The organism is Lentzea sp. NPDC036955 (genome assembly GCF_055608005.1).
In genome coordinates, this window is record NZ_JBVJRC010000005.1 from 112,417 (window position 1) to 226,841 (window position 114,425).

The window sequence follows — 114,425 nt, forward strand, 5'->3', positions numbered from 1 at the left end:
GACCCAACGTACGCACGGGGTCTGACAATTCGGATGAGACGACTTCGGAGGGGCCGGTTGCGGCTCGATCGAGCGGAGCGAGACGGGTCGGCCTGGCAACGCGGACAGCGGTGCGAGCCCAATCGCTGTCGTCGCGAAGCGGCGATGACCTCGAACGCCCGGGCCCGACCCAGCTTCGAACCGAAGCGACAGCCCCGCAGCCCCGCGCGTCAGGCCGGCTTGCGCAGCCCTTCTCGCTGCAACACCAGCTCCGCGCCCTTCGAGTCCTCGTCCAGCAACGAGTCGTACGCCCGCTCACCCAGCAGCACCCGCAGCAGGAACGCCGCCACGAACGCCCGCCCGATCTTCTGGGCGCCGCGCTCACCGCGCCCGTCGAGCATGAGCTCGCTCCAGTGCCGCCCCTCGGTGAACCCGAGGTGCGAGGCCTTGGGCAGCAGTCGCAGCTGCACCGGGCCGCCCCAGGCGGTCGCGATGGCCTCGGAGTGGCCGACGGGCGGGGCGATGCGGTCCTCGCCCGCGGCGAGGTGCAGGCCGGGGGCCGACACCGAGCGGGCCGCGTCCAGTGCCGAGGGGCGGGTCTCCGTTGCGGCCAAAGTCACAACGGCTCGCACCTTCGGGGACGAGGAGGCCGCCAGCACGGCCGCGCCGCCGCCCATCGAGTGGCCGGCGAGGGCCAGGCGGGTGGGGTCGACGCTGATGTCGCCGGTGCCCAGGCGGACGCCGGTGCAGATGTCCAAAGTGGTCAGCAGGTTCGCCGACAGCACGCGTGCGGAGAGCAGCGGGCCGCGTTCCACGGCCGGTGCCGCGGCGACCACGCCCCACGAGGCGAGGTGGCGCAAAAGGCCGTGGTAGCGGCGAACCGGCTGCATCCAGCCGTGCCCGAAGGCGACCGCGGGCAGGCCGAGACCGGTGGCCGGGGTGAACACGACGCCGGGCAGGCCGACGAGGGCCAGGTCGCCGCGCAGCACCGGGTGGGGACCGGGGCGGCTGAGCTGCTCGAGAGCCTGTTTCGCGGTCAGCGTGATCACGCGGCGAGCCATGGCTGAACCGTAGTCGATGGTGTCGCCGTCGCCACATCCAAGATTGGTCTACACCAAAGCTGGCCCTGACCTGCGCTGATTCACCGCCCTCGCCCTTTAGGGTTGGCGCCGTGGTCTAGCTACCCTGTCTTCCGTGTGCGGAATCGTGGGATACGTGGGTCACCAGTCGGCGCTCGACGTGGTGCTGGACGGGCTGAGGCGGCTCGAGTACCGGGGTTACGACTCGGCCGGTGTCGCGGTCGTCGCGGACGGTGAGCTCGCCGTCGAGCGCAAGGCCGGGCGGCTGCAGAACCTGGAGGCGAGGCTCGACGAGGTGGGTCGCGACGGGTTCGCGGGCACCGTCGGCATGGGACACACGCGGTGGGCGACGCACGGCGCGCCGATCGACCGCAACTCGCACCCGCACCGCGACTCGGCGAACCGGGTCGCCGTGGTGCACAACGGCATCATCGAGAACTTCCTCGCGCTGCGCGGCGAACTCGAAGGCCTCGGCATCGAGATGGCGTCCGACACCGACACCGAGACGGTCGCGCACCTCGTGGCCATCGCGTACGGCGACGGTGACACGAAGGGCGACCTGCCCGCCAGCGTGCGCAAGGTCGTGAGCCGCCTGGAGGGCGCGTTCACGCTCGTCTTCACGCACGCCGACGAGCCCGACACGGTCGTCGCCGCACGCCGCAACTCGCCGCTGGTCGTCGGCGTCGGCGAGAACGAGTACTTCGTCGCGAGCGACGTCGCCGCGTTCATCGCGCACACCAAGGAGGCCGTCGAGCTGGGGCAGGACCAGATGGTCGTGCTCACCCGCGACGGCTACGAGGTCACCGACTTCGACGGCGCGCCGGCCGAGGCCAAGCCGTTCACGGTCAACTGGGACCTCAGCGCCGCCGAGAAGGGCGGCCACGAGTACTTCATGCTCAAGGAGATCGAGGAGCAGCCGGAGGCGCTGGCGAACACGCTGCGCGGCCACTTCGCGAACGGCCGGATCGTGCTCGACGAGCAGCGGCTGTCCGACCAGGACCTGCGCGACGTCGACAAGGTCTTCGTCGTCGCCTGCGGCAGCGCCTACCACTCCGGTCTGGTCGCGAAGTACGCGATCGAGCACTGGACCCGGCTGCCCGTCGAGGTCGAGCTGGCCTCCGAGTTCCGCTACCGCGACCCGGTGCTCGACCGCGACACGCTCGTCGTCGCCGTGTCGCAGTCCGGTGAGACCGCGGACACCCTCGAAGCCGTCCGCCACGCCCGCGCGCAGAAGGCCCGCGTCCTCGCGGTCTGCAACACCAACGGCGCGCAGATCCCGCGCGAGTCCGACGCCGTGCTCTACACGCACGCCGGCCCCGAGATCGGTGTCGCGTCGACCAAGGCGTTCCTCGCCCAGATCGCGGCGAACTACCTGGTCGGCCTGGCCCTCGCGCAGGCCCGCGGCACCAAGTACCCGGACGAGGTGGCCCGCGAGTTCCACGAGCTGGAGGCCATGCCCCAGGCCGTGCAGCGGGTGCTCGGCACCATCGACCAGGTCAAGGCGCTGGGCCGGGAGCTCGCCGACTCGAAGGCGGTGCTGTTCCTCGGCCGCCACGTCGGCTACCCGGTGGCGCTGGAGGGCGCGCTCAAGCTCAAGGAGCTCGCCTACATGCACGCCGAGGGCTTCGCGGCCGGTGAGCTCAAGCACGGCCCGATCGCGCTGATCGAGGAGGACCTCCCGGTCGTCGTGGTCATGCCGTCGCCGAAGGGCCGTGCCGTCCTGCACTCGAAGCTGGTGTCCAACATCAGCGAGATCCAGGCCCGCGGCGCCCGCACGATCGTGATCGCCGAGGAGGGTGACGAGACGGTGCGCCCGTTCGCGGACCACCTGATCGAGATCCCGGCCGTCCCGACGCTGCTGCAGCCGCTCATCTCGACCATCCCGCTGCAGGTGCTCGCGGCCGAGATCGCGACCGCCCGCGGCTACGACGTCGACAAGCCTCGCAACCTCGCGAAGTCCGTTACCGTCGAATAGGTGAGAGGCGTCTGGCACACCGAACGCGTCAAGTCCGCTGAAGAGGAGCTCATGGCGGTCGTCCCGCCGGGCTCGCTGATGCGCAAGGCCGCGTTCGGTGTGGCCACCCACGCCCTCCGGCTCCTGCGGGGCCGCCGCCGCGTCACGCTGCTCGTGGGCGCTGGCAACAACGGCGGCGACGCCCTGTGGGCCGGGTACTTCCTGCGTCGCCGGGGGGTCGCGGTGTCCGCGGTCCTGCTCACCCCCGGCAAGGCGCACGCGGAAGGCCTCGCCGCGTTCCGCGGGGCAGGCGGCCGGGTCGTCGACGAGGTCGGCACCCCCGACCTGGTGATCGACGGCATCGTCGGCCTGTCCGCCCGCGGCCCGTTGCGCCCGGAAGCCGCCAAGCTCGTCGAGGGCGTCACGGCCCCGGTCCTCGCCGTGGACCTGCCCAGCGGCATCGACCCGGACACCGGTGAGATCTCCGGTCCGCATGTAAAGGCCCACACCACGGTCACGTTCGGCTGCCTCAAGCCGGTCCACGCGCTGGCCGACTGCGGCGAGGTGCACCTGGTCGACATCGGCCTGCGCCCGCGGGACCCGGACTTCGTGCTGCTGGACCGCGCGGACATCGCCTGGCCGCTGCCGGGCCCGTCCGACGACAAGTACACCCAGGGCGTCACGGGCGTCGCCGCCGGCAGCTCGACCTACCCCGGTGCCGCGGTGCTCGCCACCGGTGCCGCCGTGCTCGCGACGTCGGGCATGGTCCGCTACGCCGGTCCCGCCGCCGACGCGATCCGCGCCCGCTGGCCGGAGACCATCTGCACCGGCTCGATCACCGACGCGGGCCGCGTGCAGGCCTGGGTCGTCGGCCCCGGCATGGGCACGGGCAGCTCGTCCGCCGAGGTGCTGAGGTTCGTGCTGGACGCGAACGTCCCGGTGGTCGCCGACGCCGACGCCATCACGTTGCTCGCGCAGCAGCCGCAGCTGTGGGACGCCCGCGACCCGGACTCGGCACTGGTGCTGACCCCGCACGACCGCGAGTTCGAACGCCTGGCGGGCCCGGTCGGCGGCGACCGGGTGGCCGCCGCGCGCAAGGCCGCCCAGCGGTTCAACGCCGTGGTGCTGCTGAAGGGCCACCGGACCGTCGTGGCCGCCCCGGACGGCCGGGCGCTGGTCAACTCGGCGACCTCGTCGTGGCCGGCGACCGCCGGATCGGGTGACGTGCTGTCCGGGATCATCGGGGCGTTGCTGGCCGCCGGTCTCGACCCGTTCCTGGCCGCGGGGTACGCCGCCCACGTGCACGTTCTGGCGGCGGAGCTGGCCGCGGACGGCGCCCCGGTGCCCGCGTCCGGGCTGATGACCGGGATCACGGCGGCGATCAGGAGCCTCTGAGCGCTCGCTCACACCTGATGAGCTGCGCTCTTGTGGAACGATGACCGGGTTATGGCCCGTTCAGAAGTAGTCGTCGACCTCGGCGCGCTGCGGCACAACGTCGCGCTGCTCGCCGGCCTCGCCCCTGCCGCCCAGACCATGGCCGTCGTGAAGGCCGACGGGTACGGGCACGGCGCGGTGGAGGTCGCCAGGGCCGCGCTCGAAGCCGGTGCGACCTGGCTCGGTTCGTGCTCCACGCAGGAAGCCCTCGCGCTGCGCAGCGCCGGCATCCAGGCGCCGATCCTCGCCTGGCTGGACGCACCGGACGAGGACCTGGCCGCCGGTATCGCCGCCGACGTCGACCTGTCCGTCGCCTCCCTGTCCGACCTGCGCCGGGTCGAGCAGGCCGCCGAGGAGGCCGACGCCCGGCCGCGGCTCCACCTCAAGATCGACACCGGCCTGAGCCGCAACGGCTGCCAGCCGCGCGACTGGCCGGAGCTGGTCCAGGCCGCCCGCCACCACGACGTGGTCGCCGTCTGGTCGCACCTCGCCTCCGCCGACGAGATCGGCGACCCGTCCATCGACCTGCAGGCCAAGCGGTTCGACGACGCCTACGAGGTGGCGCGCGCGCACGGCCTCGACCCGCTGCGGCACATCGCGAACTCCGCGGCCCTGCTGACCCGGCCCGACCTGCACTTCGACCTGGTCCGGCCCGGCATCGCGATCTACGGCCTGAACCCGGTGCCGACCGACCACGACCTGCGGCCGGTCATGAGCTACCGCTCGCACGTGGCGCTCACGAAACGCATCCCCGCCGGTGAGTCGGTCTCCTACGGGATGACGTGGACCGCGCGGGAGGACACGACGCTGGCACTGGTGCCCGCGGGGTACGCGGACGGTGTCCCGAGGGCGCTCTCCGGCCGGATGGAGGTGCTCCTGGACGGGAAGCGCCGCCCGGTGGTCGGCCGGGTCTGCATGGACCAGGTCGTGGTGAGCTGCGGGGACGACGAGGTGCGCGAGGGTGCCGAGGTCGTCCTGTTCGGCGACGGGAGCCGGGGCGAGCCGACGGCGAGGGAGTGGGCGGAGCTGACCGGGACGATCGACTACGAGATCGTCTGCGGGATGTACCGGCCGCGGGTGCGGAGGATCTACACGTGAGACCGGTGTGGAAGGTCGTCGGCTGGGTCGGTGGCGCGCTCGGTGCCGCCGTCGCCGGTGCCGCCGTCGCGCAGACCGCGAAGGTGTCGCACGAGCGCAAGACCGCGTCCGACGGCCTCGCCGACGAACAGCTGGGCCTGCTGCGGCCCGACCGCGAGTCGACGGTCGCCGCCGACGACGGCGTGCCGCTCTCCGTCGAGGAGGTCGACCCCGCAGACGGGGGCGAACCGGACATCGCCGTCGTGCTCGTGCACGGTTTCGCGCTCGACCGCCGCTGCTTCCACTTCCAGCGCCGCGACCTCGCCGAACTGCTGGACCCGCGCGTGCACCAGGTGCTCTACGACCAGCGCAGCCACGGCCGGTCCGGCCGGTCGTCGGCGGAGGGCAGCACGATCGACCAGCTCGCGCTCGACCTCGACGCGGTGGTCCGCGCGGTCGTGCCGGACGGGCCGCTGGTGCTCGTCGGCCACTCCATGGGCGGCATGACGATCATGGCGCTGGCCGAGAAGCACCCTGAGCTCTTCGAGGAACGGGTCCGCGGCGTCGCGTTGATCGGCACGGCCGCCGGTGCCGTCGGCGGCGCGGGCCTGCCGAAGTCCGTGCTGTCGCGCTACAACCCGGTGACGCTCGGCGTCGGCCGGCTCGCGGGCGTGCAGCCGGGCCTCGTCGAGTGGGTGCGCAAGAGCGCGAAGAGCCTGACCTGGAGCGGCATCCGCACGCTGGCGTTCGGCGACCGCAAGGTGGCGCCGTCGCTCGTGGACCTGATGGACCAGATGATCGGCGGGACCACGGTGAAGGTGCTCACCGAGTTCCTGGAGACCCTCGGCACGCACGACCGCTACAAGGCGCTGGCCGGTCTGCGGCACTGCGAGGTGCTGATCCTGAGCGGGGACGCGGACAAGCTCACGCCGTTCTCGCACGCAGAGCGGATGGCCGAGGAGATGCCGCACGCCACGCTCGTCCGTGCCCCCGGTGCCGGGCACATGGTGATGATGGAGCAGGCTGACCTGGTCAACGACCACCTGGTCGCGCTGATCGAGCGGTGCGCGGCCGACCGCGGAGGAAATCAGGAGAAGTGGTGGCGTCGAGCGTGAAGACCGTCGAACTGCCCCTGGTGACCGACACCGAGGAGTTCGGCCGCAGGCTGGGCGAGCTCGTCCGCGCGGGCGACCTGCTGCTGCTGGCCGGCCCGCTGGGAGCGGGGAAGACGGCGCTCGTGCGCGGTCTGGCCCGCGGCCTCGGCGTGCAGGGCCGGGTGTCGTCGCCGACGTTCGTCGTGGCCCGCGTCCACGAGCCCGCCGAGGGCGGCAGGGGCGTGCGGCTGGTGCACGTCGACGCGTACCGGCTCGGTGGCCACCTGGACGAGCTGGACGACCTCGACCTGGACACCGACCTGGTCGACGCCGTGGTCGCCGTCGAGTGGGGCGAGGGCCTCGCGGAACGGCTGAGCGAGGACCACCTGCTGATCCGCCTCGAACGCGGAACCGACGACGTTCGCACGGCGCAGCTCGTCCCGCACGGCGGGTGGACGGGTCGTCCCCTCCCGGTGTGACGCCGTCCAGCGGATGGGGTGACACCCGTCAAGGGCGGAACGGCCGGCGCCGATGGACCTACCATGATCAACAAGTCGCTCCTCGCGACCGCCGTCGTCGGCGGTGCCCTCCTCGCCGCGGGAGCGCCCGCCTCCGCCGGTGAGCACAGCCGCGCCGGCGGCATCCGCGTCGCGGACAACTTCTGCGCAGCCCCGTGGCTGTGGAACGGCCCGGCCGCGCTGCTGCACGAGGGCCACGCACCCGGCTATGCCACATGCACCGACGTCCGCACCGCCGGTGACGACGCCGTCAGCGTCCTGGACGACGCGTGCGCCGCGCCGTGGCGGTGGAACGGCCCGCTGGAGATCTTCACGATCGACCACTCGTCGGCCTGCTCCACCGGCTGAGCGCCACCAGCTCGGCGGGATGGCCGGACCGAGCCCGCCGGCCATCCCGCCGTCCGTCCCCTCAGGACAGCTCGCCGTCTTGTTGCTCGGCGTACTAGAGGGCGCTGCCGGCACCTTGAGGACGCATGGGAACTGTGGGCGGCCACACGTGTTCGATTGCCGCTGCTCCGCAGACGGCGACGAGGTCGTCGAGAAGTCGGCCACCCGGCCGCCGCTTCCGGCCGAATCGCCTCCGGCGGTTGACCGGAAGAGGCAACCGGATGACCGACACGACCTCGTACTACCCTGGACAATCGTGCTAGTGCTCGCCGTCGACACGGCCACCCCCGCAGTCACCGCCGGTGTGGTCGAGCTCGCGCCCGACTCCCCGCCGCGCCTGCTCGCGAAGCGGGTGACGCTCAACGCCAAGGCGCACGGCGAGCTGCTCACCCCCCACATCTCCGCCGCGCTCGACGAGGCCGGCAAGGCGTACTCCGACCTGGACGCGATCGTCGTCGGCGCGGGTCCCGGCCCGTTCACCGGGCTGCGGGTCGGTCTCGCCACCGCCGCGGCGCTCGGGCAGGCGCTCAACCGCCCGGTCTACCCGGTGGCCACCACGGACGCGATCGCCAAGGACGCCGCCAGCGGGCACCCGCTGCTGGTCGCCACGGACGCGCGCCGCAGGGAGGTCTACTGGGCCGCCTACGACGCCGCCGGTCGCCGCACCGACGGGCCGCACGTGGAGCGCCCGCAGGACCTCGCGGAGAAGCTGCCCGCGCTGGGCGTGCACCAGGCGACCGGTGAGGGTGCGGAGCTCTACGCCGACGTCCTCGGCCTGGAGCTGCTCCAGGCGAAGCACCCGTCGCCGGAGGGGCTGGTCGCCGCCGCGGCCGCCGAGGTGCTCGCGAAGGCCCGTCCCGCCGCGCTCACCCCGCTCTACCTGCGCCGCCCGGACGCGGTCGAGCCCACCGGCCGCAAGCGGGTGACCAGGGCATGACCACCGGCACCGTCACACTCGGGCCGTTGCAGCACGCCGACGTGCCGCGGTGCCACGAGATCGAGCTGGACCTGTTCCCCGGCGAGGACCCGTGGAGCGAGACCGCGTTCCACAGCGAGCTCGACCGCGGCAACTACTACCGGGGCGCGTACTGCGACGGCGAGCTGATCGGGTACGCGGGGCTCGCCGCGTCGGCGTACGAGGCGAGCGTGCACACCATCGCCGTCGCCCGGCCCTGGCAGGGCAGGGGCGTCGGCAAGATGCTGCTGCGCGACCTCCTCGCCCGCGTCGACGAGATCGACGTGCCGGTGTTCCTCGAGGTCCGCACGGACAACGAGCCCGCGATCGCCCTCTACCTCGCGCACGGCTTCGAGCACCTCGGCTTGCGCCGCCGCTACTACCAGCCGTCGGGTGCCGACGCGTACACGATGGGAAGGCCCGCGAAAAGTGTCTGACCGACTCATTCTCGGCATCGAGAGCTCCTGCGACGAGACGGGCTTCGGCATCGTCCGGCTCGGCCAGGACGGCTCGCTCGAGCTGCTCGCCGACGAGGTCGCCTCCAGCGTCGAGGAGCACGCCCGCTTCGGCGGCGTCGTGCCGGAGGTCGCCTCGCGCGCCCACCTCGAAGCGCTGGTGCCGACCCTGCGCCGGGCGCTCGACACCGCGCGGGTCGAGCTCTCCCAGCTCCACTCGATCGCCGTCACCGCGGGTCCCGGTCTCGCCGGGGCGCTGCTGGTCGGCGTGTCCGCCGCGAAGGCCTACGCCGCCGCGCTCGGCAAGCCGCTCTACGGGGTGAACCACCTCGCCGGCCACGTCGCCGCGGACACGCTGCAGCACGGCCCGTTGCCACAGCGCTGCCTCGCGCTGCTGGTCTCCGGCGGCCACTCGCAGTTGCTGCTCGTCGAGGGCGGCCTGGCCGGCTCGATCACCGAGATCGGCTCCACCGTGGACGACGCCGCCGGCGAGGCCTACGACAAGGTCGCGCGGCTGCTCGACCTGCCCTACCCCGGCGGCCCGCCCATCGACAAGCTCGCCAAGCAGGGCAACGGCTGCGCGATCGCGTTCCCGCGCGGTCTCACCGGTCCGCGCGACGCGAAGTACGACTTCTCGTTCTCCGGTCTGAAGACCGCGGTCGCCCGCTGGGTCGAACGCGCCGAGAGCGCCGGCGAGGAGATCCCGCTGGCCGACGTCGCCGCGTCGTTCCAGGAGGCCGTCGCGGACGTGCTGACCGCCAAGGCCATCCGCGCCGCCAAGGACCTCGGCGTCGACACGCTGGTCATCTCCGGCGGTGTCGCGGCGAACTCGCGGCTGAGCGGCCTGGCCGCCGAGCGCTGCGCGGAGGCGGGCATCGAGCTGCGCGTGCCGAGGCCGCGGCTGTGCACCGACAACGGCGCGATGATCGCCGCTCTCGGCGCGCACCTGGTGGCGGCGGGCGCCAAGCCGTCGTCGATGGACCTCTCGACCAACCCCGGCCTGCCGGTCAACTCGGTCCAGATCCTCTGATCACAGCCGGTGCAGGCCCGGCCTGCGGTCCTCCACGGCGAACGACGCCCTGGTGGTGACCGGGGAGCCGGGCCTCGTCACGTGGTCGAGGCCGCGGAAGTCCGCGCGCAGCTCCTCGGGCGTGAACCTGGCGATCGTGTAGCCGCGGCGGTTGTTGAAGTACTTCACGTGCGGGTTCTCGCGCAGCCACGACGGCGTCTCGGCGTACTCCTCCGACCCGTCACCGCCGGCCGTGATCGACGTGGTCACCAGCTCGGTCGCGAGTGCCCGCGACGACGGGTCGTCCCAGCGCTGTTTGACCTCCGCGGCCCACGCCGCGTGCACGTCCCCGGTCAGCACGACCGGGTTCCGCACGTCCGCGAACCGCGCCACCACCCGGTCCCGGTCGGCCACGTAGCCGTCCCAGGCGTCCAGCAGGAACTCGTCGACCTCGCCGGGGACGTAGTCGTACTGCGAGAAGAACACCTGCTGGCCGAGCACGTCCCACCGCGCCCGCGACCCCCGCAGCCCGGCGAACAGCCAGTCCTCCTGCTCGGCGCCGAGCATGGTGCGCTCGGGCGCCAGCCGCTCCGGGCAGAGCTGCAGGCCGTCCCCGCAGGCCTGGTCGGTCCGGTACTGGCGGGTGTCGAGCAGGTGGAACGTGGCGAGCGCACCCCAGCCGATCCGCCGGTACAGCCGCGGCGACCTGCGCAGGGGCATGTTCTCGTAGTAGGCCTGGAAGGCCGCGGCCCTGCGCGCGGGGAAGTCCGGCTGCGGCCGGTCCGGCGCCAGGCCCGCCCAGTTGTTGTCGATCTCGTGGTCGTCCCAGACGACGCTCCACGGCGCCGCGGCGTGCGCTGCCTGGAGGTCCGGGTCGGCCTTGTACTGCGCCTGCCGCCGCCGGTAGTCCGCGAGCGTGGTGGTCGTCGGGCCCTCGACGTGCCGGACGTTGCCGCTCGGGGCGACGTGGACGCCCGCCTCGTACTCGTAGGTGTAGTCGCCGAGGTGCAGGACCAGGTCGGGTTCGTCCTCGGCCAGCCGCCGGTACGCCGTGAAGTAGCCGTGCTCGTACTGCGCGCACGAGGCGAAGGCCATCGTCAGCGGCACCCGCAGGGAACCGGGCGCGGGCGCCGTGCGGGTGCGGCCGGTCCGGGAGAGGTGGTTGAGGGCCTTGAAGCGGTAGAAGTACTCGCGGCCGGGCGCCAGCCCGGCGAGCTCCACGTGGACGCTGTGCGCCCGCTCCGGTCGAGCCGTGGTGGAGCCGTGCTGCACGGTTCGGGTGAACCGCTCGTCCTCGGCGACCTGCCACCGGACCTCCACCGGACGCGCCGGCATGCCTCCCAGGCCGTCCTCCGCGAGCGGTTCGACGGCCAACCGGGTCCACAGCACCACCCCGTCGGGTGTCGGGTCCCCCGAGGCCACGCCCAGTGTGAAAGGGTCGGAGCGGCGGGCGGACCCCGCGACCGAGAACGCTGTGACGCCGGCCACTCCGGAGAGCAGCAGCGTGCGGCGCGAGAACGTGACCATGGCCTGAACACGGCTCCCACCGGGTGAGCGGTTCGGGACCCTCGTTGAAGCGTTGGCACTCTCATGGGTAGAGTGCCAACTGCACGGCACCAGCACCGCCCCGACCCCCGCGACGGCGGGGTGGCAGGAGCCGTTTATTCGAACCTGCCAACGACCCGTGGAGGTCATCCCGGTGAGCGTGAACATCAAGCCGCTCGAGGACAAGATCGTCGTTCAGGCCTCCGAGGCCGAGACGACCACTGCCTCCGGCCTCGTGATCCCGGACACCGCGAAGGAGAAGCCCCAGGAGGGCAAGGTCCTCGCGGTGGGCCCCGGCCGCATCGACGACAAGGGCAACCGCGTCCCGCTGGACGTCGCTGTCGGCGACGTCGTCATCTACTCGAAGTACGGCGGCACCGAGGTCAAGTACAACGGCGAGGAGTACCTGATCCTCTCCGCCCGCGACGTGCTGGCCGTCGTCAACTAAGACGCTCGGCTGTCATGCCTGACGCCCCGGCGCCCCACTCCGGGGCTTCCGGGGCGTTTCGCTACCAGAGAGGCTTTAGGCAATGCCCAAGCAGATCAGCTTCGACGAGGACGCTCGTCGGGCACTCGAGCGCGGCGTCAACAAGCTCGCGGACACCGTCAAGGTCACCCTTGGCCCGCGCGGGCGCCACGTCGTGCTCGACAAGAAGTTCGGTGGCCCGACGGTCACCAACGACGGTGTGACCATCGCCCGTGAGATCGAGCTGGACGACGCGTTCGAGAACCTCGGCGCGCAGCTCGCCAAGTCGGTCGCCACCAAGACCAACGACGTCGCGGGTGACGGCACCACCACCGCCACCGTGCTGGCGCAGGCGCTGGTCAAGGAAGGCCTGCGCAACATCGCCGCGGGTGCGAACCCGACCGCGCTCGGCCGTGGCATCCAGGCCGCCGCCGACGCCGTCGTGGACGCGCTCAAGGGCAAGGCCACCCCGGTCAAGGGCCGCGACAACATCGCCCAGGTCGGCACCGTCTCCTCGCGGGACACCTCGATCGGCGCGCTGCTCGGCGAGGCCATCGAGCGGGTCGGCGAGGACGGCGTCATCACCGTCGAGGAGTCCTCGACGCTGGCGACCGAGCTCGCGATCACCGAGGGCGTGCAGTTCGACAAGGGTTACGTGTCGACGCACTTCTCGACCGACCTCGAAGCGCAGGAGGCCGTCTACGAGGACGTCCGCATCCTGCTGCACCGCGAGAAGATCTCGGCGCTGGCCGACGTCCTCCCGATCCTCGAGAAGGTCGCGGAGTCCGGCAAGCCGCTGCTGATCATCGCCGAGGACGTCGAGGGCGAGGCCCTGTCCACCCTGGTGGTCAACGCCGTCCGCAAGACCCTGAAGGTCGTCGCCGTGAAGGCGCCGTTCTTCGGTGACCGCCGCAAGGCGTTCCTGGACGACCTCGCGGTCGTCACCGGCGGCGAGGTGATCTCCTCGGAGATCGGCCTGAAGCTGTCCGAGACCACGCTCGACCAGCTGGGTTCCGCCCGCCGCGTCGTCGTGACCAAGGACGACACCACGATCGTGGACGGCGGCGGCACCAAGGCCGACATCGCCGGCCGCGCGGAGCAGCTGCGCCGCGAGATCGAGGCCACGGACTCCGACTGGGACCGTGAGAAGCTCCAGGAGCGCCTCGCGAAGCTCTCCGGCGGCATCGCCGTGATCAAGGTCGGCGCCGCCACCGAGACCGAGCTGAAGGAGCGCAAGCACCGCATCGAGGACGCGGTCGCCGCTACCAAGGCCGCGGTCGAGGAGGGCATCGTCCCCGGCGGTGGCTCCGCTCTCGTGCACGGCGCCAAGGTGCTCGACGGCGGTCTCGGCCTGACCGGTGACGAGGCCACGGGTGTCGCGCTCGTCGCGAAGGCCCTGTCCGCGCCGCTGTTCTGGATCGCCTCGAACGCCGGCCTCGAAGGTGCCGTCGTGGTGAACAAGGTCCGCGAGGGCGAGTGGGGCTTCGGCATCAACGCCGCCTCGCTGGAGTACGGCGACCTGCTGGAGCAGGGCATCATCGACCCGGTCAAGGTCACCCGCTCCGCCGTGGCGAACGCCGCCTCCATCGCCCGCATGGTGCTCACGACCGAGAGCGCCATCGTGGAGAAGAAGGCGGAGGAGCCGGCCGCTGCCGGTCACGGCCACGGCCACGGGCACGGCCACTGAGTCGCCGCTCCCGCTTCCGTCGGGACCGCGATCTCTGAGCTGGAACGAGAACCGGGGCGGCACCACTCACGTGGTGCCGCCCCGGTTCTTCTCGTCCACCACCCCGCGCCCCCTTGAAGCCAGCAGAGCGACGGGGAGAGGGCGACCCGGTCAGACGATTGCCAGCTGGCGTTTTCTCGCCTTGATGATGTGGTCGCGTTCCGACTCCGAGAGCCCGCCCCAGATTCCGTAGGGTTCCTGGACCGCGAGCGCGTGCCTGCGGCACATCTCCAGCACCGGGCAGGCGAGGCAGACGGCCTTGGCCCGGGCCTCCCGGCGAGATCTCGCCGGACCCCGTTCACCGTCGGGGTGGAAGAAGAACGCGCTGTCCATGCCCCGGCACGAACCGCGCATCTGCCAGTCCCACAGGTCTGCGTTGGGACCGGGGAGCCTTCGGGTGTCCGCCATCGAGACCGCCTCCGTGACGACTGCTCCATTCGGCTTAACGAAGATCCACCGTAGAACCGCGTCAATACTTGTTCAAGAGGCAGAAGACCCTTATCAACTGATGGGTGACAGCACGCGTGTTCGATCACTCACCGCCCGGAGTTGCCACCCGGAAGAGGTGAACGGAACATGTTTGCCGTGATGATCCAGCCGGAGCACAGATCTGCCGGTGGTCACACGGGTGAACCCCTCCTGTCCGTGGCCGCGGTGGCCAGGCGGCTCGGGGTGGCACCCGCGACGCTGCGCACCTGGGACCGGCGCTACGGACTCGGGCCGAGCGGCCACACGGTCGGACGGCACCGCAAGTACGGACCGCGTGACGTGGCCCGCCTTGAGCTGATGCAGCGCGCGCTCCTGCGTGGCGCCTCGTCGGCCGAAGCCGCCCGGTTCGCGCTCGACTCGAAGGCGTCGATGACGCACGGTGAGGTGCCCGCCGCACCCACCGGTGGCCGCGGTCTGAAGTTGCCGGGTGCCTCCCGGCTCGCCCGCGGGCTCGGTCGTGCGGCGCTCGCCATGGACTCGATCGCCGTGCAGGAGGTGCTGGCCGACTCGCTCGCCTCCGAGGGCGTGGTCGCGACGTGGAACGAGGTCGTGCGGCCGGTGCTGGCCGCCGTCTCCGCGCGGTGGGAGCTGTCGGGTGCCGGCGTGGAGGTCGAGCACCTGCTGAACGAGTGCGTGCTCGCCTCGTTCGTCCGCGCGACACCGCTCGTCACCCTCGGGCGCAACCACCGGCCCGTGCTGCTCGCGTGCATGCCGGAGGAACGGCACAACCTGCCGCTCTACCCGTTGGCGGCCGAGCTGGCGCAGCGCGGGATCGTCGTCCGGCTGCTCGGGGCGGCGTTGCCGGCGGACGCGCTGGCCGCGGCGGTGCGGCGGACCGCGCCGTCGGCGGTGGTGCTGTGGGCGCAGCTGCCCAGGTACGCCGATCCGGGAGTGCTGGCGGCGGTCCCGCGGACCCGGCAGCAGGTGCGGGTGTTCGTCGGCGGGCCGGGCTGGCGGCGGGGGATGGTGCCGACGCCGGCCGAGCGGGTCGACGACCTGGGTGACGCGGCGGCCGCGGTCGAGGCCGCCGTCACCTGACGGCACACTGCCTGTTCGTGAACTCCGGAGAAGACGCGCTGCGCCGGGCTGCTTTCGGTGCCGCGCCGGGCGACGACGTCTGGGCCGCGCTGGGTGCGCCGAGCGCTCGGGTGCGCTGGCTCGCCGCCGTCGTGCTCGGCGGGCAGGGGCACTACGCCGCCGCGGCGACCGCCCTCGACGCGCTGCGGCACGACCCCGACCCGGTCGTCGCCTCGCTCGCCCTGTCGACCCGCGCCTCGCACCACCGCCAGCTCGGCGCGCACCACCTCGCCCGCGGCCTGGACGGCCGGGCGCTCGCCCACGTGCGGGGCGACGACGCCGGCGACCCGGACGGGGTGGACGCCGCCGGGGCCCGCACCGACGCACTGCTCGGGCTCGCCGCCGACGCGATCGGTGCCGGGCGGACGCACGAGTCGCGCCGGCTGCTCGCCCGCGTCGGGCGGACCCCGTCCTGGCGGAGCGCGGTGCGGTTCGGCTGGGTGAGGGCGGAGGTCGAGCTGGCCTCCGGGAACGCCGGGGCCGCGGTGGCACCGGCCGAGGAGGCGCACGGCGTGGCGACGAGGGCAGGAGCCGTCCGCCACACCGTGAAGTCGGCCCTCGTGCTGGGCACCTCGTTGATCGTGTCGGGGACGCCCGAGGGCACGGCCAGAGGGGTTGAACTGGTCGAGTGTGACCTAAATCACAGCGTCGTGGGCGGGCTCCAACCGTTGATCTGGCCGAGCGCTCTGGTGCTGGCAGACCATGCCCCCACGGTGGGCGCAACCGCCATCGACCGGGCGACGGAGGCTCTGAGCTGCGTGTTACGCAGAGCTGATCCAGTCAGCCGTCGGGTCGCCCTCGAGTCCCCCTGGGTGCCGACCGGGCTGCTCCGTTCCGGGGAACCCCCGAATGCAGACCCTCAGACGAACTTCTTGACGGATTAAGCACCGGATCGTGTCAAGGTCGGGCCATCAGCGTCCGATAGGGGATATGGAACGTCACTCGGCTGCAGGAAAGGAGTCCCCGTGACCACGGTCCTTATTTGCGACGACCGGCGCAGTGTGCGTGAGGGTCTCACCCGCGTGATGTCGGCTGTCCCCGGGGTCAGCCGCATCGACTGCGTAGCGCACGGTGACGAGTTGTTGGCTCGCTTTTCCAGGCAGCCGGTCGACGTCGTACTGGTGGGAACCCAGCGCGCCGTCCCGACCGGGGTGGAAGCAACCCGTCGGCTCGTCTCCGCGAACCCGCAGGCAAACGTCATCGTGTTCGGAGCCCCCGACGACGCGGGCAGCATCGCCGCCGCGATCGCCGGTGGCGCCCGCGGCTACCTGAGGTGGGACGCGTCGCGCCCCGAGCTTGTGGCAGCCCTCGCGCACACGCTCGCCAGCACCTCCGTACCGGCACCGCGCCAGCCCTCCGACCCCGGCGTGCAGCTCACGGAGCGCGAGCTCCAGGTGCTGCGCGGCATGAGCCAGGGCAAGAGCAACGGTCAGATCGGCCGCGAGCTCTACCTGTCGGAGGACACGGTCAAGACGCACGCCCGCCGCTTGTTCCGCAAGCTGGGCGTCCGCGACCGCGCGCAGGCGGTGGCGCACGGCTTCCGGCGCGGTCTGGTGCAGTAGTCCAGGCCACAGCGTTGGGCTGAGTTCGCACGATCAGCCGCAATCCCCCAGCCCGGTGACGATGTCGCCGGGCTGCGGCCGTTCGGCGTGCCGGTTGTTCACTCGGTGTGTCCATGCCCCGTTGATGAACGGACGGCCCGCTGACCGGTACGGTGAGGGTTGCTGCTTCGAGTCGCCGTGAGTGACTCGTGTTGTTCCCTGCCGGTACGCCAACGAGTAACACCAGGGCTGTTGTCTGCGATGACCAACTTGGGGGACGGACTGGACGCCGAAGTGGGCGCGGCCGTCGACGGTGACCGCCGGGCGATCGAACGCCTGCTGGCCTCCATTCGTCCTCTGGTGGTGCGGTACTGCCGCGCCAGAGTTGGCAGGCAGGAGCGGAGCTTCGCTTCGGCGGACGATGTGGCCCAGGAGGTGTGTCTCGCGGTGCTCACGGCATTGCCCAGCTACCGCGACCAGGGTCGGCCCTTCCTCGCGTTCGTCTACGGGATCGCGGCGCACAAGGTCGCCGACGCACATCGGTCTGCCGCCAGGAACCGCTCGGAGCCCGTTCCCGAAGTTCCCGACGCGCCGGAGACCGGAGCTGGTCCTGAGCAACGGGCCCTTCAGGGCGAGCTCTCCGGCCGGATGGCGGTCCTGTTGCGCGTCCTGCCGGAGAAGCAGCGGGAGATCCTGCTGTTGAGGGTGGTGGTCGGACTCTCCGCCGAGGAAACTGCCGAGGCGGTCGGTTCGACGCCGGGTGCGGTCCGGGTGGCGCAACACCGTGCGCTGGCTCGGCTCCGCAAGTCGCTGGCAGCGGAGGAGGTGGTCTGAGTGGCCGACGAACACGGGAAGGACGACGAGGAAGTGCGCGGACAGGACGACAGAGCCCCGCACGAGCCCGTCGCAGACGATCTTTCGGCTGTACAGGCCGATGACCGGCTGCTGGACGCGCTGGGGTCCGCGACTCCGGGTGCGGCCGGCGCGCTGGTCGACGACGAGCTGAACGCGTTGCTGCTCGCGTGGCGGCACGAGGTGGAGACCGAGCCCTTCGGGGAGCTCGTCGACACCGAGACCGCCATCGCCACGATCCAGGCTGCCCGTCCGCAGCCGGTGAGCAGGCACCGCTTCCTGATCCCGCTGGCGAGCGCCGCGGCCGTGCTGGCCATCGCGTTCACCGGCGTGAGCCTCGTGGCCCGCGACGCCCAGCCGGGCGACGCGCTCTGGGGTCTCACCCGCGTGCTCTACTCCGAGCACGCGAAGTCGATCGAGGCCGCGGCCATCATCAACACCGACCTGGAGTCGGCCCGCCTCGCGCTGCGCGAGGGCAAGGTGACCGAGGCCCGCGAGAAGCTGAACAAGATCGAGGCCAGTCTGGGCTCCGTCAACACCGACGACGGCAAGGCCCAGCTGGAGGAGAAGCACAAGGAGCTCGAGAAGCAGCTGGGCACGAACACGTCGGTGACGTCACCCACGACGCCACCGCCCGTTGTGACCAAGCCGACCGAGACCAGCGCCAAGCCGACGACGCCGTCCTCGACGCCGACGACAGCGCCCTCGACCACCACGCCGCCCACGTCCCCGTCGTCGGAGACCCCTCCGCCGCCGGACCCGACGTCGAACGGCGAGGAACCCCCGCCGCCTCCGCCCGCACCGGGGGAGACCCAGGGTTCCAACGGGGTCACCAGCGTGAACGAGGGAACCGGAACCAACTGAGACGTGCTGTGAACGCCCCTGACTTCGCCGAGGTCAGGGGCGTTCACACGTCAGGTGGAATGGATTTCGGGTGACCCGGATGGGCCGTTCGGCGGCAGCCGGTCACCGGGAACCGCCGGAGGCGGGCTGACCGGGCGCGACCAACGTCACCCCGCGACCTCGGTCACCTCGTCCGGGTGAAAAACCGGACATTTCGGGCAGAGGTCAGCGAGCCGACTCCGTCGCCGTCACCCCGTCCGCGTACCCGCGGCAGTACTCCCAGCTCACGTACGCACCCGGATCCGGGTCGAACGCCGGCTCGTGCGGCCGCATCCGGCCGTCGGCGAGGAGCTGTTCGAGCGAGGCGCGCAGCAACGCCCAGTCGTGGAAGTGCGGTTCCTGGCACTCGCCGCAGTCCACGACGATGCCGCGAACGCCCCTGTGTTCGAGGAGGGCCTGGTAGACGGCCAGGTCGCTGAGGTCGCTGACCAGCTCGGCGCGTTCCTCGTCGTCCATCGGGTCGTGGTCGTGGTGGTCGGGCTCACCGAGAGCGCGCGCGGGGTCCTCGGGGTCGCCCGCGAAGGGGTCTGGTGGCAACGCGTCGTGCGGCACGACCCCGCACGGTACCCGCCGTACCCCGGGATACGTCCAGATACCATGGGCAGCACCGCCTCCGCCTGCGGAAACCGGACGCAGGGACGGGAGGTGCCGCACGACGGAAGGCAAGCCACCCGCCATGACCAGCGAGCTCAACGCTGACGGAGTCCCGAGCAAGTTCGCGATGCTGGGATTGACCTTCGACGACGTGCTCCTGCTGCCTGCCGAGTCGGACGTCGTCCCGAGCGGCGTCGACACGAGCACCAGGATCTCGCGCAACATCAGCCTCAAGGTTCCGCTGGCCAGTGCCGCCATGGACACCGTCACCGAGGGCCGGATGGCGATCTCGATGGCGCGGCAGGGCGGCATCGGCGTGCTGCACCGCAACCTCAGCGTCGAGGACCAGGCCCGGCAGGCGGAGACCGTGAAGCGGTCCGAGGCCGGCATGGTCACCGACCCGGTCACGTGCTCGCCGGACGCCACGCTCGCCGAGGTCGACGCGCTGTGCGCGCGTTACCGGATCTCCGGCGTGCCGGTGACCGACTCGAACAACAAGCTGGTGGGCATCATCACGAACCGCGACATGCGGTTCGAGCTCGACCACTCCAAGAAGGTCAGCGAGGTCATGACCAACGGCCCGCTGGTCACGGCGCAGGTCGGCGTGTCGGCCGAGGCCGCGCTGGGGCTGCTGCGCCGGCACAAGGTCGAGAAGCTGCCGATCGTCGACGGTGACGGCAAGCTCAAGGGCCTGATCACGGTCAAGGACTTCGTGAAGACCGAGCAGTACCCGAACGCCACCAAGGACCCGGACGGCCGCCTGCTGTGCGCCGCCGCCGTGGGCGTGGGAGAGGACTCGTTCGTGCGCGCGATGACGCTCGCGGACGCCGGCGTGGACGTGCTGATGGTCGACACGGCGCACGGCCACTCGCGCGGCGTGCTGGAGATGGTCGCGCGCATCAAGAAGGAGCTCGGCGACTCGACGGACGTCGTCGGCGGCAACATCGCGACGCGGGCCGGCGCCCAAGCGCTGATCGACGCGGGCGCGGACGGCGTCAAGGTCGGTGTCGGGCCGGGCTCGATCTGCACCACGCGCGTCGTCGCGGGTGTCGGCGTGCCGCAGATCTCCGCGATCTACGAGGCGTCCCTCGCGTGCCGCCCGGCGGGTGTGCCGGTGATCGGCGACGGCGGCATCCAGTACTCCGGCGACATCGCGAAGGCCATCGCGGCCGGCGCGTCCGCCGTGATGCTCGGCTCGCTGCTCGCGGGCACCCAGGAGGCGCCCGGCGACCTGATCCTGGTCAACGGCAAGCAGTTCAAGACCTACCGCGGCATGGGCTCGCTGGCGGCGATGCAGTCGCGCGGCGAGAACAAGTCGTTCTCGAAGGACCGCTACTTCCAGGACGACGTGCTCAACGAGGACAAGCTGGTCCCGGAGGGCATCGAGGGCCGCACGCCGTTCCGCGGCCCGCTGTCGCAGGTCGTGCACCAGCTCAACGGCGGTCTGCGCGCGGCGATGGGCTACACGGGCTCCCGCACGATCGCGGAGCTGCAGGACGCGCAGCTCGTGCGCATCACCGCGGCGGGGCTCAAGGAGTCGCACCCGCACGACATCACCATGACCGTCGAGGCCCCGAACTACACGACCCGTTAAGGTCTGTCGGCTGTTCGCTCAGGGGTGAGGTGCGTCCGCGGAAAGCGCGGACCACGCTCGCCCGCCGTGTTTTCTCTGGGGGCGGCCCCCAGACCCCCGGACGAAGGAGAACAACAGGTGCGCGATCTGGTCGAGATCGGCATGGGCCGGACCGCGAGGCGGGCCTACGAGCTGGACGACATCGAGATCATCCCGTCGCGTCGGACGAGGTCGTCGAAGGACGTCTCCACGACGTGGCAGATCGATGCCTACCGCTTCGACATCCCGCTGATCACACACCCGACGGACGCGATCGTGTCGCCGGGCACGGCGGTCGCGATCGGCGAGCTGGGCGGACTCGGCGTGCTCAACGCCGAGGGCCTCTGGGCCCGCCACGGTGACGTGGACGAGGCGTTGTTCCGCCTCGTGCAGGCCACCGAGGACAGCGACGACCCGGCAGCGGCGGTCAAGGTGCTGCAGGAGCTGCACGCCGCCCCGCTGCGGATGGACCTCATCGCCGAGGCGATCAAGCAGATCCGCGAGTCGGGCGTCACGGTGGCGGCGCGGGTCAGCCCGCAGCGCGCCGCCGAGCTCACCCCGGACCTGCTGGCCGCGGGCGTCGAGATCCTGGTCGTGCAGGGCACGATCATCTCGGCCGAGCACGTGTCGCGCGACGGTGAGCCGCTGAACCTGAAGTCGTTCATCGCGGACCTCGACGTCCCGGTGATCGCCGGCGGTGTCGGCGACTACCGCACGGCCATGCACCTCATGCGCACCGGCGCGGCGGGCGTGATCGTCGGCTACGGCTACTCGCCCGGCGTCACGACCACGGACTCGGTGCTGGGCATCGGCGTGCCGATGGCCACGGCCATCTCGGACGCGGCGGCTGCCCGCCGCGACTACCTCGACGAGACCGGTGGCCGGTACGTGCACGTCATCGCCGACGGCGGCATGCAGACCTCCGGCGAGGTCGCGAAGGCCATCGCCTGCGGTGCGGACGCCGTGATGCTCGGCGAGCCGCTCGCCGCCGCGACCGAGGCACCCGGTCAGGGCCTGTACTGGACCGCGTCGTCGGCGCACCCGTCGGTGCCGCGCAGCCTCGTCGCCGAGGCCGTGGACCAGGAGCTCGACCTGCGCACCTTGCTGTTCGGGCCGTCGTCGGACCCGCGCGGCGTGACGAACCTGTTCGGCGCGCTCAAGAGGGCCATGGCGAAGACCGGTTACTCGGACCTCAAGGAGTTCCAGAAGGTCGGCTTGACCATCCGGGGCTAGTCGTCTGCTGCGGAAGGGCGCGTTCCGGTTGGGACGCGCCCTTCTGCTTTGCTGGGTCCCGTGCCGCTCGTCGAGATCACGTACGCCCCCCACATCCCCCACGCCCTGCTCAAGGACCTCGCCGCGACGCTCCCGCACGCCGTCTCGGTGGCGGTCGAATGCCCGGAGGAGCCCTACGACGGCAACCTCCAGCCCGGTGACGTCGAGCTGCGCTTCCGGCCGCGCGGACCGTTCGACTCGACCGGCATGGACATCGTCGTCGAGGTCAGGTCGAAGTGGTTCGAGAGCCGCGCGGCCAACCGGCAGGACCGGGTCGACGGTCTGTGCACGGCCGTCGTGAACGCCACCGGCCTGCTCGACGTGGGCGTCTACCTCAGCCTCCCGGTCGCGGCCTGGGCGCAGAGCTGATCTTGCAACCGAACCGGTGTCCCGTGCGTCCTGTAGTGCGTGGAACTGGATGCCCTGTTCGGCAAGGACAACAGCAGCGTCGACACGGTCGAGGAGCCCGAGGTCGACGAGGTGCAGGAGGAGACCGCTGACGAGAACAGCATCGGCTGGAAGGCCCTCGCGCTGTTCATCTGCGGTGGACTGGTGATCATGGCGTTGGTCGTGGCGTTCTCGGTCTGGGTCATCGAGGGCCTGGTCCTCTGACTCTGAATCGATGGGGGACTAGGCGTTACCCGAAGTAACGCCTACTCTCCGGTACATGGGTGAACTCGCCGGTAACTTCGACGTCGTCATCGTCGGCTCCGGGTTCGGCGGGAGCGTGGCCGCGCTCCGGCTGACCGAGAAGGGCTATCGCGTCGCCGTGCTCGAAGCCGGCCGTCGCTTCGCCGACGACGAGTTCGCGAAGACCAGCTGGGACCTGAAGAGGTACCTGTGGGCGCCGCAGCTCAGGTGCTTCGGAATCCAGCGCATCCACCTGCTGCGCAACGTGATGGTGCTGGCCGGGGCGGGCGTCGGCGGCGGCAGCCTGGTGTACGCGAACACGCTGTACCGGCCGCTCAAGCCGTTCTACGAGGACCGGCAGTGGGCGCACATCACCGACTGGCAGGCCGAGCTCGACCCGTTCTACGACCAGGCGAGCCGGATGCTGGGCGTGGTCACGAACCCGACCACGACACCGAGCGACGTCGTCATGCGGAAGGTCGCTAAGGACATGGGCGTCGAGGACAGCTACCACCCCACGCCCGTCGGCGTCTTCTTCGGCGAACCCGGCAAGCCGGCCGAGGACCCCTACTTCGGTGGTGCGGGACCGGCCAGGACCGGCTGCACCGAGTGCGGCAGCTGCATGTCCGGCTGCCGGGTCGGCGCCAAGAACACGCTGGTCAAGAACTACCTCTACCTCGCGGAACAGCTCGGGGCGAAGGTCTTCCCGCTGACCACGGTGACCGGGCTGAGCGAGTCCGGTGGCCGGTGGACGGTCCAGGCCAAGCAGACCGGTGGCCACGCCAGGGCCACGTTCACCGCCGACCAGGTCGTGGTCGCGGCCGGCACCTGGGGCACGCAGCAGCTGCTCCACCGGGCCAGGGCCACCACGCTGCCGAAGATCTCGGCCAAGCTCGGCGAGCTCACCCGCACCAACTCCGAGGCGATCATCGGGGCCGGGCGGTACACCGTGGACCCGCAGAACGACTTCACCAGGGGTGTCGCGATCACGAGCTCGATCCACCCCGACGAGATCACGCACATCGAGCCCGTCCGGTACGGCAAGGGCAGCAACGCCATGGGCCTGCTGCAGACGCTCGCCACCGACGGCTCGGCGAGCGTGCCGAGGTGGCTGCAGTTCCTGCGCGAAGCGGTCAAGCACCCGCTCAAGCTGCTGCGGCTGCTCAGCGTGCACCGGTGGAGCGAGCGCACGGTGATCCTGCTGGTGATGCAGAGCCTCGACAACTCCATCACCACGTTCCTCAAGCGCGGCAAGCTCACCAGCGAGCAGGGCCACGGCGAGCCCAACCCGGCGTTCATCCCGGCCGGCCACCGGGCCAACCTGCTCGCGGCCGAGCACATCGACGGCATCGCCGGCGGCACCTGGGGCGAGCTGTTCAACATCCCGCTGACCGCGCACTTCATCGGCGGCTGCGCCATCTCCAGCACCCCGGCCGAGGGCGTGATCGACCCGTACCACCGGGTCCACGGCTACCCCGGTCTGTCCGTTGTGGACGGTGCGGCGATCAGCGCCAACCTCGGCGTGAACCCGTCGCTCACCATCACCGCGCAGGCGGAGCGGGCGTTCTCGCTCTGGCCGAACAAGGGCGAGCGGGACCAGCGGCCGGCGCAGGGCGAGCCGTACCGGCGGATCAACCCGGCGAAGCCGCGCACCCCTGCGGTTCCCGAGCAGGCCCCGGCCGCGCTGCGGTTGCCGATCGTGGAGGTGTCCTGACCTCGATCACTTTGGCTACCGTGGAGGCATGGCCAAGAAGCCGTTCGCTTCCAGCGCGGACCTCGCCGACAAGGACGAGGTCTTCGTCGAGCTCGCCGAGGGCGTCTACACCCTGACCGCCGAAGGCGACCCCAACGTCGGTGCGATCGAGGCCGACGACTTCCTGATCTGCTTCGAGGCGCGCGCCACCCCCGCGGCCGCGCGCCGCTGGCTCGCGACCCTGCGCGAGCACACGAGGAAGCCGGTCCGCTACCTCGTGCTGAGCCACTACCACGCCGTCCGCACGCTGGGCGCCAGCGCGTTCGACGCGCAGGAGGTCGTGGCGCACGAGATGACGCGGGTCCTGATCGCCGAACGCGGCCGGCAGGACTGGGAGAGCGAGTACGGCCGCATGCCGCGGCTGTTCGAGCAGCCGGCCGAGATCCCCGGCCTGACCTGGCCGACGCTCACGTTCTCCGACCGCATGACCATCCCGCTCGGCGGCGAACGCGGCGACCTCGTGCTGCAGCACCTGGGCCGCGGCCACACTGCGGGCGACGTCGTGGCGTGGCTGCCGCAGCAGCGCATCCTCTTCGCGGGCGACCTGGTCGAGTCGCAGGCCGCGCTCTACACCGGTGACGCGTTCCACGACGAGTGGGCGACGTCCACTTTGGACAACGTGGAGGACCTCGGCGCCGAGGTCCTGGTGGGTGGCCGCGGCAAGGTGGCCCGCGACCGGATCGAGGTCGAGGCCGCGATCGCGCAGAGCCGGCACTTCCTGGACGAGCTGCGCCGCACGGTCGGCGGGGTGCACGCCGAGGGCGGCACGCTCAAGCAGGCCTTCGAGCTGGCCCGCGAGACCCTGGCGCCCCGGTACGGCCGCTGGCCGATCTTCGAGCACTGCCTGCCGTTCGACGTGCAGCGCTACTGGGACGAGTGCGACGGCAAGGACTGGCCGGAGATCTGGACCGCGCGCCGCGACCGCGCCGTCTGGGACGCCCTGCAATGACCGTGCTGGTCGTCGGTGCGGGCCCGGTCGGGCTCACGGCGGCGCTGCTGCTGGCCCGCGCCGGCGTGCCCAGCGTGGTGCTGGAGAAGGCCACCGAGCGGTCCCGCGTGGGCAGCCGGTCGATCTGCGTGCAGCGCGACGTGCTGGAGGTCCTCGAACGGGTCGGCGCCGGGCAGGCCGTGGCCGACGCCGGCGTCACCTGGTACACCGGCCGGACCTACCACCGCGACCGCGAGGTGGCGACCCTGACCTTCCCGGCGGCAGCGGGCTTCCCGCCGTTCGTGAACACCCCGCAGACCGTCGTGGAGCGCATCCTGGAGGAGCGGGTCCGCGCCGAGCCGTTGGTCGAGCTGCGCTACGGCCACGAGGTCACCGGCCTGGTCCAGGACGCCGACGGTGTGTCCACATCGGACGGAATCGCCGGCACCCACTGCATCGCCGCGGACGGCGCGCACTCGACCGTGCGGCGGCTGCTCGGCGTGCCGTTCGAGGGTTTCTCGTTCGACGACCGGTTCATCATCGCCGACGTGCGCGTCGACCTGGACTTCCCGGCACCGGAACGCCGCTTCTACTTCGACCCGCCGTGGAACCCAGGCCGCCAGGTGTTGCTGCACCCGCAACCGGACGGCGTGTGGCGGATCGACTGGCAGGTCGCCGAGTACGTCGAGCTCACCGACGACCACCTCCGCGCGATCGTCGGCGACAAGCCGTACGAGGTCGTCTGGCAGTCCACGTACCGCTTCCACCAGCGGCGAGCGGCGACGTTCCGCGTCGGCCGGATCCTGCTCGCGGGCGACGCGGCGCACGTCATGAGCCCGTTCGGCGCGCGCGGCCTGAACTCGGGGATCTGCGACGCGGACAACGCGGCGTGGAAGATCGCCGCTGACCGCAACGGCGAGGCCGGGCCGGGTCTCTTGCGGTCCTACGACGTCGAACGCGGTGCCGCCGCCGACGAGAACCTGCGCATCACCGGCGCCACCATGCGCTTCCTGGTGCCGGGCAACGACGACGAGCGCGCGCAACGACAACGTGCGCTGGAGTCCGGTGAGGGCATCGACTCGGGCAAGCTGTTCACCCCGTTCGCCTACACCGACTCCCCGCTGACCACGGATGGCGGCGAGCTGATCGCGGGATCTCGCGTGGCCGGGCCGGGGTTCCTGGTGCGGGACGGCCGCCTGATCAGGCCGGACGGTCACGTCGCCGGCACCGCGGCGAGCGATGAGGTGACGCGTCGCGCGCTGGGCTGGTGAACTGGACCACATGGGGATGAGCAGAAGGACTTTCTTACGGGGAACCGGATTAGCGGTCGCGGGCATGGGGATCGGTGGCACCGCCGCGGCGGACACGGACTGGGGGAGACTGCGGCGCAGGCTGGGCGACCGGCTCGTCCTGCCGCAGGACACCGGCTACGACGCGCTGCGGCTGCCGTTCAACACGGTCTACGCCCACCGCAGGCCGGCCGCGATCGCCCGGTGCGTGCGGACCGAGGACGTGCAGGCGTGCCTGGACTTCGCCTCGCACCAGAGCATCCCGGTCGCCGCCCGCAGCGGCAGGCACAGCTACGCGGGCTACTCGGTGCCGGAGAACGGCCTCGTCGTCGACGTGAGCGCGTTGAACGACGTGCGCTTCCGCGGCACCGACGTGCGGGTCGGCAGCGGCATCCGGCTCGGCGACCTCTACGAGACCATCGGCGCACGCGGCCGCGCGGTGCCGGGTGGCACCTGCAAGTCCGTCGGCATCAGCGGTCTCACGCTCGGCGGCGGCATCGGCGTGATCGGCCGCAAGTACGGTCTGACCTGCGACAACCTGCTCAGCGCGCGGATCGTCACGCCGGACGGCTGCGTGCGCACGGCGTCCGCGGACTCCGAGCCCGGCCTGTTCTGGGCGCTGCGCGGCGGTGGCGGCGGCAACTTCGGCATCGTCACGTCGTTCACCTTCCGCAGCGTGCCCGCGCCGGACATCACCCGCTTCCTGCTGCTGTACCCGGACGGCGCGACCGCCGACGTGGTCGACGCGTGGCAGGAGTGGTTCGCCGACGCCCCGGACGAGCTGTGGGCGATCTGCGAGACGCTCTCCGGCACGCCCACCAGCACCGCGGTCGGCGGCACCTACCTCGGTCCCGCGAAGGACCTGCACCCGTTGCTCGACCGGATGCCGAAGGGCACGCAGCGGGTCGTCGAGGAGCTGACCTACCTGGAGGCCATGCGGTTCTACGCGGGCGGCGACGAGACCGGTGCCGCGTTCGTGGCGTCGTCGCGGATGGCCTACGAGCACGTGCCCGGCTCCCGCGTCGACGAGCTGCTGCGGGGCGGCAGCCGGTACCGCATCCAGTTCGACTCGTTCGGCGGCGCGCTCGGCCGGGTCACACCGGACGCGACCGCGTTCCCGCACCGGCGGGCCAAGGCCAGTGCCCAGTGCTACGTCAACGTCGTGGACGGCCGCACCGAGGCGGAGGGCCGGCGGATCCTGGCGTCGTTGCGCGACGGGCTCGGCACCGGCACCACCGGGTACGTCAACTACGTGGACCCGGAGATGCCGGACTGGGCGAGGGCCTACTACGGCCGCAACCTCCCGCGGTTGCGGGAGGTGCGCCGCCGCTACGACCCCGACCGGGTGCTCGCGTTCGCCCAGGGGCTGTAGCGCGATCCCGTGCCTAGATCTGAACTCCGGTCAGGACGGTCACCCGTTCCTCGGTGAAGTCCTCCATCGCCGACCGGACGCCCTCGCGCCCGGTGCCCGAGCCCTTCACGCCGCCGTAGGGCATCTGGTCGGCGCGGTAGGACGGCACGTCACCGATGATCACGCCGCCGACCTCCAGCTCGGCCGCCGCCTCGAACGCGACCTGCACGTCACGGGTGAACACCCCGGCCTGCAGCCCGTACTTCGAGTCGTTGACCTGCGCGAACGCCTCCTCGACGCCGTCGACCACGGACACCACCAGCACCGGCCCGAAGACCTCCTCGCGCCACACCTTCGCGTCCAGAGGCACGTCGGTCAGCACGGTCGGCTCGACCGTCGCGCCGGTGCGCTTGCCGCCGGTGAGCACCTTGGCGCCCGCGTCGGCGGCCATCAGCACCCACTCCTCGACGCGGCGCGCGTTGTCCTCGTCGATCAGCGGCCCGACCTCGACCTCGGGATCGTGCGGGTCGCCGGTCCGCAGCGCGGCGACCTTCTCGACGAGCTTCGGCACGAACTCCCCGGCCACCGACCGGTCCACGACCACCCGCTGCACCGCGATGCACGACTGCCCGGCCTGGTAGTTGCCGAACGTCGCGATCCGCTGCGCCGCGAAGTCCAGGTCCGTCCAATCAGGACAGACGACGGCGGCGGCGTTGCTGCCCAGCTCCATCACGACGTGCTTGCGCGGCGCGGAGTCCATCAGCGACCAGCCGACCTTCGTCGACCCGGTGAAGGAGATGACGGGCAGCCGTTCGTCGGTGACGAGCTTCTCCATGTCCTTGCCCCGCACCGGGAGCACGGAGAACGCGCCCTCCGGCAGGTCGGTCTGGGCGAGGACCTCGCCCAGCAGCAACGCGCTCAGCGGCGTGGCCGAGGCGGGTTTCACAACCACCGGCGCACCCACCGCGAGCGCCGGCGCGACCTTGTGCGCCACCAGGTTGAGCGGGAAGTTGAACGGTGCCACCGCCAGCACGGGACCGCGCGGCACGTGGCGCACGATCGCCATCCGGCCCTCGCCGCCCGCGTCGGTGTCCAGCCGCTGCACCTCGCCGCTGAACCGGCGGGCCTCCTCGGCGGCGAACCGGAACGTGTTCACCGCGCGCTGGACCTCGACCTCGGCCCACTTGAGCGGTTTGCCGTTCTCGGCGGTGATCGTCTCGGCGATCTCCTCCGCGCGGTCGGTCAGGGCCTGCGCGACCTGCTGCAACGCGGTCGCGCGCACGTGCGCCGGTGTTCTGCGGAACTCGCGGGCCACGGCGTGGGCAGCGGCGACGGCACGTTCCACCTGGTCAGGGCTCGGTACGGCGACCGAGGCCACCTCGGTGCCGTCGAACGGGTGGAACACACCCAGCGCCTGCTCGCCCTGTTCGGGACGGCCGGCGATCCAGCACGGCCTCGGTTGTGGCGTGAACGCGTCCATGGGCTCACGGTAGGCCCTGACCGCCGGTTGGCACCCGCTGAGCGCGCGACTGCCTTCGGGGTCCGCCCGCGTGGCCAACCTCACCGGGGACCGCAACCCGTTCCCACGTCTGGTGGTCCGGTCTCGAACACCTGGTCAACCCGGCCACCGGTAGGCGCCCGACCTGCGGCGCATGACATCCTTAGGCCGTGTCCGACACCAGCAACCGCCCTGTTCTCGTCGTCGACTTCGGCGCCCAGTACGCGCAGCTGATCGCCCGCCGCGTCCGCGAGGCCCAGGTCTACTCCGAGGTGGTCCCGCACACCGCGACGGTGAGCGAGATCCTCGACAAGAACCCGTTGGCCATCGTGCTGTCCGGTGGCCCGTCGAGCGTCTACGAAGAGGGCGCGCCGCAGGTCGACGCCAAGCTGTTCGAGACCGGTGTCCCGGTCTTCGGCATCTGCTACGGCTTCCAGGCGATGGCCCGCGCCCTCGGCGGCGAGGTCGCGCACACCGGCACCCGCGAGTACGGCCGCACCGACCTCGGCATCACCGCGGAGGCGGGCGCGCTGCACACGGAGCTGCCCGCGAGCCACCCGGTGTGGATGAGCCACGGCGACGCCGTCACCAAGGCCCCCGAGGGCTTCACGGTCACCGCGACCAGCGAGGGCGCCCCGGTCGCCGCGTTCGAGGACACCGAACGCCGGTTCGCCGGTGTGCAGTACCACCCGGAGGTGCACCACTCACCGCACGGCCAGGAGGTGCTGCGCCGGTTCCTGCACGACATCGCCGGCCTGCGCCCGCAGTGGACCACCTCGTCCATCGTGGACGAGCAGGTCGCCCGCATCCGCGAGCAGATCGGTGACGGCAAGGCCATCTGCGGCCTGTCCGGCGGCGTCGACTCCGCCGTGGCCGCCGCCCTGGTCCAGCGCGCCATCGGCGACCGCCTCACCTGCGTCTTCGTCGACCACGGCCTGCTGCGCTCCGGCGAGCGCGCCCAGGTCGAGCGCGACTACGTGGCCGCGACGGGCATCAACCTGGTGACCGTGGACGCCCGCGAGCGGTTCCTGACCGCCCTGGCCGGCGTCACGGACCCGGAGGAGAAGCGCAAGATCATCGGCCGCGAGTTCATCCGCGTGTTCGAACAGGCCGAGCGCGACCTCAAGGCCGAGGGCGACTACCGCTTCCTCGTCCAGGGCACCCTCTACCCCGACGTCGTCGAGTCCGGCGGCGGCGCGGGCACCGCGAACATCAAGTCGCACCACAACGTCGGCGGCCTGCCGGACGACCTGCAGTTCGAGCTGGTCGAACCGCTGCGCGCGCTGTTCAAGGACGAGGTCCGCCGCGTCGGCACCGAGCTCGGCCTGCCCGAGACCATCGTGCAGCGCCAGCCGTTCCCCGGCCCCGGCCTCGGCATCCGCATCATCGGCGAGGTCACCCAGGACCGCCTCGACACCCTGCGCCAGGCCGACGCCATCGCCCGCGAGGAACTCACCGCGGCAGGCCTCGACCGGCAGATCTGGCAGTGCCCGGTCGTGCTGCTCGCGGACGTCCGCAGCGTCGGCGTCCAGGGCGACGGCCGCACCTACGGCCACCCGGTCGTGCTGCGCCCGGTGTCGTCCGAGGACGCCATGACCGCCGACTGGACCCGCCTGCCCTACGAGGTGCTGGAGCGGATCTCGACCCGGATCACCAACGAGGTGGCGGAGGTCAACCGCGTGGTGCTCGACGTGACGTCGAAGCCGCCGGGCACCATCGAGTGGGAGTGACCACGTGACGAGGCCCCCGGCAGGACGCCGGGGGCCTCTCGCGTTCGGTCAGCGCTGCCGTCGGCGCAGTGAGTTGGTCAGCAGGACCACACCCACCAGGATCGCCGTCCCTCCCAGCGCCCACCGGAAGTCGAACCAGAACCGCCCGTCGCTCAGCACGTAGGCCGCTGTCAGCAGCCCGCCGATGCCGAACACCAGGCCCACCACGTCGATCCGGCGGCGCACGGCCTGTCCGGAAGTCTGCTCAGCCACGGAGCACCCTCACCTCTCCGACGCTCGTGCGAACGTCCAGGTCGATCTTCAAGCCGCCTTCGCCGTCGTCGCCGAGGTCCTTGCCCTCGACCTGCACGGCGCCGCCCTCCGCCTTGCGGTCGAGGCAGTCGAGCTCGCCGATGGACGTGGCGTCGCAGGTGAACGTGACGTCGGCGGTCTTCGGCACGTGCACGACGACCTCGCCCAGGTCGGCGTTCACGGCGGTCTGCACCGAACCGGAGTCCGGCAGTTCGCGCAGGTCCAAGAGCACGCTGCCGACGCCGATCGAGTACTTCGCCTGCACCTCGTCGAGCGTCTTGGGCGTGGGGGAGATGCTGCTGACCGTGGTGGGGCCGTCGAAGTCGACGGCGGTCACGCCGAAGCCGACCACCGCCAGCGGGACCAGCAGCCACACCAGGCCGCGACCGCCGCCGGTGAAGGCACCGACCAGCAGACCCGCGGCCAGCACGGCGATCGCCAGGCCGATGACGTGCGGCGCGGTGAACCACGGCACGACCGGGGCCGCGATGGCGGAGCCGGCGACCACCAGCATCATCACGCCCAGGGTCGCCAGGCCGATCCGCGGCTTGCGCGGGCGCGGTGCGGGGGGCGGGGCCGGGGCGGGTGCCGGTTCGGGCAGGTCCCACGCGAACGGGGCGGCGCCCAGCGGGTCCCAGGCCGGTGCCCCCGGCACCGGTGGCACCGGCGGTGGTTCGGCCAGCGTCGTCGCCGGCTGCAGGTGTCCCCGGTTCTTCTGCAGCAGGTACACGCCACCGACCGCCGCCGCCAGCGTCACGACGACCTGGAAGCCGCCGCTGCCGAACGTGAAGGCGAGCGCCGGGAACATGAGGATGCCGAGGAACAGCGTCTTGGCCGGCGGCATCTCGCTCTGTCCCTTGTGGACCAGCGCCTCCAGCGGCGACACCGCGTCGCCCTCCTCCGGCAGCACCAGCCAGCCCGCGAGGTACAGCGGCAGGCCGACGCCGCCCGACAGCGCGAGCGCGACGAAGGCGATCCGCACGATCACCGGGTCGATCTGGTAGCGCAGGGCGATGCCGGTGGCGACGCCGCCGAGCTTCCGCCCTGCACGGGGCCGCACCGGCCGGTGGGCCCAGAACTCCCTGAGCGTGTCCGCCACGCCCTGCATTGCCTTCTCAGTCCCGCTCACGACGACAAGGTTGCGCTGCCGGAGCGCGAACCACATCAGGGAGCAGCCCTGATTCCGCGAACCGGGGTCATCCCTGATGAACAACCCGCCGGGACGTGTGACGATCAGGTGGTGAGTGCAGGGATCGAGCCGATGCGCCGCCGCCGCACCGGCCGGGTGATCGCGGGCGTCGCGAGCGGGCTGGCGAACCACCTGGGCGCACCCGTCTTCTGGGTGCGCCTGGTGTTCGCCGTCTTCGCCGCGTTCAGCGGTGTGGGGATCATCGCCTACGCGCTGCTGTGGATGTTCGTCCCGCAGTCGCCGGTGGCGGAGCCCGAGACCGAGCAGGACCGCAAGGAGTGGCAGCAGGCAGTGGGGCTCGCGGCCGTCGGCATCGGCGTCGCGGTCTTCACCGGCCTGATCAACGGCGGTGCGAGCGGCTGGAGCGGCTGGATCACCGGCCCGATCGCCGTGGCGCTCGTGGGGGCCGCCGTCGTGTGGCGGGAGGCCGACGAGGCCCAGCGGCGCCGGTGGCGTGACGGGGCGATGGCCCAGGGGAAGACGGGGATCGTGCGGACTCTGGCGGGTGGTGCCCTGGTCGTGGCGGGGGTCGCCGCGTTCCTGGTCGCCAACGACTCCCTCCAGAACCTTTCCACGGTCGTGCTCTCCGTGCTCGCGACCCTGATCGGCGTCGCCGTGCTCACCGTGCCGCTGTGGATGCGGCTGGTGCGCGACCTGGACTCCGAGCGCCGGGCCCGCATCCGCACCGAGGAACGCGCCGAGATCGCCGCCCACCTGCACGACTCCGTGCTGCAAACGCTTGCGCTCATCCAGAAGCAGGCCGAGTCGTCACGCGAGGTCAAGCGCCTGGCCCGCAGCCAGGAACGGGAGCTGCGCAGCTGGCTCTACGGCCGTGAGGTGGGCGAACAGCCGCAGACGGTCAGCGTGGCCATCGCCCAGGCCTGCGCCGAGGTGGAGGACGACTTCGCCATCGCCGTGCAGCAGGTCGTGGTCGGCGACTGCGAGCTGGAGGACGGGCTGATCCCGCTGGTGCAGGCGGCGCGGGAGGCGATCGTCAACGCGGCCAAGCACGCGGGCGTGGCCGAGGTCAGCGTGTACGCGGAGGTGGAACCCGAAAAGGTGACGGTGTTCGTGCGCGACCGGGGCAAGGGCTTCGACCCCGACACCGTGCCGGAGGACCGGCATGGCCTCGCCGGCAGCATCCGGGGGAGGATGAGCAGGCACGGTGGCGAGGCGCGGCTGCGGACCGCGCCCGGTGAGGGGACCGAGGTGCAGCTCGAGATGCCGAGGAAGACGGAGGCCAGGACATGAGCGTCAGGGTGTTCCTGGTGGACGACCACGCGTTGTTCCGCGCGGGGGTGCGTGCCGAGCTCGACACGATCACCGACGAGGTCGAGGTGGTCGGCGAGGCGGGCGGCGTCGGCGAAGCGGTCGCGGGCATCGCCCACCTCAAGCCGGACGTCGTGCTGCTCGACGTGCACATGCCCGACGGCGGCGGCGCCGAGGTGCTGCGGCAGATCCGGACCAAGATCCCCGAGGTCACGTTCCTCGCGCTGTCGGTCTCGGACGCCGCCGAGGACGTCATCAACGTCATCCGCGCCGGTGCGCGCGGGTACGTCACCAAGACGATCTCCAGCCAGGAGCTGGTCAAGGCGGTCGTGCGGGTCAGCGAGGGCGACGCGGTGTTCTCCCCGCGCCTCGCCGGGTTCGTCCTGGACGCGTTCGCCGACCGGCCGGGTGCCGCGCCGATCAGCGACCCCGAGCTCGACCTGCTGACCCCCAGGGAACGCGACGTCCTGCGGCTGCTGGCCCGTGGCTACGCTTACAAGGAAATCGCGTCCGAGCTGTTCATCAGCGTGAAGACGGTGGAGACGCACGTGTCGAGCGTCCTGCGGAAGACCCAGCTCTCCAACCGGTACGAGCTCTCCCGCTGGGCCACCGACCGCCGACTGGTCTGAAGGGTTCCCGGGGGCTTTGGTCACGAAGGTCGCCCGCGCTGCCACCGAGGTGCTGGCGCCGTGGGTCTGGATCGTCCTGCTGCCGTTCATCGTCGCCGCGGCCTCCGACGGGCTGTGGAAGACGGTGCTGTGGGGTCTCGTCGTCGCCGTGACGGCGTCCGTCATCCCCATGGCCGTCATCGTGCGCGGCGCGCGCAAGGGCAAGTGGGACGGCCACCACGTCACGAACCGCGAGGGCCGGCTGGTCCCGCTGCTCACGGCGGGTGCGTCGCTCGCGGCCGGCACCGTGGTCATGCTGCTGGGCGACGCCCCGGCCAGCATGCTCGCGCTGGCCGGGAGCATGTTCGCCTCGCTGCTCGTCAGCATGGCGATCACGTTCGGGCTGAAGTGGAAGATCTCGCTGCACGCCGGCGTGGCGTGGGCCGCCGTCGTGACGCTGGCGATCGTCTACGGCCCGTGGCCGCTGCTGATCGCACTGCCCGCCGCGCTGGTGTCGTGGTCGCGCGTCCAGCTCGGCGACCACACGCTCGGGCAGGTGCTCGGCGGCACGGCGATGGGCCTGGTCGTGGGCGGCGGCACGTTCTGGCTGCTGCTCACCTCGTTTGGATGATGCTGACGATCTTCATCTCGTTGTTGACCGCGGCGACCACGACCTCGTAGGTGCCAGCCTGCAGCTGGCCGCCGGTGGTCTGGAGGTTCAGGTCGACCGTGACCACCCAGTTCGGCCCGTCCGAGCGGATGGGCGTGCTGGAGGGGTTGCACTTGACCGACCGGTAGCCCGACCAGCGCGACAGGTACACGTCCACGGGCTCGCTGGCCTTGCCGTGCAGGTTGCGCCACGCCACCTCGGCCCTGGCCGGGAGCTCGGCGTAGTGGTTCTGCACGAAGGACTCCGCCTCCGCGGCGGAGAAGTAGCGGGCGCCGGTGTCCCTGGGGAAGCTGCTCTGGTTGACCGGGGTGTCGTTGCCCGTGCCGTTCCAGTAGGCGGCCGCCGCACCACCGCCGATCGCCAGCAGCCCGATGAGCGACAGCACGGTCAGGATCCGCCGGTTCGGCGGCTTGCGCCGGGGCAGCTCGGGCGGCAGCACCAGCGGCTGCGACGGCTGCGGTGAGGCGGCCAGCAGGTCGGCGGCCTCCTGCGCGGTCGGCCGGTCCTTCGGGTCGGCGGCGAGCAGCCGGTTCAGCAACGGCGTGAGCTCACCCGCGTTCTTGGCGTCCCGCAGCTGCCCGCTCGCGGCCCGGTAGATGAGGCCGAAGCTGTTGTCGCTGGGCCCGTAGACGGACTCGCCCTCGATCGCCGTGTAGATCGTGGCGCCGAGCGAGAACACGTCGGAGGCCTCGTCGGGGTGCTCACCGCGCGCCACCTCGGGTGCGAGGTAGGCGGGGGTGCCCGAGATCATGCCGGTGTCGGTCAGCGTGCCGTCACCGCTGGACTTGGAGATGCCGAAGTCGGTGATCTTGACCGTGCCGTCGTGGCCGATCAGGACGTTGCCCGGCTTGATGTCGCGGTGCACCAGCCCCGCGGTGTGCGCCGCGGACAGCGCCGAGGCGATGAACCCGCCGATCCGCGCGGCCTGGGCCGGCTTGAGGGGCCCCTTGTCGGCGAGCAACGCCGAGAGGCTCTGCGACGGCAGGTACTCCATGACGATCCACGGCTGCTCCTCGTCGTCCCCGACGACGTCGAACACCGCGATCGCGTGCGGGTGGTGCAGTCTCGCCGCGTTGCGCGCTTCCCGCATGGCGCGCTGGTGGTCGCCGGTGACGAGCTGCTTGACAGCGACCTCGCGCGCCAGAACCTGGTCCCGCGCCCGCCAGACCACCCCCATCGCTCCGCTGCCGACGCGCTCCAGCAGCGTGTAGCGGCCCCCGACGGTTGTCACACCGCCAGAGTAGTCAAGGTCGGGTCCGCGCTTTGCGGGGTTCCCGTCGAAGCCGTTCGTGTGGTGCCGCGGTGGGGACCGTGCCTGGTGCGTCGTCGCTGCCCACGACGTCGGGCACCATGCCGTCGGTGGTCTCGGGTGACGAGCTGGTTGGCCACCTCGTCCCGCGCCCCTGCCACCGTCCGACCGGCACGCGCAGGCGCACTAGTCGAGCGTCGAGACCAGCTTCTGCAGCTCCCGGTCGAAGTCGATCCACAGGTCCTCTTCGCCCGGCTGGACGACGTCGTAGGAGCTGTCGAGGAACGTCGCCACGTCTTCGGCGACGGCGCTCAGGATCGCGAACCCGGTCGGCGCGTTCAGCTCGACCAGCACCCGCTCCGGGTCGTCGGAGGCCGGGCGGACCAGGATGTCGCCCTCGCCGCACGGCGTCAGCAGGCCGTCGGCCAGCAGGTCGCGGGCGAACATCCACTCGACCCGGCCGGAGCCCGTGTGGAACACGATGGCGACGGCGTAGGGGTCTTCTGGGTCGTAGACCAGCTCCGCCTCCACCGGTGCGGGGGCCGCGCCGGGGGCGAGGAGGTGAAAAGTGGTGCGGGTGACGACCTTCAGGTTTTCGTTGTTCATGTCGATGTCCTTCTCAGGCGGTTGTCCATCTCCTTCAACAATGAGGAGACGGCTCAGCAGCTCGATAAGGACGCGATTCGTCTCGGAACCATCCTATTGGGGGAGACGCACGTCTCACACCTCAGCGTTTGACCAGGTCGTGCGTCTCGTTTGGTGAGACGCCCTGACCTGCCGAGACGGGCTTCCGGCGGGTCAGCGCGACGCCCATCAGGACCACCAGCATCCCGATCACGACCCTTGCGTTCAGTTGCTCCCCGAGGAAGACCGCTCCGAGGAGCACCGACACGACCGGGAGCAGGTAACCGACCGTAGTCGCCGTGGTGGCGCCCTCGTCGGCGATGACGCGGTAGTTGAGGATGAACGCGACACCGGTGCCGGCGACGCCGAGGACGATGACGGCGACCACGCCGATCCAGTGCAGGTGCAGCGGCTGCAGGCCGCCGAACGGCAGCGCCAGCAGCAGCATGCCCATCGCGGTGGTCAGCTGCATCGCCGCCAGCTGCGTCGAGGTGGCGCCCGTGTTGACCAGGTAGCGGCCCGCGTACGAGTAACCGATGGCGTAGCTCGCGGCGCCGGCCAGGCACAGAACCGCGCCCCAGCTCGCGATGCTGTTGGCCTGCTGCCACGGCGCGAAGATCAGCAGGACGCCCGCGAAGCCCAGCCCCAGCCCGAGCATGCGAACCAGGTCGCTGATCTTCTCCGTGCCCAGCACGAGCCCGATGGCCAGCGCGAACAGCGGCGTCGTGGAGTTGAGCACCCCGGACACGCCGGAGTCGACGGTCTGGCCGCCGATGGCGAAGAGCGTGAACGGGACCGCGCTGCCGAAGAACGCGACGAACGTCATGTGCGCCCAGATCCGCCGGTTCCGCGGCAGGGTCATCCGCGCGGTGGCGAGCACCACGAACAGCACGAGCGCCCCGAAGAACGTCCGCACGATCGAGATCTGCAGGGGCGACAGGCTCCCCAGCGCGAGCTTCATCCACAGGAAGCTGGATCCCCACAGCAGGGCGAGCACGCCCATCCTGATCAACGTTCCGCGTTGGTTCACGCGGACAACGATGCGCCGCACAACCCGTAAAGACAATTTAATTGTTGTGCATAACCTTTAAGCACCGCTGTATGGTCGGGGCATGCTCGACGTGCGCCGCATGCAGGTCCTCAGGGCCGTCGTGACCACGGGTTCCATCACCGCGGCCGCCACGAACCTCGGCTACACCCCGTCCGCGATCTCCCAGCAGGTGGCGGGCCTGGAGAAGCAGGCGGGCCTCCCGCTGCTGGAACGCGTGGGCCGCGGCGTCCGCCCCACCGCCGCCGGCCGCCTGCTCACCGAGCACGCAGCCCGCCTCACCGAACAGCTGGCCGAGGCCGAGAGCGCCCTCACCGCGTTGCGCAACGGCTGCGCGGGCACCCTGCGCGTCCGCTACTTCGCCACCGCCGGCGCCGCCCTCGTGCCACCCGCCGTGGCCCAGTTCCGCGCCGAACGCTCCGGTGTCGAGCTCGACCTGAAGCTCACCGAGCCGGCCGACCCCTTCGAGGAGCTCGCCGCCGGCCGCGCGGACGTCGCCATCACGGTCATGGAACCCGACGAGCCCGCCCCTGCCGGCATGGTCGCCCGCCACCTGCTCACCGACCCGTTCTACGCCGTCCTGCCCCGCGGCCACGCCCTGGCCCGCAAACGCGTCCTGGACCTCGGCGAGCTGGCCGACGAGTCGTGGATCTACGCCGACTGCGGCGCCTCCGGACCGTGCAAGGACCTCGTGCCGAACGCGTGCGCGGGCGCTGGCTTCGCGCCGCAGGTCGTGGTGGAGAGCGACGACTACGCGACCGCGCAGGGCTTCGTGGCGGCCGGGCTCGGCGTCACGATCATCCCGCGGCTCGGGCTGGGCTACGCGCATCCGGGCGTGGTGCTGCGCAAGGTGCGCAACCCCGAACCGGTGCGGCACATCCACGTCGTCTACCGCGAGGAGGCCGCGTGGAACCCCGCGGTGCTCGCGCTGGCCGAGGCGCTGGAGAAAGCCGCGCGGGCCTCCTGACTACGCCCCGCCGAACGGCTTGTCGTAGCTCAGCAAGAAGTTGCTGTTGCGCCACCACAGCGAGATCTGCCGCTGCATGGTCGCCTTCGTGCCGTCCTTCTTCGTGACCTCGACGTCCACGACGTAGTAGAACTCCTGCCGCTGGTCGGCGTTCACCAGCTTGGCCTGCTTGTAGGGCGACCAGAAGGTCTTGAAGCCGGCCATGCCACCGGGGTAGTTGGCCTGGAAGTCGGCGTTGCCCATCTTCCACGCCTCTTCCGGTGAACTGGTGGCCAGCTGCAGGTAGGCCTCCAGCAGCGCCTGCCGCTCTTCCACCGAAGGGCTGGCGCTCCACGCGCCTGCCTTTTCGAGGATCTTCGGCTTCTCCGTGTTCGTCGGGTCCGCGTTGTTGCCCGTCGTCTGCTGCGTGGAGGTGTTGCCGCCGGCGTTGTTGTTGCCGTTGCCGTTGTTCCCGCCGCCACCGTTCGAGATCATGCTCGCGAACATGATGCCGACGACCGCGGCCGCCACGATCGCGATCGCGGTGTAGACGGTCGACTTCTTGCTCTTCGACGACGACGACGGCGCCGGGCGGGAGGGCTTGGGGCGCTGCGAGTACTGCGGTGCGGCGGCCGGGCGGTGGTGCTGCTGCTGTGACTGGTGCTGCTGGGGCTGGTGCTGCTGCGCCGGCATCGCGCGGGGCGGCGTGTGCGGCGCGTGCGAGTGCATGTCGACCCGCGTCGCGTTGGGTGGCGGCGGGGGCGGGAGCGCGCGGGTCGCGGCCGACTGGGGCTGCTGGACCGGGGCACCGCGCCACGACGGCGGGTGCGTCGGGGCGACCACGGAGGGCGTGAAAGCGGGGGTGGCCTGGCCGTTGGCGACCGCGGCGAGCGCGTCGCGGGCCTCGACCATCGTCGGGCGCTCCTCCGGCTCCGAGCGGAGCAGGCGCATGAGCAGCGCGGTCAGCGGGCCGGCGTTGCGCGGCGGGTTGACCTTGCCGGAGGCGACCTTGTGCAGCAGGGCGATGGTGTTCTCGCTCAGGCCGAACGGCGGCTCGCCCTCGATCGCGGCGTACAGCGTGGAGCCGAGGGAGAACACGTCGGACGGGCTGCCGGGGTCGTAGCCCTTGGCGACCTCGGGGGCGAGGTAGGCGGGGGTACCGGCGAGCATGCCCGTGGCGGTGACGGTGACGTCGCCGGTCGCGCGGGAGATGCCGAAGTCGGTGATCTTCACGGTGCCGTCGTCGCCGAGCAGCACGTTGCCGGGCTTGATGTCGCGGTGCACGATGCCCGCGTTGTGCGCGGCGGCCAGCGCGGAGGCGACCTGCATGCCGATCGAGGCCACGTCGCGCGGCGGGAGCGTGCCGCGTTCGGACAGGACGCCGGACAGGCTCTTCGACGGCAGGTACTCCATCACGAGCCACGGCTGGCCGTCGTCCTCGGCCACGTCGTACACGGCGACGGCGTGCGGGTGCTGCAGGCGCGCGGCGATGCGGCCCTCGCGCATGGCACGTCTCTTCGCCTCGTCCACGTCGCCGTCGGCGAGCCCTGGCTGCAGGAGCAGCTGTTTGACCGCGACGGTCCGGTGCAGGCGCTCGTCGTGTGCTGTCCAGACGACGCCCATGGCACCGCTACCGATGCGCTGGCTCAATCGGTAGCGACCAGCGACCAATCGGCCATCGTCGGTCACAGTTGCTCCCCGCTGTGCGGTCACTTGCTCTCTGTTCAACGGCTCATCACACGTCTGAGTTCACATCACCCATCGGTGCGGTTACCCACCTTACGAGATAACTACGGCCGAACCGTGCCTAACCCTGTTGGGCGTTCGTCGTGGTCGTCGTGACAGGCGGCACCGTCGTGGTGGTCTGCACGACCGAAGAAGGCTTCGACGGCGGAGGCGGCGTCGTGGTCGTAGTCGTCGTCGTGGTGGTCGTAGTTGTGGTCGTCGTAGTGCTGGGCGCTGTTTCGCGCGTCGTCGTTGCCTCGGGCGTGGTGGTCGTCACCTCGGGCACCGTCGTGGTCGTCGGCACCACGGAGGACGAGCTCGCCGGCGGCGCGGACGGCGTCTGCTGCTCCTTGGTGAACACGCCCAGCGCGACCAGGAGACCACCGATGACCAGCAACAACGCCAGCACGACCGCCGCGATCACCAGCGGGCGGTTGTCCTGCGGCCTGGCCGCGGGCGCCATCGGTGGCGCGGTCCGCGGCGGCGACGTGCGCGGAGCCGCCCGGACGATGCGCGTCCGCTCGGGTTCCACGATCGCCGTGGGGTCGGGTCCGGCCACCGCGGCGAGGCCCGTGAACGACGGCGCACGGCCGTTCGCGACCGCCGCCAGCAGCTCCCGCGCCTGCGACATCGTCGGCCGGTCGTCGGCCTCGAAGTTCAGCAGGTACAGCAGCGTGTCGGCGAGCGGGTGGTCGACCGTCGGCGGGTTGATCCGGCCGGCCGCGACGGCGTGCAGAACACCGAGCGTGTTCTCGCTCACCCCGTAGGGCGGTTCGCCCTCCATCGCGGCGAACAGCGTCGAGCCGAGCGAGTAGACGTCGGAGGCCGGCGTCGGGTCCTGGCCCCGCGCGATCTCCGGTGCCAGGTAGGCGGGCGTGCCGGCGATCAGGCCGGTCTTGGTGACCGTGATGTCGTCGCTGGCCCGCGAGATGCCGAAGTCGGTGATTTTGACGATGCCGTTCTCGGCGATCAGCACGTTGCCGGGCTTCACGTCCCGGTGCACGATGCCGGCCGCGTGCGCCGCCGCCAGAGCCGCCGCGCACTGGGCGCCGATGCTGGCGACCTCGACCGGGTCCATCGGCCCGCCCTCGGCCAGCGCGTCGGCGAGGCTGTAGGACGGCAGGTACTCCATGACCAGGCACGGGACACCGTCCTCCTCGACCACGTCGTACACCGCGATGGCGTTCGGGTGGTGGAGCTTGGCGGCGATGCGGCCCTCGCGCATGGCGCGCTGGATCGCCTCGTCCTGCTCGGCCTCGTCCAGGCCGGGTGCGAGGAGCAGCTGCTTGATCGCGACCTCGCGGCCGAGGCGTTCGTCGTGGGCGCGCCAGACGATGCCCATCGCGCCGGAGCCGATCCGGTCGAGGAAGCGGTAGCGGTCGGCGACCAGCCGCCCGTCAGTGGCGTCGGACGTCGTCACGTGACCACCCCGGCGCGCAGCGAAGGGGAGACCGCGGTGGCAGCAGGTCCCACGCTCGTGCTCCTCGTGCGGTAGTCAGCGGTCGTCCGGAGTGCCCGCACAGGGTACCCCTGTCGTGTACGACCGGTGTGCTACCGGGTTGATGCGTTACTCAGCCGGTGCGAAGAAGTCGAAGACGCCGACGGTCTGCTCGGCCGTGCCGCCGACGGTGTTGAGCACCGGGTCGAGCACGCCGAGGTCGACGCTCACGTCCACCGGGTTCGACGGCGTGGGCAGCGGGGTCTGCGACGAGCTGGGCGGCGGCGGGGGCGTGGTGCTGCTGCTCGGCGGGGTCGTGCTGGACGAGCTCGGCGGCGGAGGAGGCGTCTCGCTCGACGGCGGCGTGCTCGGCGTGGTGGGGGTGGTCTGCGTCTCCGACGACGGGGTGCTCGCGGTCGGGGGCTGCGCGGGCTGCTGCTGCGTCGGCTGCTGGACCTGCGGCTGCTGCGCCGGGCGCTGCTGGGTCGGCTGCTGCGTGTACGGCGCGACCCGCACCTGCTCGGTGGTCGGGTCGGCGGCGGCCGTCTCGGTCTGGTCGGCCTGCTGCGTCTTGTTCGACGGCAGCTTCACGACGCCCTCGGTGCCAGCGCTCGCGCCACGGGCCTGGGCCCGCTCGTCGAACCGCACCTGGGCGAGCGGGCGCTCGTCGGGGGAGGACAGCCAGGAGGAGGCGGCGAACGCGACGGTGCCGCACAGCACGACGCCACCACTGGCGGCCGCGGCCAGCTTGCCGACGGTGAAGCCGCTGCTCTGCGCGTCGTCACCGCGGCCTTCGCGGCGCAGCAGCTCGGTGATGTGCAGCTCCTTGGCCGGCTGCTTGCGCGGCTTGCTGCCGGGGTGCTTGGCGTCCGGGGTCCGCACCGACCTGAACTTGATCGTCGGCTCGAACGCCTCGGGGGTGATGTCGTCGGTGATCACCGGGATCGGCATGGTCTCCGCCTCGCGGCGGGCGATCAGCTCGGCAACCGACAGCTGTCCGGTCGACTCGGTAGAGCCGGTCAACCGCCGACGATGGTCCTCAATCGACACCGCTCGTTCACCCTTCCAGGCTTGCTTTGCGCACTGGCGGAAACATGGATACCGAATCGTGACCCGAGATGTAACCCCTTTGGGGGAATTTTCACGATCGAACCTCATCTTCGCGACGAGCGGTCACCGTTCGACTGCGAACGGCGAACGGGGTTGAGCGCGGCACAACTCGGCGGGCTAGCTCCGTTGCGCCGAAAGGACCTCGGTGCCGATGATCCGCGGCTGGGTCGTGTCGGTGAGCCAGAAGAGCTGCTCGATGCGCAGCCAGCTCCCGTTCCACTCCTGCATCGAGACGACGGCGAGCACGCTGCCGTTCGGGCGCAGCGAGGTCTGGTCGACGTTGACCGTGCGGATCGTGCCCCACGACTCGACGAACTCCCGCGGGTTCGTGCCCACCAGGTCGGGCGAGAGCAGCTTGGCCGCGGCACCCGGCTTGGTCGTGAGCAGCTCGTAGAACCGCTTCACCACGTCCACCTGCGGCTGCGGGCCGGTCGACACCAGCGGCGTGGCGGGCTCTCCCGACGGCTCCGCCGACGGTCCGGCCGACGGGTCCGCCGACCGCGTGGGCGAGGTCAGCAGCAGCGCGGACGGTTGCGGCATGGGGACCTCGGGAGCGGTCCGCGGCGGTGTGTACTCGCTCGGCAGCTGGGCGGACAGCAGGTCAGGGCGCAGCGCCTGCGCACCGGACAGCGCGACGGGGCGCTCGGTGAACGGGACGCCGGAGTTCGGCGGGCGGCTGCCCGCGAGGATCGCCGCGCCCGCGATCGACGAGACGAGGACGATCGCGCCGGTGAGCACGCCCGCGACCTGGGCGGCGCGGCTGTCGCTCGCACGGCGCCGGCGGCCGGGTCCGGCCGGTGGCGCGGGCTCGGTGGGGCCGAGCAACGACGTGACGAGCGCGTCGGTCGCGGCTTCCTCGGCGGACGGGATGCGCATCGGGCCCGGCTGCTGCCTGATCAGCTCGGCCACGCTGATCGACCCGGCACGGGTGTGACGTCGTCCGGTCGTCGCGGGACGCTGCACTGTCCTGGTCCTCCGTACTGTCCGTGGTCACCTGAAGACGTACCGTGGCCTCACGCGGCAACGCCAGTTTCTCGACGGACTTCAGCCGTTTGTGGCGTCCAGCGGAGCCGTGGATTCGCTCGAAGGTGTTACCTACTACGGTCGGTAGCTCAGGGCCGGACCTTGAGTGCCGGTCACCCGCCGGCTTTCAACCGTTCACCGCTGATCAGCGGCAGCTCGCCGAGCGTGAAGCTGAGCTCGCGCTTCTCCTGGCTGACCGAGCCGTCCTTCTTGGTGAGCCGCAGCAGGCTCACGGTGAGGCCCTTGCCGGGGTCGACCACGATCTCCTCCACCTCGATCAGCGAGATGTCGGCGAGCCGGCCCTCCAGCAGCGAACCGGCGTTCGCGCGCACGGTGTCGGTGGTCAGGGCGAGCGCGGTGTCCGCGTTCGCCGTCATCTCCCGGTAGAAGTCCTCGGTCCGCTGGGCGATCTCGGTGCCGTCGACCGCCGGCGCCTGCGAGAGCGGCACGGTGGTGATGACGGGCGCTGCGGTGCCGGGCGGCTTGGTGCCGCTGCCGGTCGGGGCGCCCTGGCCGCTGCTGCGGGGCGCCGCGGAGCCGGGTGTGGCGCCGCCCGTGCCGGGGACGGGGTTGCCGCGGCCGGTGTTCGCAGGGGACGTCCGCGTGCCGGCGGTGGTCGCGGACGTCGGGCTGACCGCCGTCGGCAGGGCCGAGATCAGCGGCACGTCCGACGGGTAGCCGGGCAGGCCGATCCGCTCGACCTGGCCGCCGCCGCTGACCAGCTTGGCCGCGGCGACGCTCAGGCCGACCAGCACGAGCACCGAGGACACGACGGCGAACCACGCCGCCCGCTTCCAGGTGCGCGGGGGCGTGACCGACGCGGGGACCATGCCGATGTTGAACTTGCGCAGCCCGTCCGTGTCCGCGATCGGGTCGATCGGGCGGCTGCGGGGCAGTGGGATGCGGTCGCCCCCGACGACGGGTCGTTCGTGTGCGACCCAGTCGTCGAGACGATGTTTGCCCGGTTGTTCGTCCATCCCGACACCCCTCTGCGACGCAACCAGGGTAGGGCCGTTCGGACGTGCGGAAGCGACCTGAAGGGGTAATTCAGGACGAGTGACACCCGGAGGTGTGAACTTCTACCGCGGAGGCAGCTGAGCTTGGCCGCTCTTCAACTGCTTCTGCGTGCGCTGCACGCCGTTCAGGGCCGCGAGACCGCTGCCGCTGGCGATCAGCGCACCGATGACGTCGGCGCCCAGGGTGTCACCGCCGGTGATCAACAAGCCGATCACGGCACCCGCGGTGGTGATGATCGCCGCCTTCCAGCGGCTGCGGACGAACTGCGCGACAGGTGCTCCGGCCGCGCCCTTCTTGCCGGCGGCAGAGCCGAGCATGCCCAGGTATGCGTCGTGCGCCAAGGCGGCGAGCAGGCCGGCGATGGCGATCAGTGCGGCGATGAGGCCCATGCCTCCAGTGTGCCCCCGGATTTTTCCGGTGGACCATCCGTGATCGCCCTGATATCCGATTCGGGTGGACATGTTCTGGCACGACGACTGCCTTGAGCACGACGCCGGCGAAGGGCTGTGGGAGCTGCCGGGCTCCTGGCCGTGGCTGGACGTGCCGGAGCCGCACCCGGAGAACGCGGCGCGGCTGCGGACGTTCCGGCACGCGCTGAAGCACGGCCCGGTGGCGGGGCACCTCCGGTGGCACGAAGGGCGCCATGCATCCGTGGACGAGCTTCTGCGCGTGCACTCGGCTTCGTACCTGGACTCGTTGCGGGTGTCCGAGCGTGTGCCGCTGGAGGTGAACACGGTCGTCGGACCCGAGACGTGGAACGCGGTCCGTGCGGCGGCGGGCACCTCACTGGCCGCGCTGGAGTCCGGCGCACCGCTGGCCTACGCGCTCGTGCGACCGCCCGGCCACCACGCGCAGCCGGCGGTGGCGGACGGCTACTGCTTCGTGAACAACGCCGCGCTGGTGGCGGAGACCGCGCGGCGCCAGGGCCTGCGGGTCGCGGTGCTGGACTGGGACGTGCACCACGGCAACGGCACCCAGGAGGTGTTCTACGACCGGCCCGACGTGCTGACCGTCTCCGTGCACATGCGGCATGGGGCGTGGGGCGCGAACCACCCGCAGACGGGCGCCCCCTCGGAGGTGGGCGCGCAGGGGCGGAACGTGAACATCGAGCTGTCCCTGGGTGCGGGCGACACGGCGTACCTGCGCGCGTTGGACGAGATCGCGTTCCCGTTGCTGCGGTCGTTCGAACCGGACCTGCTGGTGTGCGCGTCGGGGTTCGACGGGTCGGCGTTCGACCCGAACGGCCGGCACAACCTGACCGCCGCCGGGTACCGCGAGATTGGGCGGCGGGTGGCGGCGTTCGGCACGCGCGTCGTGCTCACGCAGGAGGGCGGCTACCTGCGCGGGTACGGCGCGTTGTGCCTGCACGCGCTGGTGGAGGGCCTGCTGCGGCTGCCGGAGCCGTTGCTGGAGGACCCGCTGGCCTACGTGCCGGACGACGACCAGCTCGTGGACGCGGACTTCGAGCGGGTGCTCGCGGCGCTGCGGCCTTTTTGGCCCGGCGTCCTGTGACGCCGGGCCGGTGGGCGACTACCTGCCGAGCGGGCCGCGACCCATCTTGAGCAGGACCAGTGCGAGGTCCTTGCCCTCGGGGCCCAGCGGCTTGTAGCGGTTGAGCACGTCGATCTCGCGGTTGTGCACGATCTTCGTGCCGCCCGCCGCCATCCGCGCGGCGCCGATGATCTTGGAGATCTCGACCCTGCGCTGGACCAGCCGCAGTATCTCGGCGTCCAGGTGGTCGATCTCCTCGCGCAGCTCGGTGATGTCGGACGCGGCGGTGGTGGTGGATTCCATCGTGGTGACCTCTCGACTCTTCTTGAGTCCCGGCCCGGAAGCGACGAAGCCCCGGGGTCCGAGGACTCCGGGGCTTCGTGGTGGCTTCGTCAGCGCTGGACGACCACGGGAGCCGGAGTCCGGGTCCCGTAGAAAAACTCGAAGAACGTCGCGCGCATGGACGTAGTGTGCCACATGTCGCGCCGTTCACGCTTCGGCGTCTCACACAGTGACCTGGGGGTCTTCATGAAGTACGTGCTCGGGGTGGCTGCTGCCCTCGTGCTGTCCGCCTTCACCGTTCCCGCCGCTCAGGCGGAGACCGGCTTCGCGTCGGTCGCGCTCACGCCCACCTCCGGCTGGCTGGTCGGGCCGGACGGCACCTGGAAGATCAGGGGCGGGTACGCGGGCGGCTTCGCGATCGACATCACGAACCGGTCGGCGGTCGACGTCGACGACCTGTACGTCCGCGTCTCGTTCCCGACCGACGAGCTGGAGGTCACCGGCTACGAGGGTGACCACTGGACGTGCTGGGACGTCGCGGGTGGTCCCGGCGTCGAGGGCGTCCACTGCCAGGCCGACTTCCTCGCGGTGCCGGACGAGGCGTTCCCGACGCTGACGCTGGGCACCAAGGGGCTCCAGCACCACACGGACAGCATCGACGTCTACGCCGAGAGCGCGGGCCACGACGACGTCCATGCCGGGGTCGCCTACGAGGTCGACACGAGCACCTGATCGAACCTGCTCGTCGAACACATGGTCGGGCGGTACCGGATTTGTCGGTGCCGCCCGGTACCGTGGATGGACGATGAGCGCCTTGTTCGACTTGCCCTCAAGTCCCCCCGTTTCCCGCGCGGGCCACCTGCTCGACGACCTGAACCCCGCGCAGCGCCGTGCCGTGGAGCACGCCGGCACGCCCCTGCTCGTGGTGGCGGGCGCCGGCTCCGGCAAGACGCGCGTCCTCACCCGGCGGATCGCGTACCTGCTGGCGGAGCGCGACGTGCACCCCGGCGAGATCATGGCCATCACGTTCACGAACAAGGCCGCTGCGGAGATGAAGGAGCGCGTCGCCGACATGGTGGGCGCGCGCGCCCGTTCGATGTGGGTGTCGACGTTCCACTCGATGTGCGTGCGGGTCATGCGCCGCGAGGCGAAGACGCTGGGCATGTCGTCGAACTTCTCGATCTACGACAGCGACGACACGCGCCGGCTCATCACGCTCGTCGCCCGCGACCTGGACCTCGACCCGAAGAAGTACGCGGCGCGCACGCTGGCCGTGCACGTCTCGAACCTCAAGAACGAGCTGGTCGACCCGGAGACGGCGACCGCGCAGGCGACGAACGACCTGGAGCGCCGCGTCGCCGAGGTCTACACCATCTACCAGCGGCGGCTGACCGAGTCGAACTCGCTCGACTTCGACGACCTGATCATGAAGACGGTCGAGCTGCTGCAGACGTTCCCGGACGTGGCCGAGCACTACCGCCGCCGCTTCCGGCACGTGCTGGTCGACGAGTACCAGGACACGAACCACGCGCAGTACACGCTGGTGCGCGAGCTCGTCGGCAAGGCGGGCGGCGAGCTCCCGCCGGCCGAGCTGTGCGTGGTGGGCGACGCCGACCAGTCGATCTACGCGTTCCGCGGCGCGACGATCCGCAACATCGTGGAGTTCGAGCGGGACTACCCGGACGCCACGACGATCCTGCTCGAGCAGAACTACCGCTCCACGCAGAACATCCTGACCGCGGCGAACGCGGTGATCTCGCGCAACGCGAACCGCCGCGACAAGACGCTGTGGAGCGACCTCGGCGAGGGCGAGAAGATCGTCGGCTACGTCGCGGACAACGAGCACGACGAGGCCGCGTTCGTGGCCAACGAGATCGACCGGCTGGTCGACGGCGGCGAGGTCAACAACTCCGAGATCGCCGTCTTCTACCGCACGAACAACCAGTCGCGCGTGTTCGAGGAGATCTTCATCCGCCTCGGCCTGCCGTACCGGGTCGTCGGCGGTGTCCGCTTCTACGAGCGGCGCGAGGTGCGCGACGCGCTGGCCTACCTGCGCACGCTGGCCAACCCCGAGGACACGGTGTCGTTGCGCCGCATCCTCAACGTGCCCAAGCGCGGCATCGGCGACCGGGCGGAGGCCTGCGTCTCCGCCTACGCCGAACGCGAGCGGATCAGCTTCGCCGCGGCCCTGCGCGAGGCCGTCCACGACCGCGTCCCGATGCTGAACCCGCGCTCCCGCAACGCGATCGCCGGTTTCGTCGAGATGATGGACGCGCTCGGTGAGATGGTCGCCCGCGAGGACGACGTGGCCGACATCCTCGAAGCGGTGCTGGAGCAGACCGGCTACCGCACCGAGCTGGAGGCCAGCGAGGACCCGCAGGACCACACCCGCGTGGAGAACCTGAACGAGCTCGTCACGGTGGCCCGCGAGTTCACCGAGCTGGAGCTCCCCGAGGGTGCGGAGCCGGTGCCGTCGCTGCCCGCGTTCCTGGAGCGCGTGTCGCTGGTCGCGGACGCCGACTCGATCCCCGACGCCGAGTCCGACGGCGTGGTCACCCTGATGACCATCCACACCGCCAAGGGCCTGGAGTACCCGGTCGTCTTCTCGACGGGCTGGGAGGACGGCGTCTTCCCGCACATGCGCGCCCTGGGCGACCCGGCCGAGCTGGCCGAGGAACGCCGCCTCGCCTACGTGGGCATCACCCGCGCCCAGCGCCGCCTGTACCTCTCCCGCGCACTGGTCCGCTCCGCCTGGGGCCAGCCCTCGGCGAACCCGGCCTCCCGCTTCCTCGGCGAGATCCCCCAGGACCTCATCGACTGGCGCCGCGTGGAACCCTCCCGCTCCGCCCCCGCCGCGGCCACGACCTGGGGCCGTTCGGCGGCCTCCAGCGGCGGCATCGCCTCCCGCGGCCTCACCCGCCCCGCCCCCGGCAAGGCGGGCTGGAAGGACGCCCCGGCGATGAAGCTGGAGGTGGGGGACCGCGTCACCCACGACAAGTACGGCCTGGGCCGTGTCGTGGCCGTCGACGGCGCGGGTCTGCGCGCCACCGCCACGATCGACTTCGGCGGTTCGGGCACGGTCCGCCTGATGCTCATCGGCAGCGTGCCGATGACGAAGCTCTGACCGCACGAGCCGGCACACCCGCGCCGCCAACGCCGTCGTTGGCGGCGCGTGCTGTTTCGGCGCCGTGCACCCGCGCGCTCGGCGGGGCGTTCCGCTGACTTCACCTGTCCGGGTGACAGCCGGGACACCGGTCGCACCCCGTCTGACCTGCGACTTGAGTTGCGCTTGACCAAATTCACAGCAATTCGGAAAACCTGCGCAACGACCCGCAACCCCGTGCGTCTATGTGGGTGTCGCAAGCAGCACGGCCATCGGAACGTTCGGGGCGGTCCGGGGCAAGCAGGAGCAGCTCGCGCACGAAGGGGAGCGAAGGGACGGCGGGGGCCCAACTTCGCGGCGAAGGTGCGGCCGGACCGAACGGGAGAGCGGTCCGGCCGCATCGTTTTCACAGGTGGGGCGCGGTGCGCCGAAATTGTCAGACCCCCTGAGCACAATCGACCGCATGAGGAACTCGACTCGGCGGGAGTGCTCGCGGTGGATCACGTACTTGCTCAGGTTCTGCGCGAACGTGTGTTCGGCGATCTCGCGCGGCTCGAAGCCGGCGCGAGTGGGAACCCAGAGCACGCGGTCATGCTCGTGGAGGCCTGGCGGGCGCTCCTGCACCTCCACGAGACGACGGAGAGCGGGGCCTGCCGGGGGTGCGGGCGGCGGTGGCGCAGGCGGATGTGCTCGGTCTGGCGGGTGGCGGTCGCTCACTTCGTCCGGCACGAGCGCGGCTGCAGTGGCGCTTGAGGCTCCTGAGGCCCCAGGGGCGCCTGGAGCGACCCGTACCACCACAGCACCTGGCTCAAACCCGGAAAGCCCCTCAGGAGGCCGCTGGGCCGTAGTTCACCGCCGGACGAACCTGCGGAACCGGTCAGACCGTGACGCCGCGCTGGTTCAGCCAGGTCAGCGGGTTGATCTTCTGACCGCCCGGCTCCCAGACCTCGAAGTGCAGGTGGGGCCCGGTGGAGAAGCCGCGGTTGCCCATGCGGGCGATCTGCTGGCCCGCCTTGACGCGCTGGCCCTCGCTCACGTTGTAGTCGTTCACGTGGCCGTAGACGGTGATGGTGCCGTCGGCGTGCTGCACGCGGACCCAGAGGCCGAAGCCGGAGGCGGGACCCGCCTCGATCACGACGCCGTCGGCGGCGGAGAGGATCGGGGTGCCGATCGGGCCGGCGATGTCGATGCCGAGGTGCATGGTGCCCCAGCGGCCGCCGTAGCCGGAGGTGAACTCACCGGCGGCGGGGCGGACGAACTTCGGGCGCTTCTTCTCGGCCTCAGCGGCTTCGCGCTGGACGGTGAGCTGCTGGCTGCGCAGGAGCTTCGCGGCTTCCGCGGAGCCTTCCGACGTCGTCTTGGAGACCGCGAGGATCTGCGGCGCGGAGGCGGTGTCACCGCCCATGCCGTCGAAGGTGGCGGCGCCGCCGGTGTGGTTGGCGAGCTGGACGTCCTTGCCCTCGTCCGCGGCTGCCTGGCCGATCTGGCCAGCGCCGGCTGCGGCGAAGGCGCCCACTGCGACGGCGGCGACGACGATGCGTCCGCGCAGCGCCGACGGCGGCGGGGGGAGCCGGTGCGAGCTGACGGTGCGCGTGGAAGCGCGGTCGACTGCCTCTTCAAGCGCAGTGCGTTCAAAGCCGCCGGGGGAGCGGTGGTGACTCAAAGCTTGCCCTTCCGCCTTCGGGGAGCCTGGTCGGGTGGACTGCCGGGCGGGGGATTCCCGGTGAGTCAGATTTCGGGGTTCTGACTCGGTGTCCTTCTGTGACCAGACCGTGACAACGGACCGGGGGACAGTAACGGCGGCGAGCGCCGGAGGGCAAACCCCAGTTCGTTATGTCGACCGAATGGGCGGCGACCAGCAAGTTTCAACTGTCAACTGTGACGGTCGGTCAGCCCGGGCGCGTGACACGCCTCCCCACCGGCGGCGATGGGGTGAGTTGACGAGTCATCCATACGGGTGATGGCGGTAACAACGACGTGAAGCGTTCTCGTGTCAACCGGGAGGGAAAGGTGACCTGAATCACGTATCTGGTGCTCTTCGACGAGCAACGACGGGTGCTCCAGTCGGGCGTTGCGCTGCGGGACGATGACCTGGTCCATCTCCGACCAGACCACGACGAACCGGGTGCGGCACGGCCGGCAGGGCTCGGCGAGCTCGGAGAGGAGCTCCGAACCGGGACGCAGCTGCCTGGTCAGCGGGGTCGGCATCAGATAGGCGGTGAGAGTGCCGTTGTGCGGAGTCCCCAAGGTCACGAGCGTGCGCACTCGTGAGTCGCCGTGCAGCCGTTGTACGTAATACCTGGCGATGAGACCGCCGAGTGAATGGCCGACGACGTGCACCTGGTCGGAACCGGTCTGCTCGCAGATCCGCTCGATCTGCTCCCCGAGCAGGGCGGCCGACCGCCGGACGTCGCCGGTCAGCGCGGTCAGCACGCTGTAGTTGACGGCGTGCACCACCCCGAAGCCCCGCCTCCGCAGCGCCCCCGACAGCACCGCGAAGGCGGAGCGGTTGTCCCCGATGCCGTGCACCAACACGATCGGGGTGCCCGCCGCGTCCATCGCCGAAACCACCAGCCCCCGCTGGCGGGGCGGCAGGCCGTCGGTGCGGTAGTGCCGGAAGTGGCCGTCCGGGCGCAGCTGCTCGGTGACGGCACCCCAGGGGTAGAGCACGGCGTGGGCGGTCAGCCAGACCGCCTCCATCGCCGCCCCGCGCACGCCGCCGGGCGTGGCCAGCGCACGCAGCGCGACCTTGGCTTCTTCGGTGATGTCGCGGGCCGTGTGCACACCTCGGCCGGCGCGATCGAGAACGGCGTCGGCGAGACGCCCCGTCCACGACCGGCCGTTGTCGCTCATGGGGGCGACGGTAAGTGATGATCTCACCGGAAAGGAGTACCCAGCGGCCCTTTTCCACAAGCGAACGCGTCCCGTCTCAACGGGCTTCGTTCACCTGCGTGAACAGGTGCGTCCGTTCGTCCGCCCACCTGGGGGACCACCGCCTTCCACCAGGGCGTCGGCGTGGCGGCGGGGTGTGGTCTTGCTAGGTTCGCCCGCGATGACTCGAACCGAGCTCGAGAACCAGACACCGGCGGTCACCCGGCTGCGCGTCGCGTGGGGCCTCGCCGCGGCAGGAGCCCTCCTCGCGACGATCGGGCCGTTGCTCGGCGTCGTGGACGGCAGTGCGCCGGCGTACACGTCGTGGCCGCTGCTGGCCGTGCTCGCGCTGCTGCCTCCCGCGCTCGCGGGGGCGTTGTGGCTGCGCGGCCGCCCGTTCGTCGCGGCCGCGGTGCTCGCGGCGGTCGGTGCGTTCGCGCCCGGACGGCTGCTCGGCGACCTGCAGATCATCGGTCACACGATGACGGTGAGCAGGCCTGAGCTGTTCCGGCCGTCGGGGCTCGTGGCGCCGCCGACCGGTGCCGGGCTCTGGGTCCTCGTCCTCGGTCACGCGCTGGTGCTCGCCGGCGGTCTGCTCGCGGCGGGCCGGCTCGGCGTGCCCGCCGACGAGGAGGAGGACGCGCCGCGCCAGCTCGCGGTCCTGCTGCCGGTCACCGCGCTCGCCGCGATCGCGCTGCTGGGCGAGCCGTTCAGCTCCTCCGACGTCTACCTGCTGCCGCGCAGCCCGTGGGACCTGCCGGTGCTCGGGCTGGTCGGCGGGCTGCTGCTGGCCGTGGCCGCACCGCTGGTCGCCGCGCTCACCGGCAGCTCGTCCGACCCGGACACGCGCCGCGGCGGCATGCTCGGCGTGGCGCTCGGCCTGGCCGCGGTGGCCGTGCCGTCGCTGGCCGCCGGCCTGCTCGCGGACGGCCTCGGCGTCACCTGGGGCCCGGTCGTGGCGGTGCTCGTCGCCGTCGTGCTGGTGCTCCTGTCGTTCCGCGGTGCGCGCGCGGACAGGAGTGAGAAGGACGGGGCGGCGGAGCAGGTCGCCCTACCCGCCCTGCACCGGCTGCACGCGGCCACGGGCGTGTTCGCCCTCCTGGCCGCCGTCGCCGCCGTCGTGGGCGCCCTCTCCCCGCTGATCGTGGTCGACGGCGAGGCACCGGTGGCCTACGCGGCCCGGCTGCTGTGGCCGACCGGCCTGGTGCTCGCGGTGCTGGGGCTGCTGATGTTCGTGCGCGCCGCCGCCGGCCGGGTCCGCCCGGCACTGGTCTTCACGGTCTACGCGACCCTGCTCGCGTCCGTGTTCTCCGTGCAGACGGTGAGCCTGGCCAGCCAGTCCGGCCTCGCCGAGCCGGCGCCGGGCTTCTGGCTCATGTCCGCGGTCTACCCGTTCGGGTTGATCGCGCTGGTGTGCGCGGCCGTCGCGGGCGGTGCCGAACGCGAGAGCGCCGAGCAGCGCAAGGCCGAGCAGGTGCCGGTCGCAGAGCTGGGTGCGGTGCTGTTGGCCGGGCTGTTCGCCGTGGGCGCGTTCGCGTTGCCGACGATGAAGGCCGCCGGCTACACCCCGCCGGACCTGCTCGGCAACTACGACCCGATCGTCTCCACGACGCTCGTCGCCGCGTTGCTGCTGGTCGTCACCGGCTTGGCCCTCGCGCTGCGATCCCGCCCGGAACGCGGTGCGGCGGTGCTGGCCGGTGCGGCCGTGCTCGTCGGCGTCCGCGCGCTGGAGCTGCCGCTGACCGGTGACCGGGTCGAGGGGATGACCGCGGCGCCGGGCACGTGGCTGGCGCTCGCGTCCGTGGTCGCGCTCCTGGTCGCGGCGGGCTCTATGGCGGCTCGCGCGAGCAGGTGAGAAGGCTCGCACCCGGCTTCCGCAGGGGCGCTGGGACGCACGTACGCATGCACGCGTGATCGACCTCACCGCCGTTGAGACCGACCTCACCGGGAGTGGCGTGCGAGCAGTAGGCGCAGGTCGATAGTGTCTGGGCCCAGCCGCGTCAAGTGGGTTCTGACGGCCCCTTGAGGACCACCCAGGCGCGGTGTTCCGACACCGACGTCGCAGGAGACCCGAGTGGACCTGTACGAGTACCAGGCGAAGGACCTCTTCGCCGCCCACGGCGTCCCGGTACTGCCGGGCGATGTGGCCACCAACCCCGCCGACGCCAAGGCCATCGCCGCGAAGTTCGGCCAGCCCGTCGTCGTCAAGGCCCAGGTCAAGACCGGTGGCCGCGGCAAGGCCGGCGGCGTGAAGCTGGCCAAGGACGCCGACGAGACCGAGGAGAAGGCGACCGCCATCCTCGGCCTCGACATCAAGGGGCACATCGTTCACCGCGTGCTGGTGACGCCCGCCTCCGACATCGCGGAGGAGTACTACTTCTCCTTCCTGCTCGACCGCGCCAACCGCACCTTCCTCGCCATGGCGAGCGTCGAGGGCGGCATGGACATCGAGGAGGTCGCGGCCACCAAGCCCGAGGCCCTCGCGAAGATCCACATCGACGCCATCCAGGGTGTCGACCAGGCCAAGGCGACCGAGATCGCCGACGCGGCGAACTTCCCGGCCGAGGTCAAGGACCAGGTCGTGGACGTCATCGTCAAGCTGTGGGAGACCTTCGTCGCGGAGGACGCCACGCTCGTCGAGGTCAACCCGCTGGTCCGCGACCCCGAGGGCAAGGTCATCGCCCTCGACGGCAAGGTCACGCTGGACGAGAACGCCGGCTTCCGCCACCCGGCCCACGCCGAGCTGGTCGACAAGCAGGCGGAGAACCCCCTCGAGGCCAAGGCCAAGGAGAAGGGGCTCAACTACGTCAAGCTCGACGGCGAGGTCGGCATCATCGGCAACGGTGCCGGTCTCGTGATGTCCACCCTGGACGTCGTCGCGTACGCCGGTGAGCAGTACGGCGTGAAGCCCGCGAACTTCCTCGACATCGGCGGCGGCGCGTCCGCCGAGGTCATGGCGAACGGCCTGGACGTCATCCTCGGCGACGAGGCCGTCCGCTCGGTCTTCGTGAACGTCTTCGGCGGCATCACCGCGTGCGACGCCGTGGCCAACGGCATCGTGAAGGCGCTGGAGATCCTCGGCGACTCGGCCACCAAGCCGCTCGTCGTCCGCCTGGACGGCAACAACGTGGAGGAGGGCCGCGCGATCCTCGCCGAGGCCAACCACCCGCTGGTGACCGTTGTCGACACGATGGACAACGCGGCCGCCAAGGCCGCCGAGCTCGCGGCTGCGGGGGTCTGAGTCAGATGGCTATCTTCCTCAACGAGAACAGCAAGGTCATCGTCCAGGGCATGACCGGTGCCGAGGGCACCAAGCACACCAAGCGCATGCTCGCGTCCGGCACGAACATCGTCGGTGGCGTGAACCCGCGCAAGGCGGGCGAGAAGGTCGACTTCGACGGCACCGTCCTCCCGGTCTTCGGCACCGTCAAGGAGGCCATGGAGGCCACCGGCGCGAACGTGACCGTGATCTTCGTCCCGCCGACCTTCTCGAAGGCCGCCGTGGTCGAGGCGATCGACGCCGAGATCGAGCTGGCCGTCGTCATCACCGAGGGCATCCCGGTGCACGACACCGCCTACTTCTGGGCGCACGCCGTCGCGACGGGCAACAAGACCCGCATCATCGGCCCGAACTGCCCCGGCATCATCAGCCCCGGCAAGTCGAACGCCGGCATCATCCCCGCGAACATCGCGGGCAGCGGCAAGATCGGCCTCGTGTCGAAGTCGGGCACGCTGACCTACCAGATGATGCACGAGCTGCGGGACTTCGGTTTCTCCACCGCGATCGGCATCGGTGGCGACCCGATCATCGGCACCACGCACATCGACGCCCTGGAGGCCTTCGAGGCCGACGAGGAGACCGTCGCGATCGTGATGATCGGTGAGATCGGTGGTGACGCCGAGGAGCGCGCCGCGGCGTACATCAAGGAGAACGTGACCAAGCCGGTCGTCGGCTACGTCGCGGGCTTCACCGCTCCGGAGGGCAAGACCATGGGCCACGCCGGCGCCATCGTCTCGGGCTCCGCGGGCACCGCGCAGGCGAAGAAGGAGGCCCTCGAGGCCGCCGGCGTCAAGGTCGGCAAGACGCCGTCCGAGACCGCCGCCCTCATGCGCGAGATCATGAACGCCCTCTGACCCGAGCCGGTCTGAGCTGAACCGCACGCGGGGACTTTTCGTACCGTCATTGAGTACGAAAGGTCCCCGCGTGCGTCTGCGGCAGGGGTAATTTCGGGTCGGACGGGTTCGTGTGGCGGAACCGGCGTGATCCGGTCATCGTCTGAGCACACGCATCGACTAGCGTTTGGGATTCACCCAGCTGGAGGAGGAGACCTCGACATGTCCGTGCCTTACGGCGCACCCCAACAGCAGCCGCCGGGTCCGGCACCGCAGCAGCCCAGCGCCGCTCCCGGCGCGAGCAACCTCAACCTGGGCATGATCCTCCCGATGGTGGGCGCCGGTCTCGGCCTGGTCGCCTACCTGCTCGCCTTCTCCGACAGCGTCGGCGGCGTGACGTGGATCCTGGCGGCCGCCGCGCTCGCCGCTCTCACGCTCCTGCCGAACGCCCCGAGGTTCCTGCCGGTCGCCGCCGCGCTCGCCGCGGTGCAGACGCTGGAACTGCTCCAGGGCATCATCAAGGCCTCGTCGGTCGACGGCCTCGCGATCGTGCTGCTGATCGTCTCGCTGCTGCAGACCGCCGCGCTCGTGCTGGCGTTGCTGCTCGGCGAGGGCATCGTGAAGTTCGACCCGAAGCCGGCGAACCCGTACGCGGGCCAGCCCGGTGGCTGGAACCCGCAGTCGGGCGCGTTCCCGCAGCAGGGCCACCAGCACCAGCAGCAGCACGCCGCTCCGCAGCAGCAGTTCGGCCAGCAGCCGCAGCAGCAGGCACCGCAGCAGCAACAGCAGTTCGGTCAGCAGCCGCAGCAGCCCCAGCAGCCGGGTCAGCCGCCGCAGCAGACGAGCTTCATGCCGCAGCCGGGCCAGTTCGGTTCGCCGGGCACGCCGCCCGGTGGCTTCGGCGGCCCGCAGCAGTAAGCAGTCGGGGCGTCTGCAAGTACCACCGACTTCGTGTTGGTAGTACTTGCAGACGCCGTGGGCAGGAGGGGCGGTACCGGACCACGGTGCCGCCCCTCCTGCGTGCGGCGAGCCTCATCCGGATGGACCAGCCGGCCTGACACAGTGGGGAAATGCCCGTGCTGCAACGCGACGTGACCCGCGAGGTGACGGCGGTGCGCCCGCCGGAGTTCTCGCGTGCCGAACGCATGCGCGTCCTCGCCGCGGCCGCCGTCGGTTCGGTGGTGGTCGGCTACGCCGCCGTCGCCGCCCTGCTCGCGCTGATCACGGCCACCGCCACGTACGCCGACTTCGACACCGCCGGCGTGCTCACGGGCGCCGCGCCCGCCTGGCTCGCCGCGCACCACGTGCCGCTGCGCTTCGAGGCGGGTCAACTCGGCGTGCTGCCGCTGCTGCCGACGGCGCTGCTGATGCTGCTGGTCGGCAGGACCGCCGCGGGCACCGCCGACCGGCTCGGCCTCTACGAACCGCTGCAGGCCCGTTCCGTGGTCCTGAGCATCTCCGGCGCCCACGCGGTGGTGGGCGGCATGATCGCGCTGCTGATGGGCGACGACGGGCTCGTGCGCGCGACGCCGGCCGTCGCGTTCTTCGGCTGCGCCGCGGTCTCCGGTGTCGCTGCCACGGTCGGAGTCGCCCGCCGCTGCGGCCTGGTGGAGCTGGTGTTCGACAAGCTCGACCCGGTGGCGTTCCAGGGGCTGCGGTCCGGCTTCATGGCGTTGTTCGCACTCTTCAGCGCCGGTGCGCTGGCGGTGGCGGCCGGGCTCGCGATCTCGTGGCCCAGGACCGCGGAGCTGTTCGCCGACGCGGGTCCGTCGGTCGGTGTCGGGCTCGGCGTGTGGCTGCTGTGCCTGGGCTACCTGCCGAACGCCGTCGTCGCCGGCCTGTCCTACGTCGCGGGCTCCGGTTTCTCGATGGGCCTGGTCGAGGTCACGCCGCTGACGTTCACCGGTGGTCAGGTGCCCGGTGTGCCGCTGCTCGCGGCGATGCCGGAGGGTGAGCACCTGCTCAGCCCGGCCGTGCTCGTCGTGCCCCCGCTGATCGGCGCGTTCGTCGGGTGGACCTGCCGCAAGGTGTCCGACCGGCCCACGTCGCGGCTGCGGGCGGTGCTGGTCGCCGCGATCACCGCGGCCGTCGGCAGCCTGGTGCTCGCCGCGACGGCGGGCGGGCGGCTCGCCGGTGGTGCGTTCGACCCGGTCACCATCCCCGCCGGCCTGCTCGGGCTGCTCGTGGCGCTGTGGGTGCTGGTGCCGGGAGCGCTCGTCGCGTGGCTCGCCGGGGCGCGGGTGAAGCCGGTCGTGGCCGCGGACGCCGAGTTCGTCGAGCCGGACTTCGTCGAGGACGCCGAGGCCGTGGACGAGGAGGTCGTCTTCGAGGACGACGAGCTCACCGACCAGCTCCAGGTCGTGGCGGCCGACGAGTTCGAGGTCGAGGAGGACCTCGACGACGACTACTACGACGACGAGGCCGAGTACGACGAAGCCGAGTACGACGACGCTGACGCCGAGTACGACGAGGACGACGAGGCCGTCGCCGACGAAGCTGTCGCCGACGAGGACGAGGACGAGTACGAGGACGACGTCGCCGAGGACGAGCCCGTCGACGAGGACAAGAGCTCCGAACCCGAAGTGGTGGAAGAGGAAGACTTCGACGCGGAGTTCGACGAGATGCTCGGCATGGGTCCGGAGGAGGACCTGGACGACAAGCCGCGGCGGTGACGACCTAAACTGCCCCTGAGCTGCTGCAACACCGCTGCAAGACCAGGAGTAGACGCTGAGCACCGAACTTCGGCTTCCCACACCGGCGCGCGTCGTCGTGCTCGTCTCCGGTTCCGGAACCCTCATGCAGGCGTTGCTGGACGCCACCGACCTCCCGATCGAGGTGGTCGCCGTCGGCGCGGACCGCGAGGACATCGAGGGCCTCAAGCGCGCCGAACGGGCGGGCGTCCCGCACTTCGCCGTCAAGCTGCGCGACCACGCCGACCGGGCCGCGTGGGACGTCGCGCTGACCGAGGCGGTCGCCGCGCACGAGCCAGACCTGGTCGTGTCCGCCGGCTTCATGAAGATCATCGGGCCGGAGTTCCTGGCCCGCTTCGGCGGCCGGATGATCAACACCCACCCCGCGCTGCTGCCGGCGTTCCCCGGCGCGCACGGCGTCCGCGACGCGCTGGACTACGGCGTGCGCGTGACCGGGTCGACCGTGCACCTCGTCGACGCGGGCGTGGACACCGGGCCGATCCTGGCGCAGGAGGCCGTTGTCGTCGAACCCGGCGACACCGAGGAGACCCTGCACGAACGCATCAAGGTCGTCGAACGCCGGCTGCTCGTCGAGACGGTCGGCAGGCTGGCCCGCGAGGGCTGCACCGTGAACGGACGAAAGGTGAGCATTCCGTGAGCACTCCCGCCGAGAGGCGACCGGTCCGTCGGGCACTGGTCGGTGTCTCCGACAAGGCCGGCCTGCTGGAACTGGCCACCGGCCTGCACGCGGCCGGAGTCGAGATCGTGTCGACCGGCGGCACCGCGAAGGTGCTGGCCGCCGCCGGTGTGCCGGTCACGCCGGTCGAGGAGGTCACCGGGTTCCCCGAGTGCCTCGACGGCCGCGTGAAGACGCTGCACCCGCGCGTGCACGCCGGTCTGCTCGCGGACCTGCGCAAGGAGACGCACGCGCAGCAGCTGCGCGACATGGACATCGCGCCGTTCGACCTGCTGGTCGTGAACCTGTACCCGTTCACCCAGACCGTGGCGTCCGGTGCTTCGCCGGACGAGTGCGTCGAGCAGATCGACATCGGCGGCCCGGCGATGGTGCGCGCGTCGGCGAAGAACCACGCGAACGTGGCCGTGGTCGTCGATCCCGCGCGCTACGACTGGGTGCTGGAGAACGTGCGCGAGGGCGGCTTCACCCTGGCCGACCGCCAGCGCCTGGCCGCGGACGCGTTCCGGCACACCGCGACCTACGACGTGGCCGTGGCGTCCTGGATGGGCAACGCCCTGGCGCCCGACGACGAGGGTTCGGGCTTCCCCGGCTGGGTCGGCGCGACCTGGAACCGCTCGAACGTGCTGCGCTACGGCGAGAACCCGCACCAGCACGCCGCGATCTACGCGCAGGGCGACGGCCGTGTGGGCCTCGCGTCGGCGAAGCAGTTGCACGGCAAGGAGATGTCGTACAACAACTACCTCGACGGCGATGCCGCGTGGCGCGCCGCGTGGGACCACGAGCGCCCCTGCGTCGCGATCATCAAGCACGCCAACCCGTGCGGCATCGCGGTGTCCGACGTGAGCATCGCGGACGCGCACCGCAAGGCGCACGAGTGCGACCCGGTCAGCGCGTTCGGCGGCATCATCGCGGCCAACCGCGAGGTCACCGTGGAGATGGCCGAGTTCGTCTCGGAGATCTTCACCGAGGTGGTCATCGCTCCGTCCTATGCGGACGGTGCGGTGGAGGTGTTGCAGCGCAAGAAGAACGTGCGCATCCTGGTCGCCGAGGCACCCGCCCGCGGTGGTGCGGAGATGCGCCCGGTGTCCGGCGGCCTGCTGCTGCAGCAGCGCGACGCGATCGACGCCGACGGCGACTCGCCCGCCAACTGGACGCTGGCGTGCGGCAAGCCCGCCGACGAGCAGACGCTGGCGGACCTGGAGTTCGCGTGGCGCGCGATCCGCGCGGTCAAGTCGAACGCGATCCTGCTGGCGGACAACGGTGCCACGGTCGGCGTCGGCATGGGCCAGGTCAACCGGGTCGACTCGTCGCACCTCGCGGTGAAGCGCGCGGGTGAGCGGGCCAAGGGCGCGGTGGCGGCCTCGGACGCGTTCTTCCCGTTCCCGGACGGCCTCGAGGTGCTGCTGAACGCGGGTGTGCGCGCGGTCGTGCAGCCCGGCGGTTCGGTCCGCGACCCCGAGGTGATCGCGAAGGCCGAGGCGGCGGGCGTGACGCTGTACCTGACCGGAACGCGCCACTTCGCGCACTGATCGGTGCTGTGAGGAGGGGCCGCTTCCCTTGGGGGAGCGGCCCCTTCGCGTCTCAGAGCTTGGCGAGCATCTCCTCGGCGATGCCCTTGGCCGCGGCCTCGAACTCGGCGGTGTCCCCGCGCTTCGGGCTGAACAGCCCGACGTCCCAGCCGGTGTGGTCGACCTCGACCACGTGGTCGCCCTTGCGCGCGATGATCGAGATGTCGGTGAACGCCGACATGCCGTCCATCAGCACGGCGGTGGCCTCGTCACCGAGACCGTCGATCGGCTTCTGCCGCGGTGTGCCCTGAGTGTTGGCCATGGCCATCTGCACGGCCTCCTGGTACGCCCTGTCCTCTTCCTTCGCGTCCTGCGTGACGTACACGTCGGTGTTGCGCAGGCCTTCGCCGTCGACACCCTCGGTCTGGTTCCAGGAGCAGATCGTGCGCTTGCCCCTGCCCAGGTCGGTCTCCGACGAGCCGAGCCCGTTCGGGTTGGTCGTGCGCGCCTTCTTCAACGCCGCCTCGGAGACGTTCGAACAAGCCGCGGGCAGTTGGTCGGCACGCTTGGGAGAGCCGCCGTCCTCGTGGGCGCCGAGGTACAGGACCGCGGCGGTGATGCCGCCGCCGAGGACCAGCAGCGCGACGATCGACAGGGCGATGATGACCGGCGCCTTGCTCTTACCGGGTGGTTGCGGCGGACTCCAGCCGGGCTGCTGCGGGTGACCCCGGTACTGCTGCTGCGGTGGTTGCCGGTGCCAGCCGTGCGGAGGTGGTTGGTTCACTGTTTCCCCAGATAGCGGTGCTGTTCGAGCCACCGTAGAGGACCGTCCGGACCCGTGTGCGCATGTCCACCGAAAGGGTGACACCCCAGCATTGACACGGGGGTGCTTGGACGCGCTACGATCATGACGTTCGTTCGAACAAGAGTTCGAATAAGCAAGTCGCCGAACTTCCCGCGGCGATCGTGCACAGGGGTGCGCACGATCAGGACGGGAGGTGGGTGGAGTGTCGAGGTCGGCAACGGCGTCGTTGGCCGCGCTCGGGGTGAACCCGGCCAGCGAGCTGACCCGCTCTTCCGCCGACCAGACCACGGGGCGGGTGCTGCCGGTTCGCGGGGAACTGGCGGACCTGCTGCCGTGGGGCGGCTTGCGGCGTGGCAGCACGGTGTCGGTGGGCGGGTCGACATCGTTGCTGCTCGCCCTGCTGGCGGGTGCGACCGCGGACGGCTGTTGGGCCGCCGTGGTCGGCCTGCCGCAGGTGGGGGTGCTGGCCGCGGCCGAGCTCGGGGTCTCGGTGCAGCGGCTGGCACTCGTCCCACACCCCGGCACCGATCCCGGCCCGGTGATCGCCGCCCTGCTGGACGGCCTCGACCTCGTCGCCGTCGGCTGCCCCCTGCCCCCTTCGCTGGCCCGCCGCCTCACTGCCCGCGCCCGGCAACGCCGCGCCGTGCTGATCGCGTTCGGCACCTGGCCCTCTCCCGACGTGGAGCTGACGGCGGAGTCCGTGCGCTGGAACCGGCTCGACGACGGCGCCGGCACCCTGCGCCGCCAGCAGATCGACGTCCGCACCGGCGGCCGCGGCTCCGCAGGCCGCCCGCGCACCGCGGTGCTGACGTTCGGCGAGGAAGAAATCGAGCTCCCGCTGGTGACCGGTGACCCGGTCCGGCCCGACGAGCCGGCTGATGCCGGTCCGGGCCGGTCTGACGAGCCGGTCACCAGGCGGGTGAACACGTTGGGGGACAAGCGCTCTGCCGCCGAACGCGCGGCCGCGGTCGTGGCCAGGTGGGCGGCAGCCGAGCGGGACGAGCTGGCTGCGCGGCGGGGGCGGCAGGGGGAGCGGGTGCGGCGGGCGGAAGGGACGCGGCAGGGGGAGCAGGAGCTGCGGGCCCAGCGGGCGCGGCAGGCGGAGGGGGCTGAGCGGGCGTGGGAGGCGGAGCAGGCGCAGCAGGCGGAGCGGGCCCAGCAGGCGCCGCGGGCTCAGCGGACCCAGAGGGCGGAGCGGGCCCAGCAGGCAGAGCGGACGCGCACGCTCGCGCAGGGGTCCCCTTCGGCCTGGGATCCCCCACATTCCATTCTCCCAGGCACCACCGACAGTTCCGGCGCAGCGGAGCCGCGGTGAAGGACACCCGGCTGCTCGTCGTCTGGTGCCCCGACTGGCCCGTGATCGCCGCCTGCGCCGCCACGGGCACCAGTCCGCACGTCCCGGTGGTCGTGGTCGACGGCAACGAGGTCGTGGCCACCTCGGCCGTGGCGCGGGCCGAGGGGATCCGCAAGGCCATGCGCCGGCGGATGGCCGAGGCGATGTGTCCCGAGCTCGTCACGTTCGAGCACGAGCCGCAGCGGGATGCGCGGTTCTTCGAGCCGGTCGCGGAGGCGGTCGAGGAGCTCGCTCCCGGTGTCGAGGTGGTGGAGCCGGGGGTGGTGGCGGTGCAGGCGCGGGGGCCGATCACGTACTTCGGCGGTGCCGAGCGGGCGGCTGAGCGGCTGGTCGACCACGTCGCGGCCAGGACCGGCACGGAGGCGCAGGTCGGGGTGGCCGACAGCCTGTTCGCCGCCACGAAGGCCGCGCACCGCAACGTGATCGTGCCGCCGCACCGGACCGCGGAGTTCCTCCGGCCGCTCGGTGTGCACGAGCTGGCGGAGCCGGGGCTCGTGGACCTGCTCAGGAGGCTCGGGTTGAAGACGCTCGGCGCGTTCGCGGACGTGCCGGAGAACGCGGTGGCGTCCCGGTTCGGCGGCTCGGCCACGAGGCAGCACCGGTTGGCGCGCGGGTTGTCGGAGCGGCCGCTCGACAAGCGCAGGCCGGCGCCGGAGCTGGCGGTCGCGGAGACGTTCGACGAACCGGTCGACCGGGTCGACTCGGCCGCGTTCGCCGCGCGGACGCTGGCGGCCAGGCTGCACGCCAACCTCGCTGACCGCGGGCTCGCGTGCACCCGGCTCGGCATCCACGCCCGCACCGAGCGCGACGAGGAGCTGCACCGGGTGTGGCGGGCCGCGGAACCGTTGACACCGCGGGGGATCGCGGACCGGGTGCGGTGGCAGCTGGACGGCTGGCTCACCCGCGAACGGCTCACGTCGGGCATCCGGACGCTCACCCTCGAACCCGCCGAGGTCGTCGACGGCACCGCGTTGCAGCTCGGGTTGTGGGGGCAGGACGACGAACGCGCGGTCAGGGCGTTGCTGCACGTGCAGGGGTTGCTGGGGCCGGACGCGGTGCTGGTGCCGGTGCTCGACGGCGGACGCGGGCCGCGGGAGCGGGTCAGGCTCGTGCCGTGGGGGGACGAGCGGACGCCGGCGCTCAACCCGGACCACCCGTGGCCCGGCCGCCTCACCCGCGCTCCCGCCACGCTCAGGGACGAACCCGCCGCGCTGAGGGACGCGAACGGCGGCGAGGTCGGTGTGACCGGACGGCTTGAGCTCACGGCACGGCCGCGGCAGGTCACCGCGAACGGCAGAACGCGGAACGTGGTCGCGTGGGCGGGCCCGTGGCCGGTGGACGAGCGGTGGTGGGCACCGGACGCGCACCGGGCGGCACGGGTGCAGGTGCAGACCGAGGACCAGGCGTTCCTGTTGATCCGCAGGGACCAGAGGTGGTTCCTGGAAGGGGTGTACGACTGATGTTCGACGACTACGACTACGAGGTCCCCGAGGGCCTGGAGCAGCTGATCCCGTCGCCGCGCAGGGCACCGGATGGGCTGGAATAACCCGCCGGTCCGCTGGAAGGACCTGGAACGCGCGCTCTCCGGCAAGCCGCACGAGCAGAGGCCCGACGGCGGTGACGGTCCCGCCTGGTCACGGCGGCGCGACCGGTACTCGGCGCCGCCGGGGTTCCAGCTGCGCGCCGACGAGCGGGTCACCCGCATGCGCGTGCCGTACGCGGAGCTGCACTGCCACTCGAACTTCAGCTGGCTCGACGGCGCGAGCCACCCGGAGGAGCTCGTCGAGGCCGCGCAGCGGCTGGAGCTCGACGCGCTCGCGCTGACCGACCACGACGGCATGTACGGAGTGGTGCGGTTCGCCGAGGCGGCGAAGGAACTGGGCGTGCACACGGTGTTCGGTGCGGAGCTGAGCGTCGGCCTGAGCAGGCCCGCCGGCGGCGAACCGGACCCCGAGGGCGACCACCTGCTGTTGCTGGCGTGCCGGCAGGAGGGCTACCACCGGCTGTGCCGCACGCTCACCACCGGCCACCTCCACGACGACGCGGAGAAGGGAAAACCCGTCTACGACCTCGATCAGCTGCTGGCCGACACCAGGGGCGAGGTCGTGGCGTTGACGGGCTGCCGCAAGGGAACCGTGCGCCGCGCGCTCACCAGGGAGGGTCCGGAGGCGGCGTTCCGCGAACTGGTCCGGCTCACCGACCTCTTCGGTGCGGAACGCGTCTACGTCGAGCTCACCGACCACGGCCTGCCGGAGGACAGCCGCCGCAACGACCTGCTGCACGCGATGGCCAAGCACCTCAAACTCCCGGTCGTGGCAACGAACGCCGTGCACTACGCGACACCGGACCGCGGCCGGCTGGCCGCCGCGATGGCCGCGGTCAGGGCGCGCAGCAGCCTCGACGAGATGGCCGGCTGGCTGCCGCCGTCACCCGCGGCGTTCCTGCGCAGCGGCGAGGAGATGATGCACCGGTTCCGCCGTTTCCCCGGCGCCGTGCACAACGCGGCGCTGCTCGGCATGCAGCTCGCGTTCGACCTGAGGCTGGTCGCGCCGCGGCTGCCGCCGTTCGACGTGCCTGCCGGTCACGACGAGATCAGCTGGCTGCGTCGGCTCACCCACGAGGGCGCGCACCGCCGGTACGCCGACTCCGAGCACCGGGAACGGGCGTTCGCGCAGATCGAGCACGAGCTGAAGGTCATCGAGCAGCTCGGCTTCCCCGGCTACTTCCTCGTCGTGCACGACATCGTGAGCTTCTGCAGGGAGAACGACATCCTCTGCCAGGGCCGGGGCAGCGCCGCGAACTCCGCGGTGTGCTTCGCGCTCGGCATCACCAACGTCGACGCGGTCCGCTTCGACCTGCTCTTCGAACGCTTCCTCGCCCCCGCCCGCGACGGCCCTCCCGACATCGACGTCGACATCGAGTCCGACCGCAGGGAAGAGGTCATCCAGCACGTCTACCGCAAGTACGGCCGCCGGCACGCCGCGCAGGTCGCCAACGTCATCACCTACCGGGCCCGTTCCGCCGTGCGCGACATGGCCCGCGCGCTCGGCCACTCACCCGGCCAGCAGGACGCGTGGAGCAAGCAGATAGAGCGCTGGGGCCCGCTGCGGACCACCACCGACGACTGCGACATCCCCGTCCCGGTGCTGGAGCTCTCCGCGCAGCTGGAGAACTTCCCGCGCCACCTGGGCATCCACTCCGGCGGCATGGTGATCTGCGACCGCGCGGTCAGCGAGGTGTGCCCGGTGGAGAAGGCGCGCATGGCCGGCCGCACGGTGCTGCAGTGGGACAAGGACGACTGCGCGTCCATCGGCCTGGTGAAGTTCGACCTGCTCGGCCTGGGCATGCTCTCCGCGCTGCACCACGCGATCGACCTCGTGCGCGACCACGAGGGCGTCGAGGTCGACATCGGCCACCTGGACCTGGATGACCAGCGCGTCTACGAAATGTTGCAGAAAGCCGACTCCGTGGGCGTCTTCCAGGTGGAGAGCCGTGCGCAGATGGCGACGCTGCCGCGCCTGAAACCGCGCGAGTTCTACGACCTGGTCGTCGAGGTGGCGCTGATCCGGCCGGGCCCGATCCAGGGCGGCTCGGTGCACCCGTACATCCGGCGCCGCAACGGGCAGGAGAAGTGGGACTTCGACCACCCGTTGCTGGAGAACGCACTCCGCAAGACCTACGGCGTGCCGTTGTTCCAGGAACAGCTCATGCAGATCGCCGTGGACGCCGCCGGTTTCACCGCCGCGGAGGCCGACGAGCTGCGCCGCGCGATGGGTGCCAAGCGCTCGACAGCGCGGATGGAACGCCTGCGCGACCGCTTCCACGAGGGCTGCGCGGCGAACGGCATCGGGGAGGAGTTGGCGGGCCGCATCTACGCGAAGCTGCTGGCGTTCGCCAACTTCGGCTTCCCCGAGTCGCACGCGCTGTCCTTCGCGCACCTGGTGTTCGTGAGCGCGTGGTTCAAGCTCTACTACCCGGCCGCCTTCTGCGCCGCACTGCTGCGCGCTCAGCCGATGGGCTTCTACTCACCGCAGTCGCTGGTGGTCGACGCCCGCAGGCACGGCGTGACCGTGCACGGCCCGTGCGTCAACGCCTCCCTGCCGCACGCGACGCTGGAACCCTTCGAGGGCGGCGTGAACGCCGTCCGCACCGGTCTGGCCTCGGTCCGCGGCGTCGGCCAGTCGGACGCCGAACGCATCGTCGCCGCACAACCGTTCCGCGACATGGAGGACTTCGGCTCCCGCGTGCAGCTCACCACCGCCCAGGTGGAGGCCCTCGCCACCGCGGGCGCGTTCGCGTGCTTCGGCCTGGAACGCCGCGAGGCCCTGTGGGCAGCCGGAGCGGTGGCCGCGATCCGCCCCGACCGCCTGCCGGGAACCACGACCGGTGTCGACGCACCCGCGTTGCCCGGCATGGACGAGGTGGAGCTGGCCGTGGCCGACGTCTGGGCCACCGGCCTGTCCCCGGACAGCTTCCCAACCCAGTTCGTCCGGTCCACCCTGGACGCGATGGGCGCCCTGCCCACCGCCGCGCTCGCCGGCGTCGAGTCCGGCACCCGCGTCCTGATCGGCGGCGCGGTCACCCACCGCCAACGCCCCGCGACCGCGGGCGGCGTCACGTTCCTCAACATCGAGGACGAGACCGGCATGGTGAACGTGGTGTGCTCGCCGGGCCTGTGGGCCCGCTACCGCCGGATCGCGCGCAGCAGCGGGGCGATGCTGGTGCGGGGGACCGTCGAGTCGGCGGAGGGGGTGGTCAGCCTGCTGGCCGACCGGCTCCAGCACCTCGACCTGCGCATCCCCTCGCGGTCGCGGGACTTCCGCTGATCAGGCCTGGCCGGCGCGCCGCTGTTCCCAGCGCTCGACGATCTGATCGGCGGTGGCCTTGTCGATGGGGTCCAGCCGCCCGTCCCGGCGTCCCCGGTCCAGCTCCTCGCGAACGCGGCTGCGCATCCAGCCGGACTCGGTGATGTACCGCTCCTCCAGGTCGTAACCCTGCGGGCTCGTCCAGGTCCGGATGACCGCGTCGGGCTCGGCGGACGAAGACCCCCAGTCCACCCAGGCGAGGTAGGAGTACTGCCCGTCCTCAGGTTCCATGTCGCACAGCTCGTTTCGTCAGAGGGAACGCGCCCCTCGCGGGTGCGAGGGGCGCGTCGTCATCACCTCAGCAGTTTGAAGTTCGGGATGATGAGCGCACTCGGTGGGATGTCGACCTCGTTGAAGATCGCATCGGACTTGACCTTCTCGGCTGCGGTGTCCGCCTCAAGCTCGTTGATCTTCAGCTTCTCCTTTTCCGTGAGGGGGCGCTTCTCCGCCGCCGCCCTGCCCTGGATCGCCGCGACCTGGGCGTCGTTGGTCCGGCGCTTCTCGTAGTGCGTGGTCTCGTCGCTCTTCGCCTTGAAGCTCTTGTCCGTGTGGAACTGGAGCTCGAACAGCTGACCGTCCGCCGACCTGAAGGTCGTGTTGATGCCGGGGTAGCCGTTCATCTTCGCCCAGAAGTTCTTGACCTCCACGAGGGTGTAGCCCTTGGCCTCGAACGCGACGAGGGCCTCGTAGAACTTGTTGGTGTACGTCGCGTCCGGGAACACGTAGGTGTACCGGACCGCGTCGTTCATCTTGTGCTGGATGTCCCGCGGATCGCGCTTGACACCACCGTCGTTCATCTCGTCGAAGAGCTTGCGGAGGTACGACTCCGGGCTCTTGAGCTCCGTCCGCTTCTTGCCGGGCTCCACGACCCGGTACTTGCGGTCGGCCCCGATCGCGTCCGCGATGCCGTCGACGTCCGGGGTGATGCGCTTCTCCGCGTCGGCGGCCTTCTTCAGCTGGGCGTCGGCCCACTGGTAGTCGGCCGCGCTGATCCGGACCCTGAGCGCGCCGATGTCGTGCCAGTAGTCGCCGTTCACGAACGTCGGGTCTTTGTACACCGGTGCGTCGGGATCGGGGGTGGGGCTCGTGCAGTCCGCGGCCGCGGCCATCAGGCCGTGCGCGCAGACCTTGGGCTGCTCCACCTTGAACTTCGCGTCGTCGAGCTTGGCCAGGCCGTTCTCGATCCGCAGCGTGCCGCCCTCGATGCGGATGTCCGCACCGTCCAGCTTGGACAGGTCGCCCTCCAGCCGGCTGGAGTACGACTCCAGGCGGTAGAGCCTGCCGTCGATCGCGACGACCGCGTTGTCGATCTTGCCGACGCCGTTCTCGATGTGGACCTTGGCGCTGAAGATCTCACCGAGCGAACCGGGGAGCCGGTGCGGCACGGTGTCGTCCAGCTTGACGATGACGCCGCGGAGCTCCGCGAGGTTGTCGAGGATCTTGGCGGTGCCCTTGCCGAGCACGTTCTTCATCACGCTGAGCGTCTTGGTCAACGCTCCGGCGCCGCCGCTCGCGACCGTGCTCACCGCACCGAACGACAGGTCCCACAGGGTCAGGCCGAGCGCCTTCGCCGGGTTGTCGTGCCACTCCTCCAGGTGGATGAGCGTGTACGGGTTTTGGACCGTGTAGACGAGCCCGTCCCAGATCTGCTTGCACGAGTGGAAGTCGCCGAAGACCGAGCCGCCGACGCAGTCGAGACCGGTGAGCAGGCCGTCCAGGGTGCCCTTGGCGCCCTCGACGATGCCCGAGCCGATCTGCTTGTAGAGCAGGGTCAGCTTGTCCTTGCCCTCGCGCAGCAGCTGGCAGGCCGCCTGGTCACCGGCGGCGCACCGGGCACCCGTCTGCAACGACTCGACCGCGGCCTCGCCGTAGGCCTTGAGGCCGCTCTTCGCGACCTCCTCGACCTTGTTCGCGGCGCGTTTGCAGTCCTCGAAGTAGAAGACCGGGTTGTCCAGGCACCGGTCGACGGTCAGGATGCCCTTGATGAGCTGCCCGTTGAGCTCGTCGGCCTTCTTCTGGGCCTCCTCCCGCGCGATCTGCTCGGCCATCTCGAGCCGCACGCGGTACTCGTGGACGTCGTCGATGTGGTCGACGACGGACTGGATGAACTCCTGCACCTTGTCGGCGCTGGCCCTGGCCATCGCGTAGATCTGCTCGGTCGCGGCTGCCGCGCGGTCAGCGCTCGCAGCCGATGCGCTCGCCGCCGCGGCGGCGTTGCCCGCGGCCACCGCGTCCTGCTGGGCGGTGTTCGACCAGCGACCCGCGGTGCCGGCGGCGCCGTGGGCCGCCTGGGCGTGCTGCACGGCCTGGTTGGCCGCGTCGTTCGCGACCTGGGCGTACTGCGCCGCCTGGTTCGCGGAGTCGGCGGCACGGGAGGCCGCCTCGTACGCGGGTTTCACGTCCGCGGTGGCGTCGTCGGCCGCCTTGGCCGCCCTGACCGCCGCCTGCGCGGCCTCGTCGGCCTTCTCCCTGGCCAGGCGGGACTGCTCCTCGCTGATGAGCAGGGCGTCGGAGAGGGTCTGCAACGCCCTGCGCGCGTCGGCGTTGAGCGCCGCGTACGGCTTGAGGATCAGCTCGGCCGCTCGTGCCGAGTCGACCACCAGCGCCGCGGACGCCGCCGCCGCCGAGGCCGCGCGGTCGGCGACCACGGACTGGAAGACGGCCTGGTTCGCCTCGCGGACCGCGGCCTCCGCCTCCTGCTGGGTCATCTCGGCGGACGCCTTGGCGCCCAGCGCCACGTTCACCGCTTCCAGCGTGATCCGGTGCGCCTCGTCGGCGGCCCGGCGTGCGGTCACGGCCTCCCTGGTCGCGTTGTTCGCCGCGGTGCGGGCGGCCTGCGCCGCTGCCGCAGCCTGCTGGGCCGATGCCCGTGCCGCCGCGGCCGACGACGCCGCTGCCGAGGCCCAGCCTGCCGTCTCGTTCGCGGCGCCGCGGGCCACGTCGACCTGGCCCCGGATCTCCCTGGTGACCTCCTCGACGTTCTCGCCGCGTTCCCTGGCGACCTGCTCGCGATCACGGAGCCGCAGCTCCATGTTCTCCAGGCTGATCAGGCGCGCGTTGTGCATGCGCCCGATGACGTCGACCTGGGTCTGGATCGAGCGGACCTTGTCCACCGCGGCGTCGTGCTCGCCGGCCAGGCGAGCGGCCTCGGCGTTCGCGGCGTAGGCCGCGTTCGCCGTGACGGCCGCGTTGCGTGCGGCGGCCTGCGCGTTGATGCGGTGGTTGCGGGCGTTCGTGGCGTGGCGCTGCGCGTCGGCGGCCTTCGCGCTCGCGATGTTCTTCTGCTGCTCCGCGCGGTTGCGCGCGGCGATCGCGATGTCCTGCTGCTTCTTCGCCGCCTCGGCGAGCTCGGCCGCCTTGGCCGCCTGCCGTTCCGCCTCCGCGCGGTACTTCGCCGCGTTGTTCGCGTGTTCCTGGGCGTTGCGGTCGGCGTCGAGCGCGCGGCTGTCGGCCAGCGTGGCGGTGGCCGCGTGCATCGACGTCTCGGCGGCCAGCGCCGCGGCGTCCACCGCGTTGCCGATGCCGATGGTGACCTTGGCCCAGTCCAAGCCGTCGGTCATGCCGCTGTCGACCAGGCGCTGCGCCGCGTTGCGCGCACGCGTGTTCGCCTCGACGGACGCCAGCGCGATGCGGTCGGCGGCCTCGGACTCGCGCGCCGCGTTGGCGCGTTCGGCGTCCAGCAGGTCGTTGCGGCCGAGCTGGCCGTGGGCACGGCCGGGCTTGTCGTCGCGGAAGATCCGGTCCGCCCTGTGAGCCGCTTCCACGGCCCGCTTCATGGCGTACGTGACGTCTTCCAGGTGCTTGACCGCGTCGATGTTGGCGCGCAGGATCTCGGCGCGCGCACTCGCCGCGGCTTCGGCGCGACGGGCGATCTGGTCGAGCTCGGTGATCGCCTTGTTGCGGTCCTCCAGGGCTTTCTGGATGACCGCGCGCATGTCGTGGTCGCGCTGGTTCGCCTCGTGGTAGTCGACGAGGTAGAACTGGCGGATCCGCGCGTAGTCGCCGCTGAGGAGCGCCGCCTCGCCCTCGATCTTCACCTGCGGGCCGCCCATGGCCACCATGTCGCGGACGCGGGCGATGATGCGGTCCTGCTCGGCCTTGTCGTCCTCGGCCTGCTGCTTGTCCCGCTTCAGCGCGATCTCGTAGCCATAGGCCACGAAGTCCCTGATGGCCTGGTCACCGGCCGTCAGCGCGGCCTGCGCCCCCGCGCGGACGTTCGGGCCACCGGTGGCTGCCCAGTTCTCGACCTTGCGGCGGTGTTCGGCCAGCTCGGCGCGCTTGCGCACGTCGGCACGGCCCTGCGCCTCCGCCTGACCGTGGTCGAGGAACCAGATCAGCCGCTCTTTGGTGCCGACCGCCAGCGCGGCCTTGGCCGCGTCGCGGACCTCGACGTCCTCCGCGTGCTCGGAGATGTCGGTGACGAGCATCTTGTAGAACTCGAACTCCTCGTCCACTTCCTGCGGAGGAGGGTCGTTCGCCGCTGCCTGCTGGAGCACCGGAACGGGTGTCGGCGCGGCGGCTGCCTGCACTGTCCCACCGAACAGGGTGAGGACCAGCGCCGCGGAAATGGGCACGACTGATCTGCGCCACACCGAGGTGGCGCCTGATGATCTTCTTTTCATGGTGTCAGCGATCCCCCAGATCGCGGTCGGCGGCGTCCTTCGCCGCCTTGCGTGCTTGTTCGGCGACGGCCTGCCAGTGGGCGGCGGAGTCGCGGGCCTTGCCGGCGGCTTCCTCCCACGTGATGCGGCCGCTGTTCGCCTGCGCCAGGATCGCGAGCCAGTCCTGCTCCGACTGGGCGCCACGGGCGTACTCGGCGACCTCGGCCCACATCGCCGCCTGCCTGTCCGCCTTGGCCTTCTCCGCCAGCCAGTCCACAGAGGACTCGCCTGCCTCGCGGTCGACCTGCTCCCAGAGCTGCTGGGCCTCCAGCCGGTGCTTGCGCGCCAGCTCCCCGCTGGCCTCCCGCTCGGCCGCCTCCGCCGCGAGCGCGGACGCGGTCAGCCGTGTGATCTGGTCGTGCCAGACCTGGTTCTGCTCGGTCGTGGTCCGCACGAACCGCTCGGTGTCGAGCTCGGCGCCGATCTTCCACTCGTAGGCGAAGAACAGGCCGATCGACCGGTCGTCACCACCGCTCAGCGCGCGTTGCGCCGCGGCCCGCACCTGGACGCCGGGGTCGGTGGCGGCGAGGTGGGCGACGTAGGCGCGGTCCTCTCCGGACAGCCGGGCCAGCCGTTCCTGGCGCTTGTTGTCGTGGACGCGGTCGAGCTCCACGGCCCGGTCGTATCCACTGTGGACGTACAGCTCCTGGGCGTTGAACGAGGAACCCAGCGCGCTCAGGGACGAGCCCTGCACCTCGCTGCCGGGGATGGCGGTCCGGTTGATCTCCCGGATGATGTCGGTGTTGAGTCTTTCTCGTTGCGTGGCACGGGTTTTCGCCTTGCCGTAACCGACGAGCACGAACTCGCGGATCTTCGCCTCGTCGTTGGAGGCCATGGCCACGTAGGCGGCGTCGCGCACCTCGGACTGCAGCGCGGCGTTGAACGACATCTGGAACACCGTCTCGCGCATGGACGCGGCCAGTGCGGTGGCGGTCGTGCTGATGGCCACCGATTCCGCGAACGCGGGAGTGGCGTGGACGGTTCCGACGGCGCCGGCCGCGAGTGCGGCGGCGAGAAACGCAGGCATGAGCGCATGACGCCCCATGTGTTCCCCCCAGAACTTCACGTGGTGGGCTGATCGCCCTAAAAGTTCCTAGCACTTCGAGTGCCCGCGGGGACACCGATAGTGAAGTGACCCAGCTCACACCGCATTGCGGACAAGGCGGGCGCCGTGCGAAGTTCCCCACGGCATCCGACGACTGGGGAGTCGAGCGGCCGGGCCTGGGGGGTTCACGCCGCGCTTGGAGCAGATGCCGTTACGACGAATCTTGGGGGATTCACCTTGTCCAGACGCAGTCTGGGTGACCGTGGCCTGCGCGCAGTCGCCGCGCTCACGGTCTCCATCACGCTGGCCGGCGGCCTGTTCGCCACTCCGGCACTCGCCGCACCGCCGGGGGTCGACCCCTCGGCACCGGCCGACGTGTCGACGGTCAGCTTCTCCGCCGCCCTGGTGTCGGACTTCGACCAGAAACTGGCCGCTGCCAGCACGATCAGCGCGTCGGTGACGTCCAGGGAAGCCCGGATGGCCGACCTGAACTTCGTCATCTGGATCTACAACAACGCTCCGCGCGACAGCGCCGTCAAGCGCGAGGCGTTGAAGGCGCTCACGAACGAGACCGACGAGAACGCCTGCTACGACTTCATCGTCACCGGCATCCACCTCGCCTTCCGCGAGGACGTGCGGGCCATCCCGATCATGGACGAGCGGCACCGGCAGCGGCTCAAGGCCACCGACCTCATCGGCTGGATGAACGTCGACCGGTACTACCTCGACTCGAACCTGAGCGAGTTCGTCACCAAGCTGTTCATCAACACCAACGGCACCGAGAACCCCGAGATCAAGGCGCAGGCCTCGGCCGTGCTGACCAACACCTCGACCGACGAGCAGCGCCAGAAGTTCGTCACCGAGGGCATCTTCACCGCCTACAACCTCGACGTGCAGCGCCGCCGCGAGGCGGCCGAGCGCGAGCGGACCGCGATCGAGGAGCGGGACGCGATGCTCAAGGCGCGCGGTGACGCGTGGCGCGTCGCGGCCCAGGCGGAGCTGACCACCTCGCTCAAGGTCATGACCGACAGCGAGTTCACCTGGGAGGTCTACCGGGCTCCGCTGGCGCGCAAGTTCGTGAAGGCCGCCGCCCAGGGCGCGCTGGACACCCACGACGCGGCGCAGATCAAGGCCTTCATCTTCACCGGCATCCACACGGCGCACCAGAGAGACGTCGCCGAGGAGGACGCGGCCCGCGCCGTGGAGACCGAGAAGCAGATCAAGGAGATCCTCGACCGCGCCAAGCGCGACGGGTACCTGCCGAACGTGGTCGCGGCCGCCACCGCCGCACTCGCCGGCGATCTCAAGGCGCGCAACGAGTTCATCAACCTCGGCCGGTACGAGGCCGCCAAGCGCGACCAGATCAAGCCCGCCCACGAGCTGGTGGTCGAGCTGCAGGGCCAGGCCTCCGGGCGGTGCGCCCAGATCGCCGGCGTCGACGCGCAGGCCATCGAACAGGGCCAGTACAACGAGCTGTGGGACTGCATCCGCCCCGCCCCCAAGCAGGTCTGGGCGCTGAAGCAGGTCGCCACCAACGAGTACCTGCTCATGAACGGCAACTCGCGCCAGTGCATGGACGGCCACAGCGACCTGCTGCGCCAGTACCCGTGCGACGCGAACAACGGCTACCACCGCTGGAGCTTCCTGGAGAACGCCGACGGCACGTACCAGATCAAGAACGTCGGCACCGGCAAGTTCGTGACGGTCAGGGACGGCCAGACGCCGAACGCCAGCCCGGTCACCACCTACGTCGGCACCAACGACGGCCACCAGCGCTGGCGCCTGCTGAACCTGGTGCACCGCTCGGACGTCGCCACGATCGCCGTCGGCCGCTACCAGCTCAAGGGCGTCCAGTCCGGCCGCTGCCTGCAGACCGCCGGTCTGTGGGACACGCCGAACCAGGGTGCGCTCGCGAACCTCGCCGGCCAGGAGCTGTGGGACTGCGTCGGCGGCGGCAAGATGGCGTGGGACCTCGTGGACCTGGGCGGCAAGCGGTACGCGCTCAAGAACGTGATGTCCGGCAAGTGCCTCGACGTCAAGAACGGCGTGCAGCTCAACGGCTCGCAGCTCATCCAGTACGACTGCCACTACGGCGACACGGAGCAGTTCGCGTTCTCCAGCCAGCCCGACGGCAGCTACGTGCTGGAGAGCGTCCTGGCCGGCAAGGCCGCCGACGCGATCGGCAACGCCGTGCAGAACGGTGCCGCGGTCGGCATCTGGGACGTCAACGGTCTGACGAACCAGCGGTGGACGCTCCACGCCACCGCCTGATCCCGGTGTGAGGACGAAGGGCTCCTCCCGCTGCGCAGCGGGAGGAGCCCTTCGCCGTACCCGCGCGGTCGGCGGGATCAAGAACTGCGTTCGTAGGTCATGAAGGAGACCCCGCTTTCGAACAGCCGCGCGTCGGTGCGCGTGAACTTCGTGATGTCGGCCTTCCCGTCGAACAGCGGGATGCCGCGGCCGAACACGACCGGGTGAATCTTGAGCAGCAGCACGTCGATCTCCGGCAGCAGGGTCGCGGCCAGCTTGCCGCCGCCGCACAGCCAGATATCCTGGCCGTCCTCTTCCTTGAGCGCGCGCACCCGGCCGACGACGTCCTCGCGGATCACCTCGACGTCGGGCGGCGTGCCGGTGATCTGGGTCGAGACCACGAACTGGCGCAGGTGCGCGTACGGCGACGCGAGCCCGCCCGGCACCTGGTAGGTGCTGCGGCCCATCAGGACCGTGTCGAAGTGCTTGTTCGGCGCGTCCAGCAGCCCCAGCGCCTCGCGGAACTGCGTGGGCAGCGTGTCCGGGTACTCGGCGTTGATGCCCTCCATGTGGTCGCCTTCGAAGACGAACCCGTCGTAGGTCCCGTCCTCGGCCGCGATGAAACCGTCGAGCGTGGTGGCGACGTAGTACACGAGCTTTCGCATCCCCAGAACCTCCTGTAGCTCCAACCACGACAACCGTAGTACTATGTGTGTAGTGGTTGCAAGGAGGAAATCGTGGTGAGGAACGAAGCGAGGCGAACGGCGCTGCTCGACGCGGCGGTCGACGTCCTGGCCGAAGAGGGCGCGCGCGGGCTGACCTACCGGGCGATCGACGCCAAGGCGGAGGTGCCGGCGGGCACGGCGTCCAACTACTTCGCGAGCCGCGAAGACCTGATGTCCGAGGTGATGACCCGCGTGTTCGGGCGGCTGCAACCGTCGGACTCCTCGGTCGCGGAGTCGCTCGCACTGCCGCGCGACCGGGCGCTGACCGTGAAGTTCATGCACGACATCATCAAGCGGGCGGACGCCGACAAGGCCTGCTGGCTCGCGATGATGGAGCTGCGGCTGGAGTCGACGCGGCGCCCGGACCTGCGCACCGCGATCACGAAGACGGTCGCCGAGGGCCTCGACCTCAACGTGCGCTTCAACGAGGAGGCGGGACTGCCCGGCGACCGGACGGCGGTCGTGCTGCTGTACCTGGCGATGACGGGGTTGGTCCACGAGCGGCTGACGCTGCCGGACGTGCTGGCCGACGAGGACCTCGACCGACTCGTCGAAGACCTCGTCGACCGCGTGATCGGCCCGGCCTAGCGGCTCAGCGGGCCGCCGGTGATCGTCAGCGCCACGGCGATCACCACGACGCCGAGCGTGCTGTAGAGGAACGCGTCCATGCCGCGGCCGCGGATCTTGATCAGGCCGGCCTGCTCGTCGGTCACCAGGACCCGCAGCACGGCCGCGACCAGCAGCGACACCCCGAGCAGGACGGCGCCCTGCCGCCAGTGGTACTGGAAGATCCGCACCAGCCCGAGCACCCCGACGCCCAGGACCAGCGCGAACGGCAGGTGCTTGCCCGCACCCGACCGCCAGCGCTGTTCCGGCATGAGCGCTTCTGCGTCAGACCGCTGCATGGGCGCGCTCGGCGGCTTCGACGGTGTTCGTCAGCAGCATCGCGACGGTCATCGGGCCGGACCCGCCGGGGATCGGCGCCAGGTGGCCGGCGACCTCGGCCACGTCCGGTGCCACGTCGCCGACCAGGCCGTTCTCCGTGCGGGTGATGCCGACGTCGACCACGGCCGCGCCCGGCTTGACCATGTCCTTCGTGATCAGGCCGGGGGAGCCGGCGCCCGCGATCACGATGTCCGCGCGGCGCACCTCCGCGGCCAGGTCCTTGGTGCCGGTGTGGCACAGCGTCACGGTGGCGTTCTCGCTGCGGCGGGTCAGCAGCAGGCCGATCGGGCGGCCCACGGTCACGCCGCGGCCGACCACGGTGACGTTCGCGCCGGCGATCGGCACCTCGTAGCGGCGCAGCAGCTCGAGGATGCCGCGCGGGGTCGCGGGCAGCGGGGCGGTCTCGCCGAGCACCAGCTTGCCCAGGTTCACCGGGTGCAGGCCGTCGCCGTCCTTGCGCGGGTCGATGCGCTCCAGGATGGCGTTCGCGTCGAGGTGCTTCGGCAGCGGCAGCTGGACGATGTAGGCGGTGACCTCGGGGTTCGCGTTCAGCTCGTCGATGACGGCCTCCAGCTCCTCCTGGGTGGTCTCGGCGGGCAGGTCGCGGCGGATCGACGCGATGCCGACCTTCGCGCACGCGGTGTGCTTGCCTTTCACGTACGAGTGCGAACCGGGGTCGTCGCCGACGAGCACGGTCGCCAGACCCACCGGCGCCGGCAGTGCGGCGACCCTCGCCTTCAGGTCCTCGAACAGCGCGTCTCGGGTTTCCCGGCCGTTGAGCAGCGTCGCAGTCACCGCACCATCCTCCCACTGGGCAACGCCGCCACGCCGACCGACACCAGGGTCAGCGCCACGCCCACCACCGTCGCCGTGGCGAGGTGCCCGCTGACCACGTCGAGCAGCACGGCGCCGACGAGCTGACCGCTCACGCCGCACAGCCCGACCATCAGCACGCCGATGAACCGCACGGACACGATCGCGCCGCCCACGCCGACGATGCCCAGCAACCCGCCGAGGTACAGCCACCACTGCGACGGGAACGCACCGGGCACACCGCGCGGCACGGCCAGGTTGACCAGCGTCAACGCGATCGTGCCCACGCTGAAGTTCACCAGGATCGTCGCCATCGAGTGCTGGGCGGCCTCGCGCACCAGCCCGTTCACCGCCTGCTGCCAGCCCATCATCAGCCCGGCGACCAGCGGCAGCACCGCGAGCCACAACGTGCCCGGCGACGTGAACTGGTGCGACACCGCCACCGCGACCGCCACGACACCGAGCCCGGCACCGGCGACGCGGGTCTTCGTCAGCGCCTTCGGCACACCCGGCCCGAGGCCCGCCCGGTCCACCACGAGGCTGCTCACGAGCTGGCCGACGACCACCGCGACCGTGAACACCGCCACACCGATGGTCGCGACCGCGATGCCCTGCGACCCGACCAGGAAGGCGCCGCTGATCCCGCCGATGCATTCCCACCAGCGGATTCGGCGGTGCCGCAGCGCGTCGGCCAGCCGCCGCAGCCCCGCGCGTGCCGACGACCGGGACAACACGGCCGCGAGCAGCACGATCAGCCCGCCGCCGAACGAGACCAACGCGGCCAGGGGACCGTTCTGCAGCGCTTGGGCCAGCGAGCCGTTGACCCGTCCCTGGACCGCGATCGCCACTCCACTGAGTGCCGCGACGAGACCGCCGGACACCTGTGCGGACCGTGACAAGGGGCCTCCTGCTCCGACGGGGGTGTTCTTGATCAGCTTTAACGTGGACGCCACCCGCGTTATGGTCGGGCCTCCACCGTTCGGCGCAGCGGCGGGGGACGTGTGCGATCCGGCGAGTTGCGGGGGAAGATGTTGGCGTGTCCGAGCCGAAGCCGTTGAACCCTACCGAGCAGGACGCTCTGGTGAAGCAGATCGGCCTGACCCTCATGCGGGCCGCCCCGGAGGACTGGCGCAGGGTGGTCGCCGAGTACCGCGCCACCGGCCGGTACTTCGAGCTGGCCGCCGAGTTGCACGTCGCGGACGGTACTTCGCGGCCGTGGGCGCCGCCGCAGGAGGTCGCGCAGCTCTTCGCGCGGCTGAGGGCCGGCATGCACCGCGAGGGCAGGGGCAGCTGGTCGAACGCCCGCTACCAGCTCGACCACCCGTCGAGCTACAACCTCGACTTCGACCGCGCGGAGCCGAAGTGGCAGACGCCGCCGCCTCCGCAGGCGTACGTCGACGAGATGCGGTTCTTCCCGCGTGCCGACGAGAACGTCCCCGACTGGCTGCGCCGCAGGCTGAACCCGCCGACGCCGGTGTTCCGCAGCGTCCGGGTGTTCGACGGCGCCGGTCCGAACGGCCGCCCGTCGGTCAACCGCCCGCCGGTGCCGGAGCCCGAGGTCGCGCCGCTGCTCGCCTACCTGTCGAACGCGCCGGTCGCCGTGGCCGGCCGCGGGTTCGACGCCGACCTGCTGGCCGCGGACTCCCCGCCGGTCGTGCCCGCGGGGTTCCAGACCGACGGCGTGTGGATCTGGCCCGCAGGCGTGTCCTACTACCTGCGCAAGTACGGCGTGCCGCCCGAGCCGGAGCTGGTCGAGCGGGCCCGCGGCAGGGGCTTCGCGCTGCCCGAGGTGTCCGAGGAGACCCGGCTCGCCGCCGCCGCGAACATCGGCGCGCCCGCGGCCCCTCCCGGCACGGTGCTGCCGCCGCCCCCGCCGGTCGAGGCCCGCCCGGCCCCCGAGCAGGAACCCGACCCCGAGGCCACCCGCGAACCGGAGCCGGACGCGACGCAGTTCGTCGAGGCACCGAAGTTCGACGACGAGCCCGACTTCGAGCCGCCGCAGGAGTCGACCCGGTTCATGCCGGCCCCCGACTTCGACGACGAGCCGGAACCGCAGCACGCCGCCGAGCAGGAGCCGGTCGAGGTGACCGCCGAGCGCGCCCCGCTCGACGACGACCCCGAACCGCTGGGCCGCCCGGTCTCCGTCGCGGCACCGCTGGCGGACGACGGCCCGCCCTACCGGGTGATCTTCGACTCCGACGGCGTGCCGGACCGCGTCGACGACCGGCACCTGCGCGACACCTACGGCGCCGGCATGGACCTCTTCGCGCCGCACCCGACCGAGGAGTTCGCCCAGGTCGAGGACGACTTGCCGGAGCAGGACGAGCAGGAGCCCGTCGCCGTCGTCGAGCCGGACGACGAGCCCGAGGTGCCGACCGCGGGACCCGACGAGCCCGCGCTCTTCACGCACCAGCAGGAGGACGAGCCGGAGCTGTTCACGCACCACCGCGAGGAGGAGCGCACCGACAGCTTCGTGCCGGAGGCCGAGGACCGCCCGCGCGACGCCATGCAGGACACGATGGCGTGGAGCCCGGTCCCGGACGAACCGCTGGAGCACGCCACCGAGGTCACCGAGGAGCACCCGGTCGTCGCGGTCGAGGCCGACGAGCCCGACCTCGCCGAGGAGGAGCTGCGCACGACCGCGGAGCTCGACTCGCGCGACCTCCACCTCCCCGAGCGCCTTCCCGAACACCAACCCCAACACCAGACCCAGCACCAACCCGAGCGCCTTCCCGAGCCCGCGCCGGTGGCGCCGCCCGCACCGGTCAAGCCCGCCGTGCCGGTCGTCGAGGAGACCGCCCAGTTCGACGCGGCCCTCTTCGCCGACGACGAGCCGGAACCCGAGCCGGAGCCGGAGCCCCACCCGCGCCAGGTCACGCCGGAGGAGGACCGCGAGCTCGCGGGCACCCGCCGCGCGCTGGACGACCTGAACGTGCCGCACGGCGTCTACCGCATCGGCGGCGAACCCGCCGACCGCACCTGGAACCTGCGCCTCGACGGCGACAGCTGGGAGGTGTGCTGGTTCGACCACGGCCCGAAGAACCCGGTGCGGTTCGAGAAGGTCGAGGACGCCTCGGCGTACCTGGTCGGCCGGCTCGTGATGGGCAACTTCCGCACCATCCCGCCCCGCGGCCAGACCCCGCCCGCACCGCAGCGGCCCATCGCCAACGGCTTCCGCGAGGAACCGCGCCGCCCCGTGCCCCCGCAGCGCCCGCCGATGCAGGCCCCGCCGCTCCCGGCCCCGCTGCCCCCGGCCCCCACGGCCGTGGTCCCGGCACCCGCCCCCGCACCGGCACCCGTCGCCGTGCAGCAGGACGACCCGGCCAAGCGGAAGTTCCCGATCACCCCGCTGGCCGGCGAGCCGCCGCTGACGTTGTTCCGCCACAAGCAGATGTTCGAGCTGCCGGCGGGCACCGAGGTCGACCGCTACGGCGACCAGAGCGGCAACCTCGTGTACGTGGCGGGCACGCCGTTCCCGGAACGCAGCCTCGTGCCGTCGTGGATCAACCGCCCGTACCGGGTCTACCGCCTGCGCCGGCCGCTCGAGGTGCTGACCGGCGTGGCGGTGCCGTGGTTCGAGCAGCCCGGCGGCGGAACCGCCTACCTGCTGCCGAAGGCGGTCGAGGAGATGATCGCCGAGGGCGTGCTCGTGGAGATCACGGGCTCAGGAGACAACTAGGCCGTACGCCGCCGCGAACGAGACCGCGGTGTCGATGTCGATCAGGGCTCCGGCGAGCTTCGCTTGCCGGAGCCCGTTCGCATCGATCTGCGCCCCGCGCAGGTCCGCCCCGTCGAGCTTCGCGTCGAGCAGCCGCGCGCCCATCAGGTCCGCCCGGCTGAGGTCGGTGTTGCGCAGGTCCGCCTCGCTGAGGTTCGTCTCGCGGAACCGCTGACCGCCCAGCTTCAAGCCGTGCAGCGGTGCTTTCACGAACGACGCCAGCGTGAAGTCGACCTCGGTGAACGTGACCGGGCGCAGCACGCAGTCCGCGAAGTTCGACCCCAGCAGGCTGCACGAGGTGAAGCTGGAGCGCGTGAGCACCGTGCGGTCGAACGTGCACTGCCGGAACGCCGTCGCGTGGTGCCTCGACTCGCCCAGGTCGGTCCGGGTGAAGTCGCACCGGGTGAACGTGCACCCCGTCGTCACCAGCTCGCGGAGGTCCGCCTCGGTGAAGTCGCAGTCCGTGAAGGACCGCTTCTCCCAGTGCTGGTTCGGCATGTTCGCGTCGGCGTAGTCCTCGCCGACCTCTTCGACCGGGCCGGTTTCTTCGACGGGGTTGTCCACGGCCCCTAGTGTGCCGGAGCGTCGCTCACCTGTTCGACCGGTGCGGCCTTCTCCGACTCGCGCCGCGTCAGCACCAGGGGAGCGTCCTCGGTGATCGCGACGGTGTGCTCGGAGTGCGCGGTGCGGGAACCGTCGGCCGAGCGGATGGTCCAGCCGTCCGGGTCGTAGACGATCTTGTCGGTGGTGCGGGCGAGCCACGGTTCGAGCGCGAGCGTCAGGCCCGGCTTCAGGGTCATGCCGCGGCCGGCGTGGCCCTTGTTCGACACGTGCGGGTCCTCGTGCATGGTGCGGCCGATGCCGTGGCCGCCGAACTCGGTGTTGACCGGGTAGCCGTACGAGCGCGCCACCTGGTAGATCGCCGCCGACAGGTCGCCCAGCCGGTTGCCGGGGCGGGCCACCGCGATCGCCGCCTCCAGCGCCTCCTCGGTGGCGCGGACGATCCGCTGGTCCTCCTCCGCGGGCGTGCCGACGATGACGGTGCGCGCGGAGTCGGCGACCCAGCCGTCGATGCCCACGGCGATGTCGGCGGTGAGCACGTCGCCGTCGCGCAGCACGTAGTCGTGCGGCAGGCCGTGCAGCACGGCGTCGTTGACCGACAGGCAGATGACGTTGCGGAACGGGCCCTTGCCGAACGACGGCGCGTAGTCCCAGTAGCAGGACTCGGCACCGCGGTCGGAGATCATCCCGCGGACGTGGTGCTCCAGGTCCATGAGGTTGACGCCCACGTCGGCGAGCCGGCCGACCTCGGTGAGGACCTCGGCCACGAAGCGCCCGGTCACGTGCATGCGGTCGATCTCCGCAGGCGACTTCAGTTCAATCACGAGCTACCTCACTGGCTTGGTATAGTTATACCGGCACCCTAACACTTGTCGGTATAGTAATACCAACCTATCCTGGTGGCATGGTCCGCCAACCGCTCACGCCAGAGCAGATCGAAGCCGGCCGCCGACTCGGCGCCCTGCTGCGGCGCGCACGGGCGGGGCGGGACCTCGTGGAGGTCGCGCAGTCGGCCGGCATCTCGCCGGAGACCCTGCGCAAGATCGAGACGGGCCGTCTCCCGACGCCCGGCTTCGGCACGATCATCTGCCTCGGCGAGGCCCTCGGCGTGCCGGTGCAGGAGCTCGCGGACACCTGGCGCGGCGCCGACCAGCCGCTCGACGCCGTGTCCTAGCACCTCGGCGTGGTTGTCCACTCTCACACCCTCGGTCGCTCCCCGTGTTGGTAACGTGCGGGACGCCGGGCGACCTGCCCGACGTCAACGAGGACCGTCATTCGGGAAGGCTCATGACCCGCACGCCCGTGAACGTCACTGTCACCGGTGCCGCCGGCCAGATCGGCTACGCACTGCTGTTCCGCATCGCCTCCGGCCACCTGCTGGGCCCGGACACCCCGGTCAACCTGCGGCTGCTGGAGATCACCCCGGCGCTGAAGGCCGCGGAGGGCACCGCGATGGAGCTCGACGACTGCGCCTTCCCGCTGCTCAAGGGCATCACGATCACCGACGACGCGAAGACCGCGTTCGACGGCGTGAACGTCGCCCTGCTCGTCGGCGCCCGCCCCCGCACCAAGGGCATGGAGCGCGGCGACCTGCTGGAGGCCAACGGCGGCATCTTCAAGCCGCAGGGCGAGGCGATCAACGCCGGTGCCGCGGACGACGTGAAGGTGCTCGTGGTCGGCAACCCGGCCAACACCAACGCCCTCATCGCCCAGCAGCACGCGCCGGACGTCCCGCGCGAGCGCTTCACCGCGATGACGCGCCTGGACCACAACCGCGCCCTGTCGCAGCTCGCCAAGAAGCTGGGCGTCGCGGTCACCGACATCAAGAACATGACGATCTGGGGCAACCACTCGGCCACCCAGTACCCGGACCTGTTCCACGCCGAGGTGGGTGGCAAGACCGCCGCCGAGGCCGTGAACGACCAGGCGTGGCTGGAGAACGACTTCATCCCGACCGTCGCCAAGCGCGGTGCGGCGATCATCGAGGCCCGTGGCGCGTCTTCGGCCGCCTCGGCCGCCAACGCCGCCATCGACCACATCCACGACTGGGCCAACGGCACCGAGTGGACCTCGATGGCCATCCCGTCGGACGGCTCGTACGGCGTGCCCGAGGGCATCATCTCGTCGTTCCCGGTCAAGTGCTCCGGTGGCTCGTACGAGATCATCCAGGGCCTGGAGATCGACGAGTTCTCCCGCGCCCGCATCGACGCCTCCGTGGCCGAGCTGGTCGAGGAGCGCGACGCGGTCAAGGGCCTCGGCCTGATCTGATCCGCGGCGCGGATTTCGTGGCACTGTGGGGCACGTGCTGATTCCCTGGCCCGTGCCCCAGCCGCAGATCTCCGACGACGTGCACCCCGCGCTCGCTGACGCCGCCCGTGCGGCGTCAGCGGCGTACGGGCGTGCCCGTTCCGCGCACACCCGGCTCGAGCTCCGCGAGGAGGTCGCCGACGGTGCGGACGGAACACCGACGATGCGCGTCGACCGCATCGTCGAGGACGCGATCCTGGAGTCGATCCACCGCAGTCGCGTGAACCTCCTGTCCGAGGAAGCCGGGTTCGTCGACAACGGCTCGGCGGTCACCCTCGTCATCGACCCGGTCGACGGGTCCGCGAACGCCGCGTTCGGCGTTCCGCTCTCCTGCTTCGCCGGTGCCGTTGTCATTGACGACACGGCTACCGAAGCTTTGACCACATGGTTCGACACGGGCCGTGCGTGGCATGCGCGCGCGGGTGTCGACACGCCGTTCCGCACGACGGGGCGCACGTCGTTGGACGGTGCGTCGATCTGCCTGATGCGGCCCAAGACCGGCACCCAGGACGCGTGGCTGCGCATCGCGAACCGCGCCGATCGCATCCGGGTGCTGTGCACGACGTGCCTGGAGACCATGCTCGTGGCCGAGGGGACCGTCGACGGCTTCATCGATCCCGGAACCGATACACACCGGATCATGGACCTGGCCACGGCGCTGGTCACCGTGCCGGCCGCCGGTGGGGTGCTGGTCGACCTGCACGGCCGGCCGTTCACGTTCGACCCGGACCTGTCCCGCCGGTGGTCCGGTGTGGCGGCGGCGACTCCCCAGCTGGCCGAGGAGCTGATCGCGACCGCGCTGGCTTAGACGGTTCCGCGCGGCTCGACGACGCAGTCGGGTCCGGGGAACACGAGGCCCTCGTGGCCGTCGTTGAAGCGGACCAGGTAGGGCGGGGCACCGTCGGTGCCGCGGACCTCGAGGATCTCGCCGAGGCGTTCCTCGAGACCGATGGAGCGGCTGTGGACGTGGAGCCTGTCACCAACTGTTGCTTGCATGGCGCTGCGACACCTCCGGGAGCGGCGTGAGGTCAGGCGTCAAAGCCTAGGCCGCTTCCGGAGGTGCGCAACAGGGACTCGAGTGCTCATCCACCGCACGCGGCGGAGACCTTGGCGACCATGTCAGCCTTCTGCGTGACCCAGTCCGCCGCGGAACCGACGTTCTGCATGCCGTTCGCGGCCTCCTCGAGCGCCTTCTTCACCTGCTCGTCGGGTGCGGAGCCGGCCAGGTTCTCGAGGTCGGTCGCCTTGGCCTTGGTGTCCTCCAGCGCCTTCTGCGGGTCGCTCAGGTCCGGTGAGAACCCGACCAGCTGGATCGCGTCGGCGCACAGCTTCACCTTGTCCGCGGTGTCGCTGACTCCCTGGATCGTGTCGCAGGCCGTCAAGCTGCCCAACGCGATGACGGCTGCCGCCAGCGGTCCGATAAGGCGCATTCGCTCTCCCTCTGCCCGAAGTGTCCGTTTGTGTTGTCCCCGACTCTACCGACCTGCGGTTACCGGTGGGCGTGTTCTTCGACCTGGCGCTGGTAGAGCTTCCTGATGACGTCGTCGATCTGCGGCTCCACGACGGCGAGGTCGTGCACCTCCACCTGCGCGACGACCCTGGTGATCAGCTCGGCCGCCGTCGTCTCCGCTCTCCTGAACGTCAGGTGGTGGCGCGTCCCGCTCGCTTCACTGCGCACGGCCGTCACTCCTGGGACGTCCGGCGCGGGGCCGGGTTCCCTGAGGTCGATGACCAGCTCGCGCTCCGGCGTGACCTCCTCGCGCAGCGCGTCGAGCGCCCCGTCGGCGAGCACCCGGCCGTGGTCGACCACCATCAGCCGCGGGCAGAGCCGTTCGATGTCGTCGAGGTCGTGCGTGGTGAGCAGGAGCGTGGTGCCGCGGCGGGCGTTGAGGTCCTTGAGGAACTCCCGCAGCCGTTCCTTCGACTCCAGGTCCAGGCCGATCGTCGGTTCGTCGAGGACCAGCAGCTCCGGCGCGTGCAGCAGGGCCGCGGTGATCTCACCGCGCATCCGCTGCCCCAGCGAGAGCTGCCGCACCGGCGTGAGCAGGAACTCCCGCAGGCCCAGCAGCTCGACGCACTCGTCGAGCCGGGTCCGGTAGTCCGGCGGCGGCACCCGGTAGATCGACCGGAGCAGGTCGAAGCTGTCGCGCAGCGGCAGGTCCCACCACAGCTGGCTGCGCTGGCCGAACACCACGCCGATCCGCTTGGCGAGGTCCCGCCGCTGCTTGGCCGGGTCGACCCCGCTGACCTGGACCCGGCCGCTGCTCGGCACCAGGATGCCGGTCAGCATCTTGATCGTCGTGGACTTGCCGGCCCCGTTCGGGCCGACGTACCCGACGGCCTCGCCCGCCGCCACGTCGAAGCTGACCCCGTCCACCGCGGTGACGGTCTTGTACTTGCGCCGCAGGCCCTTGGTGGTGGCGACCTTGAACTCCCTGCGGAGCTCCCTGACCTCGATCATGATCCCGTTCCCCGGTATCTCCCGACCGCGAACCGCCACACCAGCCCGGCGACCACGGCCGCCAGTGCCGCGACGAGCGGTGATGTCCAACCGACCCAGCCCGGCAGTCCGAGCGGGTCCTGCCTCCCGAGCAGCGCGAGGCTCGGGTAGTACGCGACGAACGCCCCCGGCACGACGAACGCCATGAACCAGCGCAGCGGCCGGGAGTAGACGTTGATCGGGTACGAGGTGAAGGCGCCGCTGCCGTAGGTGACCGCGTTCGCGAACTCGCGGCCGTCGACGATCCAGAAGCAGATCGAGCACGCGACCACCCACACCGCGCTGTAGATGACCGCGCCCGCCACCGGTGTCAGGACCACCAGCGCGACCTTCGCCGGCGACCAGTCGACCGCGACCCGGTTGAGCGCGTAGACCATGACCGCGACCGCGCCGAAGATCCGCCCGATCCGCCGCAACCGGATGTCGGACACCATGATCTGCGGCAACGTGCCGAGCGGGCGCATCAGCAGCACGTCGAAGCTGCCGGTGCGGATGTAGGTCGGCAGGTTGTCGAGCTGCCCCGCGAACAGGTCCGCGGCGCCGAACGCGGCGCCCGCGAACGCGTACATGAGCAGCACCTCGTCCCTGCTGAACCCGCCCAGCGCGTTGACCTGCCCGAACAGCACCAGGATCACGAGCAGCTCGTACCACTGCGCGATCACCTGCGTGACGAAGTCCAGCGCGAACGACGCCCGGTAGGACAGCTGGCTGCGCAGCCGCGCGCCGATGAGCCGCGGGTAGATGACGTCAGCCACCCTGCACCACCACCCTGCGCACCGCGCGCTGCAACGCGAAGTGGCCGAGCGCCAGCACCACGACGGCCCAGAACAGTTGGTACAGCAGGAGTCTCACGACACTGCCGTGGCCGAGGAACACGTCGATCGGCGCCTGCAGCAACGCCGGGAACGGGCTCATCCACAGCAGGTCCCGCGCCCACTGCGGGAAGAACGCGATCGGCACGGTCAACCCGCACAGCAGGCCGGACGTGACGTTCCAGAACCCGTACAGCCCGCGGTTGTCGAGCAGCCAGAACGCGCTGACCTCCACGAGGAACCGCACCCCGAAGCTGCACACCAGCGCGATGAGCGCGCTCACCAGGAACAGCGGCCACCGGAGGGGGCTGTCCGGGAACTGGAAGGGGAACAACAGCATGCCGAACAACGCGGGCGGCAGCAGCCGCACGAGGAACGCGTACCCGCCGCGCCCGACGTCCTGTGCGAGCAAGGCGCTCAACAGGTGCCAAGGCCGGTACAGGTCCACCACGACGTCACCGGATCGCACTCGCTCGGCGAGCTCGTTCGGTCCCCACAGCAGGACGAACCCGAGCAGCCCCTGCCCGATCCAGACGTACGTGTTGGTCGCGGCGATGTCGTAGTCGGCGATCTCGCCGTTCGCCGCCTTGAGGGCGGCGACGAGGACCGCGACCCTGAGCAGGCCGAAGACCACGTTCGTGGTCATCCCGGCCAGCATCGCCTGTCGGTAGGTCGAATACCTTCGGAACCCAGCAATGATCAAATCGGCGTGAACACGCACAGCGGTCCACGTTACGACCCGTCGCAAGTGGATTTGTTCAACTGCCGAAAGCGGCCGTGACCGTCTCACCCACGTCCGGCGGCGACCCGAGGCACAGGTAGTAGCTCCGCTCGCCGTCCTTGAAGCCGACGGCGACGATGTCCCAGCCGGTCGTGTCGACCCCGGCCTTCGTGTTCGCCTTCATCACCTCGGGTGAACAGGTCTTGGCGAGCTCCGGCGCCCTCGCCAGGTCCTCCGGGTCGGCCGTGGGGATCGGCCCCGACAGCCACCCGCCGGAGAACGCCTCCCAGAAGTGGTCCTCCGAGCAACTGCCGGTCCGCCGCGCCGTGGCCGCCGCACCACCGGCCTGCACGGTGCCGCGGAAGCACGTGGAGCTGTCGACGCAGAACCCGCTGTCGCACACCTTCAGGAACGGTGGCACGGACTCCAGCGCGACCTCGTTCGTCCTCTGCTGCCGGGGGTCCTGCGTGCTCGCCTGCGTCTTGTCACCGCCGGAGCTCCACACCAGCACCCCGGCCGTGACCGCCACGACCGCCACGGCCGCCGCGACCAGCGGCCACCTCTTCGCGGCCTTGGGCTGCTGGGGCGTCAAGCTCCGCAGCTCGTCGCGCAGCTGCGCCGCAGTCGCCGTGCGCTGCGTCGTGTCCGGGTGCAACGCGCGGGCGATCGTGTCGTGCAACGCCGACGGCACCCCGTCGACCGTCGGCACCGGCTTCCGCAGCACCTCACCGAGGTGGTCGAAGCTGGTGATGGGCCACGGCACCGGCCGCGGCGGCTTCCCGGCCAGCAACGTGTAGAGCGTGGCGGCGAGCGAGTACACGTCCGCCTGCGGCGTCGGCGGCGCCATGGCGAACGCCTCCGGCGGCGCGAAGCTGGGGCTCAGCGCGTCCCTGGTGACCGTGCTCCCGCCCTGCGCGTCCAGCAGCGCGGCCAACCCGAAGTCGGCGAGCTTCGGCGTCCCGTACCGGTCGACGAGGATGTTGCCCGGCTTGATGTCCCGGTGCAGCACACCCTCCCTGTGCGCGGCGGCGAGCGCGTCCGCGAGCTTGATCCCCAGATCCCTGACCTGCTCGGCCGGCAACCGCCCCTGCTTCTCCAGCCGGTCAGCCAGCGACCCGCCGTCGCACAGCTCCATCACCAGGTAGGGCGTGCCGTTCTGCGTGATGTTCGCGTCGTGCACCCCGACGACGTGCGGGTGCCCGCTCAGCTTGGCCGCCGCGTGCGCCTCCCGCACGAACCTCCTGCGATCCCGCTCGTCGGCCAGCACGCGGTTGTCGATCTTGACGGCGACGTCGCGGTCGAGCTGGGCCTGGTGGGCGCGGTAGACGGTGGCGAAACCGCCGGAGCCGAGGGGTCTCAGGAGGGTGAGGCCGGGGATGTGGGGTGCGGTCACGGGCGGCACTTTAGGCGACGCCACCGACAATCCGGACCAGGTGGGGCGAGCACGACGAAGGCCGGGGACGCGCGTCCCCGGCCTTCACGACGTGGATCAGCTGCGGTGGGCCCGGTGCACCGCCAGCACCGCCTCGATCACCGCCCGCCGGTCCTCGATGTCCGGTCCGTCGTGGTCCGGTTTCGTGGGCATCAACCAGGGTTCGGGACTGACGAGCGCGATCCCGTCCCGGTCGTCGACCGTGCAGGAGAACTCGAGACGAGTTCCACCCGCGAGGAACGCGAGCTCGTAGCGGTTGCCCGGCATCGCGGTGATCTGGACCAGTTGCGCCTTGCTCATCGGAAGACCGCTCCCAACACGTGCCTGCGAACCCAGTCGGAGTCGACGGTGTAGGTCACGCCCGGATCCGGGTCCCGGATCAGCACCTTGCCGTCACCCAGGCCTTCGCCGACCACGAAGTGGCTGGTCGGGTGGCCCTTCGCGATCAGCTGGAGAATCGTCGAAGGGGCGTTGGTCGCGACCAGCACCGCATTGTCCTCGGACAGACCGCCACCTCTCCACTGCGGGTCGGCACCGCGGTTGTTCAACGCTCTCGTCAACGAGTCGATGTCGGTCCACTCGCCGAGCTCGTCGAGGAACTCGCTCTCCTTGACGGCGCCGTTCGTCACCATCTCACCGCATGCGGATCCGCACGAACCAGACTTGCTCTGACTCACCGCTCCGCCCGGTGTCACCCCGTGGTCGGGTACCCAGGGCCCGGACTTGCCGCCGGAACCCGCGGGGATCGACAGGGGCCTCAGCTCCGACGCGGCGTCGATGCCCTTCTTGAGCAGCTTCCCGCCGGTCGCCGCCATCCCGGCCAGCGGAACCAGCGCCGCCGCCGACAACCCTGCTTCGAGCCACTTCCCCTCGGCCGCGTACCACAGCGCGTTGATGCCGTCCGCGATCTCACCGAACCCCGGGATCAGTCCCAGCACGTCCAGCGCCGCGTGCCCGACGCCGTTCAGGAACCCGTTCGGGTCGGCCTTGAAGTCCTCCCACGTCTTCTTCAGCTGGGCCTGGAACAGGTCCCCGTCCGGCCGGTTCGGTTCGTTCAGCTCCAGCGAGCTGCCGAGCGCCACGACGTCCTTCATCAGCAGGACCTCGGCGCGCGTGATCGACTGCTCGATCTTCTGGTACGTCATCGCCACGCCGTCGACCGGGTCGACCTGGTCGGCGAACTGGTGTGACGGCGTCTGCGGCGACGACGAGACCGGCGGGTCGAAGCTGTCGCCGTAGAGCGGCTGGCCCAGTGCCGACGGGATCGGCATCGGGTTGTTCATCGCCGCGCGGCGGTTCTCCGCGCGGGCCGCGATCGCGGGGTCCGGCGGCGGTGGCGGCGCGTAGTTGTAGCCGTTGGGCTTGTTCGGGTTGCGGCCGCCGGGTTCGGTGTCGCCGTCACCGGAGCCGTTGACGCACGAGCTCCCGCCGCCGAACGACACCAGCAGGCTGGGGTCGCGGCCGGCGCCGTTGCACGGCGTGTCGCACCCGCCGCCGGAGAACGCCTTGCGGGCCGTGCAGTCGTCACCGCCCTGGCTGCTCGGCGGGTTGATCTTGTCGAACATCCCGGGAGAGGGCTTGCCCTCCGCGTGGTCGTTCTCGTAGCAGTACGGGTAGGGGCGCGGGTAGTCGCAGGTGACGTCGCGCGGCCTCATGCCGTTCGGGTCGACGAAGTTCGTCGGCGCGCCCGCACCGTAGTTGTAGCGGTGCGCGAACGACGACGGGTTCGCCGGCAGCGCGGCCGAGTCGCGGCTGGAGAACGCGCCGCGGGACGGGTCGTACCAGCGGGCCGACATGTTGACCTGGTCGGTCTCCTGGTCGGTCCAGTCGCCCTGGTAGCCCAGCGGGCGCTTGATGCCGCCCACGACCTTGCCGAACGGGTCGTACGAGGTCGTGTCCGTCAGCGTGCCGGAGGCCGGGTCGAGGGACCCGATCACGTCGGAACGGCCGTTGGCCACCGCGAGCCGCTTGGTGCCGTTCTGCTGCACCGCCAGCAGGTCGGCGCCGGGACCGCGGCTGAACGTCGACGAGCCGTCGGAGGCCAGGTCGTTGCCCGTGCCGGAGTAGGCGAAGGTGGTCGAGTTGCGCTTGACCACCCGGTCGAGGCCGTCGTAGGAGTACGTGGCCGCGCCCTGGGACGCCAGGCGGTTGAACGCGTCGAACTTCGACTGCTGCGCGCCCTTCGACACCGTGGTGCCGCGCGGGGAGTGGACGTAGGAGTCGGTTCCGTCGTTCAGCAGGCGGTTGCGTTCGTCGAACGTTGCCGTCTTCCCGGCCGCCGAGGTGCGGTTGCCCGCCGCGTCCCAGCCGTACGCGGTCTCGACCCCGTCGGACTTCCACGAGGTCAGCCGGCCGAGCGCGTCGTAGCCGTACTCCTGCAGCGCGGGGCCCGCGAAGCCGGCCGAGGTGGCCGTCTTGAGCTGGTTCCCGTTGTCGTAGGTGTACGTCTTCGAGGCGCCGCCGACCTTGTCGGCCTTGAGCCGCGCGAGGTCGTCGTACTCGAACTCCCGCTTGCGGCCGCCGCCGTACTCCATCGCCTTGACCTGGCCGACCTCGTTGTACGAGGCGACCTGCAGCGTGCCCGTCAGCGCGTCCTGCACGCTGCTCAGACGGCCGTTGAGGTAGGCGTAGGTCGAGGCACCGGAGGCGTCCGAACGCGTGGTCACGCGGCCGTCGGAGTCGTAGCCGAACGACGACGTGCCGGACGGGCCGTCGGCGGTCAGCAGCTGGCCGCGGTCGTTGTGCGTGAACGTGTTCGTGCCGCCGGGAGCCGACGCGGAGGTCAGCCTGCCGAGCACGTCGTAGGCCATGACCCGCTCGACGGTCGGGGCCTCGGCACCGGACCCGGTCTCGCGCGTCAGCTGCCCGCGCAGGTCGAACGTCCGCTCCCGCGCCACGCCACCGGGGGCGACCGCGCGAACCGGCAGCCCACCGGTGTCGTAGGAGGTCACCCACGTCCGGTCGGCCGCGTTCGGGTGCGCGGCGGTCGACGGCTCGACCGTCTTCTCCGGCAACCCCAGCGAGTTGTAGGTGTTGTAGGTCGGGATCTGCTTGCCGTTGGTGTAGCGGGTGAGGTTGCCCGCCGCGTCGTAGCCGAAGCTGGTCGTGACCGACTCCGGCTCCGCCTGCTGCACCACGCGGCTCAGGGCGTCGTAGGTGAACGTCGTCGTCCGGTTCAGCGGGTCACGCGTCGTCTCGACGTTGCCGGCCGCGTCGTAGGTGACCGACGAACGGCGCAGCAGCTGGCCCAGCGGGTTCAGGTCGACGGAGTTCTTGACCCGGCCCGCCGTGTCGTAGTTGGTGCGCGTGGACCGGCCCAGCGCGTCCTTCACCGTGACGGGGCGGCCCACCATGTCGTAGCCGTAGTGCGTGGGCACGCCAGCCGGGTCGACGACCTTGGTCAGCGCGCCGACCGCGTCGTAGCTGAACGTCGACCTGGAGCCGCCCGCGGACACCTTCTCCAGCAGGTCACCGGAGTCGGCGTACTTGAACCGGCTCGTGAACGTGCCCGGCTGGGGCCTGCGCTCCAGCCGGGTGGCCGTGACCAGGCGACCGAGGTCGTCGTACGTGCGCTCGGCACGCCCGCCGTCCGCGTTCACGCTCGACAGCAGCTCACCGACACGGGTGTAGGTGAACGACGAGGTGCCCTGCGACTCGCCCGGCGTCGTCGGGTGCGGGTGGGCCACCTCGACGACGCGGTTCATCTGGTCGTACCTCATCCGCGTCACGGCACCGCGGGCGTCGGTCACGGCGGCGAGGTTGCCGTCGCCGTCGTAGTCCCTGTGCGTGAGGCGCGGCGTGATCACCGAGGTGGAACCCGGTGGGGTGTAAGGAGGTGCGAACGCGTCGACCAGCCGGCCGAGCTTGTCGAACGTGGCCCGCGACGTCCTGCCCTGCGCGTCGACGGACTCGGTGGGCTGGCCGAAGGTGTTGTACCCGGCCTTGGTCTCCGGACGGGTGCGCACGGCGGCGCCGCCGTCACCGGCCTCGACCGACACCTCGGGTGCCCTGGTGCCGATCACCCGGCCGAGCACGTCGTAGCTGATCTCCGCCGTGGTCGAGGTGCCGCGCGGGTCGTGGATCGAGGTCAGCTGGTTCTGCGCGTCGTAGCCGCGCACGGTGGTCAGCCACTTGCCGTCCACCCACACGCGCTCGGACGTCTGGCGCCCGGCCGCGTCGTAGCCGAACTCGACGGTCTCCACGTCGGTCGACACCAGCTGGGAGCCGGTGTTGGACTCCAGGCCGGAGCGGACGACCTTGGTGACGTTGCCGTTCAGGTCGTACGTGAGCGCGGAGCGCCGCTTGAGGCCGTTCGGGTCCGCCGTGGTGGCGGTGATCCGGCCGACCCGGTCGTACTCGGTGGTGGTGACCCGGTTCCCGGTGCCGACGACCTTGGTCAGGTTGCCGGCGTTGTCGTAGCTGAAGTCGGCGAGCACGATGTCGCGCGTGCTGCCGTCCTCGTCGTGGAAGCCCTTCGCGTAGGTCTGCTTCAACGAGCCGTCGGTGTAGTACCGGTAGCCGGTCTTGCGGCCCATCGCGTCGGTCTGCCCGACGAGCTCGCCCGCGAGGTCGTAGTTGTACGCGGCGACGACGAGGTAGTCGTCGGGGGAGACGGGTCTGGTCTCCTCGTCCGGTTCCGCCGGCCGCCACTGGTCGCGCCAGCCGCGCAGCCGCACCTCGGCGACCATGTTGCGCGCGGTGTAGGCGTACTCGTACTTCACGCCGTCCGGGCCGACCGTCCAGGTGCGGTTGCCGGAGCTGTCGTAGCCGAAGGTGGTCTCCAGGCCCTCGGCGTCGACCAGGCGGCGCACCCGGTTGCGGTCGTCGTACTCGGTCGTGGCGGTCCTGGTCGCGTCCCCGCCGGTGAGGTCCTTGGCCTCGACGCGCTCCGGGAAGCCGTCGACGGTGTAGTCGGTCCGCACCTGCAACTGGTGCGAGACACCGGTGACCGGGTTCTTCACCACCGGCTGCGTGACGGTGTCCACTCTGGACAGCTGGTCGTAGGTGGTCGCGGAGAACACGCCGTTCTGGGTGGTGCGTTCCCTGCGCCCCAGCGCGTCGTAGGTGTAGGTCGTGACGAGGCCCGCCGGCGTGGTCACCTCGGCGAGGTCACCGGTGGCGTGGTAGCGGTACCTCGTCACGGCACCGCGGGCGTCGGTGCTCTCGCGCACCAGCCCGGCCGGTGCGTTGCCGCCGCCCACCGCCGGCTGGTTGCCGTCGGTGTAGAGGTGCCGCACCACGGCACCGTCCGGCGTGGTCTGGGTGTCCAGCTCGCCGAGCGCCGTGTAGGTGTAGCTGGTCTTGTAGGTGTCGTCGGTCGCACTGGCCGAACGGCCGTCCCGCGCCGCGATCACCTTGTCCAGCCGCGGGTCCGTCAGGTTCGACTCGTCGGCGAAGAACTGGAAGTACGACGTCTGGCAGTCCGACAGGCCCGAGCGGCAGGACGTCCGCGAGACGATGTTGCCGCGCTTGTCGTGCTGGAGCGTGACCCGGTTGCCGGTCTCGTCGGTGATCTTGCTCTGGAACCCGGCCTCGTCGTACTCGTAGGTGCGGGCGCCCTGCATCTCGACCGGCACGAACGAACCGGGCCCGCCGCCGATCGGCACCTCGCAGAACGAGCCGCCCGGCTGGCTGACGCACGTCGTGGTCGTCGTGGTGGTCGTCGGCTGGGTCGGCCGGTCCTCCGGCCTGACCTCCATGCCCAGCGGCGCGAGGTAGCGCAGGATGCGGCCGCGCAGCGGGTCGTAGTCGTAGAAGTGGGAGCGGTTGCCGGGGTCGATCACCCGCACCGTGCGGACCATCTTCTCCCGGCTGGGGCCGCTGACGACCGGTTCGCTCAGCGTCCACCTGCCGCCGTTGCCGTCGACCAGCGTGTGCATCCGGTCGCGCTGGACGTCGTAGCTGACCTCCGCCGCCACCTTGCCGCTCGGCAGCGCGACCTTGGTCAGCTGGTCGGCCGGGTCGAGCGCCGCGCGGTGCGCGTTGATCGCGAGCTGCCCCACCGTGTGCTGGTAGACGGCGACCTCGTCGATCTGGCCGGAGAAGTGCCTGCGCACGGTGCTGCCCCAACCGGCCCAGTCGGTCGTGTTGAGCTGCTGCGAGGCACCCACCAGCACGTGCGTCAGGGTGGAGTTGTCGATCGTGCCCGTCCGGTCGCCGACCGGCTGGCCGTCGAGGTACAGCCACTGCCTGTTCACCGTGCTGGTGAGCGCGACGTGGTGCCAGCGGTTGTCGTTGACCGCCGCGGTGGACGTGATCGGGTCGACCGCGCCGTGCCAGAACTGGCCGCGCAGCTTGCCGTCCGTGCCCACGTACAGCACCGGCACGGTGTTCGCGGGCGCGGTGCCGAGCGGGGTGTTCTGGGCGCCGACCAGCGGACCGCCGGCCCCCGTCTTGAACCACAGCTCGACGGTGACCTCACGGCTCTTCTTGATCAGGCCCTGCGGCAGCGCCACCGCGGACGTGGTGCCGTTGAACGAGGCCGCGCGGTCACCCGCCCCGGCCACGCCCTCGCCCACCGCGGTGCGGGTGACGTCGGTGAGGCGGCCGGTGTCCTTGCCGAGGTTGGTCGCGACCTCACTGCGGGCGTCGGTGCCGCTGTCCTCGCGGAACCGCCAGAAGCTGTCCGGGTTGCTGTCGATGACGGCGCTGCGGAAGTGCGTGCCCTGCTGGTAGCTGTACGTCGTGCAGTTGCTCAGCGGGTCGCAGACGGTGCTGAGCCGGTCGGTGCCGGTCTCGTAGTCGTAGCGCCACGTCGAGGCCTTGCCGTTCACCGCGTCGGTGGCGACGGTGCTGACGTGGTTGCCCGCCCACGTGAACGTGAGCGTGCGGTTGCTGGTCGTGTTCCTGGCGGTCTTCAGCTTGCCGGACTCGTAGGTCAACGCGACCGCGCGACCCGCGGCGTCCGTGGTCCTGCTCAGCGTGCCGTCCGCGGCGAACAGGTGCGTCGTGTTCGACTTGTCCGTCAGCAGCCAGCCGCCGCCGGTCTGCGGCACGAGCGTCGCCCACCTGCCCGGTGGGGGAGCGAGCCGGCCCCCGGTGGGCCTGCCCTGCGCGTCGAGGTCGGCGCCGAACCTGACCTGCTGGCCGTCGGGGTAGGTGACCACGACGTTGCCGGAACCGTCGTCGTCGGGCGTGATCCGCATGTCGTACCGGCTCGACCAGCCGGCGCCGAACAGGCCGGTGCGCCGCGGGTCGAGGCTGTTGTACGTGCGGTTGACCGTGAGCTCGGGCCCGACGGTCGTCACCGACGCGTCGACCGCGCCGGTGGTGTAGTTGCCGACCTGCGGTGAGAAGTCACCGCCGCTGCCGCTGTACGGCGCGGTGCCCAGGTGCGCGGTGATCTCCGGCTGCGGCACGGCGGTCAGCAGGGTGGCGAACCCGATCTTCGGGCTCTCCTTCTGGCCGTCCCAGGCGAAGATCTGCCACTTGTACTCGGTGCTCCAGCTCAGCCTGCCGTGCGGGACGGTCCAGGTCTGGCTGTTGACGCGGCCCGAGTCGAAGCAGTTCTGCTCGTTCTTGTCGCAGATCTCGAAGCGGTACTGCAGGGTGCCGCCGGTGGGAGGGGCATCGACGTCGATCGCCCTGGCCCAGAACGTCGGCGTGAGCGACGGTGACGAGTACCCGTTGGGCGGCCACTGCTCCTGCAGTGCGGGAGCGATCTCCTCCACCCGCAACGTGAGGCCCGCGGGCGGCACCTGCTCGTCGGTGAACATCGCGCCACCGCGGCGCAGCATCGAGAACTCGTACCGGTACGTGCCCGGTTCGGTCTTGAGGATGTTCGCGTCGAGCGTGACCGACGCGCCGCGGCCGACCGTGCCGGGCAGCGGCGCCGACTCGCTCCAGCCGAGGTAGGTGCCGTTCTCGCTGAACTGCCGGTACGCCAGCGCGAAGTCGTTGGAACCCCAGTCGACCGCGCTGCGGTTGGTGACGGTGATCTTGACCTTGCCGCCGTTGGTGCGGGTGACCGGCGGGTCCGGCACCGGGTTCTCGAACCGGTACCCGGCGTCGAACGGCGAGTGCGTGATCGCGAGCCGCGGCGGGTTGGCCGTGCCGGCGCCGGTGAACTTCTTCCAGCTGCGGCCGTCCGTCTCGGACGCGCGCACGCTGAGACCGAAGTTGGCCTGCTGGCCCGTGACCCAGCGCTGGATCAGCGAACGGCCGTTCTCGCCGAGCGTGACCAGCTCAGTCGCCGTGGGGCACTTGGACACCGTGGTGCGCGGAGCGATCCAGCCGTGCGCGAACTGCGCACTGCCCAGCACCGTGCCGTCGTAGCCGGGGCCGGGGAAGCTGTACCCGGTGCGCGCCGTCCAGTCCTGCGTCACCGCGTGCACCGTGATCGGCAGCGTCGCGGAGCACGATGTGGCGTGGTAGTTGGTGATCGCGAGCTGCGCACCGAGGATGCGGTGGCCCGCCAGGTCGTTCTGCACGTTCGGGAAGTGGAGGTACGACGCCGCCGTGAACGAGCCGCCGTCCACGACGTGACCGGCGCGCAGCTCACCGCCCGGCTGGCTGAACGTCGAGCCGTCCCCGTTGCGCTGCACGAACATCGACGCCGACGCGTCCTTGCGGTGCACCGGCGGGTCGACGACGACCGGGTAGACGCGGGCGGGGTCGCGCAGCCACGCGGAGTCGAGGCCGACCCGCAGCACCTGCCGGCCCTTGTCGCCCAGCAGCTCGTACGTGACGCCGCGCGACTCGGCCGTGATGCCGGAGATCTCGCCCTTCTTCGAGTCGGCCATGAAGCCGTGGGGGATGACGGCGCGCTCGTCGCCGCTCTCGTCCCTGAGGACGACGTCGCCGTCCCTGAGCTCGGCGGTGAGGCCGGTGAGCTTCAGCGGGAAGTCCCACACGTGCGGCGCGTCCTGGTTGTGCAGGACCAGGAACTCCTTGAAGCCACCCGCTTCCACCTCGAACCGCAGGTCCGCGTTCGGCCGCACACCGGCGTAGGTGACCGAGCTGCCCGAGCTCGTGCCGGGCACCCGTGCCGCGCCGGCCAGCCCGAACTCGACCCGGTGGCCGGCGTCGAGCTGCAGCTCCGCGAGCTTCTGCGCGTCGGCCAACGGCGCGAACCGGCTGCGGACCGAGTCGGCGGCGTTGCGGAAACCGTTGTCCGCCACCACGTTCGTGTCGATCGGCGCCCAGCTGCCGTCCTGCTCGCGGAAGTTCAGCGGGTCCTTGCTGTACTCGGAGGTCAGCGTGCCGTCGGCGTTGCGGAACGTCCTGCTCCGCTCACCGCGCCGCTCGGCCACCTCCGTGCTGGTGGCGGCGTCGAAGCCCTTGACCTGCGCCTTCGCCGCCGCGTCGACCACCTGTGCGGAGTTCGCGGCCTTCGGCTTCGCGTTGAGCTCGACCGGTGGGTAGTTCGACTGCAACGTCGCGGCCTCGGCGTTGTTGCGCTCGCCGGTCGCGCCCTCGGCACTCGCCGTGCCGAGCCGTTGATCAGGCCCGTGACCTGGTTCCCGCTCGGCCGCGGACCGGGCGAGCTGCTCGGACAGCACCTGCCCGAGAGCGGGCCCGAAGACGCCGAGGGTGACCGTTAGGACCAGGAAGAGGATGAGAGCGTGCCGTCTTTTGCGCACGCCGAACTGGCGGGCTCTGCCCATGGAACTCGTTCCCCCAAGTGTGAGTTCGTACAAACCCGCCGATGCCCTCCCTTGCACCAGCGGATCTCAGCCTGGGATGCGGACGACCCCGAGACAATGTGACCTGGGACACATTGCCCCGGGGGCGCCGTGGCTTTACGCGCAGTTCAACGCGCCACTGCGAAGGGCGTGCCCACCCGTGTTGTCGTCATCGGCCCACAGCACGACCTTCTTGCCGTTCACGCAGGCAGGAGCGATGGCGAACCCTTCGAGGTTCACGTTGGGCAGCTTGGCCGGCCGGTCGTAGGTCGCCGTGACCTTGAACCGCCCATCGCGGATCGCGAGCGTCGTGGACCGCCCGTTGCAATGGTCGTCACACGCCGCCCACAGCCGGTTGCCCTCGAACTCGAGGTCCATCACCTGCGCCAGCCCGCTCGCGAACCCGGCCACGAGCCGCGCCCCACCGTCCTGCAACGCGTACAGGAAGACGCCGCCGGTCGCCTCCAGCCCCACCGCGAACAACCCGCTGCCGTGCCCGGGGTAGTCGGCCGGGTCGTACCGCTTCCCGGTGTCGTCCTTGAAGCCCTGCCCGGTCAGGAACGAGTCCGGCACCCACGCGATGCCCTCGGGCCCGTCGTTGGGATCCACCTCCGGCATCCCCGGCAGCTCCCACGCCTTGACAGCACTGCTCCCACTGCCGACCTTCAACACCGCCGGCGCACTCACATCGCCGTCGTCGTTGTCCCGCTCGACAACGACGAACAACCCGTCCGGCGTGCTCACGACCCCTTCGGCATCCGGATCACCCTGCCCGTCGGGGAACCGGAGCGACACCTTCCGGTCCACCTGCCACTTCCCACTCCCACCCGGCACGAGCCGGTAGAGCGTCGAGGGCCCGTTCTTCACGGCCCACACGACCCCCGCACTCTCGAACGACACCCCGCTGAGGTTCGTGCCGAACACGTTCGAACCGTCCGCGGTCCTGGTGGCCGAGTCCCCCGGCCACGTGGACGCCGCTGACGCGGGTGTGATCGCCAAGCTGAGCGCGAGAACCGCGAACACGCCAATGGCCTTGATGCGCAACGCAACGCCCCTTCTCCCACGAGGCGCGAACGCACCCCGTTCGGGCTGGCGGCGTGCCCCCAGTGGACCAGACGACCGCCTCTGGCGCTACTTCGCTTTCGCCTTCTCCTTCGCCGCCTTCTTGAAGGCGCGCACCTCCAGCAGCGACTTCCGGTCCGTCGCGTCCGCAACGCTGCGCCTGCTGCCCTCGTCGCCGTAGTGCCCGGCCGCCTTGCGCCACCCCTCCGGCGTCACCCCGGCCTGCTTGCCGAGCAACGCCAGGAAGATCTTCGCCTTCTGGTTCCCGAACCCCGGCAACGCCTTGAGCCGCTTGAACACCGCGCCCCCGTCCCCCTCAGCCCAGATCCGCGTCACGTCCCCGTCGTACTCCGCCACCACGAACCGCGCGAGCGCCTGCACCCGCGTGGCCATCGAGGCGGGGAAGCGGTGCACGGCCGGCGGCGTCGCCATGACGGCGGCGAACTCCTCGGGGTCGGCCTCGGCGATACGGTGCACGTCGAGACTGCCCATTCGGTCAGCGATGACCTTGGGGCCGGAGAACGCCTTCTCCATCGGGATTTGCTGGTCGAGGGTCATGCCGAGGAGGAGAGCGAACATGTCCGACGCGAGGAGTGCGTCCGCGTCGGGATTCTGCGCGAGGCACAGCGTGCGGCTCATGGCGAGAGCATCGCACGGTGGTATGAGAGGTGCTGGTCTGTGCAAGATCGATCTGCGACCGACGATGTCGGTTTGACTGCCGGTGGTACCCGAGTACCCTTGGGTACCGGAGGTGTGTGATGGCTGCTCAGTCCTCTCCTGTCAAAGTCGATCAAGAGACGCACGCTTTGATCGCGCACGGCGCGACCGCGCTGCACATGTCCCAGAAGGACCTGCTGGCTGCGGCTGTTCGTGAGTATCTGGGTGCGAGGCGGGAAGAGATCAACGCCGCGCTGCGCCGCACGATGGCGACGCTCGACGGCACTCGAAGCAGTCAGGTCACGGCTTTGACCGGCATGTCCAGGGAACGCCTCGATGAACTTGGTGGGGTCCGCGAGTCCTGATGACCGTTCGTCCCACCATTCGGTGTCTTCGTGAAGATCTGGGCTTGACCTTGCCGCTCATCGACGAGCCGCTCGATGAGATCGACCACCCGTTGATCAGGAAGGCCAACGAGCAGTTCGCTCAGCCGACGGGCCCGCGTGAGCGGACCCGCTTGATTGACGACGTGGTCGTGTTCAAGGCCAAAGTCCAGCGTTGGCGCGGAGCTGTCGTCGAGGCGGGGGAGCCCGGTTGGATGGTCGCGGCTGGAGTCCGGGAAGCCGGAAGTCGTGACGACTTCTACGAGGCACTCGCGACTGCGGCCGTCGCCGCGCGTTCCAGGTACAACGCCGAGCACAGCCCGCCTTTGAAGTCGTCGACGTTCTGTGGTCAGTGGCTCGCGAACGAAGACGACCACGATCGGTACCAAGCCGAAGCGGCCGTTCGAATGCTGCGAGCCATGGATGAAACGGTGCGGCGCCTGGTGTGCGCATCGTTGCTGGACGGGCGTGAGCACGTCGGTGAGGTCGCCGGCGCGGAGCTCGGCGTGCTCGTTCGAGGTGTGGAGGACAGGGGCACCTACGTGGCCGTGTGGATCACCGGTTCGGTGCCGGACAACTTCGTGGCCATCGCCCTGGACATGGTTCCCGGCTGCGACAGGGACGGCTGGTACCCGGAGTTCGCGATGCCGGATCGGTCACTGCGTCCTGGTGAGCAGATCTACTCGAACATGATGGATCCCCAAGCCGCCGCTCAGCTGCTCGAAGAGAGCAGCTAGCCGTAATGCCCTGAGGCATTGTCGACGCGGCTGATGGGTGGGTGTCCGCCGAGCGCGGTGTGGCTTGAGGCGCTGCACCGAGTACCGGCAGGCCGGTCTGCCGATGCGGGAGGTGTGGGCGCGGTCGTGCTGGAGCGCGGCTCTGGCGCTCTACCGGTCGCAGAACCGCGTCGCCGACGTGGAGAAGGCGTTGCGGGAGCTGGACCTGCTCGCCGACCGGTAGGCCGTCAGGCGCCGGCGACCCGGACCTCGGACACCACCTGGCGCACCAGCACGCGCAGCGCCTCGCGGTCGACCGTGGCCGGGTCGTCGGCCAGCCACTCGCCGATCTCGCGCACGAACTGCTCCGGCGTCATCGGCGGCACCTCGAAGTCGAGGTCGTCGTCGCAGGTGACCTCGCCCGCGCGGCTCGGGTAGATGATCAGCGCGCCGCGGACCTCCAGTGACGGCAACAGTTCCTGGAACCGCTCGACGCCTTCGAGCAGCTGGGTGCCACCGCCGCGGAACGGGTGGCCGTTGCGCCACAGCTCGCCGTCCTCGTCGCAGTAGTAGTGGCCGGGCAGCCACGACTTCGACTCGATCAGCACGAGCCGGCGCCCGCACAGCAGCGCGTGGTCGACGTCGGCGAACACCGAGCCGGGCCACGCGAGGCCGTGGAATACCCGCACCCCCGGCAGCTGGGTGAGGTACTCGGTCAGCAGTCCGGCCGTCAGCCGTTCGCGTCTGTTTTCACCCGGACGGCCGAAGATGGTGTTCCCGTCGTACTCCCCGGCGAACGCCCGTTCGGCCCGCGCGACCGCGACGTACCGGCGGATCAGCCGGAACGCCCCGTAACCGGCGGCGGCCACGAGGGGCAGCCAGACGGCCAGCAGCAGCGGCGACAACGGCAGCGCCAACGGGATGAGCAGGACGAACCACCCGCCGATCGCGGCCGCCGCGGGGGCGTGGCCGAGGCCGGTGGCGGGGACGTAGCGGACCCGTTGACCGAGGTCGATCCGGTTCCACCAGCCCATCGAACCGAGGTCGACGCGCGGCTTGGGCGCCAGGTAGCTCGGGTCGTCGCCGAAGTCGCGCAACCGCCCGGTCCGGCCCGTTCGCCGAGGTCGCGGGCGTGCGGGCGGGCGCACCACGGACGGTGTGGGCGCTGCAGGACGGTCGTAGTCCGCTCGGCGGACCGGGTCCTTCAGCGTCTCGTAGGCCTCCTGGAGCAGCCGGAAGCCGCCCGAGGTACCACCCGCGTCGGGGTGCATGACCTTGGCGAGCGACCGGTAGGCCGACTTGATCTCCGAGGCGCTGGCGCCCCGGCTGACACCGAGCAACTCGTAGTAGTCGATCCCTGGCACGACACCGTCCAGTCCGAGGTTGTTGCACGAACCTTATGGGTCCAACACTTTCGCAGGGCATACGGCCCGCTGTTCACGGACTAGTGTTGTCGTACGCGGTGCGAAGGGGCCTGTAGCGCAGTGGTCGACGCGCCCTCCCACAGGGGAGGGAGAACGCCGGTTCGAATCCGGCCGGTCCCGCTCAGCCGAGGCGTCGTGTCCTCTGTGGACCTCTCATCGACCGTGTGCGACCTGACGTTTCGAGTTGCCGACCCGGCCGACCTGTCGCAGTCTTCCGCGCATGGCGACCTGTGACGTCTGCGGCAACGAGTACTGGATGGCCTTCGAGGTCCGCACGGTGGGCGGTGGTGTGCACACGTTCGACAGCTTCGAGTGCGCGATCCAGCGCCTCGCCCCGCGCTGCGAGCACTGCGACTGCCGGGTGATCGGGCACGGCGTGGAGGTGGAGGGCCGGTTCTTCTGCTGCGCCCACTGCGCGCGGTCGGCGTCCTCCGACCTCGGGGCGCAGATCCGCGACACCGTCGGCGCGCACCCCGGTTAGGTCTCCGCTTGTCCGGCTGCGTTGGCGTGCATGAAGCTCAACGCCAGCTCGATGGCGGGCAACGGACCGGGCACGCGACATCGCACCGTGACGCCCAAGGCCGGGTCACGGTGCGAGTGCGGCTGTAGGAACCCTTACCAGGCAAGCGATGCCAGGCGGCGGGGCTCCAGGAACGCGGCCAGCAGGTACGCGGCACCACCGAGCACCGCCAGCACCCCGAAGAACCCGGCGCCGGGCACGAACAGCGCCGCCGCGGCGACCAGGGCGAGCCACGTCCCGAGGTTGTGGTGCAGGGCGTTGCCGCGGACGGCGCCCTCGGCGAGGTAGATCAGGCCGACCACGATGGTCGAGCCCGCAGGCCAGAGCACGGCTTGCAGTTCCGGGCGGTCGAACACGGTGGTCAGGCCGGTGATCGCGAGAGCGAGCGCGGTGAACCCGACGATCCAGGCCGCGCCGACGAGTTTCTCCGCTCGTCGCCGTGCGGGGGCGGCGGCACGCTGGGCCCGCAGCGCCGCGGTCGTGGCGAGCACCGTGGCGACGAGCATGCCGGCGGCGAGGAACGCGACCGGCAGCCACGACGGCAGCACCACGACCGGGTCGACGCCCCTGGACAGGGCCGCGCTGCCGTGGCCGAGGACGTAGGCGGTGGCGAAGCCCAGGTAGGCGGGGCGGTTGTCGATCTCGGTGGCGGGGACGACGGCGGTGGAGCGGATCGTGGTGGCGTTCACGGCAAGACCTCCTGGAAGTCAGATGAGCGAGGTGATGAGGCGTGGTGCGAGGACGGCGAACCGGGGTGAGCGCCGGGTCGTGGCGCGCTGGTCGGCGAGGCCGTGCAGCCCCAGCCACAGCACCAGGGCGTCGGCCGCGGGTTCGGTGCGGCGGGGGTCGGCGAGCACTCGGGTGAACAGGCGCAGCGCCGGTCCGGAGAGGTCCGCCGCACCGAACATCACGCGGTAGCGGTGCGGGTGCGCGACGGCGAAGTCGAGGTAGGCGAGGCCGGCCGAGCAGGCGTCGGCCGCGCCGAGCACCGCGGTTTCGAGCTCGCGGAACGACTCGTGGCACACGGCCAGCAGGATCGCCGGCGGATCGGGGAAGTGCGGGTAGATCGACGAGGTGGGCAGGCCCGCCTCGCGGGACACGGCGCGCAGCGTCACCGCGTGCCTCCGGTCGACCAGGGCGGTCGCCGCCGCCACGATGGTCTCGCGGCAGCCGGGCCTGGTCACGGCTGCGGGACGATGACGACCTTGCCGAGGACGGTGCGCGACTCGGCGAGCGCCAGCGCGGCGGCCGCGTCGGTCAACGGGACGCGCGCGGCGATCTGCGGCGTGAGCGCACCGCTGCCGACCAGGCGCAGCACCTGCGTGAGGTCCTCGCTCAAGCGGGCGCGGAACGCCGCGGTGCGGAACCGCTTGCCCGCCCAGAAGTTGTAGAAGCCCGCGCGCTTGCCGTTGGGCAGCGCGTTCCACACCAGCAGCCGCGCGAACAGCTTGAGCACCGGCACCATGCCGCTGCCCGGCTCGTCCTTCGTCGCCGCAGAACCGTAGTTGACCAGCGCGCCACCGCGGCGCAGCAGCTTCCAGGACTCCGCCAGGCCCGCGCCGCCGACGTGGTCGAACACCGCGTCGACACCGCCGGGGGCGAGCGCGCGGATGCGGTCGTACACCTCCGGGTCGCGGTAGTCGACCACCTCGGCGGCACCGAGCTCGCGCACCGCGTCGTGGTGACGGGCGGAGGCCGTGCCGATCACCCTGATGCCGGCGTGCTTCGCCAGCTGCACCAGCGTCGAGCCGACGCCGCCGTTCGCGCCGAGCACGACGATCGTGCCGCCGCGCTCCACCTTGGCGGTGCGGTACAGCATCTGCCACGCCGTGACGCCGTTGACCAGCACGGTCTCGGCGGCGGCGGAGTCGATGCCGTCCGGCACCGGCACGAGGTCGGCCGCGGCCACGGTCAGGTGGCTGGCCCAGCCGCCGACCTTGGTGACGGCGGCGTACCGGCGGCCCTTCATCAGCGGGTCCACACCGGGCCCGGTCGCGACCACCGTGCCGACGACGTCGTAGCCGGGCACGAACGGGAACGCGGGCTGGTCGTAGTACTTGCCCAGGCGCATCTGCTGCTCGGCGAACGAGACGCCGGTCGCCTCCATGCGCACGACCGCCTGGCCCGCACCCGGTGCCGGCAGTTCGCGGACCCGCACGTGCAGGCCGTCGGGCTCGACCACGCCGGGCAGGACGACCTCGGTGGCGCGGGTGGTGGCGGTGGTGGCGTTCATGTCGGTATCTCCTCGGGTCGTTGTGCTTACGGTCATAAGCTAACGACCGTAAGTAAACGAGCGCAAGGCCTAACAGTCATAAACTTTCACGTGTATGGTTACGATCGTGACGAACACCGGGTCGGCAACCCCCGCACGCAGGCGAAACCGTCGTGGCGAAGGGGGGAAGCTGCGCGAGGAGATCATCGCGGCGGCCGTCGAGATCCTCGACGAGGGCGGCGACGAACACGCGGTCACGCTGCGGTCGGTCGCGCGCAAGGCGGGGATCGCGGCACCGTCGATCTACCCGCACTTCGCCGACCAGCCGTCGATCATGCTGGCCGTGGTCAGGCAGGAGATGGACCGGCTCGCCGTCGCCCTGCGCGAGGCGGACGAGCAGGCGGGCCCGGACCCGCGCGCGCGGCTGTTCGCCGTCTGCAACGCCTACCTGGACCTGTCCCGGGAGCACCCGCAGCGCTACCGGATCATGTTCGGCGGCCTGTGGACGCCGTCGGTCGACGACGCGTCGATCACCGACGACGACCTGGAGTCACTGGGCGCGGAGGCGCTCGCGGTGCTCGCCGACGTGCTCGGCGCGTGCGTGGAGGCCGGGATCGCGCACGGCAGCGACGACCTCTACGGCGACGCGGTGGCGTTGTGGCTCGGGCTCCACGGCCTTGCGCACCAACGTGCCGTGGTGCGCAAGATGCCGGGACCGGAGGACGTGGCGGAGCGCCTGATCACGGCGCTCGCGCATCTCAGGTAGACACGTCTCAGGTAGACACGTCTCAGGGAGCTTCGAAGAGCGTCGACACCGACTCGCCGACGTTGATCCGGCGCATGGCCTCCGCCAGCGCCGGAGCGATCGACAGCACCTGCAGCTTCGGCACCTTCTTGTCCTCGGGGATCGGCACCGTGTTGGTGGCGACGATCTCCAGCACGTCGTCGAAGGCTTGGAGCCGTTCCAACGCGCCTGACGAGAACAGGCCGTGCGTGCAGGCGACCCTGATCGTCCCGACGCCGCGCTCGCGCAGCTTGTCCAGCAGCTCGATCACGGTGGAGCCCTTGGCGATCTCGTCGTCCAGCACGATCACGTCGCGGCCGGCCACGTCGCCGATGACCGTGGAGATCTGCACCTCGTCGTCGGCGAAGCGCTGCTTGGCACCGGCGGCCACGGGCACGCCGAGGATGCGGGCGAAGTGCGCCGCCTCCTTGGCGTTGCCCAGGTCCGGCGAGACGACGACGGTGTTGGACAGGTCGTTGCGGGTGAAGTGCGCCGCCAGCTCCCGCAACGCGTGCAGGTGGTCGACGGGCACCGAGAAGAAGCCGTGCACCTGCGGCGAGTGCAACGTCATCGCGAGCACCCGCGAGGCACCGGCGGCGACCATCAGGTCGGCGACCAGGCGACCGCCGATCGAGATCCGCGGCGCGTCCTTCTTGTCCGACCGCGCATACGCGTAGTGCGGCAGCACCACGGTCGTGCGCGCGGCGGAGGCACCGCGGGCGGCGTCCAGCATCAGCAGCAGCTCCACCAGGTGTTCCTGCACCGGCGGCACGAGCGGCTGGATCAGGAACACGTCCCGTTCCCGGCAGTTCGCCTGCAGTTGCACCTCCAGGCAGTCGTTGGCGAAGCGGGTGACGCGGCTGGGGGAGAGGTCGACGCCGAGGTGACGGCAGATCTCGGCGGCGAGTTCGGGATGAGCGGTACCGGTGAAGACAGCGATGTCGCGCACGTGCGCAAACCCTAGTCGACCACCAGCACCAGCTTGCCGTTCTGGAAGAACGGCGTGAGGTTGCCCCGTGTGTCGACCGTGTGGGTTCCGCGCGGCAGCACGGCTTCTATGGCCGTGAACGCGAGGATGTCCGACACGCCGTGACGGCCGCGCAGCGAGCGCTGGCCCTGAAAACGCAGAGCGCGCCCCTCACGCCGGTATTGGTGCGCCTCGGCGGCAGCCGACGCGCCCGCGCGTAATGCCTCCGGGCCCACCAGCCGTCCGGACGACGCACTGCGCACGGCAACGCCGAAGCCCTGCTGGACCAGCGTGTCCACCTCGATGTCGGATGGGGGCTGCGGTACGAGGAAGGACATCGCGTGGTGGCCCTCGACCTCGTGGACGACGACCGTGCGCGCGGTCGTCAGCAACGTGTCGTGCAGCTCCAGCGCGATCTTCTCTGCTTCCCAGCGGTTTTCGTAACCGGCGTCGATGCCGACGAAGGTGCTGGTCACCTGACCTCCACGAAGATCGGGTTGGTGTGGCACCACAGGTCCTCCCACGGGTTCGCGGCTCCCGGAGTGTCCGCCTGCGGTTCGAACGCGCCGCGGTTGCCGTCGGTTCCGCGCAGTCTGAGGTGGAAAGGCTTCCGGACGTTGCGGAACGTGTGCGTGAAGACCGCATGGTGCCAGCGCGGCTCGAAGGATCGCTCGACGTTCACATGTGGCGTGGACAACGTTTCAGAAGTCGTTCGGCCGGTAACCGCGCCCTGGACGAGGTCAAGCCTACGCATCCCGGCCACGCGGCCGGCACTGTTCGGCGAGGTTGCCAGACGCACCGTGACCAACACCCTCCACGCGACCGGCCGGGGTCCGTGGAGGCTAGACCGTTCGGATGAGGCGGAGGTGGCCGCCGGGTGGACCGCCGGCGAACGTCAGATCGGCAGCAGGTCGATCCAGTCCAGGAACGGCAACGCGCCCGTGGCCTGCAACGCGGCCAGTCCCAGCCACAGCGACAGGCCTGTCACGATCGGCCCGACGACCGCCATCTCGACCACGCCGCCGGTCTTCATCCGCATGATCTTCGGCGGCGCCACCGGGTACCAGGTCTTGCCCATGATCGGCACCGGCCACAGGATCGGGCAGCCCTGCTCGGTGATCGCGTCCCCGACGTAGTGCGCGAAGCACCCGACGCCGACCGCGATGCCGGCCGCCGCCGCGGACGCGTTCGTCTGCGCCGTCCACGCGATCATCGCCCACGTGATCCCCGCGGACACCGCCGTGATCAGCAACGCGTCCTGCTTGGGGCACCAGTCGTTCATGATGCCGCGCACCGCGAGACCGGCGAACACGAACATGAGCACCGGCAGCGCCCACTTCTGGCTGTTCTGCACGACAGCGGTGGTGAACACGGCCGCGAACAACGCGAAGACGAGCGTGTGGGTCAGGCCGCGGTGGCCGCCGTCGCGCTTGGAGTCCTTCTTCGTCCTCGTGGTCCGGTAGACGAAGCCGCTCAGCATGTTGATGCCGGCGGACAGGCCGCCGCTCAGCGCGCCGAACGTGCGCGAGATGGTCGAGCCGGGGTGGTCGAGGTCGGGCAGCAACGCCGCACCGGTCGCCAGCACGGCCCCCACCGCCCAGCTCTGCGGGGACAGCTGGCCGATCGGGTGAGCGGAAGCGAACGCGGTGACGGCGGACCAGGCAAGCAGGCCGCTCATCGCGTGTGTTGGCCCAGTGGACACCGACGCCCCTCCTGAAGATCACCCGACAGTGTGAACAGTAGTCGCAGGTATCACGCGGTCGGTCGTGAACTCCATATCTGCGGACAACTGATCACTCGATGAAGGACGTGTGGACATGACGCAGGTTTGGCTCATCACCGGCAGCTCCCGCGGTCTCGGCCGCAAGACCGCGGAGGCCGTGCTCGCCGCCGGGCACCGGCTCGTCGCCACCGCGCGCAACCCCCGCGATCTCGACGACCTCGTCTCCCGGCACGGTGACCGGGTCCGGGCTGTCGCGCTCGACGTGCGCGACGCCGATCAGGCCAGACGGGCGGTGGAGACCGCGGTGGCGGAGTTCGGCCGGCTCGACGTGGTGCTGAACAACGCCGGCTCCGGGCACGTGACCTCGATCGAGCAGTGCTCGGACGCCGACTTCCGCGAACAGCTGGAGGTCAACCTCTTCGGCGTCGTCAACGTCACCCGCGCCGCACTGCCGGTGCTGCGGCGGCAGCGGTCCGGCCACTTCCTGATGACCGGCTCGACGGCGGGGCACGTGGCGTTCGGCGGCGGGCTCGGCCCGTACGTGACGGCCAAGTTCGCGCTGCGCGGCTTCTCCGAGTCGCTGGCGGCGGAGACCGCGCCGTTCGGCGTGAAGGTCACCCTGCTGGAGCTCGGCGGCTTCCAGACCGACTGGACGGGTCCGTCCCTGGTGGTGACCGAGCCGTCGGAGGACTACGTTCCGTCTGTCGGGGTACTGCTGGGCATGGTTCGCGGCGCGGACGGCAACATGCCGGGTGACCCGGCCGAGGCGGCGAGGGTCATGCTCGACGTGGTGGCCATGGACGAGCCGCCGCTGCGTCTGCTGCTGGGCAGTGACGCGGTGGAACTGGTCCGCCTGGCGGACCAGGCACGAACTGCGGAAATCGACAAGTGGGAGCACGTGAGCCGCTCGACCGACCGCAACCCCGAACCGGTGTAACCAGGGTCGCAGGCGCGTCGGAGCGGTTTACCAGTACGCTTGTCTTGCTTGCATCGTCGCGAGAGGAGCGCCCGGAGTTATGGGCAAGATCAAGGTTCAGGGCACCGTCGTCGAGCTCGACGGCGACGAGATGACCCGGATCATCTGGCAGTTCATCAAGGACAAGCTGATCCACCCGTACCTGGACGTCACCCTGGAGTACTACGACCTGGGCATCGAGCACCGGGACGCCACCGACGACCAGGTCACGATCGACGCCGCGAACGCCATCAAGAAGCACGGCGTCGGCGTCAAGTGCGCCACGATCACGCCGGACGAGGCGCGGGTCGAGGAGTTCGGCCTGAAGAAGATGTGGGTCTCGCCGAACGGCACGATCCGCAACATCCTCGGCGGTGTCGTCTTCCGCGAGCCGATCATCATCTCGAACGTGCCGCGCCTGGTCCCCGGCTGGACGAAGCCGATCATCATCGGCCGTCACGCCCACGGCGACCAGTACAAGGCCACCAACTTCAAGGTGCCCGGCGCCGGCAAGCTCACGATCACGTTCCAGCCGGAGGACGGCTCGGACCCGATCGAGCACGTCGTCACCGAGTTCCCGGCGGAGGGCGGTGTGGCGATGGGCATGTACAACTACAACAAGTCCATCGAGGACTTCGCCCGCGCCTCGTTCTCCTACGGCCTGCAGCGGGGCTACCCCGTCTACATGTCCACGAAGAACACGATCCTGAAGGCCTACGACGGCCAGTTCAAGGACATCTTCCAGCGCGTGTTCGACGAGGAGTTCAAGGCGGAGTTCGACGCCAAGGGCCTCACCTACGAGCACCGCCTCATCGACGACATGGTCGCCGCGGCCATGAAGTGGGAGGGCGGCTACGTCTGGGCGTGCAAGAACTACGACGGTGACGTCCAGTCCGACACGGTCGCGCAGGGCTTCGGCTCGCTCGGCCTGATGACGTCGGTCCTGATGACGCCGGACGGCAAGACCGTCGAGGCCGAGGCCGCCCACGGCACGGTCACCCGCCACTTCCGCCAGCACCAGGCCGGCAAGCCCACCTCCACGAACCCGATCGCCTCGATCTTCGCGTGGACCCGTGGCCTGATGCACCGCGGCAAGCTGGACGATACCCCCGAGGTCATCCGCTTCGCCGAGGCGCTCGAGTCGGTCGTCATCGAGACCGTCGAGTCCGGTCAGATGACCAAGGACCTGGCCCTGCTGATCAGCAAGGACCAGGAGTGGCTGACCACCGAGGACTTCCTCGCCGCCCTGGACGAGAACCTCAAGAAGAAGATGGCGTCGTTCTGACGTTCGCCTGAACGGTTCGTCGAAGGCCACCCCGGTCACGCCGGGGTGACCTTCTTCGTTCCCGCGTCACCCGGTCGGTTCCTCTTGCGGGTGGTTGCCGCGCCGGGCCGTCCGGCGCATCCTCCCAGCCGCTATATCTGCTGATCGAAGGCAGTGCGGTGCGCGGGAGGCGACGATGCTGGGTGTTCCGGTCCGGGGCATGATCGTGATTGGCGTGCTCGGCGTCGCCGGGGTGATGTACGTCGCGAACGGCGGCAAGCCGATGGGCACCGACAAGGCCGACCAGGTCTGCAAGATCACGGTGACCGCGGACATCCTCAACGTCCGCTCCGGTCCCGGCGACATGCAGCCGATCGTCTCCACGATGCCCCGCGACGCCGTGACCGACGCCTCCGACCGCGTCGAGAACGGTTACCGCATGCTGAGCGACCGCCGCTGGGT

The 114,425-nt window shown here is 70.9% G+C and carries 103 protein-coding genes and 1 tRNA gene (1 of these 104 running past the window's edge); 57 read left to right on the forward strand and 47 right to left on the reverse strand.

What is annotated here, in order from left to right; all coding sequences use genetic code 11:
• Window positions 1–209: 209 nt before the first annotated feature.
• Window positions 210–1,040, reverse strand: a complete 831-nt coding sequence (locus ACZ7CF_RS17775; protein ID WP_458430200.1) for a dienelactone hydrolase family protein — start codon at window positions 1,038–1,040, stop codon at window positions 210–212.
• A 133-nt stretch (window positions 1,041–1,173) separates the two neighbouring features.
• Between ACZ7CF_RS17775 and glmS the strand changes: the two genes are divergently transcribed.
• From glmS to tsaD, 9 genes are all read left to right on the forward strand, one after another.
• Complete coding sequence (gene glmS, locus ACZ7CF_RS17780) at window positions 1,174–3,033, forward strand: glutamine--fructose-6-phosphate transaminase (isomerizing) (protein ID WP_360395787.1); 1,860 nt, start codon at window positions 1,174–1,176, stop codon at window positions 3,031–3,033.
• Window positions 3,034–4,407 carry an NAD(P)H-hydrate dehydratase gene (locus ACZ7CF_RS17785; RefSeq protein ID WP_360395789.1) on the forward strand — a complete coding sequence of 458 codons (1,374 nt, stop codon included), beginning with the start codon at window positions 3,034–3,036 and terminating at the stop codon, window positions 4,405–4,407.
• Window positions 4,408–4,458: 51 nt separating this feature from the next.
• Window positions 4,459–5,544, forward strand: a complete 1,086-nt coding sequence (gene alr, locus ACZ7CF_RS17790; protein WP_360395791.1) for an alanine racemase — start codon at window positions 4,459–4,461, stop codon at window positions 5,542–5,544.
• Complete coding sequence (locus ACZ7CF_RS17795) at window positions 5,541–6,638, forward strand: alpha/beta fold hydrolase (protein WP_360395793.1); 1,098 nt, start codon at window positions 5,541–5,543, stop codon at window positions 6,636–6,638. The genes alr and ACZ7CF_RS17795 overlap by 4 nt, the downstream gene beginning before the upstream one ends.
• Complete coding sequence (gene tsaE, locus ACZ7CF_RS17800) at window positions 6,635–7,096, forward strand: tRNA (adenosine(37)-N6)-threonylcarbamoyltransferase complex ATPase subunit type 1 TsaE (protein WP_360395795.1); 462 nt, start codon at window positions 6,635–6,637, stop codon at window positions 7,094–7,096. The genes ACZ7CF_RS17795 and tsaE overlap by 4 nt, the downstream gene beginning before the upstream one ends.
• A gap of 63 nt (window positions 7,097–7,159) precedes the next feature.
• Window positions 7,160–7,483 (forward strand): hypothetical protein, encoded by a 324-nt coding sequence (locus tag ACZ7CF_RS17805; RefSeq protein ID WP_360395796.1) that lies wholly within the window; start codon window positions 7,160–7,162, stop codon window positions 7,481–7,483.
• Window positions 7,484–7,778: 295 nt separating this feature from the next.
• The gene (tsaB, locus tag ACZ7CF_RS17810; RefSeq protein WP_360395797.1) at window positions 7,779–8,459 is read left to right on the forward strand and encodes a tRNA (adenosine(37)-N6)-threonylcarbamoyltransferase complex dimerization subunit type 1 TsaB; all 681 of its coding nucleotides are present in this window, start codon (window positions 7,779–7,781) and stop codon (window positions 8,457–8,459) included.
• Window positions 8,456–8,914: a ribosomal protein S18-alanine N-acetyltransferase gene (gene rimI / locus ACZ7CF_RS17815; protein WP_360395798.1), complete on the forward strand. Its 459-nt coding sequence runs from the start codon at window positions 8,456–8,458 to the stop codon at window positions 8,912–8,914. Before tsaB ends, rimI begins: the two co-directional genes overlap by 4 nt.
• A complete protein-coding gene (gene tsaD / locus ACZ7CF_RS17820) occupies window positions 8,907–9,962 on the forward strand; it encodes a tRNA (adenosine(37)-N6)-threonylcarbamoyltransferase complex transferase subunit TsaD (protein ID WP_470370037.1) in 1,056 nt (351 codons plus the stop codon). Before rimI ends, tsaD begins: the two co-directional genes overlap by 8 nt.
• Here tsaD and ACZ7CF_RS17825 read toward each other — a convergent pair whose 3' ends face one another.
• Window positions 9,963–11,468, reverse strand: coding sequence for an alkaline phosphatase D family protein (locus tag ACZ7CF_RS17825; protein ID WP_470370038.1), 1,506 nt, complete (start codon window positions 11,466–11,468; stop codon window positions 9,963–9,965).
• Between the two features lie 172 nt (window positions 11,469–11,640).
• Here ACZ7CF_RS17825 and groES point away from each other — a divergent pair, with 172 nt between their 5' ends.
• Window positions 11,641–11,934 (forward strand): co-chaperone GroES, encoded by a 294-nt coding sequence (gene groES, locus ACZ7CF_RS17830; protein ID WP_030478362.1) that lies wholly within the window; start codon window positions 11,641–11,643, stop codon window positions 11,932–11,934.
• A gap of 82 nt (window positions 11,935–12,016) precedes the next feature.
• Entirely contained in the window at window positions 12,017–13,639 is a 1,623-nt protein-coding gene (groL, locus tag ACZ7CF_RS17835) for a chaperonin GroEL (protein WP_360395804.1), read from the forward strand.
• Between the two features lie 150 nt (window positions 13,640–13,789).
• Here the strand turns inward: groL and ACZ7CF_RS17840 are convergent, their stop codons facing one another.
• Entirely contained in the window at window positions 13,790–14,086 is a 297-nt protein-coding gene (locus tag ACZ7CF_RS17840; RefSeq protein ID WP_086663892.1) for a WhiB family transcriptional regulator, read from the reverse strand.
• 168 nt (window positions 14,087–14,254) lie between these two features.
• On the opposite strand from ACZ7CF_RS17840, the gene ACZ7CF_RS17845 reads away from it, so the two are divergent.
• The 5 genes from ACZ7CF_RS17845 to ACZ7CF_RS17865 all read left to right on the forward strand — a co-directional run bounded on the left by ACZ7CF_RS17845 (window position 14,255) and on the right by ACZ7CF_RS17865 (window position 18,501).
• On the forward strand, window positions 14,255–15,205 hold the full coding sequence (locus ACZ7CF_RS17845) for a MerR family transcriptional regulator (RefSeq protein ID WP_360395806.1): 951 nt from the start codon (window positions 14,255–14,257) through the stop codon (window positions 15,203–15,205).
• A 17-nt stretch (window positions 15,206–15,222) separates the two neighbouring features.
• Entirely contained in the window at window positions 15,223–16,128 is a 906-nt protein-coding gene (locus tag ACZ7CF_RS17850; protein ID WP_470370039.1) for a hypothetical protein, read from the forward strand.
• An 81-nt stretch (window positions 16,129–16,209) separates the two neighbouring features.
• Window positions 16,210–16,806, forward strand: coding sequence for a response regulator transcription factor (locus ACZ7CF_RS17855; protein ID WP_030471988.1), 597 nt, complete (start codon window positions 16,210–16,212; stop codon window positions 16,804–16,806).
• 240 nt (window positions 16,807–17,046) lie between these two features.
• The gene (locus tag ACZ7CF_RS17860; protein ID WP_360396063.1) at window positions 17,047–17,619 is read left to right on the forward strand and encodes a sigma-70 family RNA polymerase sigma factor; all 573 of its coding nucleotides are present in this window, start codon (window positions 17,047–17,049) and stop codon (window positions 17,617–17,619) included.
• On the forward strand, window positions 17,620–18,501 hold the full coding sequence (locus ACZ7CF_RS17865) for an anti-sigma-D factor RsdA (protein ID WP_360395810.1): 882 nt from the start codon (window positions 17,620–17,622) through the stop codon (window positions 18,499–18,501). It abuts the gene before it with no gap.
• Window positions 18,502–18,705: 204 nt separating this feature from the next.
• On the opposite strand, the gene ACZ7CF_RS17870 is transcribed toward ACZ7CF_RS17865, so the two are convergent.
• A complete protein-coding gene (locus tag ACZ7CF_RS17870) occupies window positions 18,706–19,092 on the reverse strand; it encodes a DUF5319 domain-containing protein (protein ID WP_360395812.1) in 387 nt (128 codons plus the stop codon).
• Between the two features lie 124 nt (window positions 19,093–19,216).
• Between ACZ7CF_RS17870 and guaB the strand changes: the two genes are divergently transcribed.
• The 8 genes from guaB (at window position 19,217) to ACZ7CF_RS17910 (ending at window position 27,990) form a co-directional block, all read left to right on the forward strand.
• Window positions 19,217–20,728: an IMP dehydrogenase gene (gene guaB, locus ACZ7CF_RS17875; RefSeq protein WP_470370040.1), complete on the forward strand. Its 1,512-nt coding sequence runs from the start codon at window positions 19,217–19,219 to the stop codon at window positions 20,726–20,728.
• 117 nt (window positions 20,729–20,845) lie between these two features.
• Window positions 20,846–21,979 (forward strand): GuaB3 family IMP dehydrogenase-related protein, encoded by a 1,134-nt coding sequence (locus ACZ7CF_RS17880; RefSeq protein WP_360395816.1) that lies wholly within the window; start codon window positions 20,846–20,848, stop codon window positions 21,977–21,979.
• A gap of 60 nt (window positions 21,980–22,039) precedes the next feature.
• The gene (locus ACZ7CF_RS17885) at window positions 22,040–22,387 is read left to right on the forward strand and encodes a hypothetical protein (protein WP_360395818.1); all 348 of its coding nucleotides are present in this window, start codon (window positions 22,040–22,042) and stop codon (window positions 22,385–22,387) included.
• Between the two features lie 39 nt (window positions 22,388–22,426).
• Entirely contained in the window at window positions 22,427–22,630 is a 204-nt protein-coding gene (locus tag ACZ7CF_RS17890; RefSeq protein ID WP_360395820.1) for a hypothetical protein, read from the forward strand.
• Window positions 22,631–22,685: 55 nt separating this feature from the next.
• On the forward strand, window positions 22,686–24,362 hold the full coding sequence (locus tag ACZ7CF_RS17895) for an FAD-dependent oxidoreductase (protein ID WP_470370041.1): 1,677 nt from the start codon (window positions 22,686–22,688) through the stop codon (window positions 24,360–24,362).
• 28 nt (window positions 24,363–24,390) lie between these two features.
• A complete protein-coding gene (locus ACZ7CF_RS17900) occupies window positions 24,391–25,350 on the forward strand; it encodes an MBL fold metallo-hydrolase (RefSeq protein ID WP_470370042.1) in 960 nt (319 codons plus the stop codon).
• Complete coding sequence (locus tag ACZ7CF_RS17905; RefSeq protein WP_470370043.1) at window positions 25,347–26,600, forward strand: FAD-dependent monooxygenase; 1,254 nt, start codon at window positions 25,347–25,349, stop codon at window positions 26,598–26,600. The genes ACZ7CF_RS17900 and ACZ7CF_RS17905 overlap by 4 nt, the downstream gene beginning before the upstream one ends.
• A 64-nt stretch (window positions 26,601–26,664) precedes the next feature.
• Window positions 26,665–27,990, forward strand: coding sequence for an FAD-binding oxidoreductase (locus ACZ7CF_RS17910; protein ID WP_470370044.1), 1,326 nt, complete (start codon window positions 26,665–26,667; stop codon window positions 27,988–27,990).
• A 13-nt stretch (window positions 27,991–28,003) separates the two neighbouring features.
• Here ACZ7CF_RS17910 and ACZ7CF_RS17915 read toward each other — a convergent pair whose 3' ends face one another.
• Complete coding sequence (locus ACZ7CF_RS17915) at window positions 28,004–29,449, reverse strand: aldehyde dehydrogenase family protein (RefSeq protein WP_458430208.1); 1,446 nt, start codon at window positions 29,447–29,449, stop codon at window positions 28,004–28,006.
• A gap of 188 nt (window positions 29,450–29,637) precedes the next feature.
• Here ACZ7CF_RS17915 and guaA point away from each other — a divergent pair, with 188 nt between their 5' ends.
• Window positions 29,638–31,197: a glutamine-hydrolyzing GMP synthase gene (gene guaA / locus ACZ7CF_RS17920; RefSeq protein ID WP_470370045.1), complete on the forward strand. Its 1,560-nt coding sequence runs from the start codon at window positions 29,638–29,640 to the stop codon at window positions 31,195–31,197.
• A 48-nt stretch (window positions 31,198–31,245) separates the two neighbouring features.
• Here guaA and ACZ7CF_RS17925 read toward each other — a convergent pair whose 3' ends face one another.
• A complete protein-coding gene (locus ACZ7CF_RS17925) occupies window positions 31,246–31,449 on the reverse strand; it encodes a hypothetical protein (protein WP_360395838.1) in 204 nt (67 codons plus the stop codon).
• Window positions 31,442–32,617, reverse strand: coding sequence for a PspC domain-containing protein (locus ACZ7CF_RS17930; protein WP_360395839.1), 1,176 nt, complete (start codon window positions 32,615–32,617; stop codon window positions 31,442–31,444). The genes ACZ7CF_RS17925 and ACZ7CF_RS17930 overlap by 8 nt, the downstream gene beginning before the upstream one ends.
• Before the next feature lie 69 nt (window positions 32,618–32,686).
• Between ACZ7CF_RS17930 and ACZ7CF_RS17935 the strand changes: the two genes are divergently transcribed.
• From ACZ7CF_RS17935 to ACZ7CF_RS17945, 3 genes are read left to right on the forward strand one after another with little or no spacing between them, the layout of a single operon-like run.
• The gene (locus tag ACZ7CF_RS17935) at window positions 32,687–33,928 is read left to right on the forward strand and encodes an ATP-binding protein (RefSeq protein WP_458434299.1); all 1,242 of its coding nucleotides are present in this window, start codon (window positions 32,687–32,689) and stop codon (window positions 33,926–33,928) included.
• On the forward strand, window positions 33,925–34,575 hold the full coding sequence (locus ACZ7CF_RS17940; RefSeq protein ID WP_360395841.1) for a response regulator transcription factor: 651 nt from the start codon (window positions 33,925–33,927) through the stop codon (window positions 34,573–34,575). The genes ACZ7CF_RS17935 and ACZ7CF_RS17940 overlap by 4 nt, the downstream gene beginning before the upstream one ends.
• A gap of 16 nt (window positions 34,576–34,591) precedes the next feature.
• On the forward strand, window positions 34,592–35,185 hold the full coding sequence (locus ACZ7CF_RS17945) for a phosphatase PAP2 family protein (RefSeq protein WP_360395843.1): 594 nt from the start codon (window positions 34,592–34,594) through the stop codon (window positions 35,183–35,185).
• Here ACZ7CF_RS17945 and ACZ7CF_RS17950 read toward each other — a convergent pair.
• The 3 genes from ACZ7CF_RS17950 to ACZ7CF_RS17960 all read right to left on the reverse strand — a co-directional run bounded on the left by ACZ7CF_RS17950 (window position 35,169) and on the right by ACZ7CF_RS17960 (window position 38,127).
• On the reverse strand, window positions 35,169–36,455 hold the full coding sequence (locus ACZ7CF_RS17950; protein ID WP_360395845.1) for a serine/threonine-protein kinase: 1,287 nt from the start codon (window positions 36,453–36,455) through the stop codon (window positions 35,169–35,171). The two genes, ACZ7CF_RS17945 and ACZ7CF_RS17950, sit on opposite strands and share 17 nt — an antisense overlap.
• A gap of 204 nt (window positions 36,456–36,659) precedes the next feature.
• Entirely contained in the window at window positions 36,660–37,079 is a 420-nt protein-coding gene (locus ACZ7CF_RS17955; RefSeq protein WP_360395847.1) for an SsgA family sporulation/cell division regulator, read from the reverse strand.
• Between the two features lie 121 nt (window positions 37,080–37,200).
• Window positions 37,201–38,127 carry a DMT family transporter gene (locus tag ACZ7CF_RS17960; protein WP_360395849.1) on the reverse strand — a complete coding sequence of 309 codons (927 nt, stop codon included), beginning with the start codon at window positions 38,125–38,127 and terminating at the stop codon, window positions 37,201–37,203.
• Window positions 38,128–38,209: 82 nt separating this feature from the next.
• On the opposite strand from ACZ7CF_RS17960, the gene ACZ7CF_RS17965 reads away from it, so the two are divergent.
• Window positions 38,210–39,112 (forward strand): LysR family transcriptional regulator, encoded by a 903-nt coding sequence (locus ACZ7CF_RS17965; protein ID WP_360395851.1) that lies wholly within the window; start codon window positions 38,210–38,212, stop codon window positions 39,110–39,112.
• Here the strand turns inward: ACZ7CF_RS17965 and ACZ7CF_RS17970 are convergent, their stop codons facing one another.
• From ACZ7CF_RS17970 to ACZ7CF_RS17995, 6 genes are all read right to left on the reverse strand, one after another.
• Entirely contained in the window at window positions 39,113–40,780 is a 1,668-nt protein-coding gene (locus ACZ7CF_RS17970) for a serine/threonine-protein kinase (protein WP_360395854.1), read from the reverse strand.
• Window positions 40,781–40,898: 118 nt separating this feature from the next.
• Window positions 40,899–42,236: a serine/threonine-protein kinase gene (locus ACZ7CF_RS17975; protein WP_360395856.1), complete on the reverse strand. Its 1,338-nt coding sequence runs from the start codon at window positions 42,234–42,236 to the stop codon at window positions 40,899–40,901.
• Between the two features lie 147 nt (window positions 42,237–42,383).
• Window positions 42,384–43,277, reverse strand: coding sequence for a hypothetical protein (locus ACZ7CF_RS17980; protein ID WP_470370046.1), 894 nt, complete (start codon window positions 43,275–43,277; stop codon window positions 42,384–42,386).
• 204 nt (window positions 43,278–43,481) lie between these two features.
• A complete protein-coding gene (locus ACZ7CF_RS17985; RefSeq protein WP_470370047.1) occupies window positions 43,482–44,327 on the reverse strand; it encodes a superantigen-like protein SSL4 in 846 nt (281 codons plus the stop codon).
• A gap of 173 nt (window positions 44,328–44,500) precedes the next feature.
• Window positions 44,501–45,364: a RodZ family helix-turn-helix domain-containing protein gene (locus ACZ7CF_RS17990; protein ID WP_360395862.1), complete on the reverse strand. Its 864-nt coding sequence runs from the start codon at window positions 45,362–45,364 to the stop codon at window positions 44,501–44,503.
• A gap of 102 nt (window positions 45,365–45,466) precedes the next feature.
• A complete protein-coding gene (locus tag ACZ7CF_RS17995; RefSeq protein ID WP_470370048.1) occupies window positions 45,467–45,793 on the reverse strand; it encodes a hypothetical protein in 327 nt (108 codons plus the stop codon).
• A 70-nt stretch (window positions 45,794–45,863) separates the two neighbouring features.
• Between ACZ7CF_RS17995 and ACZ7CF_RS18000 the strand changes: the two genes are divergently transcribed.
• A complete protein-coding gene (locus tag ACZ7CF_RS18000; protein WP_470370286.1) occupies window positions 45,864–46,916 on the forward strand; it encodes an arginase family protein in 1,053 nt (350 codons plus the stop codon).
• 18 nt (window positions 46,917–46,934) lie between these two features.
• Here ACZ7CF_RS18000 and ACZ7CF_RS18005 read toward each other — a convergent pair whose 3' ends face one another.
• Window positions 46,935–47,198 carry a chorismate mutase gene (locus ACZ7CF_RS18005; RefSeq protein ID WP_360395863.1) on the reverse strand — a complete coding sequence of 88 codons (264 nt, stop codon included), beginning with the start codon at window positions 47,196–47,198 and terminating at the stop codon, window positions 46,935–46,937.
• 225 nt (window positions 47,199–47,423) lie between these two features.
• Between ACZ7CF_RS18005 and ACZ7CF_RS18010 the strand changes: the two genes are divergently transcribed.
• Both ACZ7CF_RS18010 and pcrA read left to right on the forward strand, forming a co-directional pair.
• On the forward strand, window positions 47,424–47,909 hold the full coding sequence (locus tag ACZ7CF_RS18010) for a hypothetical protein (protein WP_470370049.1): 486 nt from the start codon (window positions 47,424–47,426) through the stop codon (window positions 47,907–47,909).
• 73 nt (window positions 47,910–47,982) lie between these two features.
• The gene (gene pcrA / locus ACZ7CF_RS18015; RefSeq protein WP_470370050.1) at window positions 47,983–50,301 is read left to right on the forward strand and encodes a DNA helicase PcrA; all 2,319 of its coding nucleotides are present in this window, start codon (window positions 47,983–47,985) and stop codon (window positions 50,299–50,301) included.
• An 856-nt stretch (window positions 50,302–51,157) separates the two neighbouring features.
• Here the strand turns inward: pcrA and ACZ7CF_RS18020 are convergent.
• Window positions 51,158–51,796: a M23 family metallopeptidase gene (locus tag ACZ7CF_RS18020; protein ID WP_360395867.1), complete on the reverse strand. Its 639-nt coding sequence runs from the start codon at window positions 51,794–51,796 to the stop codon at window positions 51,158–51,160.
• Between the two features lie 356 nt (window positions 51,797–52,152).
• Window positions 52,153–53,133: an esterase/lipase family protein gene (locus tag ACZ7CF_RS18025; protein ID WP_470370051.1), complete on the reverse strand. Its 981-nt coding sequence runs from the start codon at window positions 53,131–53,133 to the stop codon at window positions 52,153–52,155.
• A gap of 199 nt (window positions 53,134–53,332) precedes the next feature.
• On the opposite strand from ACZ7CF_RS18025, the gene ACZ7CF_RS18030 reads away from it, so the two are divergent.
• From ACZ7CF_RS18030 to purH, 7 genes are all read left to right on the forward strand, one after another.
• Complete coding sequence (locus tag ACZ7CF_RS18030) at window positions 53,333–55,006, forward strand: hypothetical protein (protein ID WP_470370052.1); 1,674 nt, start codon at window positions 53,333–53,335, stop codon at window positions 55,004–55,006.
• Between the two features lie 219 nt (window positions 55,007–55,225).
• Window positions 55,226–56,392, forward strand: a complete 1,167-nt coding sequence (gene sucC / locus ACZ7CF_RS18035; protein WP_360395872.1) for an ADP-forming succinate--CoA ligase subunit beta — start codon at window positions 55,226–55,228, stop codon at window positions 56,390–56,392.
• A gap of 5 nt (window positions 56,393–56,397) precedes the next feature.
• Complete coding sequence (gene sucD / locus ACZ7CF_RS18040; RefSeq protein ID WP_470370053.1) at window positions 56,398–57,285, forward strand: succinate--CoA ligase subunit alpha; 888 nt, start codon at window positions 56,398–56,400, stop codon at window positions 57,283–57,285.
• A 201-nt stretch (window positions 57,286–57,486) separates the two neighbouring features.
• A complete protein-coding gene (locus tag ACZ7CF_RS18045; RefSeq protein WP_360395873.1) occupies window positions 57,487–58,182 on the forward strand; it encodes a DUF5336 domain-containing protein in 696 nt (231 codons plus the stop codon).
• A 152-nt stretch (window positions 58,183–58,334) separates the two neighbouring features.
• Window positions 58,335–59,936, forward strand: a complete 1,602-nt coding sequence (locus tag ACZ7CF_RS18050; protein ID WP_458430219.1) for a cell division protein PerM — start codon at window positions 58,335–58,337, stop codon at window positions 59,934–59,936.
• Between the two features lie 124 nt (window positions 59,937–60,060).
• Window positions 60,061–60,612, forward strand: a complete 552-nt coding sequence (gene purN, locus ACZ7CF_RS18055; protein ID WP_458430220.1) for a phosphoribosylglycinamide formyltransferase — start codon at window positions 60,061–60,063, stop codon at window positions 60,610–60,612.
• Window positions 60,609–62,180: a bifunctional phosphoribosylaminoimidazolecarboxamide formyltransferase/IMP cyclohydrolase gene (purH, locus tag ACZ7CF_RS18060; protein WP_360395876.1), complete on the forward strand. Its 1,572-nt coding sequence runs from the start codon at window positions 60,609–60,611 to the stop codon at window positions 62,178–62,180. The genes purN and purH overlap by 4 nt, the downstream gene beginning before the upstream one ends.
• A 52-nt stretch (window positions 62,181–62,232) precedes the next feature.
• Here the strand turns inward: purH and ACZ7CF_RS18065 are convergent, their stop codons facing one another.
• Window positions 62,233–62,943, reverse strand: coding sequence for a hypothetical protein (locus tag ACZ7CF_RS18065; protein ID WP_470370054.1), 711 nt, complete (start codon window positions 62,941–62,943; stop codon window positions 62,233–62,235).
• Between the two features lie 223 nt (window positions 62,944–63,166).
• Between ACZ7CF_RS18065 and ACZ7CF_RS18070 the strand changes: the two genes are divergently transcribed.
• The 3 genes from ACZ7CF_RS18070 to ACZ7CF_RS18080 all read left to right on the forward strand — a co-directional run bounded on the left by ACZ7CF_RS18070 (window position 63,167) and on the right by ACZ7CF_RS18080 (window position 69,144).
• Entirely contained in the window at window positions 63,167–64,279 is a 1,113-nt protein-coding gene (locus ACZ7CF_RS18070; RefSeq protein ID WP_470370055.1) for a hypothetical protein, read from the forward strand.
• Window positions 64,276–65,778: a DNA polymerase Y family protein gene (locus tag ACZ7CF_RS18075; RefSeq protein WP_470370056.1), complete on the forward strand. Its 1,503-nt coding sequence runs from the start codon at window positions 64,276–64,278 to the stop codon at window positions 65,776–65,778. The genes ACZ7CF_RS18070 and ACZ7CF_RS18075 overlap by 4 nt, the downstream gene beginning before the upstream one ends.
• Before the next feature lie 72 nt (window positions 65,779–65,850).
• Window positions 65,851–69,144 (forward strand): error-prone DNA polymerase, encoded by a 3,294-nt coding sequence (locus ACZ7CF_RS18080; RefSeq protein ID WP_470370057.1) that lies wholly within the window; start codon window positions 65,851–65,853, stop codon window positions 69,142–69,144.
• Here the strand turns inward: ACZ7CF_RS18080 and ACZ7CF_RS18085 are convergent, their stop codons facing one another.
• From ACZ7CF_RS18085 to ACZ7CF_RS18095, 3 genes are all read right to left on the reverse strand, one after another.
• Window positions 69,145–69,414: a hypothetical protein gene (locus tag ACZ7CF_RS18085; protein ID WP_360395884.1), complete on the reverse strand. Its 270-nt coding sequence runs from the start codon at window positions 69,412–69,414 to the stop codon at window positions 69,145–69,147.
• 62 nt (window positions 69,415–69,476) lie between these two features.
• Window positions 69,477–73,757, reverse strand: a complete 4,281-nt coding sequence (locus tag ACZ7CF_RS18090; RefSeq protein ID WP_470370058.1) for a hypothetical protein — start codon at window positions 73,755–73,757, stop codon at window positions 69,477–69,479.
• A gap of 52 nt (window positions 73,758–73,809) precedes the next feature.
• Entirely contained in the window at window positions 73,810–74,871 is a 1,062-nt protein-coding gene (locus tag ACZ7CF_RS18095) for a hypothetical protein (RefSeq protein ID WP_470370059.1), read from the reverse strand.
• A gap of 255 nt (window positions 74,872–75,126) precedes the next feature.
• Here ACZ7CF_RS18095 and ACZ7CF_RS18100 point away from each other — a divergent pair, with 255 nt between their 5' ends.
• Entirely contained in the window at window positions 75,127–77,160 is a 2,034-nt protein-coding gene (locus ACZ7CF_RS18100; RefSeq protein ID WP_360395889.1) for an RICIN domain-containing protein, read from the forward strand.
• 77 nt (window positions 77,161–77,237) lie between these two features.
• Here the strand turns inward: ACZ7CF_RS18100 and ACZ7CF_RS18105 are convergent, their stop codons facing one another.
• Window positions 77,238–77,804 (reverse strand): dihydrofolate reductase family protein, encoded by a 567-nt coding sequence (locus ACZ7CF_RS18105; RefSeq protein WP_470370060.1) that lies wholly within the window; start codon window positions 77,802–77,804, stop codon window positions 77,238–77,240.
• 72 nt (window positions 77,805–77,876) lie between these two features.
• Between ACZ7CF_RS18105 and ACZ7CF_RS18110 the strand changes: the two genes are divergently transcribed.
• On the forward strand, window positions 77,877–78,452 hold the full coding sequence (locus tag ACZ7CF_RS18110) for a TetR/AcrR family transcriptional regulator (RefSeq protein WP_470370061.1): 576 nt from the start codon (window positions 77,877–77,879) through the stop codon (window positions 78,450–78,452).
• Here ACZ7CF_RS18110 and ACZ7CF_RS18115 read toward each other — a convergent pair.
• The 3 genes from ACZ7CF_RS18115 to ACZ7CF_RS18125 are packed head-to-tail and all read right to left on the reverse strand — an operon-like array spanning window position 78,449 to window position 80,521.
• On the reverse strand, window positions 78,449–78,742 hold the full coding sequence (locus ACZ7CF_RS18115; RefSeq protein ID WP_360395894.1) for a DUF3017 domain-containing protein: 294 nt from the start codon (window positions 78,740–78,742) through the stop codon (window positions 78,449–78,451). The two genes, ACZ7CF_RS18110 and ACZ7CF_RS18115, sit on opposite strands and share 4 nt — an antisense overlap.
• 13 nt (window positions 78,743–78,755) lie before the next feature.
• Window positions 78,756–79,604, reverse strand: a complete 849-nt coding sequence (locus ACZ7CF_RS18120; RefSeq protein ID WP_470370062.1) for a bifunctional methylenetetrahydrofolate dehydrogenase/methenyltetrahydrofolate cyclohydrolase — start codon at window positions 79,602–79,604, stop codon at window positions 78,756–78,758.
• On the reverse strand, window positions 79,601–80,521 hold the full coding sequence (locus ACZ7CF_RS18125; RefSeq protein WP_360395898.1) for a DMT family transporter: 921 nt from the start codon (window positions 80,519–80,521) through the stop codon (window positions 79,601–79,603). Before ACZ7CF_RS18125 ends, ACZ7CF_RS18120 begins: the two co-directional genes overlap by 4 nt.
• Window positions 80,522–80,658: 137 nt before the next feature.
• Between ACZ7CF_RS18125 and ACZ7CF_RS18130 the strand changes: the two genes are divergently transcribed.
• A complete protein-coding gene (locus ACZ7CF_RS18130; RefSeq protein WP_470370063.1) occupies window positions 80,659–83,301 on the forward strand; it encodes a glycohydrolase toxin TNT-related protein in 2,643 nt (880 codons plus the stop codon).
• Here ACZ7CF_RS18130 and ACZ7CF_RS18135 read toward each other — a convergent pair.
• Window positions 83,287–83,904, reverse strand: a complete 618-nt coding sequence (locus ACZ7CF_RS18135; RefSeq protein WP_360395900.1) for a pentapeptide repeat-containing protein — start codon at window positions 83,902–83,904, stop codon at window positions 83,287–83,289. The genes ACZ7CF_RS18130 and ACZ7CF_RS18135 overlap by 15 nt on opposite strands.
• A 5-nt stretch (window positions 83,905–83,909) precedes the next feature.
• Window positions 83,910–84,725 carry a type I methionyl aminopeptidase gene (map, locus tag ACZ7CF_RS18140; protein WP_360395902.1) on the reverse strand — a complete coding sequence of 272 codons (816 nt, stop codon included), beginning with the start codon at window positions 84,723–84,725 and terminating at the stop codon, window positions 83,910–83,912.
• 80 nt (window positions 84,726–84,805) lie between these two features.
• On the opposite strand from map, the gene ACZ7CF_RS18145 reads away from it, so the two are divergent.
• From ACZ7CF_RS18145 to ACZ7CF_RS18155, 3 genes are all read left to right on the forward strand, one after another.
• Complete coding sequence (locus ACZ7CF_RS18145; RefSeq protein ID WP_360395904.1) at window positions 84,806–85,075, forward strand: helix-turn-helix domain-containing protein; 270 nt, start codon at window positions 84,806–84,808, stop codon at window positions 85,073–85,075.
• A gap of 113 nt (window positions 85,076–85,188) precedes the next feature.
• A complete protein-coding gene (locus ACZ7CF_RS18150) occupies window positions 85,189–86,169 on the forward strand; it encodes a malate dehydrogenase (protein ID WP_470370064.1) in 981 nt (326 codons plus the stop codon).
• Between the two features lie 34 nt (window positions 86,170–86,203).
• The gene (locus ACZ7CF_RS18155) at window positions 86,204–87,016 is read left to right on the forward strand and encodes an inositol monophosphatase family protein (protein ID WP_360395907.1); all 813 of its coding nucleotides are present in this window, start codon (window positions 86,204–86,206) and stop codon (window positions 87,014–87,016) included.
• Here the strand turns inward: ACZ7CF_RS18155 and ACZ7CF_RS18160 are convergent.
• From ACZ7CF_RS18160 to ACZ7CF_RS18205, 10 genes are all read right to left on the reverse strand, one after another.
• Entirely contained in the window at window positions 87,013–87,204 is a 192-nt protein-coding gene (locus tag ACZ7CF_RS18160) for a DUF1918 domain-containing protein (RefSeq protein ID WP_360395909.1), read from the reverse strand. The genes ACZ7CF_RS18155 and ACZ7CF_RS18160 overlap by 4 nt on opposite strands.
• Window positions 87,205–87,290: 86 nt before the next feature.
• Window positions 87,291–87,638 (reverse strand): bacteriophage spanin2 family protein, encoded by a 348-nt coding sequence (locus tag ACZ7CF_RS18165; RefSeq protein WP_470370065.1) that lies wholly within the window; start codon window positions 87,636–87,638, stop codon window positions 87,291–87,293.
• Between the two features lie 59 nt (window positions 87,639–87,697).
• On the reverse strand, window positions 87,698–88,669 hold the full coding sequence (locus ACZ7CF_RS18170; protein WP_470370066.1) for an ABC transporter ATP-binding protein: 972 nt from the start codon (window positions 88,667–88,669) through the stop codon (window positions 87,698–87,700).
• Entirely contained in the window at window positions 88,666–89,463 is a 798-nt protein-coding gene (locus ACZ7CF_RS18175) for an ABC transporter permease (RefSeq protein ID WP_360395914.1), read from the reverse strand. Before ACZ7CF_RS18175 ends, ACZ7CF_RS18170 begins: the two co-directional genes overlap by 4 nt.
• Window positions 89,456–90,166, reverse strand: coding sequence for an ABC transporter permease (locus ACZ7CF_RS18180; RefSeq protein ID WP_470370067.1), 711 nt, complete (start codon window positions 90,164–90,166; stop codon window positions 89,456–89,458). Before ACZ7CF_RS18180 ends, ACZ7CF_RS18175 begins: the two co-directional genes overlap by 8 nt.
• 112 nt (window positions 90,167–90,278) lie before the next feature.
• Window positions 90,279–91,634, reverse strand: a complete 1,356-nt coding sequence (locus ACZ7CF_RS18185; protein WP_470370068.1) for a serine/threonine-protein kinase — start codon at window positions 91,632–91,634, stop codon at window positions 90,279–90,281.
• A 96-nt stretch (window positions 91,635–91,730) separates the two neighbouring features.
• Window positions 91,731–91,973, reverse strand: a complete 243-nt coding sequence (locus tag ACZ7CF_RS18190; protein WP_360395919.1) for a hypothetical protein — start codon at window positions 91,971–91,973, stop codon at window positions 91,731–91,733.
• Entirely contained in the window at window positions 91,970–101,278 is a 9,309-nt protein-coding gene (locus ACZ7CF_RS18195; RefSeq protein ID WP_470370069.1) for a LamG-like jellyroll fold domain-containing protein, read from the reverse strand. Before ACZ7CF_RS18195 ends, ACZ7CF_RS18190 begins: the two co-directional genes overlap by 4 nt.
• 135 nt (window positions 101,279–101,413) lie before the next feature.
• Window positions 101,414–102,319: a hypothetical protein gene (locus tag ACZ7CF_RS18200; RefSeq protein ID WP_470370070.1), complete on the reverse strand. Its 906-nt coding sequence runs from the start codon at window positions 102,317–102,319 to the stop codon at window positions 101,414–101,416.
• Between the two features lie 108 nt (window positions 102,320–102,427).
• On the reverse strand, window positions 102,428–102,997 hold the full coding sequence (locus ACZ7CF_RS18205) for an HhH-GPD-type base excision DNA repair protein (RefSeq protein ID WP_470370071.1): 570 nt from the start codon (window positions 102,995–102,997) through the stop codon (window positions 102,428–102,430).
• 119 nt (window positions 102,998–103,116) lie between these two features.
• On the opposite strand from ACZ7CF_RS18205, the gene ACZ7CF_RS18210 reads away from it, so the two are divergent.
• From ACZ7CF_RS18210 to ACZ7CF_RS18220, 3 genes are all read left to right on the forward strand, one after another.
• A complete protein-coding gene (locus ACZ7CF_RS18210; RefSeq protein WP_470370072.1) occupies window positions 103,117–103,380 on the forward strand; it encodes a hypothetical protein in 264 nt (87 codons plus the stop codon).
• The gene (locus ACZ7CF_RS18215) at window positions 103,380–104,135 is read left to right on the forward strand and encodes a hypothetical protein (RefSeq protein WP_470370073.1); all 756 of its coding nucleotides are present in this window, start codon (window positions 103,380–103,382) and stop codon (window positions 104,133–104,135) included. The genes ACZ7CF_RS18210 and ACZ7CF_RS18215 overlap by 1 nt, the downstream gene beginning before the upstream one ends.
• Window positions 104,136–104,199: 64 nt before the next feature.
• Window positions 104,200–104,358, forward strand: coding sequence for a hypothetical protein (locus ACZ7CF_RS18220; protein ID WP_470370074.1), 159 nt, complete (start codon window positions 104,200–104,202; stop codon window positions 104,356–104,358).
• Window positions 104,359–104,362: 4 nt separating this feature from the next.
• Here ACZ7CF_RS18220 and ACZ7CF_RS18225 read toward each other — a convergent pair whose 3' ends face one another.
• The gene (locus tag ACZ7CF_RS18225) at window positions 104,363–105,478 is read right to left on the reverse strand and encodes a J domain-containing protein (protein WP_470370075.1); all 1,116 of its coding nucleotides are present in this window, start codon (window positions 105,476–105,478) and stop codon (window positions 104,363–104,365) included.
• A 105-nt stretch (window positions 105,479–105,583) separates the two neighbouring features.
• On the opposite strand from ACZ7CF_RS18225, the gene ACZ7CF_RS18230 reads away from it, so the two are divergent.
• Window positions 105,584–105,658, forward strand: a tRNA-OTHER gene (locus ACZ7CF_RS18230).
• A 100-nt stretch (window positions 105,659–105,758) separates the two neighbouring features.
• Window positions 105,759–106,019 (forward strand): Prokaryotic metallothionein, encoded by a 261-nt coding sequence (locus ACZ7CF_RS18235; RefSeq protein ID WP_065916091.1) that lies wholly within the window; start codon window positions 105,759–105,761, stop codon window positions 106,017–106,019.
• A gap of 134 nt (window positions 106,020–106,153) precedes the next feature.
• Here the strand turns inward: ACZ7CF_RS18235 and ACZ7CF_RS18240 are convergent, their stop codons facing one another.
• The 3 genes from ACZ7CF_RS18240 to ACZ7CF_RS18250 are packed head-to-tail and all read right to left on the reverse strand — an operon-like array spanning window position 106,154 to window position 108,291.
• Window positions 106,154–106,747 carry an ABC transporter permease gene (locus ACZ7CF_RS18240; RefSeq protein ID WP_458430240.1) on the reverse strand — a complete coding sequence of 198 codons (594 nt, stop codon included), beginning with the start codon at window positions 106,745–106,747 and terminating at the stop codon, window positions 106,154–106,156.
• 18 nt (window positions 106,748–106,765) lie between these two features.
• Entirely contained in the window at window positions 106,766–107,242 is a 477-nt protein-coding gene (locus ACZ7CF_RS18245; RefSeq protein WP_458430241.1) for a TetR/AcrR family transcriptional regulator, read from the reverse strand.
• Window positions 107,239–108,291, reverse strand: a complete 1,053-nt coding sequence (locus ACZ7CF_RS18250) for a medium chain dehydrogenase/reductase family protein (RefSeq protein WP_470370076.1) — start codon at window positions 108,289–108,291, stop codon at window positions 107,239–107,241. Before ACZ7CF_RS18250 ends, ACZ7CF_RS18245 begins: the two co-directional genes overlap by 4 nt.
• A 106-nt stretch (window positions 108,292–108,397) precedes the next feature.
• Here ACZ7CF_RS18250 and ACZ7CF_RS18255 point away from each other — a divergent pair, with 106 nt between their 5' ends.
• A complete protein-coding gene (locus ACZ7CF_RS18255) occupies window positions 108,398–109,036 on the forward strand; it encodes a TetR/AcrR family transcriptional regulator (protein ID WP_470370077.1) in 639 nt (212 codons plus the stop codon).
• A gap of 22 nt (window positions 109,037–109,058) precedes the next feature.
• On the opposite strand, the gene ACZ7CF_RS18260 is transcribed toward ACZ7CF_RS18255, so the two are convergent.
• From ACZ7CF_RS18260 to ACZ7CF_RS18275, 4 genes are all read right to left on the reverse strand, one after another.
• A complete protein-coding gene (locus ACZ7CF_RS18260) occupies window positions 109,059–110,003 on the reverse strand; it encodes a ribose-phosphate diphosphokinase (protein ID WP_470370078.1) in 945 nt (314 codons plus the stop codon).
• An 11-nt stretch (window positions 110,004–110,014) separates the two neighbouring features.
• On the reverse strand, window positions 110,015–110,497 hold the full coding sequence (locus tag ACZ7CF_RS18265) for a hypothetical protein (RefSeq protein WP_360395942.1): 483 nt from the start codon (window positions 110,495–110,497) through the stop codon (window positions 110,015–110,017).
• A complete protein-coding gene (locus ACZ7CF_RS18270) occupies window positions 110,494–110,820 on the reverse strand; it encodes a hypothetical protein (protein ID WP_360395943.1) in 327 nt (108 codons plus the stop codon). Before ACZ7CF_RS18270 ends, ACZ7CF_RS18265 begins: the two co-directional genes overlap by 4 nt.
• Before the next feature lie 96 nt (window positions 110,821–110,916).
• Window positions 110,917–111,723, reverse strand: coding sequence for a metal-dependent hydrolase (locus tag ACZ7CF_RS18275; RefSeq protein WP_360395945.1), 807 nt, complete (start codon window positions 111,721–111,723; stop codon window positions 110,917–110,919).
• 115 nt (window positions 111,724–111,838) lie between these two features.
• On the opposite strand from ACZ7CF_RS18275, the gene ACZ7CF_RS18280 reads away from it, so the two are divergent.
• The 3 genes from ACZ7CF_RS18280 to ACZ7CF_RS18290 all read left to right on the forward strand — a co-directional run.
• The gene (locus tag ACZ7CF_RS18280) at window positions 111,839–112,681 is read left to right on the forward strand and encodes an SDR family NAD(P)-dependent oxidoreductase (RefSeq protein WP_360395946.1); all 843 of its coding nucleotides are present in this window, start codon (window positions 111,839–111,841) and stop codon (window positions 112,679–112,681) included.
• Window positions 112,682–112,760: 79 nt separating this feature from the next.
• Window positions 112,761–113,984: an NADP-dependent isocitrate dehydrogenase gene (locus ACZ7CF_RS18285; RefSeq protein ID WP_470370079.1), complete on the forward strand. Its 1,224-nt coding sequence runs from the start codon at window positions 112,761–112,763 to the stop codon at window positions 113,982–113,984.
• A gap of 199 nt (window positions 113,985–114,183) precedes the next feature.
• Window positions 114,184–114,425, forward strand: the 5' portion of a protein-coding gene (locus ACZ7CF_RS18290; RefSeq protein ID WP_360395950.1) for an SH3 domain-containing protein. 46 nt of this gene lie beyond the right edge of the window; only the first 242 of its 288 coding nucleotides appear in the window; the start codon lies at window positions 114,184–114,186; the stop codon falls past the right edge of the window.

Bases quoted from the DNA above. Each gene is read 5' to 3' on its own strand.
- ACZ7CF_RS17775 (WP_458430200.1), bottom strand. From the start codon at position 1,040: ATGGCTCGCCGCGTGATCACGCTGACCGCGAAACAGGCTCTCGAGCAG.
- alr (WP_360395791.1), top strand. From the start codon at position 4,459: ATGGCCCGTTCAGAAGTAGTCGTCGACCTCGGCGCGCTGCGGCACAAC.
- ACZ7CF_RS17805 (WP_360395796.1), top strand. From the start codon at position 7,160: ATGATCAACAAGTCGCTCCTCGCGACCGCCGTCGTCGGCGGTGCCCTC.
- rimI (WP_360395798.1), top strand. From the start codon at position 8,456: ATGACCACCGGCACCGTCACACTCGGGCCGTTGCAGCACGCCGACGTG.
- ACZ7CF_RS17825 (WP_470370038.1), bottom strand. From the start codon at position 11,468: ATGGTCACGTTCTCGCGCCGCACGCTGCTGCTCTCCGGAGTGGCCGGC.
- groL (WP_360395804.1), top strand. From the start codon at position 12,017: ATGCCCAAGCAGATCAGCTTCGACGAGGACGCTCGTCGGGCACTCGAG.
- ACZ7CF_RS17840 (WP_086663892.1), bottom strand. From the start codon at position 14,086: ATGGCGGACACCCGAAGGCTCCCCGGTCCCAACGCAGACCTGTGGGAC.
- ACZ7CF_RS17845 (WP_360395806.1), top strand. From the start codon at position 14,255: ATGTTTGCCGTGATGATCCAGCCGGAGCACAGATCTGCCGGTGGTCAC.
- ACZ7CF_RS17860 (WP_360396063.1), top strand. From the start codon at position 17,047: ATGACCAACTTGGGGGACGGACTGGACGCCGAAGTGGGCGCGGCCGTC.
- guaB (WP_470370040.1), top strand. From the start codon at position 19,217: ATGACCAGCGAGCTCAACGCTGACGGAGTCCCGAGCAAGTTCGCGATG.
- ACZ7CF_RS17895 (WP_470370041.1), top strand. From the start codon at position 22,686: ATGGGTGAACTCGCCGGTAACTTCGACGTCGTCATCGTCGGCTCCGGG.
- ACZ7CF_RS17900 (WP_470370042.1), top strand. From the start codon at position 24,391: ATGGCCAAGAAGCCGTTCGCTTCCAGCGCGGACCTCGCCGACAAGGAC.
- ACZ7CF_RS17905 (WP_470370043.1), top strand. From the start codon at position 25,347: ATGACCGTGCTGGTCGTCGGTGCGGGCCCGGTCGGGCTCACGGCGGCG.
- ACZ7CF_RS17910 (WP_470370044.1), top strand. From the start codon at position 26,665: ATGGGGATCGGTGGCACCGCCGCGGCGGACACGGACTGGGGGAGACTG.
- ACZ7CF_RS17915 (WP_458430208.1), bottom strand. From the start codon at position 29,449: ATGGACGCGTTCACGCCACAACCGAGGCCGTGCTGGATCGCCGGCCGT.
- ACZ7CF_RS17940 (WP_360395841.1), top strand. From the start codon at position 33,925: ATGAGCGTCAGGGTGTTCCTGGTGGACGACCACGCGTTGTTCCGCGCG.
- ACZ7CF_RS17955 (WP_360395847.1), bottom strand. From the start codon at position 37,079: ATGAACAACGAAAACCTGAAGGTCGTCACCCGCACCACTTTTCACCTC.
- ACZ7CF_RS17965 (WP_360395851.1), top strand. From the start codon at position 38,210: ATGCTCGACGTGCGCCGCATGCAGGTCCTCAGGGCCGTCGTGACCACG.
- ACZ7CF_RS17990 (WP_360395862.1), bottom strand. From the start codon at position 45,364: ATGGACGAACAACCGGGCAAACATCGTCTCGACGACTGGGTCGCACAC.
- ACZ7CF_RS17995 (WP_470370048.1), bottom strand. From the start codon at position 45,793: ATGGGCCTCATCGCCGCACTGATCGCCATCGCCGGCCTGCTCGCCGCC.
- ACZ7CF_RS18000 (WP_470370286.1), top strand. From the start codon at position 45,864: ATGTTCTGGCACGACGACTGCCTTGAGCACGACGCCGGCGAAGGGCTG.
- ACZ7CF_RS18005 (WP_360395863.1), bottom strand. From the start codon at position 47,198: ATGGAATCCACCACCACCGCCGCGTCCGACATCACCGAGCTGCGCGAG.
- ACZ7CF_RS18010 (WP_470370049.1), top strand. From the start codon at position 47,424: ATGAAGTACGTGCTCGGGGTGGCTGCTGCCCTCGTGCTGTCCGCCTTC.
- pcrA (WP_470370050.1), top strand. From the start codon at position 47,983: ATGAGCGCCTTGTTCGACTTGCCCTCAAGTCCCCCCGTTTCCCGCGCG.
- ACZ7CF_RS18025 (WP_470370051.1), bottom strand. From the start codon at position 53,133: ATGAGCGACAACGGCCGGTCGTGGACGGGGCGTCTCGCCGACGCCGTT.
- ACZ7CF_RS18030 (WP_470370052.1), top strand. From the start codon at position 53,333: ATGACTCGAACCGAGCTCGAGAACCAGACACCGGCGGTCACCCGGCTG.
- sucD (WP_470370053.1), top strand. From the start codon at position 56,398: ATGGCTATCTTCCTCAACGAGAACAGCAAGGTCATCGTCCAGGGCATG.
- ACZ7CF_RS18045 (WP_360395873.1), top strand. From the start codon at position 57,487: ATGTCCGTGCCTTACGGCGCACCCCAACAGCAGCCGCCGGGTCCGGCA.
- ACZ7CF_RS18050 (WP_458430219.1), top strand. From the start codon at position 58,335: ATGCCCGTGCTGCAACGCGACGTGACCCGCGAGGTGACGGCGGTGCGC.
- purN (WP_458430220.1), top strand. From the start codon at position 60,061: ATGCAGGCGTTGCTGGACGCCACCGACCTCCCGATCGAGGTGGTCGCC.
- ACZ7CF_RS18080 (WP_470370057.1), top strand. From the start codon at position 65,851: ATGGGCTGGAATAACCCGCCGGTCCGCTGGAAGGACCTGGAACGCGCG.
- ACZ7CF_RS18085 (WP_360395884.1), bottom strand. From the start codon at position 69,414: ATGGAACCTGAGGACGGGCAGTACTCCTACCTCGCCTGGGTGGACTGG.
- ACZ7CF_RS18095 (WP_470370059.1), bottom strand. From the start codon at position 74,871: ATGCCTGCGTTTCTCGCCGCCGCACTCGCGGCCGGCGCCGTCGGAACC.
- ACZ7CF_RS18105 (WP_470370060.1), bottom strand. From the start codon at position 77,804: ATGCGAAAGCTCGTGTACTACGTCGCCACCACGCTCGACGGTTTCATC.
- ACZ7CF_RS18115 (WP_360395894.1), bottom strand. From the start codon at position 78,742: ATGCCGGAACAGCGCTGGCGGTCGGGTGCGGGCAAGCACCTGCCGTTC.
- ACZ7CF_RS18145 (WP_360395904.1), top strand. From the start codon at position 84,806: ATGGTCCGCCAACCGCTCACGCCAGAGCAGATCGAAGCCGGCCGCCGA.
- ACZ7CF_RS18150 (WP_470370064.1), top strand. From the start codon at position 85,189: ATGACCCGCACGCCCGTGAACGTCACTGTCACCGGTGCCGCCGGCCAG.
- ACZ7CF_RS18160 (WP_360395909.1), bottom strand. From the start codon at position 87,204: ATGCAAGCAACAGTTGGTGACAGGCTCCACGTCCACAGCCGCTCCATC.
- ACZ7CF_RS18165 (WP_470370065.1), bottom strand. From the start codon at position 87,638: ATGCGCCTTATCGGACCGCTGGCGGCAGCCGTCATCGCGTTGGGCAGC.
- ACZ7CF_RS18170 (WP_470370066.1), bottom strand. From the start codon at position 88,669: ATGATCGAGGTCAGGGAGCTCCGCAGGGAGTTCAAGGTCGCCACCACC.
- ACZ7CF_RS18180 (WP_470370067.1), bottom strand. From the start codon at position 90,166: ATGACCACGAACGTGGTCTTCGGCCTGCTCAGGGTCGCGGTCCTCGTC.
- ACZ7CF_RS18190 (WP_360395919.1), bottom strand. From the start codon at position 91,973: ATGAGCAAGGCGCAACTGGTCCAGATCACCGCGATGCCGGGCAACCGC.
- ACZ7CF_RS18195 (WP_470370069.1), bottom strand. From the start codon at position 101,278: ATGGGCAGAGCCCGCCAGTTCGGCGTGCGCAAAAGACGGCACGCTCTC.
- ACZ7CF_RS18205 (WP_470370071.1), bottom strand. From the start codon at position 102,997: ATGAGCCGCACGCTGTGCCTCGCGCAGAATCCCGACGCGGACGCACTC.
- ACZ7CF_RS18210 (WP_470370072.1), top strand. From the start codon at position 103,117: ATGGCTGCTCAGTCCTCTCCTGTCAAAGTCGATCAAGAGACGCACGCT.
- ACZ7CF_RS18215 (WP_470370073.1), top strand. From the start codon at position 103,380: ATGACCGTTCGTCCCACCATTCGGTGTCTTCGTGAAGATCTGGGCTTG.
- ACZ7CF_RS18235 (WP_065916091.1), top strand. From the start codon at position 105,759: ATGGCGACCTGTGACGTCTGCGGCAACGAGTACTGGATGGCCTTCGAG.
- ACZ7CF_RS18250 (WP_470370076.1), bottom strand. From the start codon at position 108,291: ATGAACGCCACCACCGCCACCACCCGCGCCACCGAGGTCGTCCTGCCC.
- ACZ7CF_RS18280 (WP_360395946.1), top strand. From the start codon at position 111,839: ATGACGCAGGTTTGGCTCATCACCGGCAGCTCCCGCGGTCTCGGCCGC.
- ACZ7CF_RS18285 (WP_470370079.1), top strand. From the start codon at position 112,761: ATGGGCAAGATCAAGGTTCAGGGCACCGTCGTCGAGCTCGACGGCGAC.